The sequence below is a fragment of the Cognataquiflexum rubidum genome (assembly GCF_022538115.1).
In the GTDB taxonomy this organism is placed as follows: Bacteria; Bacteroidota; Bacteroidia; order Cytophagales; family Cyclobacteriaceae; genus Cognataquiflexum; species Cognataquiflexum rubidum.
Genome location: NZ_JAKZAL010000014.1, coordinates 1 through 115,343 on the forward strand (window position 1 = coordinate 1; position 115,343 = coordinate 115,343).

General features: G+C 41.2%; 105 protein-coding genes, 1 tRNA gene, 1 pseudogene and 1 riboswitch (1 of these 108 running past the window's edge). Of the genes and pseudogenes, 75 read left to right on the plus strand and 32 right to left on the minus strand.

Annotated features, from left to right (window positions below; translation table 11 throughout):
* Positions 1-223 precede the first annotated feature (223 nt).
* Both MMU05_RS14925 and MMU05_RS14930 read left to right on the plus strand, forming a co-directional pair.
* Positions 224-721 (plus strand): hypothetical protein, encoded by a 498-nt coding sequence (locus tag MMU05_RS14925; protein WP_241142480.1) that lies wholly within the window; start codon positions 224-226, stop codon positions 719-721.
* 4 nt (positions 722-725) lie between these two features.
* Positions 726-1,244, plus strand: coding sequence for a hypothetical protein (locus MMU05_RS14930; protein WP_241142481.1), 519 nt, complete (start codon positions 726-728; stop codon positions 1,242-1,244).
* Position 1,245: 1 nt separating this feature from the next.
* On the opposite strand, the gene MMU05_RS14935 is transcribed toward MMU05_RS14930, so the two are convergent.
* From MMU05_RS14935 to MMU05_RS14945, 3 genes are all read right to left on the minus strand, one after another.
* Positions 1,246-1,662, minus strand: a complete 417-nt coding sequence (locus tag MMU05_RS14935) for a type II toxin-antitoxin system VapC family toxin (protein ID WP_113923659.1) — start codon at positions 1,660-1,662, stop codon at positions 1,246-1,248.
* The gene (locus MMU05_RS14940; protein ID WP_241142482.1) at positions 1,655-1,909 is read right to left on the minus strand and encodes a DUF6364 family protein; all 255 of its coding nucleotides are present in this window, start codon (positions 1,907-1,909) and stop codon (positions 1,655-1,657) included. The genes MMU05_RS14935 and MMU05_RS14940 overlap by 8 nt, the downstream gene beginning before the upstream one ends.
* A 79-nt stretch (positions 1,910-1,988) precedes the next feature.
* Positions 1,989-2,972, minus strand: a complete 984-nt coding sequence (locus tag MMU05_RS14945) for a D-alanine--D-alanine ligase (protein WP_241142483.1) — start codon at positions 2,970-2,972, stop codon at positions 1,989-1,991.
* 188 nt (positions 2,973-3,160) lie between these two features.
* Here MMU05_RS14945 and MMU05_RS14950 point away from each other — a divergent pair, with 188 nt between their 5' ends.
* The 7 genes from MMU05_RS14950 (at position 3,161) to MMU05_RS14980 (ending at position 14,781) form a co-directional block, all read left to right on the plus strand.
* Positions 3,161-4,240 (plus strand): metallophosphoesterase, encoded by a 1,080-nt coding sequence (locus tag MMU05_RS14950; RefSeq protein ID WP_241142484.1) that lies wholly within the window; start codon positions 3,161-3,163, stop codon positions 4,238-4,240.
* 114 nt (positions 4,241-4,354) lie between these two features.
* Positions 4,355-6,535 (plus strand): S9 family peptidase, encoded by a 2,181-nt coding sequence (locus tag MMU05_RS14955; protein ID WP_241142485.1) that lies wholly within the window; start codon positions 4,355-4,357, stop codon positions 6,533-6,535.
* Positions 6,536-6,894: 359 nt separating this feature from the next.
* Positions 6,895-7,701 (plus strand): alpha/beta fold hydrolase, encoded by an 807-nt coding sequence (locus MMU05_RS14960; protein WP_241142486.1) that lies wholly within the window; start codon positions 6,895-6,897, stop codon positions 7,699-7,701.
* A gap of 5 nt (positions 7,702-7,706) precedes the next feature.
* On the plus strand, positions 7,707-8,798 hold the full coding sequence (locus MMU05_RS14965; protein ID WP_241142487.1) for an efflux RND transporter periplasmic adaptor subunit: 1,092 nt from the start codon (positions 7,707-7,709) through the stop codon (positions 8,796-8,798).
* Between the two features lie 3 nt (positions 8,799-8,801).
* On the plus strand, positions 8,802-11,864 hold the full coding sequence (locus tag MMU05_RS14970; RefSeq protein WP_241142488.1) for an efflux RND transporter permease subunit: 3,063 nt from the start codon (positions 8,802-8,804) through the stop codon (positions 11,862-11,864).
* Positions 11,864-13,213, plus strand: coding sequence for a TolC family protein (locus tag MMU05_RS14975; protein WP_241142489.1), 1,350 nt, complete (start codon positions 11,864-11,866; stop codon positions 13,211-13,213). Before MMU05_RS14970 ends, MMU05_RS14975 begins: the two co-directional genes overlap by 1 nt.
* A 167-nt stretch (positions 13,214-13,380) precedes the next feature.
* A complete protein-coding gene (locus tag MMU05_RS14980) occupies positions 13,381-14,781 on the plus strand; it encodes an MltF family protein (RefSeq protein WP_241142490.1) in 1,401 nt (466 codons plus the stop codon).
* Here MMU05_RS14980 and MMU05_RS14985 read toward each other — a convergent pair.
* The gene (locus tag MMU05_RS14985; protein WP_241142491.1) at positions 14,778-15,491 is read right to left on the minus strand and encodes an SAM-dependent methyltransferase; all 714 of its coding nucleotides are present in this window, start codon (positions 15,489-15,491) and stop codon (positions 14,778-14,780) included. The two genes, MMU05_RS14980 and MMU05_RS14985, sit on opposite strands and share 4 nt — an antisense overlap.
* Positions 15,492-15,630: 139 nt before the next feature.
* Here MMU05_RS14985 and MMU05_RS14990 point away from each other — a divergent pair, with 139 nt between their 5' ends.
* Positions 15,631-16,980: an amidohydrolase family protein gene (locus MMU05_RS14990; RefSeq protein WP_241142492.1), complete on the plus strand. Its 1,350-nt coding sequence runs from the start codon at positions 15,631-15,633 to the stop codon at positions 16,978-16,980.
* A gap of 164 nt (positions 16,981-17,144) precedes the next feature.
* Here MMU05_RS14990 and MMU05_RS14995 read toward each other — a convergent pair whose 3' ends face one another.
* Positions 17,145-17,906, minus strand: coding sequence for an alpha/beta fold hydrolase (locus tag MMU05_RS14995; RefSeq protein ID WP_241142493.1), 762 nt, complete (start codon positions 17,904-17,906; stop codon positions 17,145-17,147).
* Positions 17,907-18,055: 149 nt separating this feature from the next.
* On the opposite strand from MMU05_RS14995, the gene MMU05_RS15000 reads away from it, so the two are divergent.
* Both MMU05_RS15000 and MMU05_RS15005 read left to right on the plus strand, forming a co-directional pair.
* A complete protein-coding gene (locus MMU05_RS15000; RefSeq protein WP_241142494.1) occupies positions 18,056-18,886 on the plus strand; it encodes a KilA-N domain-containing protein in 831 nt (276 codons plus the stop codon).
* 55 nt (positions 18,887-18,941) lie between these two features.
* Positions 18,942-19,241 (plus strand): DUF6804 family protein, encoded by a 300-nt coding sequence (locus MMU05_RS15005; RefSeq protein WP_241142495.1) that lies wholly within the window; start codon positions 18,942-18,944, stop codon positions 19,239-19,241.
* Positions 19,242-19,329: 88 nt separating this feature from the next.
* On the opposite strand, the gene MMU05_RS15010 is transcribed toward MMU05_RS15005, so the two are convergent.
* Positions 19,330-20,229, minus strand: coding sequence for a DMT family transporter (locus MMU05_RS15010; protein WP_241142496.1), 900 nt, complete (start codon positions 20,227-20,229; stop codon positions 19,330-19,332).
* Between the two features lie 67 nt (positions 20,230-20,296).
* Entirely contained in the window at positions 20,297-21,286 is a 990-nt protein-coding gene (dusB, locus tag MMU05_RS15015; protein WP_241142497.1) for a tRNA dihydrouridine synthase DusB, read from the minus strand.
* A 37-nt stretch (positions 21,287-21,323) separates the two neighbouring features.
* Between dusB and MMU05_RS15020 the strand changes: the two genes are divergently transcribed.
* The 5 genes from MMU05_RS15020 (at position 21,324) to MMU05_RS15040 (ending at position 25,385) form a co-directional block, all read left to right on the plus strand.
* Positions 21,324-22,265, plus strand: coding sequence for a CPBP family intramembrane glutamic endopeptidase (locus MMU05_RS15020; protein WP_241142498.1), 942 nt, complete (start codon positions 21,324-21,326; stop codon positions 22,263-22,265).
* The gene (locus MMU05_RS15025) at positions 22,258-22,464 is read left to right on the plus strand and encodes a putative signal transducing protein (protein WP_241125481.1); all 207 of its coding nucleotides are present in this window, start codon (positions 22,258-22,260) and stop codon (positions 22,462-22,464) included. The genes MMU05_RS15020 and MMU05_RS15025 overlap by 8 nt, the downstream gene beginning before the upstream one ends.
* Complete coding sequence (locus tag MMU05_RS15030; RefSeq protein ID WP_241142499.1) at positions 22,448-23,305, plus strand: phosphatidate cytidylyltransferase; 858 nt, start codon at positions 22,448-22,450, stop codon at positions 23,303-23,305. The genes MMU05_RS15025 and MMU05_RS15030 overlap by 17 nt, the downstream gene beginning before the upstream one ends.
* 71 nt (positions 23,306-23,376) lie before the next feature.
* Positions 23,377-24,654, plus strand: coding sequence for a Glu/Leu/Phe/Val family dehydrogenase (locus MMU05_RS15035; protein ID WP_241142500.1), 1,278 nt, complete (start codon positions 23,377-23,379; stop codon positions 24,652-24,654).
* A gap of 71 nt (positions 24,655-24,725) precedes the next feature.
* Positions 24,726-25,385, plus strand: coding sequence for a phosphatidylserine decarboxylase family protein (locus MMU05_RS15040; RefSeq protein WP_241142501.1), 660 nt, complete (start codon positions 24,726-24,728; stop codon positions 25,383-25,385).
* A gap of 2 nt (positions 25,386-25,387) precedes the next feature.
* Here MMU05_RS15040 and MMU05_RS15045 read toward each other — a convergent pair whose 3' ends face one another.
* Both MMU05_RS15045 and MMU05_RS15050 read right to left on the minus strand, forming a co-directional pair.
* Complete coding sequence (locus MMU05_RS15045) at positions 25,388-25,852, minus strand: Clp protease ClpB (RefSeq protein ID WP_241142502.1); 465 nt, start codon at positions 25,850-25,852, stop codon at positions 25,388-25,390.
* Between the two features lie 54 nt (positions 25,853-25,906).
* Positions 25,907-26,284 (minus strand): hypothetical protein, encoded by a 378-nt coding sequence (locus tag MMU05_RS15050; protein ID WP_241142503.1) that lies wholly within the window; start codon positions 26,282-26,284, stop codon positions 25,907-25,909.
* Positions 26,285-26,404: 120 nt separating this feature from the next.
* Here MMU05_RS15050 and MMU05_RS15055 point away from each other — a divergent pair, with 120 nt between their 5' ends.
* From MMU05_RS15055 to MMU05_RS15140, 18 genes are all read left to right on the plus strand, one after another.
* Complete coding sequence (locus MMU05_RS15055) at positions 26,405-27,007, plus strand: trimeric intracellular cation channel family protein (RefSeq protein WP_241142504.1); 603 nt, start codon at positions 26,405-26,407, stop codon at positions 27,005-27,007.
* Positions 27,008-27,123: 116 nt separating this feature from the next.
* Positions 27,124-28,104 carry a TRAP transporter substrate-binding protein gene (locus tag MMU05_RS15060; RefSeq protein WP_241142505.1) on the plus strand — a complete coding sequence of 327 codons (981 nt, stop codon included), beginning with the start codon at positions 27,124-27,126 and terminating at the stop codon, positions 28,102-28,104.
* A 97-nt stretch (positions 28,105-28,201) separates the two neighbouring features.
* Complete coding sequence (locus MMU05_RS15065; RefSeq protein WP_241142506.1) at positions 28,202-28,681, plus strand: TRAP transporter small permease; 480 nt, start codon at positions 28,202-28,204, stop codon at positions 28,679-28,681.
* Positions 28,678-29,952 (plus strand): TRAP transporter large permease, encoded by a 1,275-nt coding sequence (locus MMU05_RS15070; protein WP_241142507.1) that lies wholly within the window; start codon positions 28,678-28,680, stop codon positions 29,950-29,952. Before MMU05_RS15065 ends, MMU05_RS15070 begins: the two co-directional genes overlap by 4 nt.
* A 281-nt stretch (positions 29,953-30,233) precedes the next feature.
* Positions 30,234-32,384 carry a TonB-dependent receptor gene (locus tag MMU05_RS15075; RefSeq protein WP_241142508.1) on the plus strand — a complete coding sequence of 717 codons (2,151 nt, stop codon included), beginning with the start codon at positions 30,234-30,236 and terminating at the stop codon, positions 32,382-32,384.
* A gap of 11 nt (positions 32,385-32,395) precedes the next feature.
* Positions 32,396-33,052 carry a tetratricopeptide repeat protein gene (locus tag MMU05_RS15080; protein WP_241142509.1) on the plus strand — a complete coding sequence of 219 codons (657 nt, stop codon included), beginning with the start codon at positions 32,396-32,398 and terminating at the stop codon, positions 33,050-33,052.
* A gap of 72 nt (positions 33,053-33,124) precedes the next feature.
* Complete coding sequence (locus MMU05_RS15085; protein ID WP_241142510.1) at positions 33,125-33,670, plus strand: hypothetical protein; 546 nt, start codon at positions 33,125-33,127, stop codon at positions 33,668-33,670.
* Between the two features lie 206 nt (positions 33,671-33,876).
* Positions 33,877-34,392 carry a DUF2306 domain-containing protein gene (locus tag MMU05_RS15090; protein ID WP_241142511.1) on the plus strand — a complete coding sequence of 172 codons (516 nt, stop codon included), beginning with the start codon at positions 33,877-33,879 and terminating at the stop codon, positions 34,390-34,392.
* Positions 34,393-34,645: 253 nt separating this feature from the next.
* Positions 34,646-34,945 carry a hypothetical protein gene (locus tag MMU05_RS15095; protein ID WP_241142512.1) on the plus strand — a complete coding sequence of 100 codons (300 nt, stop codon included), beginning with the start codon at positions 34,646-34,648 and terminating at the stop codon, positions 34,943-34,945.
* A gap of 56 nt (positions 34,946-35,001) precedes the next feature.
* Positions 35,002-36,069 carry a sensor histidine kinase gene (locus MMU05_RS15100; protein WP_241142513.1) on the plus strand — a complete coding sequence of 356 codons (1,068 nt, stop codon included), beginning with the start codon at positions 35,002-35,004 and terminating at the stop codon, positions 36,067-36,069.
* A complete protein-coding gene (locus MMU05_RS15105; RefSeq protein WP_241142514.1) occupies positions 36,066-36,818 on the plus strand; it encodes a LytR/AlgR family response regulator transcription factor in 753 nt (250 codons plus the stop codon). Before MMU05_RS15100 ends, MMU05_RS15105 begins: the two co-directional genes overlap by 4 nt.
* A gap of 1,040 nt (positions 36,819-37,858) precedes the next feature.
* Entirely contained in the window at positions 37,859-38,974 is a 1,116-nt protein-coding gene (locus MMU05_RS15110; protein WP_241142515.1) for a DUF4221 family protein, read from the plus strand.
* A 693-nt stretch (positions 38,975-39,667) separates the two neighbouring features.
* Positions 39,668-40,804 (plus strand): DUF4221 family protein, encoded by a 1,137-nt coding sequence (locus tag MMU05_RS15115; RefSeq protein ID WP_241142516.1) that lies wholly within the window; start codon positions 39,668-39,670, stop codon positions 40,802-40,804.
* Positions 40,805-40,862: 58 nt separating this feature from the next.
* A complete protein-coding gene (locus MMU05_RS15120) occupies positions 40,863-42,005 on the plus strand; it encodes a DUF4221 family protein (protein ID WP_241142517.1) in 1,143 nt (380 codons plus the stop codon).
* A gap of 57 nt (positions 42,006-42,062) precedes the next feature.
* Entirely contained in the window at positions 42,063-43,208 is a 1,146-nt protein-coding gene (locus tag MMU05_RS15125) for a DUF4221 family protein (protein ID WP_241142518.1), read from the plus strand.
* Positions 43,209-43,270: 62 nt separating this feature from the next.
* Entirely contained in the window at positions 43,271-44,416 is a 1,146-nt protein-coding gene (locus tag MMU05_RS15130; protein ID WP_241142519.1) for a DUF4221 family protein, read from the plus strand.
* 80 nt (positions 44,417-44,496) lie between these two features.
* Positions 44,497-45,651, plus strand: a complete 1,155-nt coding sequence (locus MMU05_RS15135; RefSeq protein WP_241142520.1) for a DUF4221 family protein — start codon at positions 44,497-44,499, stop codon at positions 45,649-45,651.
* Positions 45,652-45,731: 80 nt separating this feature from the next.
* Positions 45,732-46,874, plus strand: coding sequence for a DUF4221 family protein (locus tag MMU05_RS15140; protein WP_241142521.1), 1,143 nt, complete (start codon positions 45,732-45,734; stop codon positions 46,872-46,874).
* A gap of 27 nt (positions 46,875-46,901) precedes the next feature.
* Here the strand turns inward: MMU05_RS15140 and MMU05_RS15145 are convergent, their stop codons facing one another.
* Complete coding sequence (locus MMU05_RS15145; protein WP_241142522.1) at positions 46,902-49,637, minus strand: class I SAM-dependent DNA methyltransferase; 2,736 nt, start codon at positions 49,635-49,637, stop codon at positions 46,902-46,904.
* 188 nt (positions 49,638-49,825) lie between these two features.
* Here MMU05_RS15145 and MMU05_RS15150 point away from each other — a divergent pair, with 188 nt between their 5' ends.
* The gene (locus tag MMU05_RS15150) at positions 49,826-50,638 is read left to right on the plus strand and encodes an ion transporter (protein WP_241142523.1); all 813 of its coding nucleotides are present in this window, start codon (positions 49,826-49,828) and stop codon (positions 50,636-50,638) included.
* 90 nt (positions 50,639-50,728) lie between these two features.
* On the opposite strand, the gene MMU05_RS15155 is transcribed toward MMU05_RS15150, so the two are convergent.
* Together MMU05_RS15155 and ileS are read right to left on the minus strand one after the other, a co-directional pair.
* Positions 50,729-51,376, minus strand: coding sequence for a lipoprotein signal peptidase (locus MMU05_RS15155; protein WP_241142524.1), 648 nt, complete (start codon positions 51,374-51,376; stop codon positions 50,729-50,731).
* A gap of 74 nt (positions 51,377-51,450) precedes the next feature.
* Complete coding sequence (ileS, locus tag MMU05_RS15160; protein WP_241142525.1) at positions 51,451-54,837, minus strand: isoleucine--tRNA ligase; 3,387 nt, start codon at positions 54,835-54,837, stop codon at positions 51,451-51,453.
* 250 nt (positions 54,838-55,087) lie between these two features.
* Between ileS and MMU05_RS15165 the strand changes: the two genes are divergently transcribed.
* Positions 55,088-55,540, plus strand: coding sequence for a DUF1569 domain-containing protein (locus MMU05_RS15165; protein ID WP_241142526.1), 453 nt, complete (start codon positions 55,088-55,090; stop codon positions 55,538-55,540).
* Positions 55,541-55,562: 22 nt separating this feature from the next.
* On the opposite strand, the gene MMU05_RS15170 is transcribed toward MMU05_RS15165, so the two are convergent.
* Positions 55,563-56,915 carry a deoxyguanosinetriphosphate triphosphohydrolase gene (locus MMU05_RS15170; protein ID WP_418884475.1) on the minus strand — a complete coding sequence of 451 codons (1,353 nt, stop codon included), beginning with the start codon at positions 56,913-56,915 and terminating at the stop codon, positions 55,563-55,565.
* 24 nt (positions 56,916-56,939) lie between these two features.
* On the opposite strand from MMU05_RS15170, the gene MMU05_RS15175 reads away from it, so the two are divergent.
* The 3 genes from MMU05_RS15175 (at position 56,940) to MMU05_RS15185 (ending at position 59,450) form a co-directional block, all read left to right on the plus strand.
* Positions 56,940-57,740: a DUF4382 domain-containing protein gene (locus MMU05_RS15175; protein WP_241142527.1), complete on the plus strand. Its 801-nt coding sequence runs from the start codon at positions 56,940-56,942 to the stop codon at positions 57,738-57,740.
* A 5-nt stretch (positions 57,741-57,745) separates the two neighbouring features.
* Positions 57,746-58,810 (plus strand): bifunctional diaminohydroxyphosphoribosylaminopyrimidine deaminase/5-amino-6-(5-phosphoribosylamino)uracil reductase RibD, encoded by a 1,065-nt coding sequence (ribD, locus tag MMU05_RS15180; protein WP_241142528.1) that lies wholly within the window; start codon positions 57,746-57,748, stop codon positions 58,808-58,810.
* A 157-nt stretch (positions 58,811-58,967) separates the two neighbouring features.
* Positions 58,968-59,450 (plus strand): GAF domain-containing protein, encoded by a 483-nt coding sequence (locus MMU05_RS15185; protein ID WP_241142529.1) that lies wholly within the window; start codon positions 58,968-58,970, stop codon positions 59,448-59,450.
* Positions 59,451-59,457: 7 nt separating this feature from the next.
* Here MMU05_RS15185 and MMU05_RS15190 read toward each other — a convergent pair whose 3' ends face one another.
* Positions 59,458-60,030: an LOG family protein gene (locus MMU05_RS15190; protein ID WP_241142530.1), complete on the minus strand. Its 573-nt coding sequence runs from the start codon at positions 60,028-60,030 to the stop codon at positions 59,458-59,460.
* A 1,163-nt stretch (positions 60,031-61,193) separates the two neighbouring features.
* Between MMU05_RS15190 and MMU05_RS15195 the strand changes: the two genes are divergently transcribed.
* The 14 genes from MMU05_RS15195 (at position 61,194) to crtD (ending at position 74,957) form a co-directional block, all read left to right on the plus strand.
* On the plus strand, positions 61,194-61,763 hold the full coding sequence (locus tag MMU05_RS15195) for a non-canonical purine NTP diphosphatase (protein WP_241142531.1): 570 nt from the start codon (positions 61,194-61,196) through the stop codon (positions 61,761-61,763).
* Positions 61,764-61,782: 19 nt separating this feature from the next.
* Positions 61,783-62,400, plus strand: coding sequence for a uridine kinase (udk, locus tag MMU05_RS15200; RefSeq protein ID WP_241142532.1), 618 nt, complete (start codon positions 61,783-61,785; stop codon positions 62,398-62,400).
* A gap of 74 nt (positions 62,401-62,474) precedes the next feature.
* Positions 62,475-62,840 carry a hypothetical protein gene (locus MMU05_RS15205; RefSeq protein WP_241142533.1) on the plus strand — a complete coding sequence of 122 codons (366 nt, stop codon included), beginning with the start codon at positions 62,475-62,477 and terminating at the stop codon, positions 62,838-62,840.
* Positions 62,841-62,920: 80 nt separating this feature from the next.
* Positions 62,921-65,890, plus strand: coding sequence for a protein translocase subunit SecDF (gene secDF / locus MMU05_RS15210; RefSeq protein WP_241142534.1), 2,970 nt, complete (start codon positions 62,921-62,923; stop codon positions 65,888-65,890).
* Positions 65,891-66,027: 137 nt separating this feature from the next.
* Positions 66,028-66,717, plus strand: coding sequence for a hypothetical protein (locus tag MMU05_RS15215; protein ID WP_241142535.1), 690 nt, complete (start codon positions 66,028-66,030; stop codon positions 66,715-66,717).
* Between the two features lie 51 nt (positions 66,718-66,768).
* Positions 66,769-67,179: a hypothetical protein gene (locus MMU05_RS15220; RefSeq protein ID WP_241142536.1), complete on the plus strand. Its 411-nt coding sequence runs from the start codon at positions 66,769-66,771 to the stop codon at positions 67,177-67,179.
* Positions 67,180-67,185: 6 nt separating this feature from the next.
* Positions 67,186-67,851, plus strand: a complete 666-nt coding sequence (locus tag MMU05_RS15225; RefSeq protein WP_241142537.1) for a hypothetical protein — start codon at positions 67,186-67,188, stop codon at positions 67,849-67,851.
* Positions 67,852-68,000: 149 nt separating this feature from the next.
* On the plus strand, positions 68,001-68,411 hold the full coding sequence (locus tag MMU05_RS15230) for a hypothetical protein (RefSeq protein WP_241142538.1): 411 nt from the start codon (positions 68,001-68,003) through the stop codon (positions 68,409-68,411).
* A 3-nt stretch (positions 68,412-68,414) separates the two neighbouring features.
* Complete coding sequence (locus tag MMU05_RS15235; RefSeq protein WP_241142539.1) at positions 68,415-69,089, plus strand: hypothetical protein; 675 nt, start codon at positions 68,415-68,417, stop codon at positions 69,087-69,089.
* A 93-nt stretch (positions 69,090-69,182) separates the two neighbouring features.
* Positions 69,183-69,947, plus strand: coding sequence for a sensor histidine kinase (locus tag MMU05_RS15240; protein ID WP_241142540.1), 765 nt, complete (start codon positions 69,183-69,185; stop codon positions 69,945-69,947).
* A gap of 28 nt (positions 69,948-69,975) precedes the next feature.
* The gene (locus MMU05_RS15245) at positions 69,976-70,602 is read left to right on the plus strand and encodes a response regulator (RefSeq protein WP_241142541.1); all 627 of its coding nucleotides are present in this window, start codon (positions 69,976-69,978) and stop codon (positions 70,600-70,602) included.
* Positions 70,599-71,642, plus strand: a complete 1,044-nt coding sequence (locus tag MMU05_RS15250) for an oxidoreductase (RefSeq protein WP_241142542.1) — start codon at positions 70,599-70,601, stop codon at positions 71,640-71,642. Before MMU05_RS15245 ends, MMU05_RS15250 begins: the two co-directional genes overlap by 4 nt.
* Before the next feature lie 62 nt (positions 71,643-71,704).
* Positions 71,705-73,171, plus strand: coding sequence for a glycine--tRNA ligase (locus tag MMU05_RS15255; protein ID WP_241142543.1), 1,467 nt, complete (start codon positions 71,705-71,707; stop codon positions 73,169-73,171).
* A gap of 319 nt (positions 73,172-73,490) precedes the next feature.
* Complete coding sequence (gene crtD, locus MMU05_RS15260; protein WP_241142544.1) at positions 73,491-74,957, plus strand: 1-hydroxycarotenoid 3,4-desaturase CrtD; 1,467 nt, start codon at positions 73,491-73,493, stop codon at positions 74,955-74,957.
* A gap of 209 nt (positions 74,958-75,166) precedes the next feature.
* On the opposite strand, the gene MMU05_RS15265 is transcribed toward crtD, so the two are convergent.
* Entirely contained in the window at positions 75,167-77,725 is a 2,559-nt protein-coding gene (locus tag MMU05_RS15265; RefSeq protein ID WP_241142545.1) for a M14 metallopeptidase family protein, read from the minus strand.
* 97 nt (positions 77,726-77,822) lie between these two features.
* Here MMU05_RS15265 and MMU05_RS15270 point away from each other — a divergent pair, with 97 nt between their 5' ends.
* Both MMU05_RS15270 and MMU05_RS15275 read left to right on the plus strand, forming a co-directional pair.
* On the plus strand, positions 77,823-78,053 hold the full coding sequence (locus MMU05_RS15270) for a PLDc N-terminal domain-containing protein (protein WP_241142546.1): 231 nt from the start codon (positions 77,823-77,825) through the stop codon (positions 78,051-78,053).
* Between the two features lie 3 nt (positions 78,054-78,056).
* Positions 78,057-78,233 (plus strand): PLDc N-terminal domain-containing protein, encoded by a 177-nt coding sequence (locus MMU05_RS15275; protein ID WP_241142547.1) that lies wholly within the window; start codon positions 78,057-78,059, stop codon positions 78,231-78,233.
* A 17-nt stretch (positions 78,234-78,250) separates the two neighbouring features.
* On the opposite strand, the gene MMU05_RS15280 is transcribed toward MMU05_RS15275, so the two are convergent.
* Together MMU05_RS15280 and crcB are read right to left on the minus strand one after the other, a co-directional pair.
* A complete protein-coding gene (locus MMU05_RS15280) occupies positions 78,251-79,144 on the minus strand; it encodes a TIGR01777 family oxidoreductase (RefSeq protein WP_241142548.1) in 894 nt (297 codons plus the stop codon).
* Positions 79,145-79,328: 184 nt separating this feature from the next.
* Positions 79,329-79,694, minus strand: a complete 366-nt coding sequence (gene crcB, locus MMU05_RS15285) for a fluoride efflux transporter CrcB (RefSeq protein WP_241142549.1) — start codon at positions 79,692-79,694, stop codon at positions 79,329-79,331.
* 179 nt (positions 79,695-79,873) lie between these two features.
* On the opposite strand from crcB, the gene MMU05_RS15290 reads away from it, so the two are divergent.
* From MMU05_RS15290 to MMU05_RS15315, 6 genes are all read left to right on the plus strand, one after another.
* Positions 79,874-82,681, plus strand: coding sequence for a M16 family metallopeptidase (locus MMU05_RS15290; protein WP_241142550.1), 2,808 nt, complete (start codon positions 79,874-79,876; stop codon positions 82,679-82,681).
* 47 nt (positions 82,682-82,728) lie between these two features.
* Positions 82,729-83,352, plus strand: a complete 624-nt coding sequence (pnuC, locus tag MMU05_RS15295) for a nicotinamide riboside transporter PnuC (protein ID WP_241142551.1) — start codon at positions 82,729-82,731, stop codon at positions 83,350-83,352.
* Positions 83,345-83,881 (plus strand): AAA family ATPase, encoded by a 537-nt coding sequence (locus MMU05_RS15300; protein ID WP_241142552.1) that lies wholly within the window; start codon positions 83,345-83,347, stop codon positions 83,879-83,881. The genes pnuC and MMU05_RS15300 overlap by 8 nt, the downstream gene beginning before the upstream one ends.
* Before the next feature lie 121 nt (positions 83,882-84,002).
* Entirely contained in the window at positions 84,003-84,521 is a 519-nt protein-coding gene (locus MMU05_RS15305; protein ID WP_241142553.1) for a hypothetical protein, read from the plus strand.
* A gap of 142 nt (positions 84,522-84,663) precedes the next feature.
* A complete protein-coding gene (locus MMU05_RS15310) occupies positions 84,664-85,728 on the plus strand; it encodes a fatty acid desaturase family protein (RefSeq protein ID WP_241142554.1) in 1,065 nt (354 codons plus the stop codon).
* Positions 85,729-85,880: 152 nt separating this feature from the next.
* A riboswitch (TPP riboswitch) is annotated at positions 85,881-85,977 on the plus strand.
* Between the two features lie 178 nt (positions 85,978-86,155).
* The gene (locus MMU05_RS15315) at positions 86,156-88,549 is read left to right on the plus strand and encodes a TonB-dependent receptor (protein WP_241142555.1); all 2,394 of its coding nucleotides are present in this window, start codon (positions 86,156-86,158) and stop codon (positions 88,547-88,549) included.
* Here MMU05_RS15315 and MMU05_RS15320 read toward each other — a convergent pair.
* The 6 genes from MMU05_RS15320 to MMU05_RS15345 all read right to left on the minus strand — a co-directional run bounded on the left by MMU05_RS15320 (position 88,546) and on the right by MMU05_RS15345 (position 92,588).
* Complete coding sequence (locus MMU05_RS15320; protein WP_241142556.1) at positions 88,546-89,370, minus strand: hypothetical protein; 825 nt, start codon at positions 89,368-89,370, stop codon at positions 88,546-88,548. The genes MMU05_RS15315 and MMU05_RS15320 overlap by 4 nt on opposite strands.
* A gap of 230 nt (positions 89,371-89,600) precedes the next feature.
* On the minus strand, positions 89,601-90,203 hold the full coding sequence (locus MMU05_RS15325) for a hypothetical protein (RefSeq protein ID WP_241142557.1): 603 nt from the start codon (positions 90,201-90,203) through the stop codon (positions 89,601-89,603).
* A 123-nt stretch (positions 90,204-90,326) separates the two neighbouring features.
* Positions 90,327-91,085, minus strand: coding sequence for an SDR family NAD(P)-dependent oxidoreductase (locus MMU05_RS15330; RefSeq protein ID WP_241142558.1), 759 nt, complete (start codon positions 91,083-91,085; stop codon positions 90,327-90,329).
* Between the two features lie 12 nt (positions 91,086-91,097).
* The gene (locus MMU05_RS15335) at positions 91,098-91,556 is read right to left on the minus strand and encodes an RES family NAD+ phosphorylase (protein WP_241142559.1); all 459 of its coding nucleotides are present in this window, start codon (positions 91,554-91,556) and stop codon (positions 91,098-91,100) included.
* Between the two features lie 8 nt (positions 91,557-91,564).
* Positions 91,565-92,035 carry an antitoxin Xre/MbcA/ParS toxin-binding domain-containing protein gene (locus MMU05_RS15340; protein ID WP_241142560.1) on the minus strand — a complete coding sequence of 157 codons (471 nt, stop codon included), beginning with the start codon at positions 92,033-92,035 and terminating at the stop codon, positions 91,565-91,567.
* 79 nt (positions 92,036-92,114) lie between these two features.
* Positions 92,115-92,588, minus strand: coding sequence for a GNAT family N-acetyltransferase (locus MMU05_RS15345; RefSeq protein WP_241125420.1), 474 nt, complete (start codon positions 92,586-92,588; stop codon positions 92,115-92,117).
* Positions 92,589-92,700: 112 nt separating this feature from the next.
* Between MMU05_RS15345 and MMU05_RS15350 the strand changes: the two genes are divergently transcribed.
* Positions 92,701-93,471, plus strand: coding sequence for a type III pantothenate kinase (locus MMU05_RS15350; RefSeq protein ID WP_241142561.1), 771 nt, complete (start codon positions 92,701-92,703; stop codon positions 93,469-93,471).
* Here MMU05_RS15350 and MMU05_RS15355 read toward each other — a convergent pair.
* On the minus strand, positions 93,465-94,139 hold the full coding sequence (locus tag MMU05_RS15355; protein WP_241142562.1) for a peptidoglycan DD-metalloendopeptidase family protein: 675 nt from the start codon (positions 94,137-94,139) through the stop codon (positions 93,465-93,467). The genes MMU05_RS15350 and MMU05_RS15355 overlap by 7 nt on opposite strands.
* 65 nt (positions 94,140-94,204) lie before the next feature.
* Here MMU05_RS15355 and MMU05_RS15360 point away from each other — a divergent pair, with 65 nt between their 5' ends.
* On the plus strand, positions 94,205-95,161 hold the full coding sequence (locus tag MMU05_RS15360) for a threonine ammonia-lyase (protein ID WP_241142615.1): 957 nt from the start codon (positions 94,205-94,207) through the stop codon (positions 95,159-95,161).
* A gap of 25 nt (positions 95,162-95,186) precedes the next feature.
* On the opposite strand, the gene MMU05_RS15365 is transcribed toward MMU05_RS15360, so the two are convergent.
* Both MMU05_RS15365 and MMU05_RS15370 read right to left on the minus strand, forming a co-directional pair.
* Positions 95,187-95,438 carry a DUF2442 domain-containing protein gene (locus MMU05_RS15365; RefSeq protein WP_241142563.1) on the minus strand — a complete coding sequence of 84 codons (252 nt, stop codon included), beginning with the start codon at positions 95,436-95,438 and terminating at the stop codon, positions 95,187-95,189.
* A gap of 7 nt (positions 95,439-95,445) precedes the next feature.
* Positions 95,446-95,706, minus strand: a complete 261-nt coding sequence (locus tag MMU05_RS15370) for a DUF4160 domain-containing protein (RefSeq protein ID WP_241142564.1) — start codon at positions 95,704-95,706, stop codon at positions 95,446-95,448.
* An 85-nt stretch (positions 95,707-95,791) separates the two neighbouring features.
* Here MMU05_RS15370 and MMU05_RS23160 point away from each other — a divergent pair.
* Positions 95,792-95,923, plus strand: a pseudogene (locus MMU05_RS23160) (threonine/serine dehydratase); the annotation flags it as partial.
* Between the two features lie 40 nt (positions 95,924-95,963).
* Here the strand turns inward: MMU05_RS23160 and MMU05_RS15375 are convergent.
* Positions 95,964-96,761 (minus strand): DUF3050 domain-containing protein, encoded by a 798-nt coding sequence (locus MMU05_RS15375; protein ID WP_241142565.1) that lies wholly within the window; start codon positions 96,759-96,761, stop codon positions 95,964-95,966.
* A gap of 229 nt (positions 96,762-96,990) precedes the next feature.
* Positions 96,991-97,503: an FKBP-type peptidyl-prolyl cis-trans isomerase gene (locus MMU05_RS15380; RefSeq protein WP_241142566.1), complete on the minus strand. Its 513-nt coding sequence runs from the start codon at positions 97,501-97,503 to the stop codon at positions 96,991-96,993.
* A 119-nt stretch (positions 97,504-97,622) separates the two neighbouring features.
* Between MMU05_RS15380 and MMU05_RS15385 the strand changes: the two genes are divergently transcribed.
* Positions 97,623-98,207 (plus strand): YqaA family protein, encoded by a 585-nt coding sequence (locus MMU05_RS15385; RefSeq protein ID WP_241142567.1) that lies wholly within the window; start codon positions 97,623-97,625, stop codon positions 98,205-98,207.
* 50 nt (positions 98,208-98,257) lie between these two features.
* Positions 98,258-101,074, plus strand: a complete 2,817-nt coding sequence (gene uvrA, locus MMU05_RS15390; protein ID WP_241142568.1) for an excinuclease ABC subunit UvrA — start codon at positions 98,258-98,260, stop codon at positions 101,072-101,074.
* Positions 101,075-101,186: 112 nt separating this feature from the next.
* Here the strand turns inward: uvrA and MMU05_RS15395 are convergent, their stop codons facing one another.
* Complete coding sequence (locus tag MMU05_RS15395; RefSeq protein ID WP_241142569.1) at positions 101,187-101,609, minus strand: VOC family protein; 423 nt, start codon at positions 101,607-101,609, stop codon at positions 101,187-101,189.
* 64 nt (positions 101,610-101,673) lie between these two features.
* Here MMU05_RS15395 and MMU05_RS15400 point away from each other — a divergent pair, with 64 nt between their 5' ends.
* From MMU05_RS15400 to MMU05_RS15415, 4 genes are all read left to right on the plus strand, one after another.
* Positions 101,674-102,582 carry a patatin-like phospholipase family protein gene (locus MMU05_RS15400; RefSeq protein ID WP_241142570.1) on the plus strand — a complete coding sequence of 303 codons (909 nt, stop codon included), beginning with the start codon at positions 101,674-101,676 and terminating at the stop codon, positions 102,580-102,582.
* Positions 102,572-103,189 (plus strand): methyltransferase domain-containing protein, encoded by a 618-nt coding sequence (locus tag MMU05_RS15405; protein WP_241142571.1) that lies wholly within the window; start codon positions 102,572-102,574, stop codon positions 103,187-103,189. The genes MMU05_RS15400 and MMU05_RS15405 overlap by 11 nt, the downstream gene beginning before the upstream one ends.
* A 113-nt stretch (positions 103,190-103,302) precedes the next feature.
* A complete protein-coding gene (locus MMU05_RS15410; protein ID WP_241142572.1) occupies positions 103,303-103,773 on the plus strand; it encodes a hypothetical protein in 471 nt (156 codons plus the stop codon).
* A 6-nt stretch (positions 103,774-103,779) separates the two neighbouring features.
* Positions 103,780-104,106 (plus strand): hypothetical protein, encoded by a 327-nt coding sequence (locus tag MMU05_RS15415; protein ID WP_241142573.1) that lies wholly within the window; start codon positions 103,780-103,782, stop codon positions 104,104-104,106.
* Between the two features lie 467 nt (positions 104,107-104,573).
* Here MMU05_RS15415 and MMU05_RS15420 read toward each other — a convergent pair whose 3' ends face one another.
* On the minus strand, positions 104,574-104,870 hold the full coding sequence (locus tag MMU05_RS15420) for a hypothetical protein (protein ID WP_241142574.1): 297 nt from the start codon (positions 104,868-104,870) through the stop codon (positions 104,574-104,576).
* 18 nt (positions 104,871-104,888) lie between these two features.
* Positions 104,889-105,143, minus strand: a complete 255-nt coding sequence (locus tag MMU05_RS15425; RefSeq protein WP_241142575.1) for a hypothetical protein — start codon at positions 105,141-105,143, stop codon at positions 104,889-104,891.
* 523 nt (positions 105,144-105,666) lie between these two features.
* Here MMU05_RS15425 and MMU05_RS15430 point away from each other — a divergent pair.
* The 4 genes from MMU05_RS15430 to MMU05_RS15445 all read left to right on the plus strand — a co-directional run bounded on the left by MMU05_RS15430 (position 105,667) and on the right by MMU05_RS15445 (position 113,791).
* Complete coding sequence (locus MMU05_RS15430) at positions 105,667-109,155, plus strand: FHIPEP family type III secretion protein (RefSeq protein WP_241142576.1); 3,489 nt, start codon at positions 105,667-105,669, stop codon at positions 109,153-109,155.
* A 26-nt stretch (positions 109,156-109,181) separates the two neighbouring features.
* Positions 109,182-110,795 carry an FHIPEP family type III secretion protein gene (locus MMU05_RS15435; protein ID WP_241142577.1) on the plus strand — a complete coding sequence of 538 codons (1,614 nt, stop codon included), beginning with the start codon at positions 109,182-109,184 and terminating at the stop codon, positions 110,793-110,795.
* Positions 110,796-110,925: 130 nt separating this feature from the next.
* Positions 110,926-111,000: transfer RNA gene (locus MMU05_RS15440), tRNA-Val, on the plus strand.
* A 265-nt stretch (positions 111,001-111,265) separates the two neighbouring features.
* Positions 111,266-113,791 carry a M14 family metallopeptidase gene (locus tag MMU05_RS15445; RefSeq protein ID WP_241142578.1) on the plus strand — a complete coding sequence of 842 codons (2,526 nt, stop codon included), beginning with the start codon at positions 111,266-111,268 and terminating at the stop codon, positions 113,789-113,791.
* Positions 113,792-113,993: 202 nt separating this feature from the next.
* On the opposite strand, the gene MMU05_RS15450 is transcribed toward MMU05_RS15445, so the two are convergent.
* On the minus strand, positions 113,994-115,343 hold the 3' portion of the coding sequence (locus MMU05_RS15450; protein WP_241142579.1) for a SulP family inorganic anion transporter. It continues 210 nt past the right edge of the window; 1,350 of the gene's 1,560 nt are visible here — the last part of the coding sequence; the start codon falls outside the window, past its right edge; it ends in the stop codon at positions 113,994-113,996.

Genomic DNA, 115,343 nt, shown 5'->3' on the forward strand with positions numbered 1-115,343 from the left:
ACTTTCAAAAATCCTTACGGTAAATCCAAAACCATAGAAGTGGAATTATTTACCTGGGAAAAGTTGGATTATGTTGATAAAATTAAAAAGGAGTTTGGACTATAAGGGAAAGCGGCTTTCGGGTCGCTTTTTTTGTGCATTATGCTTTGAGAATTTTCGCATTATTTTGGGTAAACTTAATTTGTGTTTATCCGTTGATTTTGTAATTATTTGATCCCTCAAGATGAAATCATTTTCGTTCACCCTGCTTTTATTTTCCGTCGTGCTTTTGGCCCAAGCCCAAACAAATCCTAGGATTTCATATCGGGAGAATTTTTTTGGAAACCATATTTACCTGGCCAATGGCGAAAAGGTAAAGGCTGCAGAAATTGAAAAATTAATGTCCCTTTTTCCTGAAGACGCATTGTTGTTTTCCAAGGCCAACCAAAAAATGGTAATGGGGGAATCATTGCGGTGGGGAGGTTGGATCTTGGCTACCGGTTCTTTGGTGTATCTCTTTTCTGGAGAAATCAACCAGCAGCGGGCGCTTATTGTGGGAGGATTGACCCTTGGGGCTATTACCTTAAGCACTATTTCTGTATCCATGAAGAGAAATGGAAAAAGGGAAACCTCCCATGCGATCGAAAGCTTCAATTATAAGGTCTCACGGGGTTTTGGGTATGAACCTTCGCTCAAAATAAAAATATCCCCCTTAGCCATGGGTTTAAGTCTAAATTTCTAATCGGATGAGAAAAATTGTATTTGCGTTGCTGATGGTTTGTGTCATGACCGAAGTGCATAGTCAGCAACCATTCCTGAGGATTGATTACAGGCAAACTTTCTTAGGGGATAGAATTGATATTTTGGATGGGCCCAAAGTGCTGACCAAACAGGAAATTTATCAGCTGATGCAGACCAATCCCGAAGCATTTGAGACTTATCAAATGGCATTGAAAAAGCAGAGTACCAGCAAATGGTTGGACGGAGGTGCTTTTTTGGCTTCCGTTGGAGTAATTGCATTGAGCTTTATTCCTCCTCAATCATCCTCCTATTCGACGAGAAACAAGCTTTTTATACCCTTGGCAGTCACTACCGTAGGATTGGGGATTGCTTCGGGATTTTATAGAAGAAGCAGCAGAAATATGACAAGAGAAGCAGTGGATTTGTATAATTTTTCTGAAAAAAAGGCTGATCCTATTTACTTTGACGATGGTCTGACTTATTATAGCATCCCTGATTTCATTGGGGTTCAGATCAGGTTTTAGGTTAAAAAAAAGTTTTCAAATAAACTTCAGGACTCATTGCCGGCAAGGCTGATTTCCTAAAATCTTTGGTGTTTCTGCTTATTATAATCTCAATTCCAGGATTTAAAATGGCCACTGCATTTTGAATCCCATCTTCAAAATCGCTGAACTCGAGATCCAGGGCCATCAAAATGGAGGCTTTATCCGAGTTTAAAATTTCAACAATTTCAAGTAATTCTTTAATTAAGTCGATTGATTTTTGGTGACCAATGAGCTTTCTTGATATGTAATAAATATTGTTGACAGTCAATGAAGAGATAAAAAGCTCGATTTCTCCCGATTCTGACAAATCAAAAATTCTACTTGCTTCCTCTGAAAAAGGCCTCCTGTCCAACAAAAAGTCAAGTACCACATTTGTATCAAGAAACACTTTATTCATGGTGCTTTTTGATAATTTCTTCTTCTAATATTTCTTTATAATCCAAATCAATATCTGTCTTTAACATACCCCTGAGCCGGCTTACTTTCTTTGATATGATAGGAGTTTTGGTCAGTTCATCTTTTTCAATCAGTAACTTAAAATAGTTTTCTACCAATTCTGAAAGGCTGCTTCCTTTTTCGGATGCAAACTTTTTTGCCTCTTCGATAATTGCTTTATCCAGGGAGAGTGTAAGCTTCGTATTCATACGTATCCATTTATTAATAATTAGTACGTGAAATTTAGTAAAATTTCTAAACCCTGCCAACTTTGGATCAATACATAATTCAAAACATTTCCTCAATAAGGGCATTGTAAAAATCCTTTACATCGATCCCCAAAGCACGCACTTGTTGGGATATCAAGCTGGTTTCTGTTTGGCCCGGGACGGTATTGATTTCGATAAAATAGAATTTGCCTGTTTCGTGTTCCAAGAAATAGTCAATTCTGACGGCCCCCTTGCAGTTTAACTTTTGATATACTTTTTCGATGATCCGGCCTACCCTTTCCACTTCCTCTTGGGTCATTCTTCCGGGGGTTATTTCTTCACAGACACCGGGAGAATACTTTGCCTCAAAGTCAAAAAACTCCTTGCTGCTGATGATCTCAGTGGCCGGAAGCACTGTGGTAATCCCCCTTGACCGATAGACACCGATCGAAAATTCCCTACCTGAAACAAACTCCTCCACCAATACCTGTGAATCTTCTGCAAATGCCTTGTCCAAAGCTTCCTGAAGTTCATTCGGTTCTTTGACCTTGGTCATTCCGATACTTGAACCGCCGTTGTTTGGCTTGATAAAAAGAGGCAGGCGGAGTTCTTTCAATATCATGGTGACATTCTCCGCATGGTTGCCAAATAATTGGATGGACCTCGCGACCAACAGTTCGTCGATGTCCTCGACTATTGCTTTGGTGTAGCCTTTGTTCATGGTGATGGCAGAAGTCAGCGCATCGCAGGTCGTATAGGGTAACCCGATCATGTCAAAATAACCCGCCAGCTTGCCGTCCTCTCCCGGCGAACCATGAAGAATATTGAAAACTCCATCAAATTTTATCTTTTGATCAGAAATTTTGATGGAAAAGTCATTGAGGTCTACGGGGATTTTTTCGCCCGTGGCAGTTTCGTGATACCAGTTTCCGGGATAAATCAGGATTTTGTAGACATCATACAGGCTCCTGTCGAGCGTCTTTTCGACTACTGCTGCACTTTTTAGAGAGATGACGGATTCTCCGGTAAATCCTCCGGTCACTAAGGCAATTTTCTTCTTCATGGTATGTAAAAGTAAAAATCAATCTCTATTTATCATTGTATGGCATCAAAAATTAGAGGTTAAAAATACCCAATAAAGCTACGCCTGTCTCTGTGATTTTTATTTTAAAAAAATTGTATATTCATCATCGGTTTTTGGACCAAATCCGACAATTGATTGAAAATCCTCCTTATTTTAAATCAAAACACATGAAATTTTCCCTAAAAATTCTTTTGCTCCTAGTTTGTATCCCTTTTTTAGTAGGGAGCGTTGTAGCCCAAAACCAAGGAAATGCCATTTCTGAAGGGCCGTATATATTTTTTCAGGGAGATCAGGTAAATGTCAAATGGGTTGAAAATGGTCAGATGAAAGAGAACCTTAACCCGGATCTAGGTTTTCTTCGAAGTGAATTTAATCTTGGCCTCGACCCCAAAGTTTTCTTGGAAAAAAAAGAGAAGGAGGTTGATTTCTTTCAGGAATACAAGAATGTCCCCAATCTGGTGGTGATTTCTGACATTCATGGCCAATATGGATTGAGCGTGGAATTGCTAAAAGCGCATGGCATTATCGATGAAAATACAGATTGGAAATATGGCAAAGGACATCTCGTGGTCAATGGAGATATTTTGGGAAGGGGCGACATGGTCACCGAAGTGTTGTGGTTGGTATACAAACTCGAACATCAAGCAAAAGCTCAGGGAGGGAAAGTTCATTTTTTGATCGGAAACCATGAATTGATGTTTATTGAAAGTGATTTTCGATTTTTAAATGAAAAATATGTGGGTGCCACCAAACTTATGGGAATCAGGACAAGTGATCTATATGCGGAGAATGCTGTTTTGGGCAATTGGCTACGCAAACGCCCGGTTATCATTACCATTGATGATTTGTTGATCACCCATGCCGGTATTTCGCCTTCATTTTTACAAAGAAAATTACCAGCTAAAAAAGTCAACAAACAATTTTATTCCCATATCCTCAAGTCCTCCAGCAGGAGGAAAAATGCACTTCAGACCTTTTTGACAAGCGATGAAGGACCGCTTTGGTACCGCGGATATTTTGTTGAGCCATTACCTTCGACGCAAATTCTGGATGATGTTTTAGATTTTTTTGAGTCGAAAAAAATTATTGTCGGCCATACTTCTTTGAGATCCATTACCTCTCTTTTTGAAGGGCGTGTAATCGGAGTGGATGGCAATATCAAAGAAGGAGTCACAGGTGAAATCCTGATTATCGAAAACGGTGAATCATTCCGAGGAGGGAGGAATGGAAGTAGGATTAAACTCTGATTTTTCATCTTGTTCGATTACTTCTTTCCAATTTGGGTTTTCCTTTGGAGTAATTTTTTTTCCGGTCTTGACGCTTTTTTATACTTTTAAAGCTGATTATAGACCTAGATATTTATGAGTAAAATTAAATTGATTGCCTTTCTGGCATTTATCCTTGTTTGGAATTTTGATTCTTTTGCCCAGCAAAAACAGAAAGTCACCCTCGAAGACGTTTTCAAAAACAATACCTTCTCCCAAAAGTCTGTTCAAGGCATCAATTGGATGAAAGACGGGCAATTTTACAGTTCTCTCATTAGAACCCCTTCCGGTTCCAAACTTGTCAAAATCAATGTGGCGACAGGAGAAGAAACAGGGATTTTGATCGATGGAGAGGCTTTGGGGGTAAATTTTTCAAGCTATGCTTTCAATGCCGATGAGACCAAAGCCCTGATTGCCTCTGAAGTGGAAAGGATTTACCGAAGGTCAAGTAAGGCGGTCTATCATGTGGTAGACCTTACTACAGGAAAGGCCCAAAAACTTTTGGATGGAGAGAAAATCATGTACGCTACCCTTTCCCCGGGAAATGACAAGGTGGCATTTGTGAAGGAAAACAACCTTTTTATCATAGAACTCAATACCGAAAAAGTAATTCAAATCACTACCGATGGAAAAGGAAACCATGTGCTAAACGGTGCGGCAGATTGGGTTTATGAAGAGGAGTTTTCCATGGCAAAGGCTTTTGATTGGTCTCCGGATGGCCAAAAAATTGCTTTTATCCGATTTGATGAGTCGGAAGTTCCCGAATTCAACATGCAGCTATGGGGTAAATTATATCCACAGGATTACAGATTCAAGTATCCCAAAGCAGGGGAAGCAAATGCCAAAACCAGCATCCACATTTATGATTTGGAAAGTAAAAAGACGGTAAAAGCAGATACAGGAACTGATACTGATATTTACTTGCCTAGAATATATTGGACAGGGGAAGCCAACACTTTGGCTTTTTTGAGAGTCAACAGGCTCCAAAATCAGATCGACCTGTTGTACACAGATGCCCGATCAGGTCAAAGCAAAGTCATCCTGGAAGAAAAATCAGAGACCTATGTGGACCTCAATTACAATGACGACCTGCGGTTTTTGGGCGAAAACAAAGGATTTATCCGTACTTCGGAGCAGGATGGTTTCAAGCATATCTACCACCACGACAACACTGGCAAACTTATCCGTCAGATTACTTCGGGCAAGTGGGAAGTGACAAACCTGGTCGGGATAGATGAGAAAGGCAAGAAAATCTACTATATCTCCACTGAATCTTCGCCCCTCGAGCGAAATCTCTTTGTGATCAATATGGATGGGAAAAATAAAAAGATCCTGACGCCTGAAAAAGGGACATTTTCGGTCAATATGAGCCGTGATTTTAAGTATTATATTGCCAATTATACAAATTCGGACACACCACTTAAAGTGACTTTGAATGAGTCTTCCGGTAAATTGGTCAAAGTATTGGAGGATAATCAGGAACTGAAAAGTAAGCTTTCCAATTTTGCCCTTTCAGGCAGGGAGTTTTTTGCTTTCAATACTGTGGAAGGGACTTCATTAAATGGTTACATGATCAAACCTTCGGACTTTGATCCCAACAAAAAATATCCTGTTTTGATGTATGTATATGGTGGTCCTGGATCTCAAAATGTCACCAATGCTTGGGGCGGTGCACGGGACTTTTGGCACCACCACTTGGCAGCTGAGGGTTACATCGTAGTCTGTGTGGACAACCGCGGCACCGGTGCCCGTGGCAGGGATTTCAAGCATGTGACTTATGCCAATCTGGGTAAACTGGAAACAGAGGACCAAATCGCCGGAGCAAAATACTTAGGTACTTTGGGATATGTAGACGCATCCAGGATTGGAATCTGGGGTTGGTCCTATGGAGGTTATATGTCCTCTCTAGCCCTGATGAAAGGGAATGATGTTTTCAAAGCAGCCATTGCAGTCGCTCCTGTGACTACGTGGAGATATTACGACACGATTTATACTGAGCGCTACCTTCAGACTCCCCAGCAAAATGCCGCCGGATATGATGACAACAGCCCGATTACCCATGTGGACAAATTGAAAGGAAATCTGTTGCTCATCCATGGCACCGGTGATGACAATGTCCATTATCAAAATGCTGTCGACCTCGTGGATGCTCTGATCAAGGCCGACAAACAGTTCGAAACCATGTATTATCCCAACCGCAACCATGGGATTTCAGGCGGCAATACCTCTTGGCATTTGTATTCTTTGATGACTGATTTTATAAAGAGAAAGCTTTAAAGAAACTAGAGACGAGAAACGAGAGGCGGAGATCCATGAAGCGGGAGCCATAATCCGAGAAAAGAGATTGATGGGGCCAGAAGCGAGGAATGGAAAAAGAGATGGATTTGGAAAGTGATTTTGGAATGGTAGAGATTTATTCCACTATTTGGTATGCATACCCTTGACCTTAAAACCATAGATGAATGAACCAAGGTAAAAACTGCCTTGGTTCATTTTTTAAAAGGAAATAACCATTAATCGACTTCATCTGCCACCTGTGTCTATTTTATTTTTTACCCAAATTATTGGGCTTAGCTTTCGGGTTCGGAACTTAAATCAAACTGTTCAGTTATTACTTGGTCAAGATGAAAAGCAGTATGTTATATTCTAAAACTTACAGGCATTCTACCAGTAATGAATGGGTGGTGTTTATCCATGGTGCCGGAGGGTCATCCTCTATTTGGTACAAACAGATCAGGGAATTCAGGCAAGAATTCAACCTTTTGCTTATTGACTTGAGAGGACACGGTAAGTCCGCCGGGTCAATCAAGAACATTTGGAAGGAAGAATATACTTTTCCGGCAGTGACCAAGGACATTATAGAAGTGCTTGATCACCTCAAAGTGCCCCCCGCCCATGTTATGGGAGTTTCACTAGGGACTGTTTTGGCAAGACAACTCGCCGAAATGGAGCCCACTAAGGTAAAGTCTCTGATATTGGCAGGCGCCATCACGAGACTTACTTTCACTTCCCAAATACTCGTGACTTTGGGAAATACTTTCAAAAGTGTAGTACCCTACATGTGGTTATACAGTCTTTTTGCCTGGATCATCATGCCGAGAAGACACCATGCAGAGTCCAGAAACCTTTTTATCAATGAGGCCAAAAGACTTTGTCAAAAGGAATTTATCAGATGGTTTAAGTTGACAAAAGACATCAACCCTCTGCTGAAATTTTTCAAAGAAAAAGACCTTTCTATACCAACTCTCTACGTAATGGGGGAAGAAGATATTATGTTTCTCGAACCGGTAAAAAAAATTGTTAAAGAGCATAAACTTTCAATTCTCAATATTGTCAAAGCTTGTGGACATGTGGTCAATGTCGAGCAACCTGAAGTTTTTAATCAATTGTCACTCCAGTTCCTTAGAAATCAACAACCAGCCTTAAATGGATTTTCTGAATAAATAGAATGAAAAAACAAACCAAAGCCATTTTAATTGTAGCCATAGTCCTTGTCTTGGCAGTGATTTTTATTTACCCGAGATGGGATCAGTTTATGGGAAAACCTGAAAATGCTGCCGGTACAGGCCAGCCAGGTGGACCGCAGGGTTCAGGTCAGCCTATTCCGGTCAATGTGGTGGAAATCCGTCCCGAAAGGTTGGAAAACGTACTCAGCGTGACAGGTACAATTATTCCCAATGAAAGCGTAAATCTGCGCTCTGAGATTTCAGGGCTCGTAAATAAGATAAGTTTCAATGAAGGTCAGTTTGTAAAGAAAGGAACTCCGCTTCTTTACCTTAATGACGATGAACTGAATGCACAATACCAAAGACTTGACTTTACAAGGAAGCTTTTTCAGAGTCAGGAAAACAGGCAAAAGCAACTTTTGGCTAAGGAGGCAATCAGTCAGGAAGAATACGATATCGTGCTCAACCAATTTAACACCAACCTTTCTGATATCAAATTGGTCGAAGCTCAGTTGACCAAAACAATCATCAGAGCTCCTTTTGACGGGGTTTTGGGATTGAGGATGATTTCCGAGGGCAGTGTCATCGGCCCGGCGGATGTGATTGCCAATATTGTCAATATTGATCCGATAAAGATTGAATTTTCGATTCCGGAGAGATATGCCAACCAAGTGAAAGTCGGTTCAAAAATTATTTTTTCAAATGAATCAGAGGGAATTGATGTCGAAGGAACAGTCTATGCTTTTGAGCCGACGATCGACACTGGCACGCGAACGTTGAAAATCAGGGCACAAAGCCCTAATAAAGAAAGGAAGTTTTTGCCGGGCATGTTTGTGAGGATTAAATACATCCTTGGCGTGGAAGAAAACGCACTCATGGTACCTGCAGAATCTGTAATTCCCGAATTGGCTGGATACAAAGTCTTTGTAGTAAACAAAGAGAGCAAAATAGAAGAAAGAAAGGTGTCTATCGGAACCCGTACAGAAAGTTTTGTGCAGATTGTTGATGGACTGAAAGAAGGTGACTTGGTATTAAGCACCGGAGTATTGCAAGTAAGAACAGGAATGCCTGTCACTTATACTAAAACCAATTAAGATATGGCCAGTTTATCAAGTATCAGTATTAGCAGACCTGTCCTTGCCATAGTCATGTCATTGACGATCATGCTGTTTGGTGCGATAGGGATCAGTTTCTTGGGCATCAGGGAGTTTCCTAGTGTGGATCCGCCCATTATCAATGTCAGGACTGCCTACGTCGGTGCCAATGCCGATGTCATAGAGGCGCAGATTACAGAACCTTTGGAAGAAGCCATCAATGGAATCGCCGGTATCAAATCACTGACTTCCATAAGTAATGATGGTACAAGTAATATTACGGTGGAATTTGATGTAGGCGCTGATATTGAAGCTGCTGCCAATGATGTAAGAGATAAGGTTTCCGGGGCTCAAAGGAATCTCCCTCCGGATACTGAGCCTCCTGTTGTTTCCAAAGCCGATTCAGATTCCCAGCCCATTGTTTTCTTGGCTGTCCAAAGTACCACAAGAAATCTGTTGGACCTCACTGACATTGCCACAAATGTCTTTAAGGAAAGACTTCAGACTATACCCGGTGTAAGTACTGTTCAAATTTGGGGAGAGAAAAGATATGCCATTAGGCTGAGAATGGATCCATTGAAAATGGCTTCCTATGGTGTGACGCCTCTGGATGTGCTGAATAAAGTTCAGAGTGAAAACGTGGAATTGCCTTCCGGAAGAATTGAAGGGGCGGCAATTGAGTTGTCAGTCAGGACTAAAAGTAGACTCAGTACTCCACAGGAATTCAATGACCTAATCATCAAAGAAGACCAAAACAACATTGTAAGATTTCAGGATATTGGCGCTGCGGAAATGTCCGCATTGAATGAAAGAACTGTTCTGAAAAAAGATGGAATTCCGATGGTAGGTGTGGTACTGGTGCCACTTCCCGGATCCAATAACATCGAGATTGTAGATGATTTTTATAAAAGGCTTGAAACTATAAAAAAGGATTTGCCAAGCGATATCCGCGTAGATATAGGTTTTGATTCTACCACTTTCATCAGAAATTCTATTGCTGAAGTAGAAGAAACAATCATCTTGGCCTTCATCCTTGTGGTCATGATTATATTTTTGTTTTTGAGGGATTGGCGGACGACTTTCATTCCGGTGCTGACGATACCCATTTCCTTGATAGGAGTATTTTTCATCATGTACCTGATGGATTTCTCTATCAATGTGCTCACGCTTTTGGGAATTGTGCTCTCCATTGGACTGGTGGTAGATGATGCCATCGTAGTATTGGAGAATATATATTCCAGGATTGAAAAAGGAGAAAATCCCGATACAGCCGCTGCCAAAGGTTCGGAAGAGATTTTCTTTGCAGTCATTGCCACGACGGTAGCACTTGCGGCAGTTTTCCTTCCGGTAATCTTCTTGACAGGAACCACCGGTAGACTTTTTAGGGAATTTGGAATAGTTGTCGCTGGGGCAGTTATCATTTCCTCTTTTGTGGCCCTGACCATGACCCCGATGTTAAGTGCTAAGTTGCTGAAGAAAAGGGAAAAGCAAAACGCGTTTTACAATTGGACAGAGCCCTTCTTTGTCTGGCTTAATAACATATATGAAGGAGCCTTGGATAAATTCATGAAGGTAAGATGGAGTGCCTTTGCCATTATTATTGTCATGGTTTTCGGGATATATTATTTCTTCAAAGTAATTCCCACCGAACTGGCGCCGGTAGAAGATAGGGGAGAAATGAGGGTCAATATCTCAGGACCTGAAGGTGCCACTTTTGGATATATGGACAAGGTGCTTGACGAAATGACCGCTGATTTTACAAAACTGATCCCGGAAGAAGAAAGGTCTGGCATCACTACTGTAACGTCCCCAGGATTTGGAACATCGAGTACCAACTCAGGATTTTTGAGGTTGATTCTGGTCGATGCAGCTGATAGGGAAAGAAGCCAAATGGAGATTTTTGGGCAGGTATCGGGCATGATCAAAAAATATACCGCAGTACGGGCATTTGTGACCCAACCCCAATCTATCGGCGATAGAAGAGGTGGATTGCCTGTACAGTATGTAATCCAAGCGCCTACACTGGAAAAACTAAAGGCGGTTATTCCGGCATTTATGGAAAAAGCCGGACAGAGTCCCGTTTTCAGTTTTTCTGATATCAACCTGAAATTTACCAAACCGGAAATCGAGGTTGAGATCAACAGAGAAAAAGCAAGGAATGTGGGCGTCTCTGTTCAGGAAATCGCCAGAACGCTTCAGCTGTCCTACTCAGGTCAGCGATTTGCATACTTTATCATGAATGGCAAGCAATATCAGGTCGTGGGTGAAATGCAGCTGGCTGATAGGAACGAACCTGTCAATCTCAGAATGTTGTATGTGAGAGCGGACAATGGTGAGCTCATTCAATTAGACAATCTTGTGACGATCAAAGAGAAAAGCACACCGCCACAATTATACAGGTTCAATAGATTTGTCAGTGCTACGGTTTCTGCCGGTTTGGCTGATGGCTATACTATTGGAGCGGGTCTTGACGAGATGGATAGGATAGCAGGAGAAGTGCTTGACGATACCTACAGCACTGATGTGGCCGGACTTTCCAAAGAATTCAGAGAGAGCTCTAACAGTTTGATATTTGCCTTCCTTTTTGCCTTGGTCTTGATTTATCTGGTCCTTTCAGCACAGTTTGAAAGTTTCACGGATCCTCTCACAATCATGTTTACAGTGCCGTTGGCCTTGTTTGGTGCTCTGTTCTCACTTTGGATATTTGATTTTACATTGAATATTTTCAGTCAGATCGGGATTATCATGCTCATAGGACTGGTGACTAAAAACGGTATTTTGATTGTGGAATTTGCCAATCAGCGAAAAGCTCAGGGAATGTCTATCGATGAGGCGATCATTGGAGCTTCAGCGGCCCGATTCAGACCGATTTTGATGACAAGTTTGTCTACCATTTTGGGTATCCTTCCGATAGCCCTGGCATTGGGTGCAGGAGCAGAAAGCAGGGTGCCGATGGGAGTTGCCGTTATTGGGGGATTGGCGTTTTCCACGATTCTGACGCTGTTTGTTATCCCTGCCATTTATACCTATTTAACATCCAAAAAAGGAAGATTAGCAAGAGTCTAATGAGAAAATCACTTTTATTATTGGTGCTCAGTTTCTGGGCGACGTTTTCTTCTTTTGCACAAGAAGGAGAAGAGCTTGATCTGGAAAAAGCGGTTTTGATGGGTCTTGAACAAAACTACGGGATCAAGATTGCCGCAAACAATGTTGTGATTGCTGAAAGGAATATCAAGATTGGAGTTGGGAGTTTCTTTATGCCTACAGTTACAGGAAATTTCCTGAATAGCTTCAATAAGGAAGATGTAAGTCAAAAATTCCAAAACAACCCTGAACAAATCATTGAAATCGAAGGTGCTGCCACTGAAAATCAAAACTTTTCATTGGTAGGATTCTATGGTTTCAGACCGGAGACCGTATATTCAATTCAAATCTTAGGGAAATTGGCTGAAATAAGTGATTTGGAGGCAAAAGTATTGGTTGAAAATACTGTCGCAACCATCTCGTCTTCTTATTATAGGTTGGTTTTGGAACTTCAAAGATTCAATGTCCTTAAAACAACCTTAGATCTTTCTCAATCTAGATTAGATATTGCAAAAGCCAGATATGAGCTTGGAGGAGCAGGAAGAAGCGATTTCCTCACGGCGCAAGTAGATTATAATGCAGATTTGTCTCTGTTGACCAACCAAGAGCTTGTGATTCAAAATGCCCGAATCAACCTCAATGAGATCCTCGCACAAACTCCCGAGAAAGAGTTTTCTGTAAATGACACTATTTTGGTAGGCGAAAATCTGCTGAGGGAGGACCTCCTTGAAAATGCATATTTGAACAATAAACAGTTTTTGGTTACGCAAAGACAAGAAAATGCTGCTTTTTTGGCCTTGAGAGAAACACAAGCTCAAAGGTTGCCACAAGTGAATCTAAATGCTGCATATAATAGAAATACTTTTACTTCTGAAGCAGGTTTTTTATTACTCAATCAAAGAACGGGTATTAATTATGGCATAACCGCCTCTTTAAATGTTTTTAGTGGTTTTACACTAAATAGAAGAATCCAAAATGCCAAAGTGCAAAGAATAAATGCTGAGTACGCACTTCAGGATTTAGAAATACAAATGATCTCAGATATCCAAAGAGCCTACAATACCTACCTTACAAATAAGGAGCTCTTAGAGATCGAATATGTCAATTATAAAGTAGCGACTGAAAATGCTGACATCGCCTTGGAAAGGTTCCGTCTAGGGATATCAGATTACCTTCAATTTAGGGATGCACAATTGAATTTGCTGACAGCCGAGAACCGGCTGATCACTGCAATTTTTAATATCAAAGAAATGGAAATTGAGCTGATGAGGCTGTCCGGAAGGATTTTTTACCAAGAAGGGAAGGAAAATTTTCAGTTAACCATTGATTAAGAAGTCTATTCATAAATAATTTAATATCAGTAGGTTAAGACACCAATGAATATTCATTGGTGTTTTTTTATGCAGGAAAATGTATTTCATATCCTGAAAAATTTGGTATGTAAATTGCTTTGTACGACATTTGTATAAACCAAAGTCCCGAAAGGGTCACCAATGGAATGAAAAAGACAGGAATCAATTTACTGTTTTTGATAATTTTGACAATTTTTGGGTTTCAATGTACCCTATTCGAAAGAACCGAAACCGAGGTTACTTTTTGGGAAAATCCCGTGCAGTTGGATTTGGATGATATTAAAAAAAGAGGATATATCAGGGCTGTTGTCGATAATTCTTCTACGAGCTATTATATCTATAAAGGAAGAAGGATGGGCTATGAATTTGAAATGCTCAAAACCCTGGCCTCGTCCCTTGGTGTCCGACTTCATCTCATCGTAAAATCAGATATTGAAGAAGCTTTTTACCTTTTGAACAAAGGAAAGGCCGACATCATCGCCATGAATTTGGCTGTCAGTGAGGACAGAAAGAAATTTGCTTCATTTACTTCACCGATTGGTAGCATGGGGACAGTTTTGGTACAAAAAAATGGACCTTCGAAAGTATCAGACCCCATCGATCTGAATGACAAGGTAATCCATATTCAAAAAGACGCTATTTTCAAATCCCAACTTTGCTCTCTTCAAAGTGACCTCGGCATTAATTTGTCTGTATTGGAAGAAAAAGGGAACAGTGATTTTTTTGTCAGTAAAGTAAATAGTGGAGAAATAGAATATACCGTAGTGGACAAAGTTGCCGCTTTGGTCAATGCGACGTATTACGATGACCTTGACGTCAGTCTGGAAATTAGTCCAAAGGGAGATGTTGCATGGGCAGTCCGAAAAAATGCGCCAATGCTGGAGTCGGAGATCAACCAATGGATAAAAAAGAAAAGCAAATCAGGTTATATGAGGACACTTTATGCCAAGTATTACCAAAATTCAAGAAATAACCATTACAGGTCAAATAGTTCATTTTCATCTCTGGGAGGAAACAAAATTTCGCAATACGATGATCTGATTAAAAAAGGCGCAGAAAATTTGGGTTGGGACTGGAGGATGTTGGCATCCTTGGTGTACAAGGAATCCGGTTTTGACACCACTGCCATCTCTTATGCAGGTGCAACCGGTTTGCTTCAACTAATGCCTGTGACCTTGGAGCGCTTTGGAGTTACAAATCCCAATGATCCTGTCCAAAGTCTAATGGGTGGAGTTAATTACCTGAAATACCTGGATAAGTTTTGGAAAGGAAGAGTTCCGGAGAGCAACGAGAGGATCAAGTTTATACTTTCTTCCTATAATATTGGTCACGGCCATGTTTTGGATGCATGGAATCTGGCTTTAAAATACGGAGGCAATACAAAAAGTTGGGAAAATGTATCCCATTATTTGGCTCTCAAGTCTGACCCCAAATACTTCAAAGATCCGGTAGTCAAAAGCGGATATGCCAAAGGCCATCTTGCTGTTGCTTATGTAGAAGACGTGCTGACGATGTATGACTCTTACCGCGTGCTGATACAACCTTAACTTCCCGCGTACAAAACAAATACAACAGGAATTTTGTGCAGGTCCAGTTGCGATTTTCTCCACTCAGAAATAGCTTTGGTGAGGATCATTTCATCTGGACCTGTTATATTTTTAGCAACACAAAGCTTCGTATTGGGATGAAGTGTATCCTTCAAATCTTCCATCAGGTGATTGTTGCGAAAAGGCGTTTCCATAAAAATCTGTGTCCGGTTGCTTTTAGCCGATTCCGTTTCTAGGTTTTTTATAGCAATAATCCTTTCTTTTTTCTCAATCGGTAGATACCCATGGAAGGCAAATGATTGCCCATTTAAGCCCGAACCCATCAAGGCCAAAAACATTGAGCTAGGTCCGGAAAGAGGCACAACCTTGATCCCTTTGCCATGGGCATAGGCCGCTGCCGCTGAACCGGGATCTGCTATTCCCGGGCAACCTGCCTCAGACATGACTCCTACATCCTGACCTTCAAACAGTGGTTTCATAATCCTTTCCAACTCTGCGCCTTTGGTGCTTTTGTCCAAAATTTCAAATCGCAATTCCTCGATACTTAGCCCAAGCCGAAGACTGCTGATATATCGCCTTGCCGTACGCGTATTTTCCACCAAAAAATAACTTAGATTCTTCACAGTTTCTTTTACCTGAGGGCTGATGACCTTGTCAGCTGTATTCTCTGCCAGCACAGTTGGGATCAAAAACAGTTTTCCTTTGCTCATAATTTTTTGGAAGTGGATAGACAAAGATGGGGAAAAACTTAAAACTGACTACCAAGGCCTTCATTTCATTTACATGGTTGGCAATTTTTAAACCGATTATATTTTCTAAATTTTAAACTTCAATCTATCCGTATTTTCCATGAAAACAATGATTTTGAAAAAGGCATTTTGGGCTGTGACCCTTTTGTTTTTTATTTCCTCCGGAATCCAATCACAAAACATCAAAGCCCTTGTCGGAGGCACCATGATCGATGGCTTTGGAGGTCCTCCTCTCCGAAATTCTGTTATCATCATTGAAAATGACAGGATCAAAGAAATAGGGCAGGTGGGGACCTTGGCGATTCCATCTGGTGCCGAAGTGATTTCCACCGAAGGAATGTCGGTTCTGCCCGGACTTTGGGACATGCACGTCCACCTGATGCTCAACGGGCATAGCAATTATACCCATTGGGACAGTACGTATATCGATATCTTTGAGTCGGTCATCATGCCGTCTTCAGCGCACCAGTTGCTGATGGCTGGAGTCACAAGTGCACGTGAACTTGGCGCACCACTTGAGGCAAGTATCAATGTAAGAGACCGGATTAATAAAGGAGAAATCCCCGGGCCGACAGTCTATGTGTCGGGACCTTTTATTCAAAAAAAGCCATATCCAAGAACAGAGGAATTCCGATGGGGAGTAAACGGAGTCCAGGATGCGCGAAACAAAGTCAAAATACTGGTTGATGCGGGTGTCGATGTCATCAAGCTGATCGATCAGGATGAGATGACTTTTGAGGAAGCAAAAGCAGTCGTAGATGAAGCGCATAAATATGGTAAACCCGTTGTAGGGCATTCTCATCGGCCTGACGAAATCAGGGTTGGATTGAAAATCGGGATTGATTGTTTTGAACATACAGGACTTTCTTCTGCGCCAGAATATCCGGCCGACATCCTTGAAATGATCAAAGAACGGACTGCCAAGATGAACATGGGACCTTTGTTTTGGACACCAACTGTGGAAGGTCTCTACAACTACGAGTACATGCGCAATAATCCTGAAAAACTTGATGACCCCTCTTGGCACCTTGATTTGCCGGACTCTATCATCAGAGATATCAGGGCTTCTTTAAGGTATCCTGGAAGAATGCCTTACTTTCAGTTGACGCCTGTCCGTAAACCCACTTTGGAGAAAAAAATCAACCAGCTCAAGGATGCCGGAGTGGTCTTGATGATCGGAACAGATTCCGGTATTCCCATGAAATTCCATAGCCAAAGCACATGGAATGAATTGGATGTATGGGTCAATGAATTTGGATTTGACCCGATGCTGACCATCAAAGCTGCTACTTATTGGCCGTCGGTGGCGATGAGAGTTGACCAGGATTATGGGACTATCAGTGAAGGAAAATATGCCGACATCATTGCTGTCCGCGGAGATGTCCTGCGCTATATCAGCTTACTCCAAAATGTAGATATGGTGATCAAGCATGGAAAGAGAGTGAAATAAGTAATCAGTCCACAGTCGATAGTCAACAGATGCTTGTTTTGACCTTCAAACCGAATTTTGGATATAAGGGATTTTTGGCAAATGTTAATCAAAAAAATTATTGAAATTTTACCACAAAAGGCCCAAAAGGAATTTTTCTTTTAGGCCTTTTGTGGTTTATCCAATCAACCTAGAAAAGCCCTTACGGTCTCAATCACCGCACCCGGCTGTTCGGCATGAAGCCAATGTCCTGCATTTTTGAGGTGGATAATGTTACTGTTAGGAAAAAGTCTTGAAATATCGCTTTTGTCGCTTTCTTTGATATAATCCGAATTTTCCCCTCCCATAAACAAGGTCGGATTGTCAAAGGAATGGTCGGAGTCGATTTCTTCACCTACAATCTCAATTTTCTCTGTAATGGTTTTAAGATTGATTTTCCATTCAAATCCCCCTTTTTCATCTCTGCCAAGGCTTTTGAGTAGAAACTGTCTGATCCCCATGTTTTTGATATAGCCGGACAAAATGTCGTCAGCATCTTTACGCGACTTGATTTGGTCCATCGGAATGGCATTGAGCCCTTCCAGGATTACGTGATGGTGAAGCGGATAGTACCTTGGCGCGATGTCGGCTACAATTAGTTTTTTAACCTTTCTAGGATATTGCAGGGCAAAAGCCATCACCGTTTTACCTCCCATGGAGTGCCCCATGAGGTAAGCAGATTCAATGCCTTCCGTTTCCATCAGCTCATTGATATCTTCTGCCATTACCTGATAATTCCAATCCTCACTATGAGGGGAATCACCATGATTTCTTTGATCCACGAGATAAAGCGTATAGTCTTTTTCAAGTTCCTTGGCGATACTATACCAATTATCCGCGGATCCAAAAAGTCCATGAAGGATAATCAGCGGTTCGCCGGTTCCGGTTTTTTTATAGTTAAGTTTCATTTGATTTTTGTAAGAAAATTAATTCATCGGATTAATCAATTATAAAAGTACCCTGTTTACGGTATTTTTTTTCTGATTTAAGTTTTTAATATTTGATCAATCCCAAACACAAAGTTCACTCGAAGTTATTCCACTCTATAATTTTCCGTATGACAAAATCTACTTCAAAAATAATTGTTCAGAAAAAGGAAATCACTTTAATGCATCAAGTGGGAGGTGAATATCTTTCTCTAACCGATATCGCAAAGTACAGAAATGCAGAAGAGCCTTTTTCAGTTATTAATAATTGGTTGAGAACTAGAAGCACGATTGATTTTGTTGGTCTTTGGGAAAAAATTAACAATCCTGATTTTAAACCTCTCGAATTCGATAGGTTTAGAATTGAATCGGGGAACAATTACTTTGTCCTTTCTCCTCAAAAGTGGATAGAAAGTACAAATGCTGTTGGAATAACTTCAAAATCTGGAAGATATGGAGGAACTTTTGCCCATGTTGATATAGCCTTCGAGTTTGCATCATGGATTTCATCAGAATTTAAATTGTATTTAATTACAGAATTTAAAAGGTTGAAGATTGACGAAAACAACCGCTTGCAATTAGAATGGAACTTACAACGAACTATTTCAAAAATAAATTACCGCATCCATACAGATGCTATTAAAGAAAACCTCATACCAAAAGAAATTACAAAGCAGCAAACAAGTCTAGTTTATGCCAATGAAGCTGATTTGCTAAATGTAGCTTTGTTTGGAATAACAGCAAAGGAGTGGCGTGATGCCAATCCCGATAAATCAGGAAATATTAGAGATTTTGCCAATTTGGAACAATTGGTTGTGTTAAGCAACATGGAAAGTATCAATGCTTTACTAATTCAGCAAGATTTATTGCAGCCTGAAAGATTAATCCAACTCAACAAAGTAGCAATTGCCCAAATGAAATCATTGATAGAAAGTAGTTCAATCAAAAAGTTGAATAAATAATGAATTGCCTTATTTTGATAAATATTCAAATCGATCCACTTAACGACATTAGCGAATGACCCTTGTGATCAAGATTGTTTTATCCATTCTGTTATTCGTGTGTTTATTGGACATGCCCTATGGATATTTTCAATTGGTGAGGCTTTTGTCCTTGGTGGGTTTTGGGTATCTAGCCTATCAGGCTAAAAAAGATAACAATGATAATGAAATGTTTATTTATGGCGGTTTGGCTTTGCTTTTTCAGCCCTTTTTAAAAATACCACTAGGGAGAGGATTGTGGAATATTGTTGATGTGGTGGTTGCTGTTGGGTTGCTAACTTCGGTTTTTAAAAAACCTAAGAAGAATGAATATTAGGTATTTACGCAATGTGGCCGATACGTTACGGCACTAATTAAATCCAAAAGTATGCTACTTCCAACTTCCAACCTACTAACTTGAAACATCACTTCCTATTCCCGATCCAAACCCCAAAAATCACGGCCACTATCCCAAAGTAATGTCCCGGTAGCAGAACCTCCCCGTCCAATAATCCCCACATGATGGCCACAATCGGAATAAGATAGGTTACCGAACTTGCAAATACCGGAGTAGCCACCTTGACCATAATATTGAAAAGGATCAGGGCGATGGCTGTACCGAGTACGCCAAGCAGGGTAATGTAACCGGCAGCCTCTGCCGCGCCTTCGACATGGAGTATTTTGAAGGAAAATTGTGTAAAGGCAAATAAATAAATCAACGCCATGGGCAGCACCATCAGCAGGGAAAGTGCGGTAATTGCAACGGGCTTGAGTTCAACAAAACGGTACTTGATAATATTTAGGTTGAATCCATAGCAAATACAGGCAAGCAATACATAGAAAGCGTAGGAGTTGATTTCAGAAAAATCCCCGAAATAGGTACCTTCCTTTACCATCAAAAGGATAACTACTCCGACAAAGGCGATGGCCAATCCTATTCCGTTTCTTTTGGTGATCCTTGCATTAAAAAAAAGGGCTCCAATAATGACCACAAATAAAGGCGTCATGGCATTAAAAACACCTGTCAGCGAGGAACTGAGTTGTGTTTGGGCCTTGGCAAAAAGAAATGCGGGAATAAAACTCCCCATCAATCCGACAATAATGAGGTTTTTGACCTGTCTTTTTTTCAGGGTTTTTAGTCTCGGCAATGAAAGCGGCAATAGAACCATTCCCGCAGCCACGATCCTAAATGCGCCGACTTCTCCGGGAGAAAAAATTTCCAGGCCTCTTTTGATCAAAATAAAAGAACTTCCCCAGATCAGTGCCAGCACAATGAGAAATCCCCATGCCCTCAAGGCGCCTTCTGCTTGGATATCTTTGGTCATGTTTTGTACAGGGAAGAAAGGAGTGATCTTGACGGGAAAAATCAGGAATTTTTTACAAAATCCGAATTCAAAATTGATAGTCGGCAAAAACCTCACCTACTTCTTCCAAAAGAGCAGCTACTTCTTCATAGGTTTCCGCTGTGACCATCTGACTTCTGTATGGTTTGAAATTGGGCATGCCACGGAAGTAATTCGTGTAATGCCTTCTCATTTCAAGGATTCCCTGCTTTTCACCTTTCCATTTGACAGAAAAGTCAAGGTGTTTTTTGGTGACATTGATTCTTTGTTCAAGGTCTGGTCCGGCAAGTTTTTCTCCGGTTTCGAGGAAATGTTTGATTTCATTGAAGATCCAGGGATACCCGATGGATGCCCTGCCGATCATCATGCCGTCGACATTGTATTTGTCTTTGTATTCTTTGGCCTTTTCAGGCGTGTCGATATCGCCATTTCCAAAAACAGGGATGTGTAGCCTTGGATTGTCTTTGACCAGGTTCAGGTATGACCAATCTGCTTCGCCTTTGTACATCTGCTGACGGGTACGGGCATGGATGCTGATGGCTTGTATTCCTACGTCCTGTAGTCTTTCTGCAACCTCTACGATACGGATGGTGTCTTGGGACCAACCAAGGCGGGTTTTGACAGTAACAGGAATTTTCACCCTCTTGACGATCTCTGCAGTCATGGAGACCATCTTGTCTATATCGAGCAAAATCCCCGCACCTGCACCTTTGCAGGCTACTTTATGAACAGGGCAGCCATAGTTGATGTCCAGGATGTCCGGACCGGCAGCTTCTGCAATGGCAGCGGCTTCTCTCATGGATTCTATTTCTGCCCCAAAAATCTGGATGCCCACCGGACGCTCATATTCAAAAATATCCAGTTTTTGGATGCTTTTGGCAGCATCCCTGATCAAGCCCTCAGAGCTGATGAATTCTGTATACATCAAATCCGCTCCGTTATCTTTACAAACCGCTCTAAATGGAGGATCACTGACATCTTCCATGGGTGCGAGCAACAAAGGGAACTCCCCTAATTCTAAGTTTCCGATTTTAACCACTTCCTAATTCTAATTTTCGTGTAAATTTACCCCAATTATGGAGATATATAAAACCCAAGTACCCATCACCACCAAAAGTAATTGGCTTTTGTCTATTGTGGTGATGGTTTTAGTCACTTTTGGCGTATTAATTCTTTTGCAGGGACTTGGACTTTTATTACTTCCTGTTCTTTTTGGTATCCCACTTGACGAGATGACTGCCTTGTTTACCGCAGAATCTTCACATCCCAATGGCCGCATGGCTTTCCTTTTTGTACAAGGACTTGGCGGAGGACTTGGTTTTTATGTGGCTGCGTTACTGATAGCCAAGGTGATAGATAAAGCTGATTTTGGTTGGCAACAACAAATGTCAAGGTTTAAGTTCATAGGATTGGCACTGACGGTGGCAATCATGGTCGGGTCGGTTCTGTTCAACAGTCTTTTGATTGACTGGAATGCCAAAATCGTGTTGCCGGAATTTCTTAACGAACTCGAACAGATGATGCGGTCAAAGGAGGATGAACTTATGGCTTTGACCAAATATTTGACAGACTTTGAAAATGTCGGAGAGTTTCTGATGGGAATTCTCGTCATCGGCGTCTTGGCAGGAATAGGAGAGGAAGTTCTTTTTCGGGGAGTCCTACAACCCAAACTTCATTTGTTCACTGGTAATGCCCACATAGCGATTTGGTTGTCTGCCTTTATATTTTCAGCCATCCATTTCCAATTTTATGGATTCTTTCCCCGAATGATGCTTGGAGCAGTATTTGGTTATCTTTACCTCTATTCAGGTAGCCTTGTCTATCCCATTATCGGACATATTCTTAATAATACTTTTACGGTAATTTTGGTTTATTTGAATAAATTGGGCAAAATAGATTTCAATATTGATGAGACAGATCAGGTATCCATACCAATCGCCCTTGTTGGATTGTTGATTTTGTTGGTTGGATTTAGGGTATTTAAAGAGAAAACTCAAAATATTGAATCAAATGGATAATTGGCAGAAAGTATTTTCAGATGGTTCGCCCGTGAGGGCCGAGATTGTCAAATCAGTCTTGGAGGAAAACGGAATCCCTGCTGTCGTGATGAATAAAATAGAATCTGTCTACCGGATACATGGACAGTATGAAGTGATGGTCCCCCAGGTTGAGTTTTCAAAAGCACTAAATATTGTCAAGAATGAGATCTCCTTTTAGAGTCAGAGATAGATTTAACATAAACAATTACAGCAATCTTGGCCAAAGGGTAATCACAGGAATCATTGGGGCAGGTATTATCGTCGCCGGCTCCATTATCAGTCCATGGCTTTATTTCCTGATTTTTGGATTGATACTCGCCTTTTCCCAAATGGAATTCTACAAGCTCTCAGGACTTGATGGGATGTTGCCATTAAAAAGTTTCGGGACATTTTTGGGCTTGTGTATTTTTTCACTTTCCTTCTTTATCGGGATGGAACACCTGGATACAAAATATTATTTTTTGATTTTCCCATTAGCCTCTTTGGTTTTCTTTATCAAATTATACAGGAAATCAGACAAGAAACCGTTTACCGGAATTGCATATACATTTCTTGGATTATTTTATGTGGCAGTGCCTTTTTCCCTGCTCAATGTGGCTGCCTTTTCAGTGGACGACTCTTTCCACTATGAAGTCATCATTGGATCCTTGTTTATCCTTTGGGCTTCGGATTCAGGGGCATACTTTGCCGGGACCAAATTTGGCAAGACCAAGCTCTTTGAAAGAGTCTCCCCAAAAAAATCGTGGGAAGGTTTCTTGGGAGGGGCAGCATCGGCATTCCTCATTGCCTATTTTCTAGGCAAGAATTTTAAATCCATTGAAGAATGGCAGTGGCTAGTGATTGCAACCATCATCATCATCGCAGGGACCTACGGTGACCTGATAGAATCACTTTTTAAAAGAAGCATAGAAATCAAAGACTCCGGAAAATCCCTTCCGGGGCATGGAGGCTTTATGGACCGTTTTGACGGATTGTTATTATCTGCCCCCTTTATAGCTGCTTTTTTGAAAATCTTCTAAAATTGCCCCTAGCATATTAAAAATCTCCTTAATATTGTACCAAAATTAACAGTCAACTAAATAAACCCAATATGGCTTACATTGAACCGGCTCCGATCTTGGATAAAGAAAATCCACTGGAGTCCATGATGGAAAGATTTCACATTGCAGCAGAAAAATTAGGTCTTTCAGAAGAGATCTACAACGTGCTAAAAAATCCCGCCAAACAAGTTATCGTCTCCCTTCCGATTACCATGGACAATGGTAAAATCAAAGTTTTTGAAGGGATTCGTGTGATTCATTCCAACATTCTTGGACCTGCAAAAGGTGGGATCAGGTTCGCTCCTGACGTGCATCTGGATGAAGTAAGGGCACTTGCAGCTTGGATGACATGGAAATGTGCCGTAGTGGACATTCCTTATGGTGGAGGTAAAGGTGGCGTGAGGTGCAATCCAAGGGAAATGTCTGCCGGTGAAATTGAAAGATTGGTAAGGGCCTATACCTTGGCGATGATCGACGTATTCGGACCGGATAAGGATATTCCTGCGCCGGATATGGGAACAGGGCCCAGAGAAATGGCTTGGTTGATGGATGAATACTCCAAAGCGCACGGAATGACTGTCAATGCTGTCGTTACCGGCAAGCCTTTGGTATTGGGCGGTTCATTGGGAAGAACCGAAGCCACTGGTCGCGGTGTCATGGTGACTGCTTTGGCAGCCATGCAAAAACTCAAAATCAATCCTTTCCAAGCTACCTGTGCAGTTCAGGGTTTTGGGAATGTGGGTTCTTGGGCCGCTTTGCTATTAGAGGAAAGAGGCTTGCGGGTTTTGGCTATCTCTGATATTTCAGGAGCTTATTTCAATGCCAATGGCATCAATATCCAGGAGGCAATTGCCTACAGGGATAGCAACAAAGGTACACTTGAGAATTACAGTGGCGCTGAGAAACTTCCGGATGCCATGGACTTGCTTGAATTGGAAGTGGATGTACTTGTTCCGGCTGCGGTCGAAGATGTCATCACCATTGCAAATGCTGATAGAATCAAAGCCAAATTGATAGTAGAAGGTGCCAACGGCCCAACCTCGGCTAAGGCAGACGCTATATTAAATGACAAAGGCATCATGGCTGTGCCTGATATCCTGGCCAATGCAGGCGGGGTGACTGTCTCATATTTTGAGTGGGTGCAAAATAGATTGGGTTACAAATGGACTGCCGAAAGGGTCAACAGAAGGTCTGACAGGATTATGAAAGATGCTTTTGACCATGTGTATGAGGCTTCTGTTAAGTACCAAGTTCCATTGAGAATCGCAGCCTATATTGTTGCGATAGACAAAGTAGCTAAAACCTACACCTATAGGGGAGGTTTTTAAGGTCAAAAAAAAGTTTTTACTATATTTGGGGCGTGGAAGTCGACTTTCACGCCCTTTCAATTTTATAGATAATGAGTATTCACAAAGAAGGTAGGACATTGTTATTTTGGCTATTGCTTATCCTGGCAGGGGTCAATTTTGGATTGAATTATTTGATTCCCGAGCAGGAAACCGCCCTCAATGTGGTTTTATTGGTTAGTGTGGTTTTTTATTTGTTGATACTTCAGTTTTTCCGCAATCCTTTTATCCAGCTACCAAACGAAGAAAAACTGGTCTTCGCACCTGCCGACGGCAAAGTGGTAGTCATTGAAGAAACCACCGAAACAGAATTCCTAAATGACAGGAGAAAGCAGGTTTCGATATTTATGTCGCCTTTAAATGTCCATGTGAATAGGTCTCCTGTTGCCGGTATAGTGGAATTTTTCAAATACCATCCGGGAAAATATCTGGTCGCTTGGCATCCGAAATCCAGCACCGAAAATGAGCGGACTACGATGGTCATCTCCCACAAAAGCGGTGTCAAAATTCTTGTCCGTCAGATTGCAGGTGCCGTGGCGCGCCGGATCAAATGGTATGTCAAGGAAGGAACGCCACTAGCCCAAGGCGGAGAATTCGGATTTATCAAATTTGGCTCAAGGGTGGATGTCTATCTCCCTTTGGATGCGGAAGTTTTGGTCAGCTTGGATGAAAAAACCAAAGGTGGCAGAACGCCAATAGCAAGGTTAAAGTAAAATTATGCTTTTGACCTTTTCCAAAATAGGAAAGACAAAAATGCTGTACTGAGAAAGAATATGAAAGTCAGCCACTCATAAGTCCTGCTTTCGGATTTTTCTTCCATTGCAATCCCCTCTTTTTCTGCTAATTGCCTTTTGAGCATGGCTATTTCGCGCTCCTGTTTTTGGGAAATGAATTTATAATCATTCTTTTCGTAAGTGATTTCTGTTTTTTCGATTTCGCTGAGCATCTTCAGTTCGTCCATTATCTGATTGTCCTTTTGGATGATCCGTTCCATCCAATCATTGGTTTCGATCATGTCCTTTTTGGTCCTATTGCCAAAAATCCCTGTTTTTTTAGATTCGGAAGTCTTCCAGGCAGAGTGCATGCTCGTCCGCTCGGAGACGAGTTTGTCTAATTTGGCTTGGGCAAAAAGTGAGAATGGAGCAAGCATCAAAATGAGCAAAAGGTATCTTTTCAGCATTGGGATTTCAGTTTTAGTAAAAATGGATTCAAATTTTATGCCGATACTGAATGCTCAACGTGTTTTTAATTTGGCACCTGGTTTTCTTTTGAAAGTACCTTGTCTTCGTTTTCCGTTGGTGTAAAAGTTATACATAAAGTTCATGGCAAAAACTGCAATGGTCAAAGGAATGAACAAGTCCGGGGCCATTATTTTTATTCCAAAAAGTATCAACAGAGAGGCCAATATTCCGGTTTTGAAAGTGGTGTGGCTTTCAGGATATACCTTCCCGATCAAAAAGAGACTCAAGCCTTCAATCAAAATTATCAGGATAATCAGGTAGGTCAACATCTCCGACATGGTAGTTTCATTGGACCATACCACCCAAGCAAGTCCGGCTGCCACCAGTATCAAACTCGCAGATTGTATCGATACATTCAGTCTTTCTCTCATAAGTTATTGGGGTTTTCTTGTTTGATTAAGTTAGGAATTTACCATATAAAATCAAAAATCCAGCATTCACTTTTACAGGGACCTGAAATAGGTTTTCTTTGATAAATATTCCCAACTGAAATGGATCTTCAATATCCCTTAGAACTGGTCGGTACATTTGTTTTTGCGATCTCAGGTGCTTTGGCTGTCCGGGACCGAGAGCATGATATTTTTGGTGCTGGATTCACGGGATTCATCACAGCTATCGGAGGAGGAACACTCCGGGATGTATTGTTGGGGTCTTATCCCTTGGTTTGGATAGGAGATGTCTATTTTCTTTATGCCATTTTTGCAGGGATTTTTACTGCTTTTGTTTTCCCAAAAATCATGTTGAAATTGAGGAAAACCATGTTTCTATTTGACACACTTGGGATCGGTTTTTTTACAGTTCTTGGTGTCGAAAAATCTTTGAGTCTAGGGTTTAGGCCTGAGATTGCGGCCATCATGGGCATGTTTTCGGCAGTGATGGGTGGAGTGATCAGGGACACTTTGGTCAATGAAATCCCGATACTTTTCCGTAAGGAAGTCTATGCCTCTGCATGTTTGGCAGGTGCAATACTTTATTTGATTTTGAATTACTTTGGCGTTCATAGAGATATCAACCTTCTGGTTTCCATTTCTGTGATTATCAGTATCAGGTTGATTGCAGTCAAATACAAACTGAGTCTCCCGAGGCTGGATTGAATCCAATATTTTCCATGAATTGCAGGATATGTTTACCCTTTTGTTAGAAAGCAGATTTTTTTCAATAAATTATTGACGCTTACCATTTTCTAATTGGCATGGTATTCAAACCCAAAATGAAAAACCTGCTGTACATTTTCTTATTTTCTTTAGTTTTTTTTGGCTGCAAGCAACCAGATTCAAAATCCAAACCTGAATACACCCTTCGGTTTGGGCACCTTGCCAATGAAAACAATATCTGGCACAAAGCAGCAATGAAGTTTGCAGAGGAAGTTTTTCTCAGGTCTGAAGGAAGGGTACAGGTCAAAGTCTATCCAAACGAACAGCTTGGAAAGGAAATGGACATGATCACCGGGATTTTGGGTGGAAGTATGGACATCATGGTCACCGCCGAATCACTGGAAAACTGGAGCCTTCCTTATGCGATATTATGCGCCACCCCGTATGCGATAAGAGATTCTGACCATCTTCAAAAAGTAGCTGGTGGACCCATTGGAAAAGAAATTGGAGCGCATATTACCGAAGTGGCCGGATTAAAACCCATCGCATGGTTTGAAAGGGGAGCGAGAAACCTGACCACAAATACCCCTATCCGACATCCGGATGACCTAAAAGGACTGATTATAAGGGTACCAAATGTTTCCCTTTTTGTAGCTACTTGGAGTGCTTTGGGCGCCAAACCTACTCCCATGGCTTTTTCTGAAGTTTTCACTTCTCTGCAACAATCCACGATCCATGGGCAAGAGAATCCTTTTGCTTTGATCCGGAATGCGGGTCTTTATGAAGTGCAGAAATATTGCAACTTGACCGAACATGTCAAAGGCTGGGCGTATGTGGTCATGGGCAACAAGAAATATGAAAGCATGCCGCCTGATTTACAGCAAATCATATTGGAATCAGCTAATGTCATGCAGGCCTTTGAACATGAGCTTTACCTAGAACAAGAAGAATTGGACTCCAGGTTTTTGAAAGAAAAAGGAATGGAGTTCATCGAAGTAGACAAGGCAGCTTTTGAAGAAATAGCAAGCGCCGCAGTTATGGCGAGCTTTACGGAGGAACAAAAAAAGCTTTATAAAAGAATCCAGGAAGTAAGGTAAAATCGGTTTGTTAAATAGATTGTACTTATTTTCAAGATTAGGACACCTTAATCTCAAATCTCAAATCTCAAATCTCACATCTCAAATCTAGTATCTCATGCCTCAAATCTCACAAACACGCATCGATAGAATATTGGAATGGGCAGTGACCGTCAGTTTTTTGTTGATGATAGTGACTGTCATGGTCCAGGTTATCGCGAGATATGCCCTTCCATGGTCTCCCCATTGGACAGAAGAAATGGCAAGATTCTGTTTTATCTATATGGTCAGCTTGGGTGCAGGACTTGCGGTCAAAGACAGGTCTTATATCAACGTCTCCTTATTTCTAGATTGGTTGGATGTCAAAGCACGTAATTGGATGGATTCTTTCATTCTGTTAAGTATCATTCTTTTGATGCTGTGCATGTTGGTTTTTAGCATTCCCCTGATGGATATTGTCAGTCTCCAAGATTCTGCTTCTTTGAAAATCAATATGGCCTTTATCTATTTTTCTATGACCTGCATGTCAGCGTTTGTGGCATTTTATTCAATAGTCGAACTTCTGAAAAACCTCAAGAAAATCTTCCGAAACCAATGACCATTCTACTCTTTGTTGTATTTCTGTTGTTGTTGATTTTTGGTTTTCCCGTTGCATTTGCATTGGGATTGGCATCATTCGTTTTCATCTTGTTTTCAGATTTGCCTTTTATTGTCATTCCCCAAAAAATGTATGCCGGGCTTGATGTCTTTGTCTTGCTTTCTATTCCCGGATTTATTCTGGCGGGCAATCTGATGAATGCAAGCGGCATCACCCACAGGATCATCCAATTGTGCAATGCGCTTTTTGGACACATCCGGGGAGGTTTGGGTTTGGCAAATGTAGGGGCATCGATGGTATTTGGCGGAATATCAGGGACTGCGATTGCAGATACGGCGAGCATAGGATCGGTAATGATTCCTGCCATGGTAAAAGAGGGATATGACACCGATTTTTCTTGCGCGGTCACTGCCACTTCCTCCACCATCGGACCGATTATTCCTCCAAGTTTGCCCATGATCATTGCGGGGACTTTGACAGGATTATCAGTAGGGAAGCTATTTATTGCGGGCATCATCCCGGGTTTATTGTTGGCTTTGGGATTGATGTTGGTTACCTACATTATTTCAGTCAAAAGGAAATATCCCAAAAACCCCAGAGTTTCATTTTTGGAAATGGCCAAGAGTTTCTATCAGGCATTTTGGGCCATTCTCATGACGTTTTTAATTCTTTTTGGAATTATTGGGGGAGTGTTCACACCGACAGAAGCCTCTATTGTCTCCGTCGTTTATGCCATGGCGATCGGGATTTTTGTCTATGGCGAACTCAAACTAATAATGATTCCTGCGATTATTCTTGAATCTGCCAAGATGACGGCCTCACTGATGGTTTTGGTGGGGTTTGCCAATCTCTTTGCCTGGATCATGACCGTAGAGGAGATTCCCCAACTGATCGCCCAAAGCCTGTTGAACATCACAGAAAACAAGATTTTGCTCCTCTTGCTCATCAACCTGTTGCTTTTGGTTGTTGGGGCGTTTATGGAGACCATTGCCTCTTTGCTGATTCTTTTTCCGGTCTTACTTGGAGTGGCAGTTCATATAGGGGTAGATCCGACCCAGTTTGCCATGATTATGGTGATGAATTTGGTCATTGGACTTACTACACCTCCGGTGGGTGTTTGCCTTTTTGTGGCTTCCAGTATCGGCAAGATTCCCATGGAAAAGATTGCCAAGGCGGGATTGCCGTTTCTTTTGGTGAGCTTGGTTGTTTTGATGTTGGTGACATACGTGCCGGCTATTTCTCTTTTCCTGCCTTCCTTGTTTTATGATTGAAAATAAGTCCATAGACGACAGTCGACAGTCCACACCTGTCCGCCGTGGCGGAGCCGCTACAAAATAACCTCAATTCGGGTTTTATATGGTTAAGTGAAAAAAGGACCAAACACAACTTGGATTGAAGTCCATTGGCAGTTGCTGTGGACTGTGGACCATGGACTATTGACTTTTTGAACATGCCTTATTTCCTACACTTCATCCACCTAATCCTACACTTCAGTCAGCTTTAATTTTTTGGCTTTGCCTTTCTCCACACTTTCGGATCAAATATCAAAGCAATGAAGGCACTTTTCACTATCTGTTTGTTTTTTCTCGTCAACCTGACCTTGGCCCAGACCACGATCAAAGGGATTGTCAAGGACAGCAAGGGAGAGACTGTTCCTGGTGTGAATATTTTTCTAAAAGGAACTTACGAAGGTACTTCCTCTGAAGTCGATGGAAGCTATGAATTGGAAACTGACGAAACAGGAAAGTTCATTTTGGTTTTTCAAGCTATGGGTTTCAAATCCCAGGAATTTGAAATCGACCTGAACGGTTCGGAACAGACCTTTAATCCCATCCTAAAAGAAACCATCAACGAAATGACGGCTGTGACCATCACCGCCGGAGCGATGGAAGCTTCGGATGAGAAAAAAGCGGTAGTCTTGAGACCGATTGATATCGTGACGGTTCCCTCAGCGATGGGCGATATCATCGGGGCTTTTCAGACTTTACCCGGAACTGCCAATGTAGGAAATGACGGTCGACTTTTTGTCCGTGGGGGCGATGCTTCTGAGACTTCGATATTTATCGATGGAATGAAAGTCGGTAATGCCTTTGGGACAACGGCTTCCAATGTCCCTACCAGAACACGCTTCAACCCCAACCTCTTCAAAGGCTCTTTCTTCAGTACAGGAGGTTATTCCGCTGAATATGGACATGCACTTTCCTCTGCATTGGCACTCAATACGGTAGATATTCCGGTCAGGAATCAAGGTGACATCAGCCTGCTATCAGTTGGCATGGGATATTCACAGACTTTGGTTGGGGAGAAAAACAGCCTCACAGCTACTGCCAATTACATGGACTTGTCGCCCTATCAGGCCATGGTTACTCAGAATTTTGATTGGGAAAGGGCTCCTTATGGATGGGATGCCGAAGTGAGCGCAAGACAAAAGTGGGGCAAAAGTGGGATAGTCAAAGCCTACGCCCGTACAGAATCGGGCGGTATGAAAATCTGGCAGAAAATCCCCGGTTCAGAAGGCCGCGGCCAATTGGTGGATCTCAAAAATCATTACACTTTCACCTCTGGATCTTTCAAACAAATCGGGAAAAATGACTGGAGTTATTATGGAGGCATTTCCTATTCCAACAATGTGGATGAATTTACTTTGGACCAAATTGATATCAGAAATCAAAACCGGGTCATCCATGCAAAAGCTGTGGCATTGAAAGGTTTCTCGGATAAGTTTTCCCTGAAGACAGGTTTAGAAACCTATCTTTTCAGCTATGAGGAAGGGCTAAAGTCAGAAAATCTGGTTCGGGATTTCAATGACTTGCAGGCCAATATTTTTACAGAGGCAGATTATTATGTCAGTAACAAACTGATCTTCAGAGGGGGGCTAAGGGCAGGCCACAGCGTATTGGCAGATCAGACTTGGTTGGATCCTAGGTTTTCATTGGCCTACAAATTTGAGAATGAAGGGCAGCTTTCTTTGGCTGCCGGGCAATTCAGTCAAATGCCGGTGGAGGAACTGAGGATTGCGAGTCCTGATGTTCAAAATACGATAGCGAACCATTTGATTTTGAATTATTTCCTAACCAAAAACGGCAGGACCGTCCGCGCTGAGGCATTTTACAAGGATTACAAAAAAATTCTTACGTATGAAGGAGCGCAATATTTCTATAGAAATATCCAGCAAAACGGAACAGGTTATGCTCAGGGTTTCGATGTATTCTACAGGGACCAAAAGACAGTCAAAAACACGGATTTCTGGATGACTTACAGCTTTGTGGACAGCAGGCGGAAGTTTGCCCAATTTACCGAAATGGTGCAGCCGGGTTTTGCGCCAAGGCATAATGCCTCGATCGTAGTAAAACATTTCGTATCAGGATTGAAATCCCAACTCGGTGGTTCATTTGCGATCAACGACGGCTATACCTATACGGACCCGAATTTTGCAGGGCAAATGAATGCTAAGACCAAAGGATTCCGGGATTTGAGTCTGAGCTGGAGTTACCTGCCAAAGCCTAATCTTATTATCCATTTTGCCTGCTCCAATGTGTTGGGCAGAGACAATATTTTCGGATATCAATTCAGTCCCACGCCAAATGAATCCGGCAAATACGAGAGCCTGCCCATCAGACAGACTGCACCAAGATTCATATTCGTCGGCATATTCCTGACACTTTCCAAAGACAAAACCGCAAACAATTTAAACAACTTATAAAAATAGAAATCATGAAAAAGCACACACTGATTATCGCATTATTGATGTTCGTTGCCACTTTTGCCAACGCCACAAATGAAGCCTACGAAAAGGCCATGCATAAAGAAATCCAAGCTTTTGGGAAGGCAGGACCTGTTTCAGAAGTTCAAAAATCCGCAAATGCTTTTGCAAGGATTGCGGAGATGAACGCCGGAGAATGGCTGCCGGACTACTATGCTGCTTTGGCTTACGCCAATATGGGATTCAGGACTGAGGGAGGATTGGAGGAAAAAGACGGGTATTATGCCCAAGCCAAAAAGCACATTGAAAAAGCCAAAGCAATTTCCCCTAACAATTCTGAAATCGTAGCTGTGGAAGGCTATATCGTCATGGGAGAACTCGCAGCCGACCCCAATTCGAGAGGACAAAGTCTATCCGGATTGGCAATGCAGACTTTTGGCAAAGCTATCGGACTAAACCGCCAAAACCCAAGAGCGATTATTTTGATGGCCCAGATGGAATATGGGATGGCGCAGTTTTTTGGTCAGGGACCTGAAAAGGCCTGTGGCTTGGTAGCTTCTAGTTTAGAGCTTTTTGCCAAAGAAGCCGCTGAAGCCAAAGAAGGATCCATAGATCCTCTCTGGGGGAAAGGTATGGCTGAAGAAATGAAAGAAAGAACCTGTAAATAATCAAATCCACCTTCCTGAGTCATTTTAGGAAGGTTTTGACAATTCCATTTTATAATCAAAAAAAATACTTCCATGAAAACCACGCTATTTTCCCTAATGATGTTGCTGTATTTTGGCTCTTCGGTTTTTGCGCAGGAGCAAAAAAAGCCCAATTCCGGTCTTGGATTTGGTTTCCAAGTCAATCAATTTCAGAATGATTTTGGGTTTGGACTGAACATGACCAGTCCCGAAATCTTAAATGGAAACGCCGCCTTCCGGCTCAAAGCCAATCAGGTCTATTATGAGCACCTGTTGGATGGTGAATATGTATGGAGCGGTTACCAAAATGTCTCATTGGGTTTTGTGGGATTTGGAGGAAAAGTTGGCCGAGACATCCGCCTGTATGGTGAAGGAGGCTTGGTGGGGATTTTTCCCTCAGACAGATTTTCCTCTGAATCCTTCAGGATGAGTACCTATGGGACTTTTGGCTTTGAGTTTTTCCCCACTCCGGCCTTTAATTACTTCATAGAATTAGGAGTGATGACCTCCCGCGCAAGAGCTGACAAAATCGCAGGAAGTCCATTTTATTCCAATGGATTTGTGGCAAGTGTTGGGTTCAGGATAAACCTCAAAAAATAGAAATCCACAGTTTAAAAATTTAAATGTTTTGAGGCAATGATTCCATTAGAATGGTGATTCAAAATAATTCTTGTCCAAAGACTGAAATGTACGGTACATCCCTGCCCGACGACAGGCGGGGGTCTTCGGTCTTCCGTCCAGTCTATTGTCAAATTTAGGGTTGCTTTCAAACAAGCCGATATCTATAAAACTAATACAAAAAATCTATGTCCAGTCTCTTCAGTAGTGAAATCGGTTTAATACATTTTATAGCCTCCGTTTTGGCTTTGATTCTTGGTTCGGCAGTGTTGCTGATGACCAAAGGAAGCAAAACCCATATCCGGATGGGATATCTCTATGTGGCAAGCATGGCTGTCTTATTGGTGACGGCCTTTATGCTTTACAACTTATTTGGCAAATGGGGGATTTTTCATTATTTCGCAGTGGTCAGTTCTCTCACTTTGGCTTTGGGGATGATTCCGATTTTCTTGCGAAATCAAATCAAAAATTGGGCTTATCTTCATTTCTCCTTTATGTATTGGTCGGTGATCGGTCTATATGGGGCATTTGTAAGTGAGATGATGACGAGGATTCCCGAAGTGCCCTTTTACAATATGGTCGGAGTAGCCACTGGTGGCGTGATGTTGTTTGGTGGGATTTTGTTTGGTATCAACAAAGCAAAATGGATGAAAATCATGGGAGCGATATCAAAACAAAGTAAAAGCAAGGGTGAATTTGCTTAAACGTGCACGGACGACAGTCGACGGCCACGCTAAATTGATCGCAAACCATTATTGGTTTGGCTTCGTGCAACGAAGGGCTATACATAATTCAAGGTTGTTTTAGTTAGTTGGTTCGATAAACTTTTCCAAAGTTTGGAATGGATGTTTTAAGATTTTCATGGACTGGTCCCAACTTTGGAAAAGGTTTATATAATGCAAAAGCTTATCTAAACGACATTGATACATAATTGATAATTTTCAAAACCTAATGACAATGAAGAAGAGACTTGAAATTTTGAATGCTACCAAAATCCTTTCAGGAGTATTGCTTCTGATTTTGATGTCTTCTTGCGCCGAGAATGTGCCTATTGACGAATGTCTGACCGGCGAGACTCATGGTTTTTTTTGGGGATTGTGGCATGGATTTATCGCTCCCATCAGTCTGGTGATCAGTCTGTTTGACAAGGATGTCGCCATGTTTGCGGTGAACAATGACGGTTTTCTCTATGGATTGGGTTTCCTGCTCGGCTCCGGCGGTTGGGGGATATTGGCTTCCAAAGCAAAAAAGCAATGATACATTTAGATTCAAATAGGGATTTCTCAAAATAAACCTACTTCAAGGAAAAACCAATGAGCAAAAGTTTCTATAGTTCAGCTACCATCTTCAATTCCGCCAAGCGGTTTTTCCTATTGAATTTTGGGATTTCCACGATGTTGATGCTGATTTCATGTCCAAGTTGTTTTTTGTCTTTGGAAGGGATTTCATCGATTATCCCAGACTGGGTTTTTTCATTTCTGATGTCGGCTTCTCTGAGTATGGGGGGATTCAAGGTGGAGGAGTATTTTGACTCTCGGATATCCTGGATCGAGAAACCGGTAAAAAGACTTGTCTTGACGGCTGCAGCTTACATGGTTTATTCTTTTATCGTCAGCTTTATTTTGGTGTTGGGTTATGTTTTGGTGACTGTGGAGGAGGTCACGCTGTCTAATATCAGTTGGATCCGGATGTTGAACAATACCCTGATGCCGATATCAGTTGCCTTGATAATCATCACCATTTTTATTTCCAGGTCTTGGCTGTACGAATGGAGGTCTGCGGCCATCGAAGCCGAACAGCTCAAATCCGAAAAATTTGCTAGCCAATACCAATCCCTTAAAGACCAACTCAATCCCCATTTCCTTTTCAATTCCCTGAATGTACTTTCCAACCTCGTCTATGAAAGTGCTGACAAGTCTGCGGAATTTATCCAACAGCTTTCAAAGATTTACCGGTATGTGCTCGATGTTCAAAACAGGGAATTGGTAGGCTTGGAAAAGGAAGTGGTTTTTGCGGAAAACTACCTGAGTCTACAAAAAATCCGCTTTGAACAAAGCTTGGAATATTACATCGATGTCAACCAAATGAAAGGTTGGAACATTCCGCCGCTTTCTCTGCAGCTGCTTTTGGAGAATGCTATCAAGCACAACATCGCGAGTATGGAGAAGCCTTTGAAAATCTTTATCCAACAAACTCCGGATTCTCTGATCGTCAGGAATAACCTCCAACCCAAACTTACCAAAGAAGTCGCCGATAGTGGAATAGGTCTGGAGAATATCGAAAAGCGCTATGCACTGCTTAGTGACAAAAGCCCCAAAATCACCAAGACCGGAACAGAATTTATCGTCGAGCTGCCACTTCTCAAACTGGAAAAATCATGAAAATCCTGATCATTGAAGATGAGCGGCCTGCTGCCAACAGGTTGAGGCAATTGGTGTTGGATTTGCTTCCAAATGCAGAGATTTTTGGACACTTGGATAGCATTACTTCTTCGGTAAAGTGGCTGGAAACAAATGTGTTCCCGGACCTTATTTTCTGCGATATCCAATTGGCCGATGGGCAGAGCTTTGAGATTTTTGAAAGGGTAAAGGTCAGTTCTCCGATTATTTTCACCACTGCATTTGACCAGTTTGCAATCAAGGCATTCAAGTTAAATTCGGTGGATTATCTCCTCAAACCCATTGACCCCAAGGAATTGGCGCAAGCCATCCAAAAATTCCAGTCTCTACAAATTAAGCCGAGCATAGAACTCCATCAGATACGGGAATTGCTTTCCCCCAATTCAAGCCATCATAAAAGCAGGTTTTTGGTGAAGTTTGGCGAAAAGATCCAAAGCGTACAGACGGAGGATATTTCCATTTTTTACAGTGAAGAAAAAGTCACTTTCCTGCAAACTGTGGAAGGGAGAAAATATATTTTGGACTATACCCTTGACCAGTTGGAAGCCATGTTGGACCCAAGGAAATTTTTCAGACTCAATAGAAAATATATAGCTTCTTTTTCCTCAATAGCTGAAATCCACACCTACTCCAACAGCCGCCTGAAAATCAAATTGGCAAACTGTACCGACAACGACATCCTGATCAGCAGGGAGAAGGTCGGGGATTTTAAGGATTGGTTGGATGGGTGAGTACAAAGTACGAAGTACGATGAACCAAGTACGAAGTAGTAAAAGGTAAGAGGTGAGAGGTGGGAAAGTACGAAGTATCAAGTACCAAGTACAAAGTATCGGAACCAGAAGTGGTTAGAGATGAAATAAACCTCTCCTTGTCACATCGACCAGAGGGAGATATCTTTGTTTAAGGATAAAGTAAGAAGTTGGAAGTACGAAAAAGTAGGAGATGGTGGGTCCGAAGTTCAAGTACCTAGTACAAAGTATCCGAGAGGCAAAGGGTAAGAGGTGAAATAAACCTCCCCTTGTCATATCGACCAGAGGGAGATATCTTTTGGAAGTGGGAAGTGGGAAGTGGGAAGTAAGAAAAAAAAAGGTTTGAAAGTACCAAGTACAAAGTATCCGAAAGGAAAAAGGTAGTGGAAAGAAAAAACCTCTCCTTGTCATATCGACCAGAGGTAGATATCTTTTTTAAAGGACGAAGGAGGAAGTCAGAAGTACGAAGTACGATGTACCAAGTATCAGAACCGTAAGTGGTTAGAGATGAGATAAACTTCTCCTTGTCATATCGACCAGAGGGAGATATCTTTTTTAAAGGATGAAGGAGGAAGTCAGAAGTACGAAGTACGATGTACCAAGTATCGGAACCGGAAGTGGTTAGAGATGAGATAAACTTCTCCTTGTCATATCGACCAGAGGGAGATATCTTTTTTAAAGGACGAAGGAGGAAGTCAGAAGTACGAAGTACGATGTACCAAGTATCGGAACCGGAAGTGGTTAGAGATGAGATAAACTTCTCCTTGTCATATCGACCAGAGGGAGATATCTTTTTTAAAGGACGAAGGAGGAAGTCAGAAGTACGAAGTACGATGTACCAAGTATCGGAACCGGAAGTGGTTAGAGATGAGATAAACTTCTCCTTGTCATATCGACCAGAGGGAGATATCTTTTTGAAGAAGGAAGCATAAAGGTTCATGACTGCCACCTTTTCCGATAATTAAGGTTTTCTCTTTCATTTTCAAAAACATATCTTTACGTTAGCTGATAAATTTAATTCTATGAGATACCTAATGATTATATTTTTTATGCTTGGATTTTCCTGCAGCCCAAAGGGTAGCCTTGACGGTCAGATTGATTATAAAATGGACACGGTGGTCGTCGACTCCAAAGGTGGAATAATCATGGGAGCAAGCCACCTATTTTTGAGTGATTTTGACAGCAACCTTTCCACACTATACCATTACAGCAATCAAACCGCAGAGATTGAAGTGATAGACCTTGAAACTTTGTCAATCAAGGATAGAATCAAAATCGAACAAGAGGGCCCTGAGGGTGTGGGTGAAAATGTTAGCAGGCTTTATTTTCTAGGCGATAGTCTTTTCGTTTTTGGCCATTACTTTGGTTTGAATTTTTTGGACATTTCAGGAAATAAGTCTAATGGTAATAGGTTCAGGGAATTTGAATTTTTTAAAAACTTGCAAGAAGATTCAGATCATTTTACCAATAGTTTTTGTTTTTTGAATTCAGACAAAAAATTTATAAGTCCAGTATATTCCAAAGAAAATGATTTTAAATTCCTCGCATTGGTGGACCTTGAAGGAGACCGATTGGAAAAAATAGAATTTGAGGAATTAAAAGTAATCAACAACTTTAATGTTACTCTTAAAAGCGGTAACTCCCGGCGGTCGATTATCCAACCTGTTAACATGTTAAAAGTGGATGACTTGATCTATATCTCCAATTCTGCCAACAATGACATTTTCACATATCATATTCAAACACAAGAACTCAAGAATCTAACCATTGAAGCCAATAAATTACCAGCAGGAAAATCCGGGACGTACAAAAAGGAAACTGATAATTTTGATGAGTTTGCAGAAATTTTTACAAGGATGAATTTTGAAATCGAGTATAAAGAGATAGTCCGAAATCCATCAAACGGCAATTTTTATAGATTTGCTATGCAGAAGGTAAGAGAGAAGATAGATGAATTACCCGCAAAATTTGATATTCATTTGGTGGCCTACGACAAGGAGTTTAAGCTTTTAAGTGAAACATTCATCCCAGAAATGAACACTATCCCACAAGTTTATTTTTGGAAGAATAATAGCATTTGGCTTCATGAGAACATTGACGATGAGTTGGCTTTTGTCAGGTTATTGTTCATGCCTTGACTTGGATTAGAAAGTTCTAAGTTTGGGGAGTGTGGGAATCAGGGAATTTCAAGGTTAGAAAGTTCGAAGTACAAAGTATCAAGTACCAAGTATCGGAACCGGAAGTGGTTAGAGATGAAATAAACGTGACTTTTTCACCTTGCGTGTTCAAATTAAAATCATTCAGAAAGGGTAGTGACGTTGGTTGGCCTGTCATCCTGAGTCTCAAACATTTTCAATAAAACATTCAGAAAAGGAATGACATTGAAACGATTTTATTTCGGCCTCGTCCACGATAGCGATCGGGATCGGCCACCGATGTTGTTTTTGGGAGAGGGGGGAAGAGGAAAAAGCGGCGCAGCCGCTTTTTCCTCTTCCCCCCTCCAAACACCGAATCTCCGATCCCTGAGCTTGCCGAAGGGGAAAATTTTATTTCTGTCATTCGTCCCTGAGGGAAATATCTTTTTGTGTACTTTGTACCAAGGAAAAGTTAATCTTATGTAACAGATTATTGACTTAGTAAAAATATCCGATAATTTACCTAGTAGACTAGTAAAAATATCGAGTTCGGCTTTTAATGGAAGTTTGATTTTTTGCTTAACTCTCTTTTTTCAATCGAAAAAATTTTAATTTTTTGAGTACCCAACAACTTTTAACGTTTTGATTTTTGGATTTCATTACGAATCTACTATTTTTAGTTTTATCCCAATATTTATGAAAAACTACCTGATACTAATTTCAATGCTTTTTCTCTTTTCCTGCAGTTCCAATACCGAAAAGAAAGCTGATTTCTCCCAAATGACTTTTTCCTTGGATACAGTTATGGTGGATTCGAAGGATGAGATATTATACCTTAATGCCAACCTGATGCAATCAAGCCTAAGTCAGGATTTGAAATATTTATACAACTTCAATCAACAGGAATTCAGTCTGGAAAAAATCAGCCTTGACGCGCTCGAACTCCAGGGGAAAATCAAACTTGAAAAAGAAGGGCCTAATGGAATAGGAGATTATGTTTCCAATTTTAACCTTCTTGGAGACGACAGGTTTCTGGTTCAGGGTTTTTCAGGACTTTTTATACTGGATTCTTTAGGAAAAATTTTGAAAAAATTAGAATATTCCAGTTTAGGAGAAGGGAGTCTTTCGCCTGATGACTTTATGATGAGATTATTTTCCTTACCAAGTGATCCTGATACACATTATGGATTTTCGGTCGATTGGGAAAGTAACAACTATGTTTTCAATAAGGTCGAAATTGAAAATAATGAAAACACAAGATTTGAGATACCTGAGTTTGATAAATTGAAAGAATACAGGATTGAACTGGTTATGAATGGATCGCCGGCAGGCGGAATGGGGCCGTCTTTATTTATTTCAACTTCTATGGACAAAGTTGTTTTGAGTAATGAAATCGCCAATGAATTTTATGTTTTGGCGAACGATGAACCGACACTGAAATATATTTCCCTTTTAAGTTCATTGACACCAAATAGAAAAAAAGAGAATTCAATAAATCAAGTTGAGTCTATTGAAGCTTTGTCAGAACTCTATAAAAAGTCGCAAGAAGACATTAATTTCAGTAAACCTGTTTGGGATAATAAGAATCGGATTTTCTATCGATTTTCCTTTTTCAAAAGATTTTTGGAAATAGAAAATGAAGGGGATCAAGAAAGTAACGATGAAGTTTATTTGACGATTTTAGACGAAAATCTACAAATCATAGGCGAATCTAAAGTTCCCGAGCTAAAAAGAGCTCCCACCACCCACTTCGTCAAAGACGGCAAAATTTGGATTTTTGAGAATATAGATGATGAAATGGCTTTTGTCCGCTTAAGTATCAATTCCAACTAACCCTCTAAGGGTTCAAAACCCTTGGAGGGTTTTCTAAAACCAATCAAACCCCCATCCAATGAAAAATCTACTCTTTGCGATTTCGATGCTTTTTCTCTTTTCCTGCAGTCCCAATACCGAAAAAAAAGCTGATTTCTCCCAAATGACTTTTTCTTTGGATACAGTTATGGTGGATTCGAAGGATGAGATACTTGATCTGAAATCCGGACTTTGGTCTTCTGATTTTTCTGCTGACAAAAATTACCTCTATAATTTCAGCAGTAATGACCACAGTATAGAAAAAATTGATCTGGATTTACTGGAATTTGTGGGGAGATTTCCTTTTGAAAAAGAAGGACCGAATGGAATTGGTGATTATATCGGGCTGATCCAGTATTTACCAGAAGAGCGGTTCTACATCAACTCAAACCTCAAAAATGGCATTTTCAATCTGCAGGGACAGAAAGTTGGCGACTTGAATTTTAAGTATGAGGAGCTTCAAGGTGATTCCTTGCCGATTCAACAGCTGATGACGTATGGTTTTGTTTTTGATGAAAAGCCCAATCAGATTTTTGCTGTATTCAGGGATTGGTTAAAGAACAAAACTTCTTTTGGAATATTGGATATTGACAAAAAGACCTATTTGGACAAGCCGATCCCGGAGTTTGATTTTCTGAAGGATTTTACAACTGTTTTAAACGGGGATCGAGGTTTCCCTATCGCTTTTTTAGGTCCTTGGGTTTGGGCAAACAAAGATAACGGCAAGATAATTATGGGGAATAATGCTTCTTCTGATCTATATATTTATGATTTTGCATCTGATTCCCTTTGGTTTGAAACCTTTGAAAGTAAATTAACAGCCAATAGAAAAACAGGGACTTATCCGGCTGAAGCGGCATCCAAAGAAGAGTTTGATGTTTTAAACAGGACTTTTGGTGAAGGCATAACTTTCATGAATCCAGTTTGGGATCCGGCAAAGCAGATATATTTTAGATTTTCCTTTTTGCAAGAATTCAAAGAAGAGGAAGGCAAAAGTGTCAATGAGAAGGCAGTAGTCTATTTATCTATTTTAGATCCAGACTTTAATTTGGTCTCCGAAACAGTGGTTGATGTGTTGGACAAAAGACCTAACTTCCACTTCGTCAAAGACGGCAAAATCTGGATTTTTGAGAATATCGACGATGAGTTGGCTTTTGTCCGCTTAAGCATTGATTCCAACTAACCCTCCAAGGGTTCAAAACCCTCGGAGGGTTTTCTAAAACCAATCAAACCCCATCCCATGAAAACACTACTCTTCGCAATCTCAATGCTTTTTCTCTTTTCCTGCGGTAGAGAAAAAGAGGAAAAATTAGCTGATGACTTCAGCAACATCACCTTTTCCTTTGATACTGTTATGGTGGACAGTGGAGACGATTTCATCAATCTCAAATATGGACTCTGGATCTCAGCAATCAGCAAAGACCACAAATATCTGTACAATTGGAATCGGGAAACTTCGGAACTCGATAGAGTCAATCTTGATCTGTTGGTGCTCGAGGAAAAAATCAAATTTGAGAAGGAAGGTCCAAATGGCGTTGGAGATTACATTTTTTGGATTTCTCTTTTAGGGACAGATCAAGTTCTATTTCCAAGTTTTGAAAATATGGGATTGCTTAATTTTCAGGGAGAAAAACTGAGAACCTACAAACTCATCGGAGAGAAATTTGAAGGAGACACCCTTCAAGAGTTTGAGAGCTTCTCTAATCAACCAATTATTTCTGATGATGGAAATACCCTCTTTGGGATCTTGGGCAATTGGAAAGAAAAAAGCTTCTACCTAGCAAAATTTGACTACGAGAACAAAACCCTGAAAAAACATGAACTTCCGGGATTTGAAAAATTGGCGGATTATACTGTCACACTCAATTCAGGTGGAGGTGGAATGATGATTCCACCTGAAAAAGGTATCACAGAAGTCGGGGGCAAACTCATAATTTCCAATTCAATATTCAATACCCTAATTGTCTATGACATGGCAAAGGATTCCCAATATCAGGTGGAATATGAAAATAAGCTTACCAAAAGCGGCAAATCAGGCAAATATGTGACTGAAGTGGATTCAGAGGAGGATTTTTACAGAGCGGCTAGTGAAATCGGTCAGGAGATCAATTTCAGGAATCCTATTTGGGACAATAAAAACCAGAGATTTTATCGGTTTTCCTACGAAAGCATTCCAAAGGAAAACTTCAAAGACGAAGAAGAAAAAGAAAAGAGTAAAGTGTACCTCACTATTCTGGACAATGACTTTAAAGTCTTGGGTGAAACCTTTGTCAAAGAACTCCAAAGTAGCCCCGCAAAGCATTTCGTCAAAGACGGTAAAATATGGATCTATGAAAATGTCGATGATGAACTTGGTTTTGTGAGGATGACTATCAATTATGAATAACTAACCCTCCAAGGGTTCGAAACCCTTGGAGGGTTTTCTAAAACCAATCAAACCCCCATCCAATGAAAAATCTACTCTTTGCGATTTCAATGCTTTTTCTCTTTTCCTGTGAAAACACAGTCAAAAAAGACAGCACAGATTATTCAAAAATCACACTGACAATGGATACTGTTGTGGTGGATTCTGGAGAAGAAATCATCAATCTGAAATATAACTTATGGACCAGTACCATGAGCGAAGACAACAAATTTCTTTATCTGTGGAATAATGGTGAAATCACTTTGGATAAAATCAACCTTGAGGAATTGCGGTTGGAGAAAAAAATCCAATATGAAAGTGAAGGGCCTAATGGAGTTGGTAGGTACGTGGGTTGGATGAGTTTTTTAAATGAAAATGAGGTTTTGTTTTCTGGTTTAGGGCCGCTTATGCTATTTGACATGGAAGGAAAAAAAACCAGAGAATATCCAATAACCGAAGAAACCAACTTAAAGGAAGGAGATTATTTTGGCAGAAACCCAATTTTATTGAAAAATGGAGAAGTAATCTATGGTTATCAAGGCAATTGGATTAATAACACCATGAATTTTGTCAAGGCCGATTTCAAAGAAAAAAAGTACACAAATATTGAGTTGCCGGGGATTTCCGAGCTTCCTGATTATCGCGTTATATTGGAATCCGAAGACATGGGTTCCATGGCTTTACCGGAAAAATTTTTGAAAAAGGTAGGGGACAGGATCATTATTTCCAGCTCTGCGTATAGTACTTTGTACGTGTTGGACCTTAACAATGACTCCGTTTTTCAAGTCAACTATACCCCTAAGCTTACTCCCAAACAAAAAAAAGGAGGATACCCAGAAAAGGTGGAATCTGTGGACCGGTTTAAAGAAGTAATGGCAGAGATTGATACCGAGATCAATTTTCAGGCGCCGGTTTGGGATGAAAAAAACCGCAAATTCTACCGCTTTTCATTTGAAGCCCTTCCTACCGAAATCAGTGAAGGTCCGGTGTTTATAAGTGCTGACCAAAGACCCATTTCCAAGATTTATCTCAGTATTTTTGATGAAAATTTTAACCTGTTGGGAGAGACCCTCTTGGATGAATTGAAACATGTCCCCAATACTGTTTTCGTCCGTGACGGCCAAATCTGGTCCTATGTCAATGTGGAGGATGAACTTGGTTTTGTGAGAATGAGCATCGATTTCAAATAACTAACCCTCCAAGGGTTCGAAACCCTTGGAGGGTTTGCCCAAATCCAATTATCAAATCTAACCAATCAAACTCCCATCCCATGAAAACACTACTCTTCGCAATCTCAATGCTATTTCTCTTTTCCTGTGATAACTCAGTAAAAGAAGAAGTCAAAGATTACTCAAAAATCACGCTGACAATGGACACAGTCGTGGTGGATTCAGGAGATGAAATCATCAATTTGAGAGGTGGACTTGGGGTCAATACCATGAGTGAGGACAATAAATTTCTTTTTTTGTGGTCGTACGATAATAACTCTTTGCAAAAAATCAACCTTGAAGCATTGAAGTTGGAGAAAACAACTCAATTTGAAAAAGAGGGGCCAAATGGAATTGGGGATTATTTATCATGGATTAGACTTTTAAATGAAAATGAGGTTTTGCTATCTGGTTTTGGAAAGTTTATGATTTTTGATCTCGACGGAAAAAAAATTCGTGAACATTATTTAAATAAAGAAACATTCGGGAAATCATTCTTTGCGGCTGGCGATGACTTTGACAGAAATCCACTCCTGTTGAGAAATGGAGAGGTCGTTTATGGGTACTTAGGTGATGGAATTATTGGTAATTGGACTTTTGTCAAGGCTGATTTTAAAGAAAAGAAACTGACACCAATCGAATTGCCAGGGATTGGCGAACTTCCCGATTATAGGATCTTATTGGATGGAGAAATTAATTCATCAGCATCACCCGAAAGGGTTTTGAAAAAAGCCGGAGATAGGATTATCCTTTCAAACTCAGCCTTCAGCACTATTTATTTATTGGATCTGAAAAATGATTCTATTTATCAGATTGGGTATAACCCAAAACTTTCACCCAAACAAAAGAAAGGCGGGTATCCTGAAAAGGTGGAATCTGTGGATCGGTTTAGAGAAGTAATGGCAGAAATTGATACCGAAATCAATTTTCAGGCGCCGGTTTGGGATGAACAAAACCGCAAGTTCTATCGCTTTGCATTTGAAACTCTTCCTACCGACATCTATAAAGGGCCATTGTTTCTGAGTCCGCACCAAAGACCCATTTCCAAGGTTTTTCTCAGTATTTTTGATGAAAATTTTAACCTGTTGGGGGAGACAATCCTAGATGGATTCAAGAATGTCTCAAATACTGTATTCGTCCGTGACGGCCAAATATGGTCCTACGTCAATGTGGATGACGAATTGGGTTTTGTGAGGATGACCATCAATTATGAATAACTAACCCTCCAAGGGTTCGAAACCCTTGGAGGGTTTGCCCAAATCCAATTATCAAATCTAACCAATCAAAATCCTATCCCATGAAAAATCTACTATTTGCAATCTCTATTCTATTTCTCTTTTCCTGCGGTGGGGGAAACGAGGAAAAATCAGCAGAAGACTTCAGCAACATCACCTTTTCCTTTGATACTGTCATGGTGGATACGGGAGAGGACTTTATCAATCTCCAATCAGGCTTGTGGATCTCAGCAATCAGCAAAGACCACAAATACCTGTACAATTGGAATCGGGAAACTTCGGAACTCGATAGAGTCAATCTTGATCAGCTTGTCCTTGAAGAAAAGATCAAGTTTGAAAAGGAGGGTCCAAATGGCGTTGGTTCTTACGTAGCGTGGATTTCCCTTTTGGGAAGTGATCAGTTTCTATTTTCCAATTTTGATGATATGGGATTGCTCAATTCTCAGGGAGAAAAACTGAGAACCTATAAACTCAACGGAGAGAAATTTGAGGGAGATACACTCCAAGAGTTCGAGAGCTTTAACCAACGCGCTATCATGTCCGATGACGGGAATACCATTTATGGGATTTTGGGCAATTGGACAGGGGAAAACTTTTACTTGGCCAAAGTCAATTTCCAAAACAAAACCCTGAAGAAACATGAACTTCCTGGATTTGAAAAATTGGTAGACTATTCCGTCAAGTTCAATTCTAACGGTATGTTCATGGTTTCTCCTCCTGACCAATCCATCACAGAAGTGGACGGCAAGCTTATGATTTCCAATTCAGTATTCAATACCATCATTGTCTATGACATGGCGAAGGATTCCCTCTATCAGGTGGAATATGAAAATAAGCTTACCAAAAGCGGCAAAACAGGTAAATATGTGACTGAAGTGGAATCAGAGGAGGATTTTTACAGATTGATGGGTGAAATCAATCAGGAGATCAATTTCAGGAACCCGATTTGGGACAGCAAAAACCAACGATACTATAGGTTCTCATTTGAAGCCTTGCCTAAAGAGAATCTTCAGGATGAAGAAGAAAAAGCCAAAAGTAAAGTCTACCTGACGATTTTGGATCAGGACTTCAAAGTATTGGGAGAAACCTTTGTCAAAGAGCTACAAAGCAGCCCCGCAAAGCATTTCGTCAAAGACGGCAAAATATGGATCTATGAAAATGTCGATGATGAGTTGGGATTTGTGGTCATGACCATTAGCAGTTAACTTGTGATGCAGGTCGTTTCTACGTCTTCAATTTTTCTTCACCTTGACTTTGGTAAACAGATCGGCAGTATATTTTTCATAGAGTTCAAAAAGAAACTCCATACGCTTGGCATCCGATATGAAGGCCTGAGGTCGGTAAGCTAGATCAACTGCCCGGTCTAGCTCCTGATGGGCACGAACCAAAACTGGAGGCATAGACCATGGATCATATAGTTCAGCCAATGAACTTTCAGGATAAGCTGCCCTGGCATCAAGTACTTTTTGGGCAGCTGCTTCAATGGTATTTATTTGCTTTTCGGATGGGGATAGTGGCCAGGGGAAGTTGTTGTAAACGATTCCATTTGAGTACTGAATTCTGCTTTCTAATCTTCCACAAGTATATCGCATCCAAACCATGTGCATTTTACTTTGCAAAACCCCAAATAAGAAAAGTGATGCTTCAGGGATAAATGAAGCAGTATTATTAATTATATATTCAGGTTCAATATGTGCAAATGGAATATAAATTCTTCTCTCAGAAGAAACTTTTGGAAACATTAAATACCTCTTAATTGGTTGTCTATCTTCAGAAAAAAGAGTTGGAAAACTTGCCCAATGTCTTGTTCTCTGTTTGGAACTCGATAGACGAAATTTTTTAACTCTTTCCAATCGTTCCATTATCATAGGAATATGTCTAAACTTACTAGAAGGAACATCTTTTAACCATAGACAATATCTTACATTTCCATTTAAAAAATCACCTCCACCAATAAATGGACGAATAAATGAAATACTATCCGGGTAATTTTCAACAAGTTCACTCACCTCTTTTCCTGTCAACATTAAATGGCCATCATCTGTAGACTCACTACCTTTAATTATATCAGGCACATTACATAAGGGTTTTGTCCTTGTTACAATTAGTATTTCTTTTCCGTCTACTAAGTAGGCATTAATGTTTTTAGCCTTGATTTCATGAGGTTCACCTTTAATATCCTCATACTCAAAAATAGTTTTATCAATTGTATCATAGTTTGCAAAACCGATAATTACACAGTGAACACCCGCATTACCTTTTGCTTCATTTTTCCAACTAAATGTTCTATGAGCAAAATGTATCTTTATGTTAAATTTATTAAACATTAATCCCCACAAATAACCAACTTGTTCACCTTGAGATATTGAATTAGTAGATACAAATGCAACCTTTATTTTTGTGTTTTGAATGTATTTGGCCGCTTTAATATACCATGCGGAAACATAGTCTAAAACACCTGTCCCTTTTCCTTTTTCAAAAATTAGCCCCATATCAAATTTCTGTTCAGGCGACTGCTCTTTCTTGCCAATAAAAGGTGGATTTCCAAGGATATAAGATAGTTGTGATTTTGGCACTACATCTTCCCAATTGATCCGGAGGGCGTTGCCTTGTACGATCTTAGCCGCCTTTTTCAATGGCAGCCTGACAAAGTACTGACCAAATTCATTACTAATCATCATGTTCATCTGGTGATCTATCAGCCACATGGCCACTTCTGCTATCCTTGCAGGGAATTCCTCATACTCTATCCCGTGCATCATATCCACATCCAGCCAGATAATGTCCCGGACATCAAGGAATCCCTGACCCTTGTCATTCATGGCCCTCAGTATTTCTATTTCCAAAAGCCTGAGTTCCCGGTAGGTAATGACCAGGAAATTTCCACAACCACAGGCCGGATCCAGAAATTTGAGCTTGCTGATTTTCTTATGAAAATCGGGTAATTTGTTTTTGTTGTTCCGGATGGATTCAAACTCAGCCCACAGCTCATCCAAAAAAAGTGGTTTGATCAATTTAAGGATATTGGTCTCCGAGGTATAGTGGGCTCCAAGGTTCCTCCGTTCCTTGGGATTCATCACACTCTGAAACATGGATCCAAATATGGCAGGAGAAATCTTGCTCCAATCAATGTAACAACAATCCAAAAGGGCCTGTCTCATTTTGCTGTCAAAGCTGGCCATACGAAGCTTTTCTTCAAAGAGCTTTCCGTTGACGTAAGGAAAAGCACCTAACTGTTCATCAATATTTTTGAATCTATTTTCCCTAGGGGTGTTGAGCACTTCAAAGATTTCATGGAGCCTAGAGGCCAGGTCACTTCCATCCTCATTGGTTCGCTGCTCCAAAAATTCCTGAAACTGTTGCTTGTCAAAAATGGTGGTATCCTCAGCAAAGAGACAAAACAAAATCCTGACAAGATAGACTTCAAGATCATGACCCGAGTATCCGATTTCCTCCAGTCGGTCGTGCAGCTTGCCCATAAGTTCGGCTGCCTTGATGTTTGCAGGATCCTGTTCCTTATATATTTTCTTCTGGTAACCTAAGAGGTAGCCAAAATGCTGGACATTAAAAACCAAATCTTTCAGTAGAAATTCCACAACCTTGTTTTCCTCCATATCATGGAGCCGGAATCTCTCAAAATCAGAAATCAGAATATACTTGGGGAGTTCATGTTGCTTTAGCCCATGGGTGTAATCCTTGGCTTGGACATATGCCAGATCAAGATCTTTACCGCGGCTCTTCATTTCGATCAGAATAGTTCCTTTCCAAAGAAGATCTATGTAGCCGTCTTTTTCATCCAGCTTTTTTACCCTGTGTTCAAAAGTCGATACTTTTTTTCTGCTGATCCCAAACACATTGAAAAACTCAACAAGGAAGGGTTTGGCATCTGCATTCTCATTTGTGGCATCAAACCATTCCTTGGAAAAACTGATAGCACGGGATTTGATTTCATTCCAGCTTAATGTCATAAAAATTTAATGCGGATAAATAGGTGATTTTGATTTTCAATCAATTTATTCGTTTCATTTCAAATTACCAAATAGTTCCAATTTGCCGACTTACCCAAACTTACGTTGCGGAAAAAGGATACGGAGTTGGAGGATCATTTATTTTGGATTTCTACCACCATCAGCCTAAATTCGATAAACCAATTCCTATGGCAATTTTTCCTACCAAAGCCCGCTTGGCGCATATTGTTTTTGAACATAACGACAGGGCTTCCCGCAATTTTGATGTATTTATTTTGGTCTTGATTTTGTCAAGTGTGACGGTGGTCATTTTGGATTCGGAGCCATCGATCAACAGAAAATACCATGATATCCTTTATGTTCTAGAATGGATTTTTACAGCCTTATTCACTGTAGAGTATATTTTGAGGCTTTGGTTGAGCAGTAGAAAGTGGGGATACGTCACCAGTTTTTATGGAGTCGTAGACCTTTTGGCCATTATCCCGAGTTACCTCAGTTTGTTTCTGTTGAATACCCAATTTTTGGTCGTCATCCGCGGGTTGAGGTTGTTGCGGGTTGTCCGGATCCTGAAACTTGGCCGCTATGTCAAGGAGGCAGAAACTTTGAAAAGTGCCCTGAGAAGCAGCCGGGCCAAAATCCAGCTCTTTGTCGGATCTGTCTTGACCATTGTTTTGATAGCGGGTACAATTATGTTTATCGTGGAAGGGCCGACAAGTGGGTTTACCAGCATTCCTATGGCGATGTATTGGGCCATTGTGACACTGACTACAGTCGGTTATGGAGATATCACTCCGGTGACAGCTTTGGGTAAATTCATCTCCGCAGTCATCATGCTCTTGGGTTATGCAATTATCGCTGTGCCGACAGGGATTGTGACCTCCGAACTGACCCAAGCCAAAAGGGACCAAGCCGACGGGAAAAAGAAAAAATGTGAGACTTGCAGTAACTGGAATGAATTGGATGCAAATTATTGTAAAGTGTGCGGGGAAAGGATGATATAGGTATTGGCCTACATGGTTATTTAAGCTAACGGATATTCATTGCAGTCAAAAAAAAACCCCTTCAGTATGTAAATCTGAAGGGGTTTGGAATCAGGCGTTTTCTTCGCCTTCTATAAACTGTTTTTGGATTTCATCTACTTCTTCTTCCTTTTTTTGGACGAGTTCTTCTTTGAAAAATCTTCCTTGGAATATCAGGATGATGGTTACTCCCACAAATATCGACGCATCTGCGATATTGAAAATCGGCCATAGTGCGGTATAGCTTCCACCCCAAACTGGAACCCATTCTGGGATAAATCCTTCCCAGATATCAATGTAAAACATGTCAATCACCTGCCCGTGAAGCCAAGGTGTTGGCGCATTGTAAGGAGCGTTGTTCAGCCATACACCATAAAATACGCTGTCCACCAAGTTGCCGATTGCTCCTCCCAAAATCATGGAAATACAGACGATATAAGCTGTATGTAAATTCTTTTGGATGATGTAATACAGGTAATACCCAATACCAAACATGGCGATCAACCGAAAGGAGGTCAAGAGAAGTTTTCCATATTCGGATCCAATCTGCATCCCAAAAGCCATTCCAGGATTAGTGGTGTAATGTAACTTAAACCAATCACCAAATACCTTAATCTGACCCGGAGTCCCAAAATCCATCTCGTAATGGACCAGCATTTTGACTGCCTGATCTATAATTATCACCACTAGGGCGATTGCAAAATATTTCAAATACTTCATCGATAGCATTATAAAGCCACAGATTTAAGGATTTTTTGTAGAATCTCCCCTATCTGTGGCGTGTTTATTTGATTTTATACTTTCTCTACCTTGACAGTCAATTCAAAATCGTCCATATCAAGTAGCGTTCCGTCAGTTACTGAACCGTTCACTTCCAACGAGAGGGCTTGTGTTTCGGTTTGGATATAGGAGGCAAAGTTTTCCAAAGCGCTATTGACCATGTCATCGTGCTTGGCTACTTTGATGGTGATTTTGTCCTGAACTTCGAGTCCCATGTCCTTGCGGAGATTTTGGATCCTGTTGACCAAGTCTCTTGCGATTCCTTCCTGCTTTAACTCCTCCGTCAAAGTCACATCCAAGGCAACCGTCACACCATAATCAGATGCAACAGACCAGCCTGGGATATCCTGTGAAGAAATCAATACATCTTCTAAGGTCAAATTCACCGTTTCCCCATCCAGGGTCATATCAAAAGAACCATTTTTTTCAATGGATGAAATTTCTTCTTTTCCCCAAGCATTGATTGCAGCAGACACCTGTTTCAGTTTCGGTCCAAAACGTTTACCCAAAAGCGCAAAATTCGGCTTGACTGACTTTACCAAGATACCTGAGGTATCATCTATGTATTCGATGTGCTTGATGTTGACTTCTGATTTGATCAAGTCATCCACATGTTGGATTTGAGCTTTGGTTTTTTCATTCAAAACAGGGATCAAGACTTTTTGCAAAGGCTGTCTGACTTTTAGTTTTTCTTTTTTCCTCAATGAATGGACCAAAGAAGAAATATCCTGCGCCAACTGCATGCTCGCTTCGAGGTCTTCTTTGATCAGTTTTGGATCAGCAGAATTCCAATCTCCCAAGTGAACGGATTCAGGCAAAACCTGTCCGGCTTCTCTGCAGCTTTCACTGAGGTTTTGGTACAACCAATCTGCATAAAACGGCGCAAAAGAAGACATCAACTGAGTCAGCGTGGAAAGACATTCATGTAAAGTCTCATAAGCTGCCTGTTTGTCTTTGTTGATTTCTCCTCTCCAGAATCTTTTCCTAGCTAATCTAACATACCAGTTAGAAAGTTGGTCGACGGTGAAGTTCATAATCGCACGGGTTGCCTTGGTGGCATCGTAGTTGTCCATGGCGGCCTCTGTTTCGGAGATCAGGGACTGAAGTTTGGAGATGATCCATTGGTCCAGTTCCGCCCTTTCGATTACCGGTACTTTTTTGGCCGGATCATATACAAAATGATCCAAGTTGGCATAGAGCGCAAAGAAATTATAGGTGTTTTGCAGCGTACCAAAGAACCTTCTCTGTACTTCTGCTACGCCCTCAAGGTTGAATTTGAGGTTGTCCCAAGGATTGGCATTGCTCAGCATGTACCATCTGAGCGCATCAGGGCCATATTCATTCAGGGTTTTGAATGGATCCACGGCATTGCCCAATCGCTTGGACATTTTGTTGCCGTTTTTGTCCAAGACCAAACCATTGGCAATCACATTTTTGAATGCAACCGAATCGAAAAGCATCCCGGCAATGGCATGCAAAGTGAAGAACCATCCCCTAGTCTGATCCACGCCTTCGGCAATGTAATCTGCAGGATAATTGGCTTTGAAGATTTCCTCATTTTCAAAAGGGTAATGCCATTGTGCATAAGGCATCGCACCGGAATCAAACCAAACATCTATCAAATCCGGTTCACGGAACATTTTTTCGCCTTTGGGAGAAACCAATACCACCTCATCCACATAAGGGCGGTGGAGGTCAATTTCTTTTCCTTCAAATGGAGAAGCTTTCATAAAGCCCTTAGCAATGGATTTCTCCATTTCCGCATTCAGTTCGGCGATCGAACCGATACACATTTCTTCTGTTCCGTCCTCTGTTCTCCAGATGGGAAGCGGCGTACCCCAAAATCTGGAGCGGCTCAAGTTCCAATCCACCAAGTTTTCAAGCCAGTTGCCAAATCTGCCTGTTCCCGTTGCTTCCGGTTTCCAGTTGATGGTTTTGTTCAGCTCGACCAATTTGTCCTTGTAGGCTGTAGTTTTGATAAACCAGCTTTCCAATGGATAATAAAGGATCGGCTTGTCCGTCCTCCAGCAATGCGGATAAGTGTGTTCGTATTTTTCTACTTTGAAAGCCTTGTTTTCATTCTTCAAAATAATGGAGATGATCACGTCGGTGCTTTTGTACTCCTTGTTGCTCTCATCATCCTCGAGGTAATTTTTTACATAGAAGTCATTCGCTCCCAATTCCTTGTGGGCGCTGATGCCATGTTCTTTCATCTTCGCGGCCAGATATTCGCCGACAACAGGCAGGAATTTTCCTTGTCTGTCCACGACCGGGATGTCATTTCCCAGGTCGTCTTTGACAAATACTCCGGGTATATTTTGTTGTACCAATGTCCTGAAATCGTCCGCACCGAAGGCTTTTGCCAAGTGCACGATTCCTGTACCGTCTTCAGTCGTGACATAATCCCCAGCCACTACTGTGAAAGCAGGATGTGCCAAAGCGATGCCTGAAATCGGGAAAAGCTGCTCATATTCCCAACCCAAAAGGTCTTTGCCTTTGTATTCCTCTATGATCTCATAAGGGATCAATTTGTCTCCGGCCTTGAAATCGGCCATGGCGATTTCCTGCGCTTTTGGATTGAGGTAAGCGGCCATTCTGGCTTTTGCCAAAATGACATTGACCGGTTTGAAGGTGTAGGGATTGAAAGTCCGGACTTTGACATAGTCGAGTTTTTCGCCGATGGCCAAAGCCGAGTTAGAAGGCAGGGTCCAAGGTGTGGTCGTCCAGGCAAGGATGTAAGTATTGTTCTGTCCTTTGACTTTGAACTGAGCCGTGATGGAAGTGTCTTTGACGTCCTTGTACGTACCGGGCTGATTGAGCTCGTGCGAACTCAAACCTGTACCTGCCGCAGGAGAAAAAGGCTGAATCGTATATCCCTTATAAAGCAAGCCTTTGTCATAAAGCTTCCTCAAAAGGCTCCAAAGACTTTCAATATATTTTGGTTCAAAGGTGATATAAGGATCATCCAAGTCCACCCAATAGCCGATTTTCTCGGTAAGGTCATCCCATTCATGTTTGAAACGCATGACCGTCTCGCGACATTTTTGGTTATATTCTTCGACGGAGATTTTTTTTCCGATATCCTCTTTGGTGATGCCGAGTTCTTTTTCAACCTGCAATTCCACAGGAAGTCCGTGTGTATCCCAACCCCCTTTTCTTTTTACCTGAAATCCTTTCAGCGTTTTGTACCGGCAGAAAATATCTTTCAAGGTCCTTGCCATCACATGGTGGATACCCGGCGTACCGTTGGCGGACGGCGGTCCTTCAAAAAAAGTGAAGGTTTCGAAACCCTCTCTGTTGTCCACAGATTTTTTAAAAATGTCATTCTCTTTCCAGAATTGGAGGATATCTACTCCTATCTTGGGATAATCAACTTGTTTGAACTCCTGGTATTTTTTCACGGTATTCCTTGGGGTTTTATTTTTTCCCACCCAAAACTCCAAATTTCTGAATTGATCCTTGGGTGGATATGTCTATATCAAAAGGGTCTAATAACTAACCCTTTCAAAAGCAGGCACAAAGTTAAGAGATTTTGGGCGAATAGGGATAGCTTCCTATAGAATTCAGGTTTTTGACAGATAATTTTTGGTTTGAATTAATTTTTCAAAATGAGAAAAGCTTAAATTTAAAATTGTAACATCCCTGATTTTTGTGAAAAAAAGTGTTTTAACCCAAACCGATACGCAACAGTTGATCGAGAGGGTTCTTAATTTGAATCCCGATGTCAAAGCCAATTGGGGTCTGATGACCGCTACCGAGATGCTTGTCCACTGTAATTTGGCCCATCAGGGAATTCTCAAAGCTCCCAAATCTGACAAAAGTGCGACATTCAGACAACTGATGTTCAAGTTTGTCTTCTTCAATATCAGAAGTGAATTCCCAAAGCTGGCCAAAGGTCCAAAGAGATTTCAAACTGCTGGGAATGCCCCGGACGCTTCCTTTGAAGAAGAAAAGTCAAAATTTGTCCATATCCTGAGCAAATACCCCCAAAAAGATTACACTTTGGAAGCGTCCCATCCCGTTTTTGGTCCACTGACCCATCAGCAATGGGGAATATTTGTGTGGAGGCATGTGCACCACCACCTCAGGCAATTCGGAGTTTAAAGCGATAATTTTTTTGTCAGAATCAAGTGCCCGGAAGTGAAATACCTTTTACTCTCCGGTAAAGGGAAAGCGCGTACCTGTCCGTCATTCCTGAAATAAAATCCACCAAAGCCCGAAGCAACGGATAGGGATTGACTTTGATTTCCCAGCCTTCTAAAGGAAAATCCTCAGGAAGCAACCTCAGGATACTTTTGTCTTTGCCTGAATACAGTTCGGTTTGGTAGAATTTGTGGTTCAGCGCTTTTGAAAAAACTTCCAATAAACCTTCCAAAACCTGAAATCCTGCAGCTTCTTTTTCCAAAACGGGTTTGGACCTGTAAATTTTTTTCACAGAAAGTTTAGATATTTTAGCAAGCGCGCTCGCTGAGGGGATGATGTCAGTCAATGCTTTGTCAAAATCACCTGTGAGCATCGCCTCTTCATTGGCACAAAAAGCTTCAACTGCTTCGCTGATCAGACTTCCGATCGTCATCGCCCTAAGGATGGCCAGTTTTTGGGAGTCTGTTTTGTATTTCTCTAATTTTTCAGGTTTGAATTTGTCCCCCAATATCTCGGCAAGTAACTCAATTGTCTGCTCAATACTCACCAAGCCCATGGTGCAGCCGTCTTCGAGGTCAATGATGCTGTAGCAGATATCATCGGCTGCTTCCACCAAAAAAGCAAGTGGATGCCTCAACCAACATTCTGCATTTATTTTGGTCAGTCCCAATTCTGAGGCGAGTTGGGCGTAGTCTTTTTGCTGGTCGGTAAAGAACCCAAATTTCTTCTGACTTCTGCGGTTGTGGTCCCTCTTGAAAATGTGGGATGGTCTTGGATATTTTGTAAATGCAGCCAAAGTTGCATAAGAAAGTTTCAATCCGTTATCCTTGGAAACCAACATCCTGAAACCTTGGGCATTTCCCTCAAAATTTGTCAAATCATCCCATTCATGGGGTTTGACATGGGAGTGCCAAATGTAGCCATAAGGATGATGCTTGAAAAAATCAGAGATGGCTTCCTCACCTGCATGTCCAAAGGGCGGGTTTCCGATATCATGTGCCAATGCTGCTGCTGCTACGATCGCACCAAAATCAGACGAATGGATTCCTTTTTCGGCGAGATTGGGATATTTACTGATGAGGTATTCACCGGCGGACTTTCCCAAAGACCTGCCAACGCTGGACACTTCCAGGCTATGGGTAAGTCTGGTGTGGACAAAACCATTTTCAGGTAGCGGAAAAACCTGGGTTTTGTCCTGAAGATTTCTAAACGGAGCAGAAAATATGATCCTGTCGTAATCTATTTCAAACTCACTTCTAAAAGATTCAGGGGAGGCATTTTCTTTTTTCGAAGAATCAAACCTGTCCGAACTTAATAATTTTTCCCATTGCATCATGTCCAAAAATACTAATTTTACCCTGTGATAAAATATATACAAAATCTAATTCTTTTTTCGGTATTCTTATGCTCCTGCGTCTCTGATGCAGAGAGAAGCACTGCGCTCGTCAATGTCTTTGTGATAGATGCTCCAGGCAATTTTGAGGAAGTATGGGTGGAGATTTTGGGCGTGGAGTTAAAGACCACAGGAACAAGGGGTCAGGACAATGCGGCTCCCGTTTTTTTTGAAAATACCCAGGGCAACAAGCAGGTCAACCTTTCCAATCTTATTTTGGATAAACAGTTTTTGGTCGGTCGAGGGGAATTATTGGTTGGAGCACTCATTGAATTGACTTTAAAACTCGGAACAGACAATTATGTGGTAATAGACGGGACGAGATTTCCATTGGTATTTGAAAGCAATGAATCGCAAAATCCTTCCCTAACAGTCAATTACACTTTAGATCCCGGAATTTCGTACGATATCTTTATTGATTTTGAGGTTTTCAGGTCTATTAAATCCCAGCCCGATCCCGCCAACGGTTTTGTGCTGAAGCCCAAACTACGTTCCTTCACCAGGGCAGATACAGGTGAAATAGCCGGATCAATCCTTCCTCTTCAGGAAAATGCAGCTGTTTATGCCATCCGGGGAAAGGACACCGTTTCCTCCACCGCTGTTGACCTTACAACAGGAAAATTTAAACTGAGAGGAATTTTGGGAAGCCATACTGTTTCGATTATTCCTTTCAATACAAAGTACCTACCTGAGACCATTCCGAATGTTAAGGTTGAAAGCAGAAAGATCACCCAAATAAATGCCATTACACTCCGTCCAAAACCTTAATTCCCATGACTCAGGATGAATTGTACATGCGGAGAGCCATCGAATTGGCGGAACGGGGAAGAGGCAATGTAAGTCCTAATCCGATGGTCGGCTGTGTCATTGTGCATAATGAATCAATTATTGGTGAAGGATTTCATCAGGTATATGGAGGACCACATGCCGAACCCAATGCCATCAATTCAGTTGCAAATCGAGATTTCTTGTCTGAATCGACTGTTTATGTCTCCCTTGAGCCCTGCGCCCATTGGGGCAAAACTCCTCCCTGCGCCAATCTTTTGGTAGAAAAAAAAGTGAAGAAAGTTGTGGTTGGGGCGATGGATTCGAATCCTTTGGTAGGAGGAAAAGGAATTCAGATTTTAAAGGAAGCAGGAATTGAAGTTGTCACAGGGATTTTAGAAAAAGAAGTAAGAGAGCAGAACAAACGCTTTTTTACTTTTATCGAAAAGAAGAGACCTTATGTCATCCTCAAATGGGCCCAAACCCAAGACGGATTTGTGGCAAGAGAAAATTTTGATTCCAAGTGGATTTCCAATGCCTATTCGAGACAGCTTGTCCATAAGTGGAGGTCTGAGGAAGATGCCATCTTGGTCGGAACTTCCACCGCCAAATACGACAATCCACGGTTGAATGTCAGGGATTGGGAAGGAAAAGATCCCGTCAGGATTGTGTTGGATAGAAATTTGACTTTGGATAAGAGTTTGCATTTGTTTGACAACGCCCAACCAACCATCTGTTACAATCAAGTCAAATCAGAAAAATTTGAGAACATAGATTTGGTACAATTGAAGTCAGGTTTTGGAGTTAAGGAAGTATTGGAAGACCTGTATCAAAGGAAAATTCAGAGTCTGATCGTAGAAGGCGGAGCGCAGGTATTGAAAAGTTTTATTGAAAATGAACTTTGGGATGAGGCTCGGGTTTTTACAGGTCAGGTCCAATTTGGAAAAGGCATTTCGGCACCCTTGATCAAAGGTAAATTGCTCTCCGAATCAGAAATCATGGGGGATAGATTGGCTGTGTGGCGTCATCTTGAATCCGAGGTACAGCCTGTCCCGTTTTTTCGGGAAGGATGAAAGATCTCAAAATATAAGAGACTCTTCGTTTCACTCAGAGTGACGGCTGCTACAAATATGTTATTGGCAGTGAACAAGTCCAAATACCTGAAAGTTGGCTACATCGGTCATCCTTCATCGGTCAACATAAATCCATAACCATAAATTATTTAAAACCATGTCCGAATCCCTCTACTTACCCGAAGCCGCCACGAAGGCAGAAAAATACCAAGCCATACTGCCACAGATTGAGGCTTTGATCTCCTCAGAGTCAGACAGTTATGCGAATCTTGCTAATGTTGCAGCAGTGTTGCGAGAAGCTTTTGGGTTTTTTTGGGTAGGATTTTACATTGTTAAAGCGGAACAGTTGGTATTGGGACCATTTCAAGGTCCTTTGGCCTGTACGAGGATAGCTTTTGGAAAAGGTGTTTGCGGGACGGCTTGGAAAGAAGCCAAAACGCAACTGGTTCCTGATGTGGATGCCTTTCCCGGACATATTGCCTGCAGTTCTGCTTCACGGTCTGAGATCGTGGTACCGGGATTTAAAGAAGGGAAAGTTTGGATAGTCCTTGATGTCGACAGTGACCAATTAGACGATTTTGACCAAAGCGATGCTTTTTACCTCGAAAAATTGATGGCCTTGGTGGACAAATACTGTTAAGTGAAGCCTACTTCACTTCCCATTTTTCGATATACTTCGGTTCGAATCCAGCCATCTTATCCAATAATTCTACAGGATCGCTGCTTACTATCAATAAGTCTAACTGCGCTTGGTGCAAGAATCCTTCTTTTGCAGAATGCTGCAGAAAAGTAATCAGCCCATCATAATAGCCATTGACATTGTATAGTGCCAAAGGCTTGCTGATATAAGCCAATTGGTTGAGGGTCATGATCTCAAAAAGTTCCTCAAAAGTCCCGATTCCTCCCGGCATGGCGATAAATCCGTCGCCTTTTTCTGCCATGAGCCATTTGCGGTCACGCATGGTTTCGACGACAGTCAGTTCGGTCAATCCTCGGTGCGCTACCTCGATGTCCACGAGTTTTTGGGGAATGATCCCATAGACATCCATCCCTGCTTCCAACATCGCATCGGCGATGACGCCCATCAACCCGACATTCCCGGCACCATATACCAAAGCCATGTTTCTTTTTACCATTTCATTTGCCAAAGCTTTTGCTCCTTCTTCGTAGATAGGATTTTTGCCTTTGTTGGAACCGCAGTAGATGGTGATTTTTTTCATGATGGTGATTTTTGAATAAAAGTACAAGTTGTCCCGCATAGGCGCAAAGAAAAATTTACCCCAGAGGACGCGGAGGGCACTGAGAAAAATAATATTCATGTGTCCCACAAAGACACAAAAACACAAAGAAAAAGTAAAGGCCTTAAGAAAGATACCTTGCGTTCTTGGCGAAACCATTGCGGTCATTGCGGTAAAAATTGTCCCGCGAAAAGGCGCAAAAGAAAAGAGCGAAAAAACCAAAAGGTCTTGAGAAAGACACATTGCGTTCCCAGGGAAACTGTTTCGCGCATTGCGGCAAAAATTTTTCAGAATTACCAATTATCATCTGTGAAAATCTGTGTTCATCAGTGGCAAATATTTTTTCCCGCAGACTACGCAAATTTGCGCAGAAAAAAAGAGAGGGTGTCCCGCGAAGATGCAAGAAAAATTCACCTCAGAGGACACGGAGGGCACGGAGAAAAAAATTGCATAATATATCACGCAGAGAAAAAAAAGAGCAAAGCCCCTAAGAAATGCACCTTGCGGTCATAGCCAAACCATTGGGGTCATTGCGGTAAAAATTTTTCAGGTTTACCAATTATCATCTGTGAAAATCTGTGTTCATCAGTGGCAAATATTTTTTCCCGCAGAGTACGCAGATTGGCGCAGAAAAAAGAGGAGGTGTCCCGCGAGGATGCAAAGAAAAAATTCACCTCAGAGGACTCGGAGGGCACGGAGAAAAAAATTACATAATATATCACGCTGAAAAAAAGAGCAAAGCCTCTAAGAAATGCACCTTGCAGTCATAGCTAAACAATTGGGGTCATTGCGGTAAAAATTTTTCAGGTTTACCAATTATCATCTGTGAAAATCTGTGTTCATCAGTGGCAAATATTTTTTCCCGCAGACTACGCAAATTTGCGCAGAGCATATTCTCCGCAAGCCAAAATAAGGATACCTGATTTTTTTTCTGCGAAGGTCTGCGAAATCCGCGGGAGTAATTTTTGGATTCTGTTAATCTAAAGCTCCCGCAGACTGCGCGGATGTACGCAGAATTTTTTCACAGCAAGCTTAATCATGGAATTTCATTTTTTTTCTGCTAAGGTCTGCAAAATCCGCGGGAGATATTTTCAAGACGTAGGTCATAATATCCTTTTCCAATTATTCTCCCTAATTTTGACCCCATGAAAATCTGCTTTGCCACCAACAACAAAAAGAAAATAGAAGAGGTCAAATCTGCCCTTGGAGAGGACTTTACCATAGTATCCTTGGAAGAAATCGGCTGTCGGGAAGAACTTCCCGAAACAGGTGACACCTTGGAACACAATGCCTTCCAAAAAGCCAGGTATGTCAAAGACCACTATGGTGTGGATTGCTTTGCAGACGATACCGGATTGGAAGTGGCCGCATTGAATGGAGCTCCGGGAGTTTATTCAGGGAGATTTGCCGGCGAACCAAGAAGTGATGAGAGGAATGTAGACCTGCTTTTGAGCAAAATGGAAGCAAAGGATAATAGGAAAGCGAGGTTCAGGACCGTCATTGCGCTTATTCTGAATGGGGAAGAGCATGCCTTTGACGGCATTGCGGAAGGAGAAATTATCCAACAGAGAATCGGTACGGGTGGATTTGGATACGATCCTGTATTTGTACCCAATGGATTCAAAAAAACTTTTGCTGAATTGACTTTGGAAGAAAAGAATAGCATCAGCCACCGTGGTAAGGCTGTAAAAGCTTTGGTCAACTTTCTCAAATAAAGTTTTAAATTTGTTACCCATGAACAAACCATTTATTGTAGGTATAACCGGGGGAAGTGCATCAGGCAAGACTTTATTTTTAGATAGACTTTTGAATTCATTTGATCCTGGGGAAGTTTGTCTGATTTCTCAGGACAATTATTACAAACCGAGACACCTGCAACCGGTGGATGAAAAAGGGATCCACAATTTTGATACGCCCAACTCCATTGATTTTGCTCAATACGCTGAAGATATCAAGAAGATCCAAAGTGGAGAGACTGTCTACAGACAGGAATACACTTTCAATAATCCCAATAAAAAACCCAAAACCCTTGAATTTGCACCGGCGCCTGTGGTCGTGGTAGAAGGGATATTCGTACTTTATTATCCAGAGTTGGCGGACTTATTGGACCTGAAAGTATTTATCGATGCCAAAGAATACATCAAGCTTAAGCGTAGGATCGTCCGGGACAAAGTAGAGCGGGGTTATGACTTGGATGATGTTTTGTATCGGTATGAAATGCACGTGATGCCGACTTATGAAAAATACATTGAGCCTTTCAAGAACGATGCGGACCTGATTATTCCCATCAACAGGAATTTTGACCATGCCTTGGATGTCATCCGGTCCTACCTCAGGATGAAAACTAAATAACCGGAATTGCTGTAGATTCAGTTTTTTTTAGGTTAGGCCTTTTGTATTTACAAAACTTTATATATTTGCTCCCCGTGAGAAAACCAAGCCGACAAATAGCCTTATTCAGACAGAGAGCGACCATTCTTTTGGTTCTGTTCTTTTGTCTATTGGTGAGTGGGGCTGAATATTTTCCAAAAACTTCGGATCAGAATCAAAAATCCAAGCAGGAAAAGTCTCAGGAATCAGGTTCTTCTTCCGAAAACCAGACTTTTTTAAATGTTGCAGTTGATGCCGTGGTTCCTTTCGTGACCGTGCTCTCCCAACAGGTATTTTATTTGATTTACGAAAACTACACTGTCGAGCCGCCCGTCACAAACGGTGTCAGCATGACATTGCCTTTGAATTTTCCTTATTGGGAGATCCTCCTTGAGAGGATTATTTCGCCCAATGCACCCTGATCTTTTTTCTTTCCTGAATGCCTGAGCCTATATAAGGCTTTTCCAAAAATCTTGTAATCAAACAATCAAAAATCAATCATATGCGTAACCAAGGAGTCATTGTGTTTCTGACCGTGGTAGTCACAGCTTTGTGTCTGTATTACCTGTCGTTCACATTCGTATCAAACAACATCCAACAGAAAGCTGTGGCATTTGCCACTGACGAATCTGGAAATATGGATTTTGCCAAAAAGCAATCCTACCTAGACTCTATCTACAGAGAGCCGGTTTATAACTTTCTAGGTGCCAATTTCACCTACAAAGAAATCAAAGAAACTGAATTGGGACTCGGCCTTGACTTACAAGGTGGTATGCACGTTACTTTGGAAGTTTCTCCCATTGAAATCCTAAAGGGACTATCCGGCAACAGCAAAGATGTGGCTTTCAATGCAGCATTGGATGAGGCAAGCCAAGCTGCCAAAACCAGCAACAGCAAGTTTGTAGACTTGTTTTACAGCTCTTGGGAAAAACAAGCTCCGGGACAAAAGCTGAGTGCAATATTTGCAACTGCAGCAAACAGGGGCCGAATTTCATTGGAATCTTCCGATTCTGATATCCTTCAGATCATCGATACTGAAGTTGAAAACGCGATAGAGCGTTCATTCAATATCCTAAGAACTAGGGTGGACAGGTTTGGAACTTCCCAACCAAACATCCAGAGAATCCAAGGTTCGGGCCGTATCCAGATCGAACTTCCGGGAGTAGACAACGCAACGAGGGTCAGAAATCTCCTTCAGGGTGTAGCAAAGCTGCAATTTTGGGAAGTGGCAGAAGTTAACGAATACCTTTCTCAGTTAGAAGCCGCCAACAGTCTTTTGGTAGCGGAAGCACAGGCCAAAAAAGCTGCTACCCAACCTGCAATCGCAGAGACTGATTCTGCAAAGGCTGCTGCTGCAGTTTCTGAATTAGAGAAACAATTAGCAGGAACTACAGATTCTACAGATGTTTCTACATCGGTATCGCCGATTTTTTCCTTGACCAAATCCCAACAAGGGTTGGTGTATGAGATCAGGGATACTGTTGCCATCAACAGGATTTTTGCCAGAGAAGATATAAAATCAGTATTGCCAAGGGATGTAAAATTCCTTTGGTCTGTAAAGCCTGAGGTAGCTGACAACCTTGAGTTGTTGGAATTATATGCCATCAAAAAGAGCAGAACAGGTGATCAGGCGCCTTTGGAAGGTGATGTAATCACTGACGCCCGTCAGACTTTGGACCAGACTTCCCGTCCTGCGGTAAGCATGCAGATGAATGCCGATGGCGCCCGAAGATGGAGAAAACTGACCGGTGATAATATCGGTAGAAGGATCGCAGTGGTTTTGGATGATTTTGTCTACACTGCGCCAATGGTACAGGGAGAAATTCCTTCCGGACAGTCGGAAATCACAGGTAACTTCACCATAGAGGAAGCCAAGGATTTGGCAAACATCCTGAAGTCAGGTTCACTTCCTGCACCGACCAAGATTGTAGAAGAAGCCATCATCGGTCCAACTTTGGGTAAAGAAGCACAAAGCCAAGGTATCATTTCCATGGTTGCAGGTTTGTTGTTGGTAGTAGTATTCATGGTCGCCTATTATGCCAAAGGCGGTTTCATCGCAATTGCAGCTTTGATATTCAACATCTTCTTCATTTTGGGGATTTTGGCACAGCTCGGCGCGGCATTGACCTTGCCTGGTATTGCCGGTATCGTGTTGACGATCGGTATGTCCATTGATGCCAACGTCTTGATTTTTGAAAGGATCAAAGAAGAAATGGCAAACGGTGCAGGGCTTTTAGCTGCTATCAATGAAGGATACAAGAAGGCCTTTTCTGCAATTTTGGATTCGAACGTTACTACCTTCCTCGTTGGAGCGATTCTATATGGATTAGGTCAAGGTCCTGTTAAAGGCTTTGCGATCGTATTGATGATTGGTATTGCATCCTCATTCTTTTCATCTGTTTTTATAACCAGATTGATTGTACACCTTTTAAGCAAAAAAGGAGACGAAAGCAGCATCTCATTCACTTCTCCTTTTGCCAAAGGCCTCTTGAGCAACCTGAACATAGATTTCATGAGCAAAAGAAAAATAGCCTATATTTTTTCCACAGGATTCATAATAGTAGGACTTGCGATAGCTTTGATCAGTGGATTGAAGTTTGGGGTTGACTTTACAGGTGGTAGATCATATATCGTGACATTTGCCCAACCGGTGGTTGCATCAGAATTGAAAGTGGGTCTTGATGGTGAATTTGACGGTTCAGTGGAGGTCAAATCCTACGGTGGAAGCAATATTATGAAAGTGACTACCTCCTATTTGATCAATGAGGATGATGATGCCTCTAATGCGGAAGTAGAAAGCAAAGTGAAAGAGGGTATATCCAACATCATGGGCTTGACTTATTCTTCAGATGCAGCCAATATTCAATCCGGTCAGTTTGCGATCACAGGGTCCTCTAAAGTTGGAGCCACAGTTGCTGATGATATTAAAAAATCTTCGGCTGAAGCCATGTTCTTCGCTTTGGTTGCCATCTTCCTTTATATCCTCTTGAGATTCCGCAAGTGGCAGTTCTCTTTGGGAGCAATCATAGCATTGGCACATGATGTCCTTTTTGTTATTGCTGCTTTTGCCGTAGCAAGTACTTTTGGTGCCACTTTTGAGATTGATCAGGTATTCATTGCTGCTATCCTGACAGTGGTAGGTTACTCTATCAATGATACGGTAATTATCTTTGACCGTATCCGAGAAAACATCGAAATGAGAGGGACTTCCAAGTTGGTCAAGATGTTCAATGATGCCATCAACCAAACCATGGCTAGAACTTTGATTACTTCCCTTACTACCTTGATTGTGGTGTTTGTTTTGTTGATTTTCGGGGGTGAAGTATTGAGAGGTTTCTCTTTTGCCTTGTTCATTGGAATTGTCGTCGGAACCTATTCCTCTATTTATATTGCATCCCCGATCGTTGTCGATTTGATGAAAAAAGAAATCGAAGCCGAAAGCGCTCAGGAAGTTGCAAAGAAGGCCGTATAATTTCTGAATTTTGACAAAAGTCAAAGGGAGTCAGCGCAATCTGACTCCTTTTTTTGTGTTTTCTTTAAAAAATACCCCAATCACGGGATTTTTCGGGATTTTGATTCCTATTACTTTTGGGGAATAAAATAGTTGATATGTCAGGAGATGTGTATCTTTTTGTGATTGGATTGAGTGTGGTTCTTTCACTGCTAAATTTCGGCTTGAAAAAGAATAACCGGATCCAAGGACACGGGATTATCTTGGGAATTTTGATTTTGGTATTGGTATTTGAATCCATCGGAAGCTATACTTCAAGCATGAAAATCAACAATTCCCTTCTCTACAATATCTGTTGGGTGTATGTGGAATCTTTGCTCTTGGTGTTGTATTTCTACAAATTTGAAAAAAGCACCTCCGCCAAAAAGAATATTTTCTTGGTTTCCTTCCTTTTACTCTTTTGGGGCATAGTCAATTCTATATTTTTTCAGCCCATTTCTACTGTTTTTCAATTCTATTCTTTTTTACCCAATAGCCTTTTTGTTCTTGTATTATGTGTCCGTTTCCTTTCCGATACGCTGAATCTCCGGATTTTTAAAGATTGGAACTTGATCGCACTTCCCCACTTTTGGATCAGCACTGCGATCCTGTTTTTTTATATCGAAGCGGTCTTGGTTTTTGGACTCTACCAGTTTTCTCCCCAATTCGTGATTGACAATGTCTCGGTTATTTTTGGGTTCAACAGGATGATGGCAGGTATGATGTATCTGATTTTTGGGTTGTCTTTTTTTCTTCCGACGTTGTTCAAAAGAAATTTTACTGGAGGAAATACCATGGCCGTGCTATAAAATTTGGTTATTTTTTTCTTTCTTGAATTGCGAAACACAAATTTAGGGATCATGACCAAAGAACAATTGGAAGCCTTTAGATTGGCTTATGCAAAATCAGTCAAAAAATGCATCAAAGGCAAAAACAAAAATGGCAAAAACATTGCTGAACAGTCCGATTGGGTATTTTTTGACCGGAAGTTGATTCAGGATTTGCTTGACATGACCGACCCCATAAGCGGCGGCCTCAAATTGTATTTTGGACAATACAACAAAGAAAATCTCGATATCCTGCCCATAGACCGAAAAGATAGAGACGACTATATAGGAAGGATTTCCATCGCCGTCGCTGCGGCAAATAAGACTGAAAGTGGGATCATCGACCTAGGGACCGAATCTAAAAATTCTACTGATTTAACCCGTAATTCAGGAGGTTCCCCTAGAAATGGAGGGTTGCTTTGTCCGCCAAATTGTAATCCCTAATTTTTTATGAATTCCATAATTTGGTACCTCCTTATGATTCTTGCAGGGATGCTTTTGAGTATTCCATGTTTTTTTTTGGACCTGAAAGGTTTCAAAAAAGGGCACCGAATAGTTTTTTGTATTTTGGTTTTGGTGTCGATAATAGAGTTTTATGGAGGATATTTAGGCAAACAAGGGATTAGAAATCATTGGGTATATAATATCGGATTTGTCTATGGAGAGACGATTTTAATTTTGATTTATCTTTCTGCGGTTTTGAATGGCCAAAAGAGCAAAGTGATATTGAAGTTGACGGCCTTGTTATTTGGAGTTTTTGGGATTCTCAATTCCCTGTTTTTAAATCCAATAGATCAATTTCATAATTTTAGCCTAACTATTGGAAGCACACTTATCATCCTTGGATGTTTTTATTTTTTCTATGTTGTGATGACGCAGGACACTTATTTAGATGAAAAATTATGGCAGGTTCCTGATTTTTGGGTGGTGTCTTTTTTTCTGCTTTTTTACAGCGCTTCGATGCTGTTTTTTACATTTTTGTACAATATCATGGAATTAGAAGCTGCCATGTGGATGCGGTTAAATTTTGTATTAAAGTTGATAGGAGGGACCATGTATCTGGTTTTTGGATTGGTCTATTATCTTCCCGTTTTTTCAAAAAAATTAACCTCTTAGGCTTAAATCCTTCTGCCCAATTTTAACGCAATCTTTTCAGTTTGCCATTCAACCGAAATGAGTCTAATATCTGGAGAATTAAGTTCTTCCTCCTTTAAAATTTGGCCATTTTTTTCTTTATTGGCTTTTGAATCACAAAACCAAAAGCAATGACAAGAGAAGAATTGAAGAATTTTGTTTCTGCATATAATAAATCAGTACGGACAGGGATCAAAGGCAAGGACAAGGAAGGTAAAGATGTAGAAGAACAAACTTCTTGGGCCTTTTTTGACAGGGAGGTAATAGAAAAACTTTTAGCCCAAACCGACCCGAAGGACGGAGGCATCAAAATTTATCTTGGACAGTATGACAAGGATAATCTTGACCTTGTTCCAAAAGATAGAAAAGACAGAGAGGATTATATTGGAAGAGTTTCTCTAGCACTTTCTGCTGCAAATAAAAAAGAGGATGGGATTTTTGATTTATTTGACAATAAGTCAGATCAAGAAGGGAGCGATAGTTCGATTGAAAACGGAGCTGCGATCTGTCCCCCATATTGCAGACCACCAATAAACATTTGATTAATGCAAACCGATGTTTACCTAATTCTCTTATATATTGGGATACTCCTGAGTGTCCCATTATTTTTTATCGGCGATTTCGAGTTTAAGAAATTGTACCGGATATTATTTGGAGTAATCGTAATGGTCACTATTCTTGAAACATTCGGTAGCTATCTTGCCAGTAATGGAAAACAAAATGTGATCTATTATAATCTGATTTTTGTGTATCTGGAAACCTTGCTGTTATTGTATTTTTATTACAATGTATTCCATAACAAGAAAGCTAAGAAATACACAGCCTTGGCAACCGTTGCTTTCTTCCTTTGGGCAATAATTTACTCCACATTCTTTCAATCATTATTCGTTTTCCATACTGTCTCCTATGTCATGGGAGGTATCATATTAATCTTTGGCAGTTTGTATTTTTTTTATGGCATCATGAAAGAGGATTGGTATCATGACCAAAGTCTGCTTGGTATGCCCATGTTTTGGATCGTTACTATGATCATGTTTTTCTACTCAGGGTCCCTGTTGTATTTTTCATCTATTAATTTCATATCAAGCCAAAATATAGAATTGCTTGGCAAGTTTAATATTATTATCCAAGCCTTGAGTGTGCTGATGTATTGGGTGATGGGATTATCGTTTTATATCCCGATTTGGATAGAGAGGAAAAGCAAAATTATAGGAAAGTAAAAATGACTAAATTCGGCTTAGGCAATAATGAATCTTTGGTTTTAAAAGATGATTCGACTATTTTGGAAAAAGTAAACCTGTTAAAAATCACCGATGCAAAATGATGGTTCTGATCTTTTTTTAATCATTCTGTTGGGATTTTTCCTGATGGTGTTGATGGTTTCTTTTATTGTGATCATGGTGGTTTACCACCGTCAGCGTCAGATCAAAAACCAACAGAAAGTCATGGAAATCCAAGCCGAATATGAAAAAACAGTCCTCAATGTAGAAAAGGAACTCCGTGAGGACATCCTCGCCCATGTCGGCAGAGAACTCCATGACAATGTGGGACAACTGCTTTCCCTTGCTAAAATGAACCTGTCAAGCTCCAAGCCGGAGAAAGTCTCAGAAGGAAAAGTCATGGTCAATGAAATCATCCATGAAGTCAGGGCACTTTCCAAAACCCTTAATTTAGATTGGGTAGAGGCGATTTCCCTGGAGGAATTTATCCAAAGAGAACTCAAAAAACTCGAATCCGCTGATTTCTGCAAGGTCGCTTTTCACCAATCAGGGAATGCCCTGCAACTCGATAAAGACAAAAAACTGGTTTTGATCCGGATCATTCAGGAAAGTATCAACAACGCGATCAAACATGCGCAGCCAAAGCTGATTGAGATTTCAGTCGATACGGACCAATCCCAATCTGTCATCAGGGTACAGGATGACGGCAAGGGTTTTGACTACACGGGCCAATCTTCCGGTTTGGGAATCTACAATCTCAAAAACCGGATGGCGACGATCGGAGGAGAGATGGTCCTGCATTCTGTTTTGGGCAAAGGGACCGAAATAAAACTAATTTTGCCAAATCAAAAAGCTTGATTTAACTTCCGTCCTAAATGGGAAAAATATGATCCGTATCGCATTGGCTGATGACCATAAGATGTTTGCCAAAGGTATAGCAAGTCTATTGGAAGATGATGATGACCTGAGGATTGAGGGTATTTTTTCGAATGGACTTGCGCTTATGGAGTTTTTGGAGTCCAATGAAGTGGACGTTGTCCTGACCGACATGAATATGCCTTTGTTGGATGGGGCGGGTGTGATAGAAGCTGTAAAGCGGCTGAATCCCGATTTAAAAGTTATCGTCCTGTCCATGTATGACGATGAGGCTATTTTTAACAAGTGTCAAAAATTGGGAGCCAATGCCTATATTCTGAAAAATGCCGACTCTGATGAACTGATCTATACCATCAAAGAAGTGCACGAAGGAAGTCATATCATGAATTTTCAGAAAGTCCTCAGTCAAAATATAGACGATGGGTATACGGATTATTACAAGCAAAAATTCAAACTATCCAAGCGCGAATTGCAACTCGTCAGGATGATCAAACGGGGCATGACCAACAGGGAAGTAGCGGAAGAACTGCATCTCAGTATCCATACCGTGGAGGCCCACCGCAAAAAAGTCCACGCCAAATTGGGTGTCAGTTCTATTGCCGAACTTGTTAAAAAAGCCTTCGAAATCGGTATATGAGCAAAATCAAAACAGCGTTGGTCGGATTTGGGTCTGTAGCGGAAAATGTTCACGCTCCCCTGATTTCAGTTTGTGAAGGTTTGGAATTGACCGCTGTGGTCGAGAGAAACCAAGAGAAATCCAAAGTCAAATATCCCCATGTCCGGGTTTTCAAAAGTCTGGAGGAATTATTGGCAGCGGATGCGGCAGATTTGATCGTGATCGTCACGCCAAACGAATACCATTTTTCACAGGCAAAATTGGCCTTAGAAGCCGGCAAGCATGTAGTCGTCGACAAGCCCGTCACCATCCATTCCAAAGAAGCCGAGGAATTGAAAGAACTCGCCGAATCCAAAAATTTGGTCCTGTCAGTATTCCAAAACCGCAGGTTGGATGGAGACATTCAAACCATTAAAAAAATACTCAAAGAAGATATTTTGGGCAGGATCGTCCATTTCGAATCTCACTTCGACAGGTTCCGGCCGCATTTGGTGGACAACTGGAGAGAGAAGGAAGTTCCGGGAAACGGGATTACCTATGACCTCGGGACACATTTGATAGATCAGGCAGTAATGCTTTTTGGTAGGCCTGCTTGGATTTATGCAGAGATCTTGAAGCAAAGAACCGGTGTCGTGGCGGACGATTTTTTTGACATTACGATGATGTATGGGGGGCTCAAAGTGAGGTTGACAGCAAGTGTTTTGGCCAATGCCCCGATTCCGAGGTTCATGATTTTGGGAGAAAAAGGTTCTTATGCCAAATACGGGTTGGATGTGCAGGAAAAAGCATTCAAAGCAGGACAAATCCCTGAAGGAATCAATTGGGGATTGGAAGATGCAGCAGCTTGGGGCAAACTCCACCTCGAAAATATTACCACTACTTATCCCACTGAAAGAGGAGATTACAGAATTTTTTATCAAAACATCGCTGATGCCATCCAAGGAAAATCGTTTCCGGATGTGAAAATGCAAGAGGCGATTGATGTCTTAAAAATCATTGAAGCGGCTTTTTTGAGTAATAAGGAAGGGAGAAGGATTTACCAAGAGGAAGTTTTTAGGTAAATGACCTTTTTGTTTTTTATTCTTTCCCTTGCTATTCAGCCAATTTCTTTAATTTTGCGCCCATGGCAAAAAATGACACCTCTGCGGAAAATACCCAATTGAAAGATATTATCGCACATGCTAAGGAATATGGCTTTGTGTATCCTTCTTCCGAAATTTACGATGGCCTTCAGGCGGTCTATGATTATGGTGCTTATGGGGTTGAATTAAAAAACAACCTGAAGCGTCTTTGGTGGGAAACCATGACCAGGCTCAATGAAAATATCGTCGGAATAGATGCAGCGATTTTTATGCATCCGACCACTTGGAAGGCTTCCGGGCACGTCGATAGCTTCAACGATCCGATGATCGACAACAAAGACAGCAAAAAGCGCTATCGTGCAGATGTACTTGTCGAAGAACATGCTGCGGTTTTTGAAAGAGCAGGAGATATTGAAAAGGCAAATGGCTTGACAGGTGCTTTGGCAAGATTGCTTGAAGCGGAAAATTTGGACGGAGTAAGAGATCTGATCACGAATGAAGGCATCAAATGTCCGATCAGCGGTACTTCCAATTGGACTGACGTTCGCCAGTTTAACCTGATGTTTTCCACCCAAGTGGGTTCGGTAGCGGAGGATTCCACTACGATTTATTTAAGACCGGAGACTGCACAAGGGATTTTTGTCAATTTCCTGAATGTCCAAAAAACCGCCAGAATGAAGGTTCCTTTCGGAATCGCACAGATCGGAAAGGCTTTTAGGAATGAAATCGTCGCCCGTCAGTTTATTTTTAGAATGAGGGAATTTGAACAGATGGAAATGCAGTTTTTTGTCCGTCCCGGTTCCGAATTGGAGTGGTACAAAGTATGGGCAGACACGAGGATGAGATGGCACAAGGCTTTGGGTATTCCTGAAGAAAAGCTGAGAAGACATGACCATGAGAAGTTGGCGCATTATGCCAATGCTGCCATGGATATCGAATATGAATTTCCATTTGGATTCAAAGAAGTAGAGGGAATCCATTCCAGAACAGATTTTGATCTGAAAAGCCATCAGGAGTATTCTAAAAAGAAGCAGCAATACTTTGATCCTGAGATCAACCAGAATTACATTCCATATGTCATAGAGACTTCGATCGGCGCAGACAGGCTGTTTTTGATGACCTTGTGTAATGCTTTCGTAGACGAACAGACAGAAGAAAAGCAGAGAACTTATCTCAAACTGCACCCTGCCATCGCCCCTGTAAAAGCTGCTATTCTTCCTTTGATCAAAAAGGACGGTTTGCCGGAAAAAGCCAAGGAGATTGTCGAATTGTTGAAGTATGATTTCAACATCATCTATGAAGAAGCGGCCTCTATCGGAAAACGCTACACCCGTCAGGATTTGATTGGAACCCCATTCTGTATTGCGGTGGACCATCAGACATTGGAAGACAATATGGTAACCATCAGACACCGGGATACTACTGAACAGGAAAGGGTGTTGATCTCAGACCTGCATGCGAGATTGAGCGAGGCCTGCAGCTTTAGAAGGATTTTTGAGAAAATATAACGTGGATAAACGCTTCTTTGCCAGTGACCCTATATTCTTCTTCAGTGGGGACGGAAGACCGAAGTCGGAAGACCCCCGCCTGCTGTCGGGCAGGGATGTACCGGGCATTTCAGTCCGCCAACAAGGATTTAAATGGATATCCAATCTACAGTCATAATTGCGTACATCCATTAAATAAAGAATTGAAGCATATCAAATAGGATCCCTTTGGAAGACAACTTTCAAAGGGATTTTAATTTAAATCCATTCAAATGCCCCATTTCAAATATCCTTTTCAGTTATTTTTTGTTCTTTTACCTGGGCAAAGAGTCATTACAATATGAACAAAACAGCGATTGTCATCGGATCAGGAATAGCGGGTTTGGCAGCTGCCATCCGTCTCAGAAACAAGGGGTTTGAAGTGAACCTCTTCGAGGCCAATTCCTATCCCGGAGGCAAGCTCTCTGAAATCGAAATCAAAGGCTACCGATTTGACGCTGGGCCGTCCCTGTTTACACTTCCCGATCAGGTGGAAGAACTGTTTCAAATTTCAGGGAAAGATCCGAAAGCCCACTTTGACTACATCCGCCTGCCTGTTGCCTGTCACTATTTTTGGGAAGACGGGACACAGATCAAAGCATTTGGAGATACCAAAAAGTTTGCTGCCGAGGTCGAGTCCAAATTGGGCGAACCTGCCTCGCATGTGTTTGAATCGCTTCAAAAATCGGCTTTTATTTATGACCACCTTTCCCCATTGTTCATGCATCAGTCTTTGCACCGGTTTGGGACTTGGGCAAATAAAGATGCGATAAAATGCTACTTCAAATTGGGGAAATTGGGGATTTTTTCGACCATGAATAAAGCCAATGAAAAGCAGTTTTCCAACCCAAAAATGGTGCAGCTCTTTAATAGGTACGCCACTTACAACGGTTCTAATCCCTATGAAACTCCTGCTACGCTGAATATCATCCCTCACTTGGAATTCAATATCGGAGCCTTTTTTCCTACAAAAGGCATGCATGACATTACCTTGAGTTTATACAGACTGGCATTGGACTTGGGTGTCAAGTTCCATTTCGATTCCAAAGTGGAGGAAGTCATTGTCAGGGACAAAAAAGCCATCGGAATCATCGTCTCCGGTAATTCCCATTTTGCAGATGTCATCGTCAACAACATGGACATGGTCAATGCCTACAAGACAATTCTCAAGAAAGAAAAGCAGCCAACCCGATTGCTTGACCAACCAAAATCAAGTTCTGCTCTGATATTCTATTGGGGAATCAAAAAGGTTTTCGCGGAACTCGACTTGCACAACATCCTGTTTTCAGAAAATTACAAAGAGGAATTTGACCATATTTTCAATAAAAAGTCCATCTACCAAGACCCCACGGTCTATATCAACATCACCTCTGTCAAAAAGCCGGACGATGCACCCGAAGGATGCATGAATTGGTTTACGATGATCAACGTCCCTAATAACCAAGGGCAGGATTGGGACAGACTCATCCAAGAGGCAAGGAAAAGCATCATCCAAAAAGTCAACAGGATCCTAAAAACCGACATTGAGAACCTGCTCGAAGTGGAGGAAATCCTGGAACCAAGGACCATAGAATCCAAAACCTCAAGTGCTAACGGAGCGCTTTACGGCAACAGTTCCAACAACAAATATGCTGCCTTCCTACGCCACGCCAATTTCTCCTCAGAGATCAAAAACCTATATTTTTGCGGTGGCAGCGTTCATCCCGGAGGAGGGATTCCCCTTTGTCTGCTTTCTGCCAAGATCATGACTGATATGATTAAGGGATAAAAAAAATCCTCCAAGGGTTTTGAACCCTTGGAGGATCACCAACTCCAAAACATGATTAAATGAAATCATACCAGCCGGGAAATTCAGAACTCATCAAGGATTGTTTTCGGACAAATATCCATCAATATCCAATATCAATAAATATCCTATCTAAGAAATGCCGCTGCGATTTGGATTGTTGCAAAACATCAGATAAACAAATTAATAGATTATCTCGCCGTTCCTGACTGAATAGTCTGTCCAAAGAAGATGGCATTCATAAACAACTTGTTGGTGCCAAACCAAAATCCTCTGAAATTGGGATTGTCCACAAATCCGATTACCCTGCCTCTCCCAACTCCTGATACCCGGATCGCACCGGAATTTTTGATCTGTTCCAAGTTGCTTGGATGGATGTAACCACTTGCCAACGGGTTGGCTGTATATACCATGGGATTGGCATAGGCATTTTCAGCCGGAACCATAAAGAGGTTATCTCCCCGGAAAGTAAATAACTCCGGTTTTTCATATCCATATCCGATAGGGTGGGTAATGTCCAAGTTGACATTGAATATGGCGCCTCCGGTTACTTTTGCCCCGGTGGCATTTCCATAGTCTGCATAACTTCTCTGTACCAAAGTATCCTTGGTTTCGTCCTCTTTGAATTTGAATGTTGCAATTTCATTTTGCCCAAACCAGTTCAGTGCTCTTCCTGTCGCAATCACAGTACCGCCGTCTCTCACCCAATTTTTGGTTTTCTCCACTCCGGATTTTCCAAGTTGGTTGTAATTGCCATCAGAGAAAACTATGACATTGTACCTGCTCAAATCCGCAGCATTGAACCGGTCGACCGGTAAAAGTGTCGCAGGCATTTGGAACCTTTGGTCCAACAAATGCCAAACTTCGCCCGCATCGCTGCTGCTGACACCGCCATCTACCAGGATAGCAATCTCCGGCTTTTTGAGTACGTCAATGCTAGGCGAACCGATATTGACACCACCTGAATAGCCGGTAGTGACGGCATGGATTTCAATGCCCGCATCTTCGGCTGCTTTCACCAAGTCATTGTATAATTCTTGGTCTGTGGCCTGCGATTGACCTTTGCTGACGATGATGCTTCCACGTTTCATTTTGATAGCCTCCGGCAAAGTAATCTCCTCATGGGCAACCCTTACCAAATACCCTTTGTCCATCAGCGCATAGGCTGCTTTGGGAGCATAGTATTCACTCCATCCAAACATGTAGCTGTAAGCGCCCGGCTGTCCGACAACTTTCCCTTTTGCTTTTGGGAAATTTTTTGGAACCTCTTCTACATTGGCAAGATTCAGGATCTTACTGCTCAATTCCATATAGTCCAAGTTGAAAGCCATCGGCATGGTCCAGGCCGATACATCATAGAAAAGGCTGTCAGTGAATGTGGTTCTTGTCTCAAACAAAGATTTGATCAACCGGTATTGGGGCTGGTTGAGGGGTACGATGTATGCCTTTTCTTTTTCAAATTCAACGCCATTGACAGAAATGTCCTCTTTCAGACTGAACAGGTCGATGTCATGCTGCAAGATCATATCCGCCAGATGATAAGTCCTTCCTGCATCTTCTTTGGATCCGAAGATTAAGGCTTTGTTGGTATCGGCATCGTACTCGGTCTTTGCTTCTTTGTAAAAATCTCTGAGGTAGGTATTCAATTCCACCCGCATTTCCCTTGCAGCTTCGAATGAGGACAAAGTGGTGGTAAACTGGTTTTTGATCGTAAAAGCAAAAGTCAGCGGACCGTAGATGGTTTCCTGCAGATGCCCTCTTGAGCTTGCCTGCTCAAATAGAATCCCGATCGAGCCCTGCACATCCGGGTAAGTGGATCCTTTACCATAATAAAAATCATCGAAATCTTCCTGGCTGTAATACAGGGAACCGATTTTGTCGAGATGCTTTGCATGGTATTGACCGATTTTCTCTGTCAGTTCAAAACTCTTTTTTGGGGTCAAAGGATGATTTCTCGTGGGTACACCTGGCTGAAAGAAGAAGGTGCTGTTGGATCCCATTTCGTGAAAATCAAGGTGGATATTTGGCAGCCATTCTTGGACTTTTGCCACGCGGTTTCTTGATTCGGGATGCTGTGCAGGCAACCAATCCCTGTTCAGGTCAAACCAATAATGGTTGGTACGGCCTCTTGGCCAAGCTTCATTGAGCTCGCGGTTGACCGGATCGCCGTTCATGACGTAGCTTTTGTGGGAGTTGACCCAAGAGGCAAACCTGTTGACACCATCGGGATTCAGTGCCGGATCCAAGAGAATGACAATATTGTCGAGATCGGCAGCTATTTCGTTTGCAGCAGCAAAATGGTAGGCTGCCAAAAGGGAGGCATTTACTGCGCTCGGTTCATTGCCATGCACAGAATATCCGGCCCACATGACCAGAGGCATTTTGTCGATATCCACATTGGCGGAGGGGTCGCGGAGTTTTTTTCTTTCAGATTTGATTTGGTCAAGCTTGCCGTGATTGGCCGGAGAGGTAATGGTCAGGACGATTTGCGGACGCATTTCATAAGTTCGTCCGATGACTTCAATGCTCACCCGATCCGATGCCGCCGCGACAGCCTGCATGTACATGACCACTTGGTCATGGGTGGCATGCCAATCTCCGACTTCAAATCCAAGAACCTGTTTTGGAGTAGGGATGGTAGGATTATAAGTGTATCCCTGTGGGAGGTAATAGCTCAAACTATTTTGGGCTTTTACAGGTAAGATCAGCCATGCCAATAAGGCAATCATAAAAATTTTGGTGGTTTTCATGCTACAATAGTTTTTGATTGGGGCTCAATTTTAAGGTAATCTTTTCAGAAAAATGAGTAATTTCGTTTGAGAGGTAAAAAAATGAGGTACTATGGTGATGTTTATTTTAAATTTTCCGGGTGGTCTGTTGTTATTCGGGTTTTTGTTCTTTGCATTTTGGCTTTATGCTTTGGTAGATGTTGTTAAGTCAGATTTCAAGGATCCAAATATGAAATTGATCTGGATCATTGTTTTGCTTTTTGCCAATCCGATCGGGCCATTTGTTTATTTTGGCTTGTCAAGAAACCAAAAAGGAGGACGTCCTCGCAGCAATTACTTTAACAGATAAAATATGTTTGGACTAGGGTTACTCGGATTGGCGATTTACATCTTCACGATTTATGATGTAGTGAGCAGTAAGTTTGGAGGCAATAACGATAAGCTTGTATGGGTTTTGATCGTGATTTTTCTTCCATTGATTGGAACGATACTTTGGTTTTTGATGGGGAGAAAGACAGCAAGTAGGTGATAATTCTAATTCTACTATTATCCATAAACCCCCTTCATCGCCTCATCCAATTCGGGATATTTGAATTCAAACCCTGCCGATTGGATTTTTTTGGAAGAGACTTTGTTGCCTCCCAAGACCATCATGGCCATTTCTCCCAAGATCAACTTTAAACCAAAACCGGGAACACCAAAACCGATAAAGGGTTTGCCTGCATTCTTCGCAGCAGCTTTGGTAAGTTCCGCGTTGGTAGCGGGATTGGGTCCAACAGCGTTGTAAGTCCCTGAGACTTTTTCATTTTTGACAGCAAAAGAAAACATCCTCGCCAAGTCATCGATTACGATCCAACTCATCCATTGCTTGCCGCTTCCGAGTGGGGCGGCAACAGGGGGTTTCATCATTTCTTTGAGCGCGCCGCCGTCTTTGTCCAAGACGATGCCGATACGTAGCAAAACTGTCCTTAAACCCAAATTTGCCATTTTCTTCACTTCATTTTCCCAAGCTACCACAACCTTTGCAAGAAAGTCAGTTCCGGGTTTTTCATTTTCAGCCACAGTTTTGTCTCCGGAATCAAAACCGTAATACCCCACCGCCGACGCAGAGATAAATGCTTCAGGTTTATTTTTCGCGTTTTTAATAGCTTCATAAAGTAGTGCTGAGGATTGGGTCCTGCTTTCCAAAATGGCTTTTTTTCTTTCATCCGTCCATCTTTTTTCGGCAACGCCTTCTCCCGCAAGGTGGATAATCCCATCCGCCCATTCGATGGCAGCCTTGTCGATGGTGTTTTTATCTATGTCCCAAGCAAAAGATTTTTGGGTGTATTTCTTGGGATCCCTACTTAGCCAGGCGACAGATAGACCTTCCGATTCCAATTGTTGGGTGATTTTTTTCCCAACCAAACCCGAACCACCTGTGATCAATATATTTTTCATGTTTCTTTTTCTCTAAGTTATAAACCAATTGGGGGGCTTTTGTTTTAATGAATAATCTATTCATTTGAATGCTTCTTTATGAGAAACCAGACTTAGAATCTGAATTTTTTGTACCAAACCAAACATCGGTCATCCGTCATCGGTCATTATTTTTTTTCCTCAAGCGCCTCCCATCAATAAATGCTCATCTTGTAATTACATATCCCAAAAACACAGCCAATATTCCAATAACCACGCTTCCTAGAATATAAGTCAAAGCGGTGAAGTAATTTCCTGCCTGAAGCAAATTCAGGTTTTCAGAAGAGAAAGTTGAAAATGTCGTAAATCCACCACAAAAACCGGTGATCAACAGCAAAGACCAATCATTTGGAATATGCTCATTTTTGGTAAAGTAACCCATCAAAAGACCGATCAGAAGGCAACCAATGATGTTTGCGGAAAAAGTAGCGAGGGGAATATCTTCAGAAAATCTCGCGGTCCATATCTTGATCAGGTAACGGAATATACTCCCTACACCGCCGCCGATGCCTACCAAAATGATTTGTTTCATGAACTCAAATTTGTGTGAATGTTGATTTTTAAGAATGTAAAAACCTGTATGGAATTAAAATTAGAGAAATTAAATGGAACAAAACCTAAAAATGGCACTGTCCTTCCTAGGTTCATGAAACATTTTCCCGAAATTTTGACTTGATTTATAGTCCAATATCCAAAAATCCAACATCAAAGATGAAGTTCAAAAATATATACCAGGTACTCTTATTCTTTTTTTTACCCTTTTTCTCGCTTTTTGCTCAGAGCAACTTTGACCAAAAAGTACCACTCGATCCAAGGGTGAAGGTGGGAAAATTGGAAAATGGACTGACCTACTATATCCAACAGAATCCCAAACCGGAAAACAAAGTGGAGCTTAGGCTTGCAATCAATGCAGGCTCTATCCTTGAAGATGATGACCAATTAGGCTTGGCGCATTTTACGGAGCATATGGCCTTTAATGGAACGAAGAACTTTGAGAAAAATGAATTGGTTTCTTACCTCCAATCGATTGGGATTCAATTTGGTGGAGACCTGAATGCCTACACAGGATTTGATGAGACGGTATATATACTGCCTATTCCATCTGGTGATGAGGAAAAATTGAGGAACGGATTTTTGGTTTTGAGTGATTGGGCAGGAGGAATTCTGATGAATGAGGAGGATATCGACAGCGAACGAAGCATCATCGTCGAGGAGTGGCGCACGGGTCAGGGTTATACCCAAAGAATGCGCGACCAATATTTTCCGGTCATTTTCCACAACAGCCGCTATGCCGAAAGACTACCAATCGGGAAAATGGACATCATCGAAAACTTCGAATATGAAACGATCAGAAGGTTTTACAGAGATTGGTATCGGCCGGACAACATGGCCGTAGTGGCAGTCGGAGATGTGGCACCGGAAAAGTTAGAGGCTTTGATTCAGGAATATTTTGGAAAACTTGAAAACCCTGCCGATCCGAAAGAAAGAAGGCTTTTTGAAGTTCCCGAGCACAAGGAGACCTTTGTCAGTATCGTCACGGACAAGGAAGCCCCGGGAATCCAAATCCAACTTTTTTATAAGCATAAAGCCCTTCCCACCCAAACCAAAGCAGATTACCGCAACTTTCTCTTGCGTACATTTTATGGTGGAATGCTGACTCAAAGACTAGATGAAATCCGTCAGAAACCAGATGCACCTTTCATTTTTGCAGGAACAGGTTATGGGAATTTTGTCCGTGATCTCGATTACTTTTCAGCTTCGGGCGTGGTCGCCACAGGAAAAATTGAAGCAGGCATCCAATCTCTGATTGTGGAAAATGAGCGGGTGGCACAGTTTGGATTTACCCAAGCCGAACTCGATCGGGTGAAGCGCGCTGTGCTCAACAATGCCGAAAGGTCTTTCAAAGAAATGGACAAAGCAGAATCCAGGTCCATCGTCAACCGCTATGTCAACCATTTTCTTGAGGGAGGTTTTGCAGATGGGGAAGCCTGGAAATATGAGTTTTACAAAGAGATCATCCCAAATATCACGCTGGAAGAAATCAATGCCCTTGCCAAGCAATTGGTTAGGGACGAAAACCGCGTAATCGTCATCACTGCGCCTGATTCAGAAATGGAAAATCTACCGTCGGAGGAAGCTGTTCTGGCACTTTTCGATGCTGTGGACCACATGAATCTGGAACCTTACCAAGAGAGATTATTAGCCGACAAGCTGATCCAAACCTTGCCTCAGTCAGGAAAAATTACCGAAACCAAGCATATCCCATCCATCGACATCCATGAAATTGTACTTTCCAACGGTGTCAAAGTATTTGTCAAATCCACTGATTTTAAGAATGACGAAATCCTGTTTTCTGCCACCGGAAAAGGAGGCGTTTCCTTGTATGGAGAAGAAGACCACTACACGGCCAACTATGCCGGAGTATTGATCAATGTGATGGGAATCGGGGATTTTTCGCCATCGGACCTTAGAAAAGTTTTGGTAGGAAAAAACGTATCAGTGACACCAAATATTGGCTTGTATTCTCAAAATATAGCCGGTTCATTTTCACCAAAGGAAATGGAGACGGCCATGCAATTGATTCATTTGAATTTTACCGCCCCGCGAAAAGACCAAGAGCTCTTTGAGGTCTATATCGCCAACCAAAAGACCCAATTGGCAAGTGCACAGGCGAATCCGGATTACCAGTTTTCAAAGCAGGTAAATAAAATTTTGGCAGACGGACACCCACGGGCAGCCGGGATTTTTGATCCTGAGGATTTGGATAAAATTGACTTGGACAGGGGTTTGGAAATGTATGCCGAAAGGTTTTCAAATGCTGCAAATTTTGAGTTTTTCTTCACAGGCAATATTGACTTAGAGACTTTCAAACCATTGTTGGAACAATATATCGGCAGCCTTCCTTCCAATCCTGAATCGCTTGATTCTTTCAGGGATTTGGGTATCCGCACCCCTAAAGGCAGGTCTGAAAGCATTCATGTCGGAACTGATGAGAAGTCTCAGGTCATCATGCTTTTCACCGGGGAAATAGAATATGACCGAAAGAAAGCTGCAGATATGATTTACCTGGGAGAAATCCTGACCATCAAGCTGATCGAATCCCTTCGGGAGCAAATCGGCGGAGTGTATGGGGTAGGTGCCAATGGAAGCATAGGGATATTCCCGGTTGGGAATTTCTCTTTTTCGATCGGTTTTCCCTGCAGTCCTGATATGGTGGACAACCTCATCGAAGCAGCTTGGGCAGAAGTCAGAAAGATCCAAGAAAGCGGGCCGACAGACGAAGACCTGAACAAAGTCAAGGAGAAAAGAAGGATATCTTTGGAAGAAAACCTCAAGCGAAATAACTATTGGCTTGGACAGCTTTCTGCGGTGAGGACGTACAATTTATCTTGGGAAGCCCTGTTGGACGGCCAAAAAGCCATCGAGTCCATGACCAAAGAAAGGATCCAAAAAGCAGCACAGGAGTTTTTGACAAAAGAAAACCTGTTGGAGATCAAGAAATTTCCTGAGGTGAAATAAACTACTGCGCACATGGCTGATTATCTTTTTATACCTTAATTCGCTTTATGGATTTACAATGGATTTGGGAAGGAATGAAGGCGGGAGTCGCGCAGATGACCTGGCTGGAGGCTTTTGCAGTGTTTTTTGGGATTGCGAGTGTGTATTATTCCATCAAAAAAAACATCCTTGTTTTCCCGACAGGCATGGTCAGCACGATCATTTATGTCTATATCTGCCTGAAGTATAAATTGTATGCGGACATGGGAATCAATGCGTATTACTTTGCCATGTCGATCTACGGTTGGTATCTCTGGAGCAGGCCTACGGATGGCAAGGAACAATTACCCGTCACTTGGTTGGACAGAAGCGGAATCATACAATCCGTGTTACTGTTTTTCGGATCATACGCAGTACTTTTTTTAGTGTTGAAAAATCTCACGGATAGCGATGTGCCGGCATGGGATTCCTTTACCACAGCTTCGGCCTTTGTGGGCATGTGGCTGATGGCCAAAAAGAAAGTAGAAAACTGGATTGCCTGGATCATCACAGATATTGTTTCGGTGCCTTTGTATTTTTACAAAGGACTGATGTTGACTTCTTTTCAATTTTTGTTTTTCACTGTTTTGGCTGTCCTCGGTTTGATTGCCTGGATCAAAACTGCCAAAGTAAAAAAGGAGGCATATGCTTAAAAAAGTTGTCATCATCGGTCCTGAATCCACAGGAAAAAGTACCTTGGCTGAAAACCTTGCTGGGTATTTTGGCTGCCTTTGGATTCCCGAATTTGCGAGGGAATACCTTGACAACCTGGGCCGACCCTATTCCTATGATGATCTGACAGAAATTGCAAAGGGACAGGTTGGACTCGAAGATGAATTTGGCTTGAAATCCAAAGATCTCTTGGTGTGTGATACCGACTTGAACGTGATCAAAGTTTGGAGTAAGCACAAATACGGAAGAGTTCATCCATGGATTGAGGATCAGATCAAAACCCGCAAATACGATTTATACCTATTGACGGACATCGATATTCCTTGGCAGGATGACCCGCAACGGGAGCATCCTGATCCTATTATGAGAAAATATTTCTTTGACCTTTACCAAAAAATCCTCCAGGATTTGGGTACGCCATTTTGCCTTATTTCAGGAAACGAACAGGTCCGAAAAGGTCTTGCCATTGAAATGATCAACAAAATCATATTTACTTCAGAAATAAAATAGTTTCAATGGATGATTTTTATCAGTATAAAAATTTAAATTAACCTATAGTTTTGAGGCCATTGATAGAATAAGCCTTGTAAGGAATTTCCTGATTTTTGAATTAACCCTAAACCCATCCGCCATGAAAAAAATTGCTTTGTTAATTACCGTTTTGTTTTTTGTTTTTTCCACCGAAGTTTTTTCACAGGATAAACCCAATCCTACAGAACCATCCAGATTGACAGGATATTTCAGTGTGCTCAATCCCTTGGTCAAATTCAGTGGCGGGGAGACCACCAATAATTTTAGTGATGGCTACGTGATAGGATTTCCGTCGGGATTTGTACTGATGGGAAAAAACAATAAAGCCGGATTTATCTTTGAATTGGTTCCTTTGATCCAGTTCAGCGAGGGATCAAGCAGAATGGCAAATCTGGTTTTCAATCCCGGTGTTCAGTTTCATTATCCAAAAGGATGGAACTTCAATGCCTTATTGTCGTTTGAATCTTCAGGAAGGTATGGCTTTACACCCGTAATCAGCAAAACCATCAAAACAGGCCAGTTTAGCAGTTGGTTTGTGACAGTTCCGATGCCGGTCAGATTTGGCAATGATGACCCCGGTTCTCTCGAATTTGCTTTGCAATTGGGAGTTGCCTTTTAAAACATGTAAAAATTCAATTTCCTATCACCATTCGTCATTGAAAATAAAAATGCTTTCTTAAATTAAGCTACATTTGCAATTAACTTGCAGACTGCCACCCACTTCGTCAAAAAATTAAATACAATACATACAAAAAATCAATATGCGTCCTCCCCGATTTAGTACAGCGACTTCTTTTCATACTGATCTGAAGTCCCGAATCAAAAATTACTTTACAGAAAAAAATTTAGAACCAACCGGAAACGGTTCACTCTACTTCAAAGCCATTTTGTTTGTGGTATTGTTTGTAGCAGTTTATGTCCATCTTGTTTTCTTTACCCCATTTTGGGCCATTGCACTTCTCGAAGCAATCTTGCTTGGAGGTTTGGCTTCAGCAATTGGCTTCAATGTAATGCATGATGGCGCACATGGAAGCTTCAGCCAAAAGTCATGGGTAAATGATCTTGCAGGAGTTACCATCAATTTTCTTGGAGCCAATGTTTTCATGTGGAAAACCAAACATAACGTTGCCCACCACTCTTTCACCAATGTGGCGGACCATGATGACGATATGAATGCAAGACCCTTCCTGAGATTGAACCCAACTCAAAAGCACTTTAAAATCCATAAATACCAGCACAAATATTTCCTATTTGTGTATGGGTTGTTATACCTGTATTGGGTGTTTGTCACGGATTATAAAAAATATGTTCAGAAAAGAGTTGGTTCAGTTCCCATTCAAAAGATGACATTCAATGACCATGTTTCATTTTGGGGTTTCAAGGTGACAAATCTTTTGCTATTTGTTGCCTTGCCTATATACACAGTGGGCTTCATGCCTTGGTTGGTTGGATTCCTTGTGTTTGGCGTTTCTACAGGTGTTTTCCTGAGTGTTGTATTCCAATTGGCGCATTCATTGGAAGAAACTGAATTTCCATTGCCGACCGAAGCAAATAAACTTGAAGATGAGTGGGCTGTCCATCAGTTGAGGACCACGGCCAACTTTGCTACGGATAACAAAATCCTTTCTTGGTTTGTTGGTGGATTGAATTTTCAGGTGGAACACCACCTGTTCCCAAACATCTCACACGTACACTATCCTGCCATCAGTAAAATCATCAAGGAAACTTGCCGGGAATACAATATACCTTACCTCGAGCATCCAAAAATGAGATTGGCTTTCGCCTCCCATGTGAATCATTTGAAACATCTTGGAAATAGCTATTAAAAATTTAAAGCTTTCCTTTTGAAAAAAAGAAATCAGGCCATGGACTAAATCCATGGCTTTTTTCATTTCAGGAAATGGTAAGGAAGCAAAAACCCAAAAGATTCCTTCCGGCTTTTTTTTTGCATCTGATACATTTCCGATTACATTTGCGTAAAGATCATTAGGGGTGCCTTAACAAATCGGGCTGAGATCATACCCACAATACCTGATCCGGGTAGTGCCGGCGAAGGGAAATGAGTAACTCAAATTAATTTATTGACTATAGGGGACCAAAGTCCGGAAAAGGTTAATTCCTTTCCAACCATGCATGCAATACACTATGTCAATTTTTTGATTTGGGTAAAAGGGTAAACACAAAACAGAAAATCTCCCCTGGTTTTCTGATGTTTAACCAAATGTTGCTCAGGCAATATGTATTAAATTAACCATGAAAAAATCAGTTTTTATGCTGGCCATTTGGCTGGTATCCTTTTCTGCTTACGCGCAGTCAAGCCTCCGCGGTGTAGTCAAAAGCACTTCAGGAGAAGGATTATTGGGGGCCAATGTGGTCCTCTTGGGAACAGGAAGAGGATCCAATTCCGACCTCAACGGAAATTTTGAAATCAGGAATATTCCTGATGGAAAATATACGCTGAGAATTTCCTACCTAGGTTTTGAATCATTTTCACAGGAAATCCAACTACCAAATCCTACAGAACTCCAGGTAGTCCTTTCACCAAGTAGCTTGCTCACTGAGGAGTTTATCGTGTATGCAACCCGTGCATCAGATAGGACCCCCACCACTTTCAAAATGGTGGATAGAAGCGATATAGCAAAACTCAATTTGGGTCAGGATATTCCTGTTTTGCTAAACTTCACTCCTTCGGTAGTCAGCTTTTCGGATGCAGGAGCTGGAGTAGGGTATACCGGATTGAGGATCAGAGGCTCAGACCAGACCAGGATCAACGTCACCATCAACGGGATCCCTTTGAATGACGCCGAATCCCATGGTGTATTTTGGGTCAACAAACCGGATTTTGCCTCGTCTGTAGAGAATATCCAGATCCAACGCGGTGTCGGAACATCCACCAACGGAGCGGCTACTTTTGGAGCAAGTATGAATATCCAAACAGACAGCCATGAGAAAGAAGCTTACGGGGAAGTTGACAATTCCTTCGGTTCATTCAATACCCGGAGGCATATGGTCAAAGTCGGAAGTGGTTTGATCAATAACCGATGGGGATTTGATGCAAGGCTGTCTCAGATAAGTTCTGACGGGTTTATCGACAGGGCGTTTTCTGATTTGAAATCCTACTTTCTTTCAGGCGGATATTATGGAGAAAACCATGTTGTCAAGCTGAACATCATTTCAGGCAAAGAGCAAACCTACCAATCTTGGGAGGGTGTTCCAGAATCCCTGCTCCAGACCAACCGGACTTTCAATCCCTACACCTATGACAACCAAACTGACAACTATCAACAGGATCATTACCAGCTGATTTACACAGGTAATTTGGGGAGCAATTGGAAAGCAAATGCCGGACTCCACTATACTTATGGCAGAGGCTATTATGAGCAATTTAGAGAAAATGACCGCTTGTCCCGCTATGGATTGGATCCAATTGTGATTGGAGGCGAAACGATCACTAGAACAGATATCATCCGAAGAAGGTGGTTGGACAATGACTTCTTTGGTGGAGTCTTTTCCTTCAATTATGTCACCGATGATGATAAATGGAATGTGATTTTCGGAGGTGGTGCCAACCGGTATGACGGAGACCATTTCGGTGAGATCATATGGATGGGAACTGCAGGACCCACGCAGATTCGAGACAGGTACTATGACAATACCGCTGTCAAAGACGATGTCAACCTCTATGCAAAAGCTACCTTGGAAGCTTCGAAGGGCCTGTTTCTTTTTGCAGACATGCAATTCCGGGGAATAGATTACTCTTTTGTCGGCGTCAATGATGACAGGAGGGATATTGAGGGAAACTATCAGTTCAGGTTTTTCAATCCCAAATTAGGCTTGTCCTATGAAACCGGAAACGGTGAAACCTGGTATGCCTCCTATGCTGTTGCCAACCGCGAACCTGTAAGAAATGACTTTACTGACAGTCAGGTGGATAGAGCTCCCAAACCTGAAAACCTCCAAAACATAGAAGCCGGTATCCGTACCCAAAAAGGAAACCTGAGCTATAATGCCAATTTCTTTTACATGAGATACAAAGACCAATTGGTATTGACTGGGCAACTCAATGATGTCGGTGCCTATATCCGTGAAAATGTAGCCAATTCTTTCCGCACAGGAATTGAGTTGGATGCTGCCTACAGATTATCGCCAAAGTGGACTATCGCCGGCAACCTGACTTTGAGTAGAAATAAAATTCAGGAATTCACAAAATATATCGACGATTATTCTGTGGAGGATTTCAGACAGGAAGTGATTGTCCACACCAATACAGACATTGCTTTTTCTCCCAATATCATCAGTGGAGCCATCATAGATTTCAGGCCTTTCAAAAACTTTGAAATAAGTCTGCTAAACAAATATGTGGGGAATCAATTTTTGGATAATACCCAAAATGAAAGCAGAATGCTTAATTCCTTCATGACCAATGACCTCAGGTTCAATTATTCTTTGAGACCGAGATTTGTCAAAAACCTTGAATTTACGCTTTTGGTGAACAATATCTTTAACCGGATGTATGAACCAAACGGCTATACATTCAGCTATTTCCTGCCACTTGAAGGAACAACAGGAAGGGAATTGGTTACTGAAAATTTCTTCTATCCCCAAGCCGGCACCAATTTTCTTGCAGGGGTAAAAGTGAGGTTTTAATCAACAGTTTCCCCGTGGATATTTAATTGATATTCGTGCATTAATGCCGCAAAACTTGACCCTATGACAAAATTCGTTGTAGGGTCATTTTTTTTGGAAAACCAAGCCACAAACTTAAAGGGGCCAACTTGGACTGCGCCGACAGGACTCCTGTTTTCAATGAATTCAAAACCTTTTAGCCATATTTGCGACCCCACCATCAAATCGATAGCACTCTTTTTTCCAGGATTCTGATAATGATAAACAGGATAGATATCAATTTTCCTTTGTCCATCCGTCAGCCAACCTACAAGTGCGGTTTGGCCTCCATGCCGGCTTCCAAATTTCTCACTCACTGCAAAATTCCAAGTAGAATCTGCCACGTTTGTTTCGATGATTCCAAACAAGTTGTCCGAATTTTCCAAAATTTCTTGATACCCCCCAATGGTCAGAGTGGAGTTTTTACCATAAAAAGTGAGCCCTGATTTATTGATCCCCTCATAATTCATATTTCTGTTTAAATAGACAATAGCAGTATCTCCATTGTCAGAAACAAATTCAAAGGATAATTTCTTTTCTGAAGAGGCGGTTTCGTAAGCGCTGAACAGACCCGAACTGGATTTACCTTTAATCCATCCTCCTTTGGCGCTTGTTACGCGATAAGAATTGAAATGATATTTTACTATTCTACCTCCTCCCTTGGTAACTACATCAAATTTTTCACCGTTTTGATGAAGTTCTTCCGACACTGCCATCAATTTTTGGCCAGATGCTAGCAAGGATTCAAAAAGCAAAAGAGCGATAGTAAAACATGTCAGGAATAATTTGAATGATAATTTCATGGCTTGGGGGATTTGAGGAAAAGAACGTTTTAACTTCTGGGGCATCGTTAAAATAAAAATTTATAGCCTTTTAACCAGTCAATAAATTTAGCCAAAAGAGACTTTTTATATTCTTGATTTGGACCAAAATATTGGCATCTATTAAGATGATTGAAAGTTATTTTTGGCAAAAAATACTAATGACTGGTTTTTCCCTCAGCAAAAATGTCATTTCAATGTTTTTAAGGACTTTAGTCCTTGCTGGAAAAATTGATCAACTTCTGATAATCTTCGATGGTTACCATCACCGCGTTTCTCTCCTTTTCATCCTCCCATAAAGGAATCCAGCTCTCTTTTTCCAAAATTTCAAAAATGGCGTCGTCAAGAAGTAAAGGAGTAATCTTCTGTGCAAATTCAAAATGGGCAAATTTATCGCCTCCCTCAAAGGTAATTTCCCCTTCCTGATTTTTTTCAGGAATTGACCATTTCAAATGAATTGGAAGTTCTTCAAAATTGGGCTCCAAAAAAATGTAAGCTTCATCGCTGAGTTGATTGATAATGATTGAAAATGTTAGCGTTGGCCCGTTTGGATCTTTTGACCGCTTTCCATGTCGGTATACAGTCATTTTTGCATCTCTCCTGATTTCGATATCATAATAAGCCGACCGTACATTCTTGAAATATATCCTTTCTGCATCGGTCATTCTCATTGGACTCGGCTCTTTGCCTGAGTTGTTGGCTCTTTTCTCATTGAAAAAGGACATGACCAAAACAAAAACCAAAGACCCCATTCCGAAGATTTTCAATAATCGAATCAGTTCTGGAGAAAGGGTATCTTTGCTATTTTTTGCCAATAGAATTTTTTTTGAAGTATAGAGAAAATGGTGTCTCAAATTCAGGCATTTGATCGCCCTGAATAACGCGATGGATTCTAATATTATATCAATTTATTTCCATCTATATCTACCATATATCCTTTAATGTACATAAGAACCGGCATTGATATCAATCGTACACCCTGTGGCATGGTCCGCAAGACCTGAACATAATAAAGTCACCATCGGGGCAATATCCTTTGGTTCAGTAAGTTGGTTGAGCGCAATATCATTTAATGCATATTCTTCCCCGTATTGGTCCATAAAATCCTGTGCCATGTCAGTCCTTGTAAATCCCGGAGCGATGAGGAAGGCTTTGATGCCCTCTTTTCCATAATACCTGGCAATCGATCTGGTATAACTCACGATTGCAGCCTTGGAAGCGGCGTAAGCTAGGTAATCAGGAGTATCTCCTCTAAATGCCGCACGGGATGAAATGTTTACGATTCTGCCGTTTTTATTTTGACGGGCATGCTCGATAAACTCTTTGCTGATAATGGCCAAAGCGTGGATATTGACATCCATGGTCTTATGCCAGACGTCCATCCATTCTGTGGTAGAAGCATCGTCGGGAATTCCGATGGCAATTCCGGCATTGTTCACCACAGCATCGATTTTCCCATAAGTTTTGATAAGTTTGGGAATCCACCCTTTGACAGATTCTAGTTCAGATAAGTCACAGGGTACAAGGTGGGAAGGGTTTGGTAAAGAATCTTGAAGTTTTTTTGCTTCAGTGATATTCTTGTTGAAATGAAGCAAAACCTCAGCTCCTGATTTTGAAAGTTGGGAGGCAATGGCAGCGCCTATACCACGGGAAGCTCCTGTAACAAGGATTCGATGGTTACTTAGGTCTATGTTCATAAGGATTAAATTCTAATAATTGATTTCAAAATTTACGGTTTCCTGAGATACCAATTTGACGGTTTGTGTAAAATCAGGATGCAAAGGATTGATCAGAAGGTTATGTTCATTGGGAAAAGAACTTGCAGGAATTCTTCCAGAAGGTATCTGTAATGCTACAGAGGCCACCTGCCTCGCCCAAAAATTTCCCAATTGCTGTGTGCTGACCGGATGTGGACGCCTTCTCCAATCTGAAGGCCAGTCGGAAGGTTCTAAATAGGGGATTTCCCCTGAGATATCCATGGTAACCAAAGACCATGAGGCTCGGCTTACAGTCGGACCTTTGATGCTGAGCAATTCCAAAAAGTTAAGGGAAATTTGGTTGCAGGCATAAATCAAAGGCGTGCCATAAGGATTCCATCTACCTGCCCCCAATCCAAAGCCCAAGGGGCTTCTTCCGGGCAGATTTTCTATAAGTCGGTAGTATTTCAAAATGGAGATTACATAAAATTACCCCAAGACAAAGCTTCTAAAGCCTCCTCTACCAATTCCAAACCATAAGGATCCCGCATCAAATCAGCAGGAATTTTGTCCCCTAAAGAAACATTGGAAGTGTGGAGCCATTCAGAAAACAACGCCTCAGATCCAAAAATCCGGACTCCCTTAAATACGATCTTATCCATGTCCATGATACTTTTGGTAAGCATTCGGGTCAATGTCTTGTCTTCTTTTTTCCAACGGGATAGTGTACTTGGATCCACTTCCATTAGCTCTGACACATCATGCTGACTGTAACCCAAATAGTCAAATAATGGCTTGGTATCTGCAAAAGACATCGAGACCTCCAAATAAGCACTCGGCTCGGCTACCCTATCACTCGGAGCTTTGAAAAAGTATTGGGAAGCAAATAAATCAGGCACATCGGATGTATCCCGATAACCTGAGAGTGTATAAGTGTAACTGATGGTCATAGCTGATCCATTGATATCCTCTTCAAAGATAATAAGATTTTCTTATTTGCAATAAAATTATATTGCATTTACAATAAATTTACAGAATTTTCTTAATATCTTCTGATTGTAAGTTACAGTTGATCCATCCGCTGTCAAGTTCTGCACCATATTTCTGGTAAAAGTTGATCGCAGGGGTATTCCAATCCAAAACCTGCCACATCATGCCGGTACAATTGGCTTCGATGCATTTCAGCATCGTACGGTCAAATAGCAATTTGCCTGCACCATGACCTCTTTCGGTCTCTGTGACCACGATATCTTCCAAGTAAAGCCGCTTTCCTTTCCAGGTACTGTAGCGGTAATAAAATATAGAAATGCCAATGATTTCACCTGTGGAATTCTTTTCTGCAACAAAAAGTCCATATATTGGATTTGGTCCAAATCCGTCTTCTTGCATCATTTCCAATGTATTGGTTACTTGCTCAGGTGCTTTTTCGTAAAGCGCAAGTTCTTTGACCAGTTCCAAAACCCTTGGCAGGTCTTCTATTTTTCCTTCTCTGATGGTATACATGATGGAAAATTACCAAAAAACACAAAGGCAAAAAATCAATTTATATATTTGGATATATGGCGCTTTGGTAAGTTGCCACATATGAACTGGAATACCTAACCCTAATAGAAGCATGTTTTTAGCGATAGATGCCGGCAATACCAACATTACCTTTGGTTTTTTTGATGAAGATTTAAAAAAATGGATCCATGAGTTCCGGATCAATACCCTGAAAGAACTTACCGTACTTCATATTGAACGAGAAATCCACCTGTTTTTTTTAGAAAACGGTATCAAAACTGATAAAATCACGGCCATTGGGATTTCATCTGTTGTGCCTGAGATCAACCCCATTTTACAACAATTCTGCCAAGAATACCTTGAAAAAAAATGTTATCTCATTCATGGAAAAAGCTACCAAAAACTAGCGGTCAGCACCTCGCGTCCAAATGAAATCGGTACCGACCTGATGTGTAACGTGACAGCGGCTTATGAAAAATTCAAGTCAGCGACCATTATTGTTGATTTTGGGACTGCATTGACTTTTACGGCAGTTGGAAATGATGGTAAGGTGCTCGGCGTAAATATTGTTCCGGGATTGAAAACAGCAATTAAATCCTTGTTTGCCAATACCTCGAAATTACCCGAAGTGGAATTAAAACTACCCCAATCCGCTTTGGGTAAAAACACCATCCATTCCATTCAGGCAGGAGTCCTTTATGGCTATTCAGGTCTTGTAAAAGGAATGTTGGAAACCATTCAAAATGAATTGGGCTATTCCTGTCACATCATTGCCACAGGAGGACTCTCTTCCATTATTCCTACCTTAGAAGGTTCATTTGAGGTTATCGACCGCAACCTTACCTTAGAAGGGATCCGCCTCATCACTTTGGCAAATCAATGACCAATTAGGATCGCAGGATCAGGACAGATTGTTTTGAATTTGTCAATATCCCGGTGTGAACATACTCCCGGAAAATCACCCCAATTTCCTAACAAATCCCACATCAATTGAAAATGCAAGTGCGGGGGCCAATCGCCGTTTTCGGGATAAGGACCCAGATGACAAAATTCTTCTCCTTTGGAAATCGCTTGACCAATTTTTAGATGTACCAAATCTGTTTTGGCCAAGTGACCATATAAACTGAAAAATACTGTCCCTTTAATTTCATGCTGTAAAATGATGGTCGGGCCATAATTACCAAATCCGGCATTGTCCTGAAAACTATGTACCACAGCATCCAAAGGCGCAAATACCGGGGTTCCTGCCTCCGCCCAGATATCCACGCCCATGTGGATATCCCGGAAATCTGATTCTTGCGTTGCGAAAACAGCACTTCTGCTGTAAATGACACGATGTTCGAAATATCCACCATGGCCAAACCTTTTCCCGGCCTTTTCCAGCAATCCAAAAACATAGCGGTTAAAAGTTTCTGTATTGGAAATATCGACACTTGGTAAGTCTAGATTAGTTGGAGAAAAGTCCATTTTGATGGAATTGGAAGCATCCAACCATTTTCCCATTACTGGAGAAATAGCAACATCCAAAAGTAAGTTTTCTAAAGAAGGCATGGCTTTCATTTTGCTGCAAGATAAAAATTTTGTCAGTTTTAAGACCTTCGCTTATCTTTATTTCCATGAATGACATTACTGTATTTCCCACCATAGATGATATCATGGCTGCGCATCAAAGAATCCAGCCATTTATCCACCGTACACCTATCCTGACATCTGAAGCCATCAACCAAATCGCAGGTTGTGAGATTTATTTCAAATGTGAGAACTTCCAAAAAGTAGGCGCTTTCAAAGCCCGCGGTGCGGCCAATGCAGTAATGAAACTGACTGAGGAGCAAAAGGTAAATGGCGTTGCCACCCACTCCAGCGGTAATCATGCCGCAGCTTTGGCAAGGGCTGCGTCTGTGGCAGGGATCAAGTCCTACATTGTCATGCCTTCCAATGCGCCCGAGATCAAGAAAAAAGCTGTAGCAGGTTATGGTGGAGAAATCATAGAATGCGAACCCACATTGATTGCAAGAGAAACCACCCTGAAGGAAGTAGTGACAAGAACAGGAGCGGTTTTTATACCTCCTTATGACTATTTGGATGTGATAGAAGGACAAGCGACATGTGCACTAGAAATGTGGGAAGAAGGGATTCCTTTTGATACAGTGATGGCACCGGTAGGCGGCGGGGGATTGCTCAGCGGAACCGCGCTGACTTCAAAGTATATTTCCCCAAAAACAAGCGTCATCGCCGGAGAACCTGAAGGTGCCGATGATGCTTCCCGCTCATTCAAAGCAAAAGAACTGATTCCGATGATCGGTCCCAAAACCATTGCCGATGGCCTACTCACTTCCCTTGGAAAGATCAATTTTGAGATCATCATGGAATATGTCGACGACATCATTACGGTCAGTGAAGCAGAAATCATCGAGGCGATGCGCCTTGTCTATGAAAGGATGAAAATCATCATTGAGCCAAGTTGTGCTGTTCCCTTGGCGGCATTACTGAAAAACAAAGAAAGGTTCAAGGGTCAAAAAGTAGGGATTATCCTTTCGGGAGGAAATGTGGATTTGGGAAAATTGCCTTTTTGAAATACGAAGAGTTGGTTAGACTTATTTATTTTGAAATGGGCTCTTCCTCAGACTGCAATTGCTTAAGGTAATTGGGGCAAAAGTCATATCCATTTTCCCAAGCCAATCCTCCGCCTTGTTCAATGAAGACGCCGGAAAATTTATCATAATCCAACAATTCGGTCGAAAATCCTTTAGTTAGAAAGGGTCGAAAATTTATGGTTTTTTCTTCTCCATCATCGAACTTAATCCAAATTCTGTAATTTTGAAGGACTTTTAAATCTCTAACTCGGTCCATAATTGTGTTAATTTAATGGTTCGATACTATCTAATTTAACAGGAACGGTTGCTTTTTCCCAATTGTTCAATAATTCTTCTTTATGTTGTGATGCCCATTCCAACACCAAGGCATGGGCTCTTTTTGGTAAATTTCCTGCAATAACATCCAATGTTTTTATATCGTATTCTGCATTCATGCCTTGGTATTCGGCATGAAAGTGGGGAGGATTATGGTCCTGGAAATACATTCTGATAACTATCCCATAGAATCTTGAAATTTCAGGCATTTTAAATTTTTTTTTCAACCTTTAATCTAGTATTTTTTATCCTGATTACTTCCTGATTTTATAATGGAACTTTAAAAAAATAGATAAAATCATCATTGAGCCAAGCTGTGCTGTTCCCTTGGCGGCATTACTGAAAAACAAACAAAGGTTCAAGGGTCAAAAAGTAGGGATTATCCTTTCGGGAGGAAATGTGGATTTGGGAAAATTGCCATTTTGATTTATCCCCTACAAAATCAAATTTTGTAGGGGAGTTTATATCAATTGGAAGCTATTTTTTGGACTGAAAGCTCTAATATTTCCTTATTTATTCCATCCCAAAGGACTTTCCTCGCCTCAAGAGCTTCCTTTGCCGCCTGTTCTGCCTCATTCCATTTTTGAGCATCATTTCCGCAGAGTTGTTCGAGCATCCTAAGCGCAAGAGGCCCGTGGTGGTCTTCATCAAGATGAATGTGCCTGTCAAAATAATATTTCAAAGTAGAAAGTTCAGAGGGTTTTGTACTGATAAGGTCATTGACCAACCTGCGGAACATGTCCGGTATCAATTCCTCTCTTCCCAAGGTAAAGGAAGCGGCTATTTCATGGGCTTTACCCATTTTCACTACCCTGTAATTTACTTCCAAAAAATGAAGAATGTGCTCAGGCAAGTCAAGTTTCCCGACAACTTTCTCCAGCTCTTGTCCCTCTCTTAGCATGGATATTAGGTCGGTAATTTTCTCAGTATTTGCTCCTGCTTCTTTCATGGACCGGAGGTATAACTCAAAATGGCTGCAATAGCCACCTTTGCCATCCTCATCACTTTCTTCTGCAAGGACAATGTCATTGATCAATCTTGCAATCAAAGGATCTGATGCAGGTATCCAAGGGAGCGATGACCCGGTAAGTTTCATTTGTAAAGCCTTCAAAAGGGTCATGAAATCCCATACGGCAAATACATGATTCTCCATAAAAACCCGAAATTCATTCAGGTTTTTTATATTTCCATAAATAGGATGCTGCAATAAAACCTCTCTGTATGGGGTTATTTCATTTAAAATTCTTTGAATATTCGGATTCATAAGTACGTTTTTAAACAAATTAAATACTCCATCATAACATGATTTTGTATTAAATCGATTTGAAAAACGCGCAAAATCTTCTTCAAATGAATTAAATAGTAAATAAAAAGACATTGGTAACCAAGGAATTTTTTAAGCTAAAATGATGACCCCTCAATATATCCATAATAAAAACTCACAATTAAGACAACTGACTACAGGTTTATCTTGACTTCATCTCATATGAAACTCAATGTTGATGTCCACCTTCGCCATGCACATGACCATGGTCGATCTCCTCTGGTGAAGCATCCCTGACGGTTACTATTTCTCCTTCAAAGTAGAGATCCAATCCCGCCAACGGTGAATTGAAATCCATATGGACTCCTTTATAATCAATTTTGGTGATTTCTCCTCTCAGCTGATTGCCTTGGTCATCTTGCATCGGGACTACTTGGCCGACACGGAGTGAACTCTTGGCTTTTTTGCCGTCTTCCTTAAAGTTAGCTTTTGGGACGATCACTTTTTTGCTTTCATCATAATCACCATATCCATGTTCGAAATCTATAAAAACCTCAAACTTATCTCCGGCTTCTTTTCCTTCAAAAACAGCTTCCAAAGCCGGAAGTACGTGACCTGTGCCAAAAAGAAAATGAAAGGCCTGCTCTTTCTTGACACTTTCAAAATGTTCCTTCCCGTTTTCCCCGTCGTCGACATGCAGCTCATAGCTGATGCTCACAACTTTGTTTTTCTCTATTTTCATGATATTGTTGGTTGACAATTTTTTTCAAATTAAGCCAAAATTGAAGAAACGAGTTCAGCAAAAAGGGGAAATCATTGGATTTCATTTCTACCTTTATTGGGTTGTGAAAACTAGAAATTATGAAGTGGATAAGATTTTCAAATGAAAAAACCGATTTTCTAGTAAAGAACATCCTGAAAGGCTTTTTCTTTTTGGCAGTATTGGTTCTGATTTTTTATCTTCTGAGAAAGGGGACAACAGAGGAGGATCGAATGCTTTGGTTTGGTTCGATATACAATAATCCCATGTTGGTATTGGCAGTCTTTGTCGGATCGGAGATAATATTCGGTATCATCCCTCCTGAGATTTTTATGCTATGGTCGATGGAAACCGGGTATTTAGGGCCCTATTTTCTAAGTATAGGCACACTTTCACTGATCTCTTATGCGGCTGGATTTCTGAATTTTACGATTGGAAAGTTCCTCAAAGGGAAAGTCTCCTGGCTAAATGGAGATAACAAATACCTGAAGAAATACCACAAAATGTTTGACCAATATGGCGGCTATCTCGTGATCGTAGCGTCCGTCACACCGATACCATTTTCCGCTGTAGCATTGCTTGCTGGTGCAGGTGGACTTGACAAGACAAAATACCTCCTCAACAGCCTTTTTAGAATCCTGAGGTATTTTGTCTATGCCTATATACTTTGGCAGATTGAGGTCTAAACTTTCCAACAAATTACCTTTTGAGCTGTTGTTTGGGTAACTTTGCATTTATGAGTGTAAGCACCGAATTTCAATCTCCTTCCATAGAAAACCTTGATCCCAAGGAATTCATCATCATCAAAAACGCTAAGGTAAATAACCTCAAAAGCCTGAGCGTCGCCATTCCGAGAAATAAACTTGTGGTAATCACCGGACTTTCCGGTTCGGGAAAATCCTCCCTGGCATTTGACACACTCTTTGCCGAAGGCCAAAGAATGTATGTCGAAAGTCTGAGCTCGTATGCCCGTCAGTTTCTCGGCAGAATGGAAAAACCGGATGTGGAATACATCAAAGGTGTCTCCCCGGCCATCGCCATCCAACAGAAAGCAAGTACTAAAAATCCCCGGTCTACAGTAGGTACGACCACTGAAATCTACGATTACCTCAAGCTATTATTCAGTAGAATAGGAAAGACAATCTCCCCTGTCAGCGGCGAAGAAGTCAAACACCAAACAGTAACTGATGTGGTGGATTTCATCAACAGATTTGAAGATGGAGAAAAAGTAATGATCTCTTGCCCGCTACAGCTGATGAATGGAAGAACGATGCTGAAGGAGTTGGAATTGCTCCTACAAAAAGGCTTCTCCCGGGTATTGGTGAATGGAGATGCATTCTTTGTAGAGGATATGGTTGCCGAAAAAAATGTTCCCAAAGGCACTTATGAAATTCTGATAGACAGGGTTTCCATCCAAAAGGAAGACGAGGACAATCAATTTAGGATCGCAGATTCGGTGCAGACGGCTTTTTATGAAGGCCATGGGGAATGTACCGTAACCTTACCCGGAAAGGAAAAGAAAACGTTCACCGATCGTTTTGAATTGGATGGAATGAGTTTTGAGCTTCCATCAGTCAATTTTTTTAGCTTCAACAATCCCTATGGAGCATGCAAAAGATGTGAAGGCTTTGGGTCTGTCCTCGGACTTGATCCGGATCTGATCATCCCTGACAAAAGTCTTTCTGTCTATGAAGGGGCAATCGCTCCTTGGAGAGGTGAGAGTTCAGGCAAATGGCTGGAACCCTTGGTAAAAAAAGGAATCTACTTTGATTTTCCCATCCACCGAGCCTATGAAGATTTGGATGAAGCGCAAAAAGAACTCATTTGGACAGGGAATTCCTACTTCCAAGGTCTCAATGACTTTTTTGCAGATTTGGAAACCAAAACACATAAAATCCAATACCGCGTCATGCTTTCCAGGTTCAGGGGCAAAACCACCTGTCCGGATTGTAGAGGGACAAGACTGAGAAAAGATGCTTCTTTTGTCAAAATCAATGGAAAGTCCATCACCGATATTGTGTTGCTCCCGATCGAGAAGGCCTTTGATTTTTTCAAAAATATTGAGTTGACGGAGGCTGAACATAAAGTTGCCAACAGATTGCTCAAAGAAATCATCAACAGGTTAGAATACATCGACAAAGTAGGGTTGGGGTATCTGACATTAAACCGTCTCACTTCCTCACTTTCAGGTGGGGAATACCAAAGAATCAAATTGGCAACATCATTGGGTTCGGCATTGGTTGGCTCGATGTATATCCTTGACGAACCGAGTATCGGCCTTCATCCTAGGGACACGGATAGGTTGATTGAGGTGTTGAAAGCCCTGAGGGATATGGGAAATACTGTGATCGTGGTGGAGCACGAGGAGAAAGTCATGAAGGCAGCGGATCAAATCATCGATATCGGACCGGATGCAGGTGTTTTGGGTGGGGAGTTGGTTTTTCAGGGAGACCTGACCGAGCTGATGATCAAGGGAAATACCTATACCGCCCGCTATTTGAAAGGCGAAGAAAAAATCCAAAATAAGGCCCAGAACCGAAAGTTCAGGGATACGATTATCGTAAAAGGTGCAAGAGAAAACAACCTCAAAAACCTGACTGTCAAATTCCCATTGAACACCCTGACCTGCGTCACGGGTGTCAGCGGATCAGGTAAATCCACCTTGATCAAAAAGGTTTTATATCCTGCTCTCGGAAAAACATTGGGAACCGTCATCGATGAAACAGGCAAGTTTGACAAATTGGATGGCAGTTATAAAAAGATTACACAGATTGAATTTGTCGACCAAAATCCCATAGGCAAATCCTCTAGATCCAATCCGGTCACTTATGTAAAAGCCTACGATGCGATCAGAACTTTGTATTCCGACCAGACTTTGGCCAAGCAAAGAGGATACAAACCGGCATTCTTTTCCTTCAATGTGGATGGCGGACGATGCGAGGCTTGTCAGGGCGAAGGAACTGTGACCGTTGAGATGCAGTTTATGGCGGACATTCATCTGACATGCGAATCCTGCAAAGGAAAACGCTTTAAAAATGAAATCCTCGATATCAAATACCATGACAAAGATATCGCCGATGTGTTGGACATGACCATCGATGAGGCTATGGAATTTTTCAAAGGAAAATCCCAAATCATCAACAAACTCCAACCCCTGCAGGAAGTTGGATTGGGATATATAGGAATGGGACAATCTTCCAATACACTTTCCGGAGGTGAAGCCCAAAGGGTCAAACTCGCTTCTTTCCTTGGAAAAGGAGGCACCAAACCCGGAGACCATGTCCTGTTTATTTTTGATGAACCAACGACCGGATTGCATTTTCACGACATCCGAAAGCTCCTCCATTCGATCAATGCCCTGATAGACCAAGGTCACTCGGTTATTATCATTGAGCACAATACCGAAGTGATCAAAGCAGCCGACTGGGTCATCGATTTGGGACCTGAGGGTGGAGAAAAAGGGGGATATGTAACTTTTGAGGGAACCCCGGAATCCTTGATGGAAACAGAAGGAAATTACACAGGCAAATACCTGAGGGAGTCATTTATGTAGAAAAAGTCCTTTAAATTCTCTAAAAACTCCGTCATTCTGAACCGAAGCTTGCGGAGGTGAAGAATCTCTTTAATCTTTGAGACTCTTCACTTTGTTCAGAGTGACGGATAGGCTATTTCGCAAATATCTGACTTTCGTCCTGAAAGGATTTGAACTCCAAAGCATTGCCACAGGGATCCAAAAAGAACATGGTGGCCTGCTCGCCTACCTCTCCTTTGAACCTGATATAAGGTTCAATCACAAATTCGATCCCGTAGTCACGCAGCTTATCTGCCAATGAATGCCATTCTTCCCAAGGTAGGATTACCCCAAAATGTCTGACAGGCACATTTTTTCCATCTACTTCATTGGCTTTGGCCATTGAAAGCTCCTCAGGCTTGATATGGGCAGAAAGCTGATGACCAAAGAAATTGAAATCTATCCATTTGTCGGTACTTCTCCCGATATCACAACCCAATAAATCTCCATAAAACTGACGTGTTTCCTCGATGTCCCTGATAGGAAATGCAAGGTGAAAAGGCTTGAATTGACCCATAATTGCTTAATTTCGTTTTTCGAAATAGAAAAGTAGCATTCATTTTTCATAATTAATTTAAACCATGAGCAAAAAAACAGTTTCATTGGTACTTTCAAGTGGTGGAGCTAGGGGAATGGCACATATCGGTGTCATAGAAGCGCTTGAAGAATCAGGATATGAGATTGTATCAATCGCAGGATGCTCAGCCGGGGCCCTGATCGGAGGCATGTATGCAAGTGGCAATCTGCCCAAATTCAAAGACTGGATCTGTAATCTGGACAAGATAGATGTGTTCTCCTTGATGGATTTTACACTTTCAAGCAAAGGGTTTATCAAAGGTGACAAAGTTTTTGCAGCGCTTAAAAAAATCATTGAAGACAGACCGATTGAGGACCTGGACATTCCTTTTGTATGCACAGCGGTCGAAATCCCCGTCGGGAAAGAGCATATTTTTCGAAAAGGAAGCATGTATTCAGCCATCCGTGCGTCTGCCTCGATTCCGACTGCTTTTACACCTGCAAAAATCCATGGCAAAGAGTACATTGACGGAAGTATCCTGAATCCCATTCCGTTGAACCTTATTCCCAAAGAGAAAATTGCTGACTTGGTTTTTGCGGTTGACCTGAACGGACCCAAAACGGCTTTTGTAGAAAACTTGAAAGAAAAGGAGAAAAAAGAAAGTGATATTTCTAAAGTTAAGCTGCCCAATTGGTTGACAGAATACCGACAAAAGTTCTCCACCTATTTTTCTTCCAATGAGAAAGAGGAAAAAATTAAAGGAATGAGTTCTTTGGATCTCCTCAATTATTCCTTTGACATGCTTCAGGATAAGCTTTCGGAGTTGGTTCTCGAAAAATATCAAGTCGATATCATCGTGGAGATTTCAAGGACTCAAGCAGGAACCTTGGAGTTTCATCGCGCTGCGGAATTGATCGAAATAGGTAAGCAAAAAGCCTTGGCTGCCATAAATAAATACGAAAATGGACATTAAATCCCTCAATCAATTATTAGGTAATATTGATATTTACCTGCTGGACCAGATTCTCAAAGGGAGATTTGACAAGGAAATGAAAATCCTTGATGCCGGTTGCGGAGAGGGGAGAAATACGGTCTATTTTCTGCATGAAGGCTACCAAATATTCGGAGCCGACAGCAATCCAATTGCCATTCAGATGGCAAGGATTTATGCACAGACCATCCAAAAAGAGTATGATGTGTACCGCTTTCAGACTTCATTGATTGAAAATATGCCTTTTCATCAGGGAGCTTTTGATGTTGTGATCAGCTCTGCAGTATTGCATTTTGCCAAAGACGAAAATCAGTTTCTTAAGATGGTGGATGAAATGATGCGGGTGCTGAAGCCCGGAGGAATCTTCTTCCTTAGGATGACCACAAGTCAGGGTAATATGAAGGAAAAATCTCCACACTTGGGAGATGGTGTTTATTTATTGCCTGATGGGTCTGAGCGGTTTCTTTTTACAGATGAATTGGAAAAACTTATTGTTTCTAAATATGGGTTAAAATACCTCGAACCGGCAAAAAGTGTCTTGGTACACTGCCAAAGGTCAATGGGTGTTTTTGTTTGGGAAAAAGGCTGACAGACTTCTTTTTTTAAATCTGTTGATTTTCATATATTTATTAGGATTCCTTATATGCTATAAACCAATCCGGTTAATGGTATGGTCATTCTGATTCATTATTTACTTATCATATGAAAATCACAACTTTCAATCGTTCATTTTTTCTCATTTACTTAGGGCTAATTATTTCTATATCGGGTTGTAAAATTACGCTGGTACCCAGTTATGATGCGCAGATCAAGGAGCAGATTGAAAGTACCTCGAAAGAAATCGATCGGTTCTACCTCACCATGATGGACAAGACTACCAATTCCGAAGGAGGCCGCTCTTATGAGCAATTTAGAGAGGGTTACATCAACATTGAGGTTGAATTGCTTTCACTTCTGAAAAAGAACAGGGTAAGACCACTCAATACCCACTCCACTCGGATCGGTGAAATCACGCTGGAGCTTTGGAGAAAATACAAACAAGAACACAAAGAAGACAATGCCATCCCAGATGGACTTATCAAATTAAATATGTTGGCAATGAGCGACCTCTTCTATGCCATGCTTATCGCTGAGAAGGGAAAGGAACTTGCTGAAAATCCACCAGCTAACTAAAAGACTATGAATTTTGATATCAATGAAGTTTTGTTTCAGATGGTCGGAGCGATCAAACAAAATGTAGGTGAAAATTGGGATGAAGTAAGAAATCCTGCCAATGTCTTTCTCCAAAACCGCAAAGAGCGGCTGGCATTATTGGCAGAACTTCTGATCAGTAAAGAAATAACCCAAGAAAGATTTGATTCCAGGATGGAGGATGAAAAACTGATTGCAGAAGCACATTTTCATGCTATAGCGGTGATTTCCAAAGCCATCGCGCAGCGCGCCGCAAATGCTGCTATTGACATTTTTCAAAAAGCAGTGAAAACAGCATTAAATGTAGCGAACTGATATTGCCTTATAAAATTGGACCTCCCTTTTTCAAAAATCTGATTTTTATTCTTTATGGCTTTAAAAGACCTTTTCTTAACTACCGAGCAACTCACCCAAATTGAAGACATGGAGTCTTCCCTGATTCGTCGCAAACAAAGGAGTTCTGTAGCAGGATACCTGACGGTGATTTTTGGGGTATTACAGGTGATTTTGCTGATTTTGGAAAAAGGTCAGGAGCTTTTTCTTTGGGGACTACAATGGAAAGATTTTCTCGATTTTTTCTCAAGTCCCTTTCAGGTAATTTTCCTTGTGCTTTTTCTTTTTTCTGCTGCGTACTTTTTTTTGGCCAGATATTCAGGAATGCTGCTTCAGGAATCCAAAGAGCCCTTTAGATATACATTTTGGATTGATGGTTTTCAATACTTTGAACCGGATCAAAAGGGTTCATCATTTTGCAAAGGTGCTGATCTTTTGAGTCTTTACCTTCACAGAGACTTGATGGAAATGCTAAATGAAAGGATCAAAAGGTTTTCGATTTTGGTGAAAGAAACCAATGCAGATGAAAAACAAAGAATAGCCTCAAAAAACAGGAAATCCTCCCATATCCATGTACATGGATCATTTGCCATAAGAGAGGATTTGGAAGGAAACTTATTGGTCCAAGTCAGCCCTATGATCAGAATTGGGGCGGAGGATAATCCCTCCACTTTGGCAAGTCCGGTCAGATACAGAATTGCAGACCGAGGAGAGACTGAACCCGACCTTAGCCCTGCTGAATACAAACAGATTTTGGAAAGGGTTTATTCAAGGGTTTCTACAGAAATATATGCCAGAATAGAAGAAGATGTTAAGGAGAAGATCAAGCTTTTCCCTACGGCTTTTCTTAAAGCCCAGGCATTGTATTTTGAGGCAGATGATTTTGCAAAGTCCAACACCATCGATGGATATGAAAAAGCCATCGGACTATTTAAACAGTCACTGGATCTGTTTGCGGCAATTGGGATTCCATCGCATTGGATTAAAAGGTTTGTGAGACTGAGGTGGAATTCCATCATCCACCATATCGATTTTAGGCATGCGTGGGCACAGGCTGTTATCGGATATTGTAAATGCAGGATTTTTAGAAACCAGCTTGCAGGCCAATCAGGAAGGAACAGAAATCCGATTTTCTCGTTGCCAGAACTCCTAGACCCAGTGATTGAAAATATCACTGAACTCTATATGAGGGATGGAAAAATCGGAGAACGAAATAAACTAAATTTTATTCTTCGCAGTCTTGAATTTGGCAATAAACCAAAAAGAAAAATCTCCATAAGATATCGAAAGCATTCCGAGGTGCTAATGGATGCTTTTCTAGTATCGGCTATGGCTTCCTATTTTCTCAGTTCATTGGAAAAAGCTAAGGCTAATCTTGAATGGATCGAGGCAATAGCTCCAAATCAAGTGACAATGAACCCAACCTTTCAGCTTGTCAAAGGCCTTTTGGAGTCGGAACCCAATATGAAGCTGATATATTTTCAAAATTCAGTGGATCTGGATCGGAATTTTCAAATGTCAAATTGGTTCTTATCAAACCAATTGGATTTTAACTTTCGCAGACAGGGCGAAATTACCATTGACAGAGCCAAACGGGTGATACAGGCATTTGAGAAGGTAATTGAAATCAATGCTGGAAATATAGCTTCATTGGGAGCTATTGCCAACTTATATTGGTTGGTTGGGGAAAATGAAAAGGCAAAAAAGACACTTACTGAAGCGATTGAAATCAAAGCTATTGCCGCACAGACTTTTATTGGAGAGCTCAACTATAAACTTGCAAGGATTGCAGCAGAAGAAGGAGATTTATTGGATTGTAGGTCGAGATATCTGGAAGCTATGTCGGCCGATCCTTCAATGGGTTCGGCGAGTTTTTCCGAATTTGGCAAGTTAATCCACGACGAAAATGAATCTATCCATTCCAATATATTATTGCGATATGAAAAATATTGGAACTCAGTATCACTTCACCTTCAAACCATACAAAATGGATCAGATTTAGATTTTAATTTGATGCCGGAAACTGAAAACGTTTTTAATTTTTCCAAAGCATTTGTTCTCAACGATCTGGCTAATGTATATCTTCGTTATTTTCATCTTTTTGGAGACCAATTAATGTTGCTCCAAGCCAAAGAGCTATATGAGGAAGCTAAAGATATCTGTCCCCAGATAGCTGTAGTTTGGACTAACCTCATCAATGTATATATCTGGATGGGAGAATGGGAAAAAACAATTCTTTGTTTTGAAAGAGCAAAACAAAGTGCACCTCATTGGGGCATTCTGGCGATCAAATCAATTCCTCATTTAATTTCAGCAGCTCTGGAAAAATTAGCAAAGGCACCAGAATTTAAAGCGAAGAAGGGTAACGATAGACAACTAACTGATTCTAAAATTATTCCCCTAAAATTTTTGATTATAGAAGGAGGAAAAAGGGAAGTGAATTTAGATAAAAGTTTAAGCTTTGGAAATCAAAGTATGAGATCCAAAAATAAAGATATTGTCATTTCCGATTTAACTCAATATGATATCTACAATAGAAAAAAAATAGGGTTAGATGAAAATAAAAGTAGAGAAAGTAACCAAAAAGAAGAGATAAATGAAAATGATAATATTGCACTGGAAGAGGCCAAATTATTATTTACAGAGGTAGAGAAGATAATTAAAAAACATACCCGGTTCTCTTCCCTTATGATAGAAGATTACGAGCAGTTTGCTGAATATTTAGTAAAATTACCTTTGGAACAATTTATTGAAGATGACTTTTTATTAATAGATTCTTTGATTTCAGTTTTATACCATTCGGAGATTGAAAGCAATCTGGATATTGTATTAGGTCTTTGCCAAAAGTATCAAAAAATTTATCCGCAAAATTTTGATTCACTAAGGTATACAAATGACATCCTTATCAAGAAAATCTTTTTTTGGTTAATGGAGCAAATAAGTTTACTCGTAAGTAAAGCTTCCCCTGATTCAGTTTTTTCTACAGATGAAATGAATAATCAGCTTTTAGCATATAAGGAAAAAAAGAACAAAAGAATTTACATTTTTAAAAATGAGATTCTGAATACATCTGTAGAATTTCACAAAATCTTATTCAAGAAAATTCGAGTAGAAGAAAAAACAAAATCTGCACCATCAATAAATTTTGAAGGGACAGAATTTGACATTAATGAAAAGGTAATTGATATTTTTTACAGTTTAAACAAGGAGTTAGCTTTCTATCCAAACTCAAATTCCCACATTTCTAAAACTATAGGAACCCTTTTTGAGAGTTTTGAAAATAATTTTAAAAAACTACAAAGTCTGATAGAATTTTGGAAAGATTCAGAAAATGGAAGTTTCTTGAGTTTATACTGGTATTTTAGTTTTGAAAAGCACAGATCTAATACTGAAATCCAACAAATTATCTCCAGAGACTCCTTTCAATCACCTGACTCAATTAGAAATAAAATAGGGAATGTGTTTTTTAGGCTAGGTATTTTTGGGGGAGGTAAAGAGTTTTTTAACCGCTCAGTAGAATTGTTTAATGAGGCCATTATTGCCAATCCGAGCGAGAAAAAGCTTGATACTTATCCAAATAAACTAAAGTATTATGCTAATTTAGGAATTGCCCAATTTTGGATTTTAGAGTGGAACAAATCCATTTTTTCCTTCCGTGAAGCTATCAAATCAGACAAAGGTCAAGCATATAAAAAAGTACTTGAAAAGGAACTAGCAATGTCAGTTAACCAAATTGGTAACCAGTATTATTCAAATTCAGAAAATGAAGATGCGATCGATAACTGGTCACATGCGATAAAAATGGACGGGTCTCAAGGTGTGTATTACCATAATTTGTCTCTGGGACTGGAAAAAAGAACCCTTAACGACTATCCCAATTCCTTGGATGAAACAATAGAAGCGCTCCAAAAATCAATTGATTTGGATAGAGACTATGAACATGTCCGGCCCAAACTCAATCAATTAAAGAGAAAACGGAAACTTCTTGATTCCATTGGGCATGAGCATCTGAAATTAAACCCAATTGTGAATCCCATTCTGGTGGAATACCATCCTTTCTTGGATCCATTGATTATGAAAAAATCAGGAATTGAATTGAAAGATGAGATTACCGAAAAATTGAAGGAACTCAGAAGCAACATTAAATCCCGCTTTGGTGTACGGATACCGGGGGTCCTCTTTAGACATAATCAATACCTTCAAACCCAAGAAACAGTTAATATAAGTATCAATGAAATCCCCTTGGTCAGAAACTTTATTTACCCTGATAGGCTTTGTTGCATCTTGAAAGAGGAGGAAATCGGCAACTATGGTGATAAAATTGAGGCATTCAATCCTTTGGAAGACGGGAAATCATTTTGGATTCCAAAAAGTGAAATTTCAGAACATGCAGATATCGATTTCCTTGATCCAATTGAATATCTTTTCCTTTATCTTGAATTCATTTTTATAAGGAATTTTGGTGAATTGATCATGATGGAAGACATCAGTATCATGTGTGAGACCAATCTTAACCCAGAAATAAAAGCAATTCTAAATTCACCGGATCAGGTTATTGGCTTGAGCAAAGTATGTAAGGCATTGCTTGTTGAACGCGTCCCAATAGTGGACTTTAAAGAAATCGCAAATTTTTTCATAAGCCAATTTGAAAACTCCTCCATAGAGGAAATCATTGAATCCCTCCGGATCCAAAATTCAATTAAAATGAAACTTCCGGGAAATGACGTATTGGAGAGTGCAAGTTGGCTGGGATCAAAGTTCGAGGAGGTGTTGAAAAATAACCTCAAATTCACAGGCAAATTTCATTACCTCTCGCTCGAACCCCAGCTTTGTCAAAATTTATTGCTGGGTTTTAGAGATGGAGTTTTGGCACAAAATCCCAAAGTCATCATCGTACCGGATCCCCGGATTAGGATTCACTTGAAAAAACTAATTGAGCTCGAATTTCCTGATTTGCATGTTTTGTCCCAAAGGGAAATAATTGGTGAATATTTACCTATACCTTCTAAAACCATAGATTATAAAGAATAGTCATTTGCCTGAACTTCAATCCGAGAATGGTGGAACCGCATATTAATATCGATTTGCTACTTAATCCTGATACCTCCAAAGGGATTTCAAAGGCTGAGATGGAAGAAATGGAAGTTAACTTCCAAATGTTTTGCGTCCAATTATCCAACGATATGGGAATTGGCTCTTCTGTTAATGTCCGGATGAAGAAAATACAAGACCAATCAGAATCTCTTAAAGTCAAAATCAATGGATCAGATTGTAGATTAACTTATGGTTTTCGAAATATAAATTCAATAGATCCTGATTTTTTGAAGTCGGAAGTACCCAACATTCTTTTTCAAAACCGGGAAAGTTTTATCTCTTCGGAAATTTCTGATGAAATCCGAAAGGGTATTGATGAATACCGGCTGGAGAACAGGTTCCCAAATCTTTCCAGAAAGGAATTCAAGAACTATTTAAGGTCCTTTGTCAGGTATTTCTATTCAATAAAAAGAGGACTTCAGCCTTTGGAATCTGGAAATAGGGTTATTTTCAAGGACAAAGGCGAAGAAATATTTGAGCATCTCTGCAATGATTTATCTTCCCTTAACCTCATTCTTTATTTGCCTGATGCCATAAAAAACAAGAAGAATAAGCAATCACTGCGCTTCAATGAGTTGAACCCATTGATGCAGGATGGCTTATTTTATGAGTTTGGAGTCCGCATTCCAAAAATGGAAATTAGATGGGCAGACACTGTTCCGGAAAGTCACTTTTGTGTTCAAATCAATGACCTTCGCTTGCCACTTTCAAAAGCAATCAGTGAAAATGAAATAGTTTCAGATATTTCTCATGATGAACTGATTCACAACCAATTAGAGGGGATTCCCATTGTAAATCCTGCAAACAACAGGACTTTGAACCTGATTGCAAATAGGAAAGGATTGCAACAAACACTTGAAAAAAAAGGATTTTTGACATGGGACTGGGCAGGTTATGTGATACTCATGGTGAGCGCAATGGTCAGGAAAAACCGATCGGCGTTTTGGAATTTGGAATTACAGGACTATGAAATCGAAAATTTAAGGCAAGTATATCCTAACATTGTAAAAGTCTTTTTAGAAAAAGCATCTCCGATTCTATTTGTAAAAACCATGCGGAATTTGTTGGAAGACCAAATACCAATAAGAAACTTTATTGATGTAGTTGAAACTTTTATTTCGTTGGACGAGCCTATATTGGTTGATTCTGCTAAATACATCACCTTTATTCCTTATGAATTGAACCCAATTTTATCAAGCCTAAATTCTAAATCATATTCAGCGGGGGATTGTGCAGACGCAATCAGAGTAAAATTAAAAAGATACCTATCCCATAAATTTTCCTTTGGAAGCAACAATTTAAACGTGTACTTACTTGAACCTTCTGTAGAGGATAAATTTTTGAAAAATGACTTAGATGAGGCAGATAAGAACGACATTTTTGATGCCATCAATGTTGAGCTATCCCATTATCATGATCCGGTTAATTTGCCATGTATACTGACAATGGTTGAAGTAAGAAGAAAACTTCAGGACCTCATCAAAATGGAATTTCCCGGCTTGGAAGTACTGGCATATCAAGAGCTATCGCCACAACTTAACATCCAACCTATAGCAAGAATTACATTGCTTTCATAAGATATCAAATCAAGTCTTTGAAATCCCAAAATCATTCCTGATTTTAGCAGCCTCAAATCGGGATCTTATCCCGATAACCATCGGGACGATAGCTATCGGGAGGTTTGAAGCGCTGGTTATATTTATTTATGGGATCTTAGCTCAGTTGGTTTAGAGCGCTGCTTTGACAGAGCAGAGGTCATGGGTTCGAATCCCTTAGGTCCCACAATCTTTATCTGAGGTCATGGGTTCGTCCCGATAGCTATCGCGGACCCTTAGGTCCCACATATATTTCCTGAGGTCAAAGGTTCGTCACGATAGCCATCTTGGACTCTTTGATTCCACTTTTTAAAAATCAAGATTAGGGCCAAGAGATAAGATCTCCTTCATTTTACCGACAATCCCCAATCTTAATTCCTTCAATCCATTTCCTTTGCAGGGTTTTGCAATTCGCCTTATCTTACTGCCCTATATATTTCAAATCTTACCTTATGAGAAAAATTTACGCTTTGGTTTTGGTGCTTTTCCTGACCACAACCGCCTTTGCCCAAAAAAGCCCCGAGGAATTTCTCGGCTATAAATTGGGGGACCGATTTACACCCCACCACCGTGTTGTGGCCTATTTTGAGCATTTGGCTTCCACCCTTCCCAATGTGAAGTTGGTATATTACGGAGAGACTTATGAACACCGCCCTCTTTTTGTTGCCATGGTTTCTACACCTGAGAACATGGGAAAATTGGAGGATATCCGCATGGATAACCTCCGCAGAACAGGAATGGTGGAGGGAACGCCATCTACCAAAGTAGCACTGAACTGGATGCAATACAATGTTCACGGAAATGAAGCAGTGGCCACTGAAGCCGCCATGATGACTTTTTGGCAAATAGCTGACCCAAACAATACTCAATCTAAAGATTGGTTGAAAAACCAAGTGTTGATCCTCGATCCTTGTGCCAATCCTGACGGAAAGGACCGATACACTGTTTGGTATAACCAAAAGCAAAACACTAGGTTACAGCCCGATCCACAGTCTATGGAGCACTCCGAACCTTGGCCGGGTGGTCGTCCAAACCATTATTTGATGGACCTCAACAGGGATTGGGCTTGGCAGACGCAACAAGAAACACAGCAAAGACTGAAGCTTTACCACGACTGGATGCCACACCTTTTTGTGGATTACCATGAGCAGGGCATAAACGATCCTTTTTACTTTGCACCGGCTGCACAGCCTGTACATGAGCAGGTGTCTGCTTTCCAGAATGAATTTCAGACGATCTATGGCAAAAACACCGCAAAGAAATTTGATGAGCAAGGTTGGATGTATTTTACCAAAGAGCGCTTTGACTTGCTTTATCCATCTTATGGGGACACCTATCCCATGTACAGCGGTGCGATTGGGATGACCATCGAAAAAGGCGGTTCTGGACGCGCAGGATTGGGAATGCTCAATGCCCTCGGTGATACTGTGACATTGAAAGAAAGAATTGAGCACACCTATACCGCAGGGATTTCTGCTGTGGAGGTGACTGCTCAAAATTCCGCAAGGTTGACAGATGAGTTTGCCAATTACTTCAAAACAAGCAGCAGCAACCCAAAAGCAAAATACAAAAGCTTTGTCATCAAAGGAGACCAAAACCCGGAGCGTGTCAAGGCACTTTTGGCATTGCTTGACAAAAATAAAATCCAATATGGCTATGCCAAAGCAGCATCAGGGCTGAAAGGATTGGATTACAATACTGGAAAGGCAGGAACCTTTTCCGCTACCGAAAAGGATATTGTCGTCAATGCCTTTCAACCAAAGTCAGTTTTGACTCAGGTTTTGTTTGAGCCTGAGGCAAAACTACAAGATAGTATCACGTATGACATCACAAGCTGGGCTTTACCGTATGCTTATGGCGTGCAAGCTTATGCCATGGAGACAAGATTGGATGCAGGAAAGAAATTTGAAAAAACGCCATTTGAACCAAATAAAGTAGATGGGACACCTTTGGCCTATTTCGCTCCTTGGAATGCTACCCAACACGCCAAGTTTCTGGCGGCTTTGATCAATAGCAAAATCAGGGTGAGGTATTCAGAGAAAGCCTTTGAAATAAATGGTCAATCTTACCCGATCGGTACTTTGGTGATCCATAGAAACGGCAACCAATATGTCGCTGACTTCGATAAGAAAGTAACCGACATTGCTAATAAATTTGAGATTACTTTGGCTAGCAGTAACTCTGCTTATGTAGACAAAGGACGGGATTTTGGTTCCTCGGAAGTGAAAGTTATCGTCGCCCCAAAAGTTGCCATCATGAGCGGCGCAGGCACTTCCTCTTTGAATTTCGGCGAACTCTGGTATTTCTTTGAGCAAGAACTTGACTACCCGGTAAGCATCCTGGATACAGAAGGTTTGGGAAGGTTTGACCTGAGCAAATACAACGTGATCATCCTTCCTTCAAGTTGGGGCAGTTACCTTTCCGAAAACAACATGAAAAAAATGATGGATTGGGTTAGGGCAGGTGGTAAACTGATTGCCATCGAAAATGCGCTGAATGCTTTTGCAGATAAAAGCGGTTTTGACCTCAGCCAATACGATACTGAGGACGAGAAAAAAGCTGCCGAAAAGGAACAAAAAGAAATTCGGAATGTAGAAAGACTGGAACCCTATCAGGAAAGAGAGAGAATGGGGATTTCTACCACTGCCGCCGGCGCTATTTATCAAGTGAAAATTGACCCAACCCACCCGCTAGGATTTGGAATGGATGGCAAATTCTATACCCTGAAAAATAACGGTTCACGGTATGCCTATCTTGATAACGGTGTCAATGTGGGGATTATCCCTGATGCCGAGGCCTATAGATTTGGCTATATCGGAAAAAAAATCAAACCAAAAATGCCGAAATCAATGGTGTATGGCGTAGAAAGCCTTGGCCGTGGACAGATAGTGTATATGTCTGACAACCCAATGTTCCGTTCTTTCTGGGAATCAGGGAAATTGCTGGTAGCCAATGCGGTATTCTTGGTAGGGCAATAAAACCGTTGAGGTCTTTTTTTGACCTCGATGGTTTTCATTCATAGCCTAAATAAAAATCTCCGAGGTTTTTGGAAACCTCAAAGATTTAGAAACCCTGCTTTGTGGCGACAAAGCAGGGTTTTGATTTTAATGTCAGTTTAGCCTTATGACCTTAAAATTCCGATTTTTTAAGGTCAGATTCTTAAAAACCATCGCTTTCAAATTACGAACTCACTTTTTGCCTATTTTCAAATACTATCTTAAAACTCGGATCATCATCGGTGTAGTTGACATTGATGATGGTTTCTGCTTTTTCGAGCAATACCTTGCTGCTACTGCTCAAATGCCGGATGTAGACCGTTTTGCCAAGCTTATGATAGCGTTCGGTTACTTTGTGGATGGCATCGATGCCTGAGTGATCGACAATCCTGCTTTCTTGAAAATCAATGATGATTTCGTCAGGATCGTTGATCGGGTCAAACTTTTGACCAAAAGCCATGGCAGAGGCAAAGAATAATGGGCCGTACATTTCATAATGCTTTAAACCATTTTCATCCACATATTTTCTTGCCCTGATCCTTTTCGCATTTTGCCAAGAGAAAACCAAGGCCGAGATGACAACACCAATCAATACTGCCAAAGCCAGATTATGCAACAATACTGTAATAAGCGTAACTACAACCATCACAAACACATCGTGGGCCGGCACTTTCCTGAATACTTTCAAAGAGGCCCATTCAAATGTTCCGATTGCGACCATAAACATCAGTCCGACCAATGCTGCCATGGGAACCATTTCAATATATGTGGATAAAAAGAGGATGAAGGCCAACAAGCCTAAAGATGCGACAATTCCTGAAATACGGCTTCTTCCACCTGCATTGACATTGATCAATGATTGTCCAATCATCGCACAGCCACCCATTCCTCCAAAAAATCCAGTGGTAACATTTGCCACACCTTGTGCGATACATTCCTTGTTTCCATGTCCTCTTGTCTCTGTGATTTCATCTATCAGAGTTAAGGTCAATAAGCTCTCGATCAAACCGATTCCTGCCATGATCGCAGAATAGGGAAGTATGATCATCAAAGTATCCAGATTCAAAGGGACCATGGGTAAGTGAAATTCAGGCAAACCCCCGCTGATGGAAGCCAAGTCACCGACAGTTCTTGTGTCAAACCCAACAAATATTACAATCAATGTGACTGCTAAGATTGCAACCAAAGCAGACGGGACTGCCGTGGTCAGTTTCGGAAGGTATTTGATGATGGCCATAGTGAGTATCACTAGCCCAAGCATGATATACAGTGGATTCCCACTCATCCATTCTATAGCGCCATCAGGGGTAGTAAATTTGAATTGATCTAACTGTGACATGGCAATCACGATGGCCAATCCATTCACAAAACCAAACATCACGGGATGCGGTACTAGCCGGATTAATTTCCCCAACTTCAAAACCCCAACTACAACCTGAATCAATCCCATCAGGACTACCGCTGCAAAAAGGTATTCCACTCCGTGCTGAGCTACCAATGCTACGATTACCACTGCAATAGCACCTGTGGCACC

What these genes read in the sequence shown, in the direction of transcription:
- MMU05_RS15120 (WP_241142517.1), top strand. Translation starts at nt 40,863, where the DNA reads ATGAAAAATCTACTCTTTGCGATTTCGATGCTTTTTCTCTTTTCCTGC.
- MMU05_RS15040 (WP_241142501.1), top strand. Translation starts at nt 24,726, where the DNA reads ATGAGTATTCACAAAGAAGGTAGGACATTGTTATTTTGGCTATTGCTT.
- MMU05_RS15250 (WP_241142542.1), top strand. Translation starts at nt 70,599, where the DNA reads ATGAGCAAAATCAAAACAGCGTTGGTCGGATTTGGGTCTGTAGCGGAA.
- MMU05_RS15235 (WP_241142539.1), top strand. Translation starts at nt 68,415, where the DNA reads ATGCAAACCGATGTTTACCTAATTCTCTTATATATTGGGATACTCCTG.
- MMU05_RS15075 (WP_241142508.1), top strand. Translation starts at nt 30,234, where the DNA reads ATGAAGGCACTTTTCACTATCTGTTTGTTTTTTCTCGTCAACCTGACC.
- MMU05_RS15305 (WP_241142553.1), top strand. Translation starts at nt 84,003, where the DNA reads ATGAAAAAAATTGCTTTGTTAATTACCGTTTTGTTTTTTGTTTTTTCC.
- MMU05_RS14995 (WP_241142493.1), bottom strand. Translation starts at nt 17,906, where the DNA reads ATGAAACTTAACTATAAAAAAACCGGAACCGGCGAACCGCTGATTATC.
- MMU05_RS14955 (WP_241142485.1), top strand. Translation starts at nt 4,355, where the DNA reads ATGAGTAAAATTAAATTGATTGCCTTTCTGGCATTTATCCTTGTTTGG.
- MMU05_RS15405 (WP_241142571.1), top strand. Translation starts at nt 102,572, where the DNA reads ATGGACATTAAATCCCTCAATCAATTATTAGGTAATATTGATATTTAC.
- udk (WP_241142532.1), top strand. Translation starts at nt 61,783, where the DNA reads ATGAACAAACCATTTATTGTAGGTATAACCGGGGGAAGTGCATCAGGC.
- MMU05_RS15395 (WP_241142569.1), bottom strand. Translation starts at nt 101,609, where the DNA reads ATGGGTCAATTCAAGCCTTTTCACCTTGCATTTCCTATCAGGGACATC.
- MMU05_RS15410 (WP_241142572.1), top strand. Translation starts at nt 103,303, where the DNA reads ATGAAAATCACAACTTTCAATCGTTCATTTTTTCTCATTTACTTAGGG.
- MMU05_RS14985 (WP_241142491.1), bottom strand. Translation starts at nt 15,491, where the DNA reads ATGAGCAAAGGAAAACTGTTTTTGATCCCAACTGTGCTGGCAGAGAAT.
- MMU05_RS15190 (WP_241142530.1), bottom strand. Translation starts at nt 60,030, where the DNA reads ATGAAAAAAATCACCATCTACTGCGGTTCCAACAAAGGCAAAAATCCT.
- MMU05_RS15050 (WP_241142503.1), bottom strand. Translation starts at nt 26,284, where the DNA reads ATGAGAGAAAGACTGAATGTATCGATACAATCTGCGAGTTTGATACTG.
- MMU05_RS15300 (WP_241142552.1), top strand. Translation starts at nt 83,345, where the DNA reads ATGCTTAAAAAAGTTGTCATCATCGGTCCTGAATCCACAGGAAAAAGT.
- MMU05_RS15400 (WP_241142570.1), top strand. Translation starts at nt 101,674, where the DNA reads ATGAGCAAAAAAACAGTTTCATTGGTACTTTCAAGTGGTGGAGCTAGG.
- MMU05_RS15110 (WP_241142515.1), top strand. Translation starts at nt 37,859, where the DNA reads ATGAGATACCTAATGATTATATTTTTTATGCTTGGATTTTCCTGCAGC.
- MMU05_RS15255 (WP_241142543.1), top strand. Translation starts at nt 71,705, where the DNA reads ATGGCAAAAAATGACACCTCTGCGGAAAATACCCAATTGAAAGATATT.
- MMU05_RS15060 (WP_241142505.1), top strand. Translation starts at nt 27,124, where the DNA reads ATGAAAAACCTGCTGTACATTTTCTTATTTTCTTTAGTTTTTTTTGGC.
- ribD (WP_241142528.1), top strand. Translation starts at nt 57,746, where the DNA reads ATGACTCAGGATGAATTGTACATGCGGAGAGCCATCGAATTGGCGGAA.
- MMU05_RS14990 (WP_241142492.1), top strand. Translation starts at nt 15,631, where the DNA reads ATGAAAACAATGATTTTGAAAAAGGCATTTTGGGCTGTGACCCTTTTG.
- MMU05_RS15155 (WP_241142524.1), bottom strand. Translation starts at nt 51,376, where the DNA reads ATGAAGTATTTGAAATATTTTGCAATCGCCCTAGTGGTGATAATTATA.
- MMU05_RS15310 (WP_241142554.1), top strand. Translation starts at nt 84,664, where the DNA reads ATGCGTCCTCCCCGATTTAGTACAGCGACTTCTTTTCATACTGATCTG.
- MMU05_RS15385 (WP_241142567.1), top strand. Translation starts at nt 97,623, where the DNA reads ATGAAGTGGATAAGATTTTCAAATGAAAAAACCGATTTTCTAGTAAAG.
- MMU05_RS15375 (WP_241142565.1), bottom strand. Translation starts at nt 96,761, where the DNA reads ATGAATCCGAATATTCAAAGAATTTTAAATGAAATAACCCCATACAGA.
- MMU05_RS15230 (WP_241142538.1), top strand. Translation starts at nt 68,001, where the DNA reads ATGACAAGAGAAGAATTGAAGAATTTTGTTTCTGCATATAATAAATCA.
- MMU05_RS15350 (WP_241142561.1), top strand. Translation starts at nt 92,701, where the DNA reads ATGTTTTTAGCGATAGATGCCGGCAATACCAACATTACCTTTGGTTTT.
- uvrA (WP_241142568.1), top strand. Translation starts at nt 98,258, where the DNA reads ATGAGTGTAAGCACCGAATTTCAATCTCCTTCCATAGAAAACCTTGAT.
- MMU05_RS15320 (WP_241142556.1), bottom strand. Translation starts at nt 89,370, where the DNA reads ATGAAATTATCATTCAAATTATTCCTGACATGTTTTACTATCGCTCTT.
- MMU05_RS14940 (WP_241142482.1), bottom strand. Translation starts at nt 1,909, where the DNA reads ATGAATACGAAGCTTACACTCTCCCTGGATAAAGCAATTATCGAAGAG.
- MMU05_RS15090 (WP_241142511.1), top strand. Translation starts at nt 33,877, where the DNA reads ATGTCCAGTCTCTTCAGTAGTGAAATCGGTTTAATACATTTTATAGCC.
- MMU05_RS14935 (WP_113923659.1), bottom strand. Translation starts at nt 1,662, where the DNA reads ATGAATAAAGTGTTTCTTGATACAAATGTGGTACTTGACTTTTTGTTG.
- MMU05_RS15185 (WP_241142529.1), top strand. Translation starts at nt 58,968, where the DNA reads ATGTCCGAATCCCTCTACTTACCCGAAGCCGCCACGAAGGCAGAAAAA.
- MMU05_RS15020 (WP_241142498.1), top strand. Translation starts at nt 21,324, where the DNA reads ATGGAGATATATAAAACCCAAGTACCCATCACCACCAAAAGTAATTGG.
- MMU05_RS15170 (WP_418884475.1), bottom strand. Translation starts at nt 56,915, where the DNA reads ATGATGCAATGGGAAAAATTATTAAGTTCGGACAGGTTTGATTCTTCG.
- MMU05_RS15140 (WP_241142521.1), top strand. Translation starts at nt 45,732, where the DNA reads ATGAAAAATCTACTATTTGCAATCTCTATTCTATTTCTCTTTTCCTGC.
- MMU05_RS14930 (WP_241142481.1), top strand. Translation starts at nt 726, where the DNA reads ATGAGAAAAATTGTATTTGCGTTGCTGATGGTTTGTGTCATGACCGAA.
- pnuC (WP_241142551.1), top strand. Translation starts at nt 82,729, where the DNA reads ATGGATTTACAATGGATTTGGGAAGGAATGAAGGCGGGAGTCGCGCAG.
- MMU05_RS15000 (WP_241142494.1), top strand. Translation starts at nt 18,056, where the DNA reads ATGACAAAATCTACTTCAAAAATAATTGTTCAGAAAAAGGAAATCACT.
- MMU05_RS15100 (WP_241142513.1), top strand. Translation starts at nt 35,002, where the DNA reads ATGAGCAAAAGTTTCTATAGTTCAGCTACCATCTTCAATTCCGCCAAG.
- MMU05_RS15330 (WP_241142558.1), bottom strand. Translation starts at nt 91,085, where the DNA reads ATGAACATAGACCTAAGTAACCATCGAATCCTTGTTACAGGAGCTTCC.
- MMU05_RS15030 (WP_241142499.1), top strand. Translation starts at nt 22,448, where the DNA reads ATGAGATCTCCTTTTAGAGTCAGAGATAGATTTAACATAAACAATTAC.
- MMU05_RS15095 (WP_241142512.1), top strand. Translation starts at nt 34,646, where the DNA reads ATGAAGAAGAGACTTGAAATTTTGAATGCTACCAAAATCCTTTCAGGA.
- MMU05_RS15055 (WP_241142504.1), top strand. Translation starts at nt 26,405, where the DNA reads ATGGATCTTCAATATCCCTTAGAACTGGTCGGTACATTTGTTTTTGCG.
- MMU05_RS15085 (WP_241142510.1), top strand. Translation starts at nt 33,125, where the DNA reads ATGAAAACCACGCTATTTTCCCTAATGATGTTGCTGTATTTTGGCTCT.
- MMU05_RS15290 (WP_241142550.1), top strand. Translation starts at nt 79,874, where the DNA reads ATGAAGTTCAAAAATATATACCAGGTACTCTTATTCTTTTTTTTACCC.
- MMU05_RS15070 (WP_241142507.1), top strand. Translation starts at nt 28,678, where the DNA reads ATGACCATTCTACTCTTTGTTGTATTTCTGTTGTTGTTGATTTTTGGT.
- MMU05_RS15360 (WP_241142615.1), top strand. Translation starts at nt 94,205, where the DNA reads ATGAATGACATTACTGTATTTCCCACCATAGATGATATCATGGCTGCG.
- MMU05_RS15270 (WP_241142546.1), top strand. Translation starts at nt 77,823, where the DNA reads ATGTTTATTTTAAATTTTCCGGGTGGTCTGTTGTTATTCGGGTTTTTG.
- MMU05_RS14980 (WP_241142490.1), top strand. Translation starts at nt 13,381, where the DNA reads ATGAAAAAGACAGGAATCAATTTACTGTTTTTGATAATTTTGACAATT.
- MMU05_RS15010 (WP_241142496.1), bottom strand. Translation starts at nt 20,229, where the DNA reads ATGACCAAAGATATCCAAGCAGAAGGCGCCTTGAGGGCATGGGGATTT.
- MMU05_RS15145 (WP_241142522.1), bottom strand. Translation starts at nt 49,637, where the DNA reads ATGACATTAAGCTGGAATGAAATCAAATCCCGTGCTATCAGTTTTTCC.
- MMU05_RS15220 (WP_241142536.1), top strand. Translation starts at nt 66,769, where the DNA reads ATGACCAAAGAACAATTGGAAGCCTTTAGATTGGCTTATGCAAAATCA.
- MMU05_RS15265 (WP_241142545.1), bottom strand. Translation starts at nt 77,725, where the DNA reads ATGAAAACCACCAAAATTTTTATGATTGCCTTATTGGCATGGCTGATC.
- MMU05_RS15355 (WP_241142562.1), bottom strand. Translation starts at nt 94,139, where the DNA reads ATGCCTTCTTTAGAAAACTTACTTTTGGATGTTGCTATTTCTCCAGTA.
- MMU05_RS14975 (WP_241142489.1), top strand. Translation starts at nt 11,864, where the DNA reads ATGAGAAAATCACTTTTATTATTGGTGCTCAGTTTCTGGGCGACGTTT.
- crcB (WP_241142549.1), bottom strand. Translation starts at nt 79,694, where the DNA reads ATGAAACAAATCATTTTGGTAGGCATCGGCGGCGGTGTAGGGAGTATA.
- MMU05_RS15245 (WP_241142541.1), top strand. Translation starts at nt 69,976, where the DNA reads ATGATCCGTATCGCATTGGCTGATGACCATAAGATGTTTGCCAAAGGT.
- MMU05_RS15045 (WP_241142502.1), bottom strand. Translation starts at nt 25,852, where the DNA reads ATGCTGAAAAGATACCTTTTGCTCATTTTGATGCTTGCTCCATTCTCA.
- MMU05_RS15315 (WP_241142555.1), top strand. Translation starts at nt 86,156, where the DNA reads ATGAAAAAATCAGTTTTTATGCTGGCCATTTGGCTGGTATCCTTTTCT.
- MMU05_RS15105 (WP_241142514.1), top strand. Translation starts at nt 36,066, where the DNA reads ATGAAAATCCTGATCATTGAAGATGAGCGGCCTGCTGCCAACAGGTTG.
- secDF (WP_241142534.1), top strand. Translation starts at nt 62,921, where the DNA reads ATGCGTAACCAAGGAGTCATTGTGTTTCTGACCGTGGTAGTCACAGCT.
- MMU05_RS15005 (WP_241142495.1), top strand. Translation starts at nt 18,942, where the DNA reads ATGACCCTTGTGATCAAGATTGTTTTATCCATTCTGTTATTCGTGTGT.
- MMU05_RS15135 (WP_241142520.1), top strand. Translation starts at nt 44,497, where the DNA reads ATGAAAACACTACTCTTCGCAATCTCAATGCTATTTCTCTTTTCCTGT.
- MMU05_RS14950 (WP_241142484.1), top strand. Translation starts at nt 3,161, where the DNA reads ATGAAATTTTCCCTAAAAATTCTTTTGCTCCTAGTTTGTATCCCTTTT.
- MMU05_RS15370 (WP_241142564.1), bottom strand. Translation starts at nt 95,706, where the DNA reads ATGCCTGAAATTTCAAGATTCTATGGGATAGTTATCAGAATGTATTTC.
- MMU05_RS15115 (WP_241142516.1), top strand. Translation starts at nt 39,668, where the DNA reads ATGAAAAACTACCTGATACTAATTTCAATGCTTTTTCTCTTTTCCTGC.
- MMU05_RS15080 (WP_241142509.1), top strand. Translation starts at nt 32,396, where the DNA reads ATGAAAAAGCACACACTGATTATCGCATTATTGATGTTCGTTGCCACT.
- crtD (WP_241142544.1), top strand. Translation starts at nt 73,491, where the DNA reads ATGAACAAAACAGCGATTGTCATCGGATCAGGAATAGCGGGTTTGGCA.
- MMU05_RS14970 (WP_241142488.1), top strand. Translation starts at nt 8,802, where the DNA reads ATGGCCAGTTTATCAAGTATCAGTATTAGCAGACCTGTCCTTGCCATA.
- MMU05_RS15125 (WP_241142518.1), top strand. Translation starts at nt 42,063, where the DNA reads ATGAAAACACTACTCTTCGCAATCTCAATGCTTTTTCTCTTTTCCTGC.
- MMU05_RS15025 (WP_241125481.1), top strand. Translation starts at nt 22,258, where the DNA reads ATGGATAATTGGCAGAAAGTATTTTCAGATGGTTCGCCCGTGAGGGCC.
- MMU05_RS15280 (WP_241142548.1), bottom strand. Translation starts at nt 79,144, where the DNA reads ATGAAAAATATATTGATCACAGGTGGTTCGGGTTTGGTTGGGAAAAAA.
- MMU05_RS15225 (WP_241142537.1), top strand. Translation starts at nt 67,186, where the DNA reads ATGAATTCCATAATTTGGTACCTCCTTATGATTCTTGCAGGGATGCTT.
- MMU05_RS15065 (WP_241142506.1), top strand. Translation starts at nt 28,202, where the DNA reads ATGCCTCAAATCTCACAAACACGCATCGATAGAATATTGGAATGGGCA.
- MMU05_RS15035 (WP_241142500.1), top strand. Translation starts at nt 23,377, where the DNA reads ATGGCTTACATTGAACCGGCTCCGATCTTGGATAAAGAAAATCCACTG.
- MMU05_RS14925 (WP_241142480.1), top strand. Translation starts at nt 224, where the DNA reads ATGAAATCATTTTCGTTCACCCTGCTTTTATTTTCCGTCGTGCTTTTG.
- MMU05_RS15445 (WP_241142578.1), top strand. Translation starts at nt 111,266, where the DNA reads ATGAGAAAAATTTACGCTTTGGTTTTGGTGCTTTTCCTGACCACAACC.
- MMU05_RS14960 (WP_241142486.1), top strand. Translation starts at nt 6,895, where the DNA reads ATGTTATATTCTAAAACTTACAGGCATTCTACCAGTAATGAATGGGTG.
- MMU05_RS15130 (WP_241142519.1), top strand. Translation starts at nt 43,271, where the DNA reads ATGAAAAATCTACTCTTTGCGATTTCAATGCTTTTTCTCTTTTCCTGT.
- MMU05_RS15435 (WP_241142577.1), top strand. Translation starts at nt 109,182, where the DNA reads ATGGTGGAACCGCATATTAATATCGATTTGCTACTTAATCCTGATACC.
- MMU05_RS15380 (WP_241142566.1), bottom strand. Translation starts at nt 97,503, where the DNA reads ATGAAAATAGAGAAAAACAAAGTTGTGAGCATCAGCTATGAGCTGCAT.
- MMU05_RS15365 (WP_241142563.1), bottom strand. Translation starts at nt 95,438, where the DNA reads ATGGACCGAGTTAGAGATTTAAAAGTCCTTCAAAATTACAGAATTTGG.
- MMU05_RS15195 (WP_241142531.1), top strand. Translation starts at nt 61,194, where the DNA reads ATGAAAATCTGCTTTGCCACCAACAACAAAAAGAAAATAGAAGAGGTC.
- MMU05_RS15340 (WP_241142560.1), bottom strand. Translation starts at nt 92,035, where the DNA reads ATGACCATCAGTTACACTTATACACTCTCAGGTTATCGGGATACATCC.
- MMU05_RS15425 (WP_241142575.1), bottom strand. Translation starts at nt 105,143, where the DNA reads ATGATGGAATTCCACCTCAGTCTCACAAACCTTTTAATCCAATGCGAT.
- MMU05_RS15240 (WP_241142540.1), top strand. Translation starts at nt 69,183, where the DNA reads ATGCAAAATGATGGTTCTGATCTTTTTTTAATCATTCTGTTGGGATTT.
- MMU05_RS14945 (WP_241142483.1), bottom strand. Translation starts at nt 2,972, where the DNA reads ATGAAGAAGAAAATTGCCTTAGTGACCGGAGGATTTACCGGAGAATCC.
- MMU05_RS15345 (WP_241125420.1), bottom strand. Translation starts at nt 92,588, where the DNA reads ATGTATACCATCAGAGAAGGAAAAATAGAAGACCTGCCAAGGGTTTTG.
- MMU05_RS14965 (WP_241142487.1), top strand. Translation starts at nt 7,707, where the DNA reads ATGAAAAAACAAACCAAAGCCATTTTAATTGTAGCCATAGTCCTTGTC.
- MMU05_RS15275 (WP_241142547.1), top strand. Translation starts at nt 78,057, where the DNA reads ATGTTTGGACTAGGGTTACTCGGATTGGCGATTTACATCTTCACGATT.
- MMU05_RS15415 (WP_241142573.1), top strand. Translation starts at nt 103,780, where the DNA reads ATGAATTTTGATATCAATGAAGTTTTGTTTCAGATGGTCGGAGCGATC.
- MMU05_RS15150 (WP_241142523.1), top strand. Translation starts at nt 49,826, where the DNA reads ATGGCAATTTTTCCTACCAAAGCCCGCTTGGCGCATATTGTTTTTGAA.
- MMU05_RS15215 (WP_241142535.1), top strand. Translation starts at nt 66,028, where the DNA reads ATGTCAGGAGATGTGTATCTTTTTGTGATTGGATTGAGTGTGGTTCTT.